Genomic DNA, 81,514 nt, shown 5'->3' on the forward strand with positions numbered 1-81,514 from the left:
AGACCGCCTCGATGTCCGGGTGCTCCAGGAGCCGGTCCACGGCCACCTTGTCGCCCTGCACGATGTTCAGCACACCGTCCGGCAGTCCGGCCTCGGAGGCCAGCTCGGCCAGCCGGAACGACGCCGACGGGTCCTTCTCGCTCGGCTTCAGCACGAAGGTGTTGCCGCACGCGATGGCCAGCGGGAACATCCACATCGGCACCATGGCCGGGAAGTTGAACGGCGTGATGCCCGCGACGACACCGAGCGGCTGGCGGATCGAGGCCACGTCCACCCGGCTCGACACCTGCGTCGACAGCTCGCCCTTCAGCTGCACGGAGATCCCGCAGGCCAGCTCCACGATCTCCATGCCGCGCGCGACCTCGCCGAGGGCGTCGGAGTGCACCTTGCCGTGCTCGGCGGTGATCAGCTCGGCGATCTCGTCGCGGTGCGCGTCCAGCAGCTCGCGGTACTTGAACAGGATCGCGGTGCGCTTGGCCAGGGAGGACTCACCCCAGCTCTCGAACGCGGCCTTGGCGGAGGCGACGGCGGCGTCCACCTCGTCGACGGTCGCGAACGCGACCTGCTTCTCCTGGGCGCCGGTGGCCGGGTTGTAGACGGGGGCGAAGCGGCCGGAGCCGGCCTCCACGGGCTTGCCGTCGATCCAGTGGGTGATGGTCTTCATGGTGCGAGAGGGCCTTTCAAGTGCGGGTCGGGTGCGGGGAGTTCAGAGGTGGTGGCGACGTCCGGCGACGTTGCGGTCGTACCGTTCGCGGGCCTCGACGGCGGCCTCGCGGGAGGCGACCTCGGCCACGGGCACGTCCCACCAGGCCTCGGCGCCCGGCGAGGTCGGGTTCTTGACGTCGGTCTCGACGTACACGCAGGTCGGCCGGTCGGAGGCGCGGGCCGTGGCCAGCGCCTCGCGCAGCTCGCGGACCGTCTTGGCGCGCAGCACGTCCATGCCGAGGCTGGCCGCGTTGGCGGCGAGGTCGACGGGGAGCGGGGCGCCGGTGAAGGTGCCGTCGGCGGCGCGGTAGCGGTAGTCGGTGCCGAAGCGTTCGGCGCCGACCTCGTTCGACAGCCCGCCGATGGAGGCGTAGCCGTGGTTCTGGATCAGGACGATGTTGACCGGCAGGCCCTCCTGGACCGCGGTCACGATCTCCGTCGGCATCATCAGGTAGGTGCCGTCGCCGACCAGCGACCACACGACCGTGTCCGGGGCGGCCTGCTGGACGCCGATCCCGGCCGGGATCTCGTAGCCCATGCAGGAGTAGCCGTACTCCAGGTGGTACTGGCGCGGCGAGCGCGACCGCCACAGCTTGTGCAGGTCACCCGGGAGCGAACCGGCCGCGTTGATCACCACGTCGTCGTCGCCGACGACCGCGTCGAGGGCACCCAGCACCTGGGTCTGCGTCGGTACGGCCGTCTCGTCGTCGGCGCGGTAGGCGGCCTCGACGACCGCGTCCCAGCGCGCCTTCCCGGCCGCGTACTCGGCCTCGTACGCGGCGTCCACACGGTGGCCGGAAAGCGCCTCCGTCAGGGCCGTGAGTCCTGCCCGCGCGTCGCAGACCAGCGTCCGCGCCGCCAGCTTGTGCGCGTCGAACCCGGTGATGTTGAGGTTGACGAAGCGCACGTCCGGGTTCTGGAAGAGGGTGCCGGAGGCGGTGGTGAAGTCCGTGTACCGGGTGCCCACGCCGATCACCAGGTCGGCCGTGCGGGCGATGTCGTCGCTGACCGACGTGCCGGTGTGGCCGATGCCGCCGAGGTCGGCGGGGTGGTCGTGGCGCAGCGAGCCCTTGCCCGCCTGGGTGGAGGCGACCGGGACGCCGGTGGCCTCGACGAACGCCTTCAGCGCCGCCTCGGCCTCGCTGTGGTGGACACCGCCGCCCGCGACGATCAGCGGGCGCTCGGCGGCCCGGATCGCCTCGACGGCCGCCGCCAGTTCGACCGGGTCGGGCGCGGGACGCCGTACGTACCAGACGCGCTCGGCGAAGAACTCCTGCGGCCAGTCGTACGCCTCCGCCTGCACGTCCTGGGGGAGGGCCAGGGTGACGGCGCCGGTCTCGGCCGGGTCGGCGAGCACGCGCATGGCGTTCAGCGCGGACGGGATCAGCGCCTCGGGGCGGGTGATGCGGTCGAAGTACCTCGACACCGGCCGGAGCGTGTCGTTGACCGAGACGTCCGCCTCCGTCGGGTGCTCCAACTGCTGGAGCAGCGGGTCCGGGGCGTGCGAGGCGAAGTAGTCGCCGGGGAGCAGCAGGACCGGCAGACGGTTGATGGTGGCCAGGGCGGCCCCCGTGACGAGGTTCGTCGCGCCGGGACCGATGGACGTGGTCACCGCCTGCGCGGAGAGCCGGCCCAGCTGCCGGGCGTAGCCGACGGCCGCGTGCACCATGGACTGCTCGTTGCGGCCCTGGTGGAACGGCATGACCTCCTCGCCCGCCTGGACGAGGGACTGGCCGAGGCCGGCCACGTTGCCGTGGCCGAAGATGCCCCAGGTCCCGGCGATCAGCCGGTGCCGTACGCCGTCGCGCTCGGTGTACTGGACGGACAGGAACCGCACCAGCGCCTGGGCGACGGTCAGGCGGACGGTGGATGGGCTCATCGGGGACCTCACTGGGACGGAGCGGTGTAGAGGGGCAGACGGGGGTCGACGGGCTGGTCCGGCCAGGTGCCGCGGATCCAGGCGTGATCGGGGTGGTCGCAGATCAGCCAGGCGCGCTCGTCCTCGGGGCCCGCCATGACGTTGAGGTAGTACATGTGGTGGCCGGGCACCGCCATCGAGGGCCCGTGCCAGCCGTCGGGGATCAGCACGACGTCGCCGCCGCGCACCTCCGCCAGGACGTCGGTGCCCCGGCCCTGTCCGGACGGGGAGACGCGCTGGTAGCCGAGACCGGGGGTGCCCTCGTGATCGGCGAACTCGAAGTAGTAGATCTCCTCCAGCACCGACTCCTCACCGGGACGGTGCTCGTCGTGCTTGTGCGGCGGGAAGGACGACCAGTTGCCGCCCGGCGTGATGACCTCGACAGCGATGAGCTTGTCGCACTCGAAGACCCCGGCCGCGCCGAAGTTGTTCACCTGGCGGCTGCTGTTGCCGGTGCCGCGCAGCTCCACCGGCACGGAGGACGCCGGACCGTAGCGGGCGGGCAGTCGCCGGGTGCAGCGCGCGCCGGTCAGCGCGAACCGGCCGCCGCCGGCGGACGAGACGGTCGTACGGGCGTCGCGCGGGACGTAGACGAAGTCGCTGACGCCGCTGAACACGCTCTCCCGGCCGGTGACGCGGAAGGTGTCATGGCCGAAGTTGTCCGTCGCCTCGACCGTGCAGCCGCCGTTCAGGGACAGCACGATCCACTCGCTGTCGCCGGTCTCGAAGCTGTGCGCGCCGCCGGGCGGCAGCTCGAGGATCTTCAGGCTGGAGTAGCCCCAGCCGGCCTTCTCGGGCGTGACGTCCACGACGTAGGGGCCGCCGAGCGCCTTTCCCGCGGGAAGGTGATACGTCATCGTCTCTCTCCGCCTCACAATCCGGTCACAACAGGCCGACGGCCGTGTCCACCGCCGTCTCCACGCTGCCCTCGGCCGGGTAGAGCAGCGAACGGCCGACGACCATGCCCTGGACGGTGGGGAGCCTGAGCGCCTTGCGCCAGCGCTCGTACGCACCCTCCTGGTCGCCCCCGACCTCACCGCCCAGCAGGACGACGGGGAGCGTGGACGTCTCAAGAACTTCCGCCATGTCGTCGGGGTCATGGGTGACGGGCAGTTTCAGCCAGGTGTAGGCCGAGGTGCCGCCGAGGCCGGAGGCGATGGCGATCGACTTGGTGACGGCCTCGGCGGACAGGTCGTTGCGCACCTGGCCGTCGATCCGCCGGGAGATGAACGGCTCTACGAACAGCGGGAGTCGGAGCGCCGCCATGTCGTCGATGGCGCGGGCCGTGGTCTCCAGGGTGGTCAGCGAGCCCGGGTCGTCGTAGTCGATACGCACCAGCAGCTTGCCCGCGTCGAAGCGGAGCCGGCCGATGTCCTCGGCGCGGTGGCCGGTGAAGCGGTCGTCCATCTCGAAGGACGCTCCGGCCAGGCCGCCGCGGTTCATGGAGCCCATGACAACCTTGTCGTCGAGGACGCCGAGCAGCAGCAGATCCTCCAGGATGTCCGCGGTGGCCAGGACTCCGTCGACGCCGGGCCGGGACAGCGCGATGCAGAGACGTTCCAGCAGCTCGGCCCTGTTGGCCATGGCGAGCCGGTGGCCGCCCACGCCCAGGGCGCCGCGGGCCGGATGGTCGGCGGCCACGATCATCAGGCGGCCGCTGTCGCCGATCAGCGGGCGGCGCACTCTGCGGGCGGCGGCCTCCGCGACGGCCTCGGGGTTCCGGGCTCTGACCGCGGTGAGGTCGGGGATGCTGATGCTCAAGGAAAGCTCCGTTCGGGGGTGGCTCGGTGGGCCGTCACGACGCCTGGGCGAGGAGGTCCTCGACCTCGGACTCGGTGGGCATCGCGGAGGAGCAGGCCAGACGGGAGGCGACGAGGGCGCCGGCGGCGTTGGCGTACCGCATGGTCTTCTCCAGCTCCCACCCGGCCAGCAGCCCGTGGACCAGCGAGCCGCCGAAGGCGTCGCCCGCGCCGAGGCCGTTGACCACCTCGACCGGCACCGGCGGCACCTCGGCCTCGCTGCCGTCGCGATGCACCGCCAGCACGCCCTTGGGGCCCTGCTTGACGACCGCCAGCTCCACGCCGGCCGCCAGCAGCGCCTCGGCGCAGGCGCGGGGCTCGCGGACGCCGGTGGCGACCTCGCACTCGTCGAGGTTGCCGACCGCGACCGTGGCGTGCCGCAGCGCCTCGGCGTAGTACGGGCGGGCCTGGTCCGCGTCGCGCCAGGCTGTGCTGTTCCAAAACGCGGGGCGCCAGTCGAGGTCGAAGACCGTGATGCCCGCCTTGTCGCGCGCCTTGAGGGCGGCGAGGGTGGCGGAGCGGCTCGGCTCCTCGCTCAGGCCGGTGCCGGTGATCCAGAAGACACGTGCCGAGCGGATCGCCCAGTAGTCCAGTTCGTCGGAGTGTATCTCCAGGTCAGGCGCCTTAGGCTGCCGGTAGAAGTACAGCGGGAAGTCGTCCGGCGGGAAGATCTCGCAGAACGTCACCGGCGTCGGGTACGCCGCGACGGGCGTCACCCAGCGGTCGTCGACGCCGAAGTCCTTCAGGGCCTCGTGCAGATACGCGCCGAACGGGTCGTCGCCGGTGCGCGTGATCACGGCGGAGGCCCGGCCGAGCCGAGCGGCGGCCACCGCGACGTTCGCGGCCGAGCCTCCGAGGAATTTGCCGAACGTCTCCACCTGCGTCAGAGGTAGGCCAGTCTGCATGGGGTAGAGGTCGACTCCTATTCTTCCCATCGTGATCAAGTCGAAGGACTTGGCTGACTCGGCCATGCGCGACGCTCCTAGAGCTGGACAGGGGTGCGGGTCCCAGCGGGCCTGCCGCCCCCCAGGTTTAGGTCGTGGAGGCCGACGCTGTCAATAGTTTGTACTTACATTCGGACCTGAGCGTGAAATGATGTCTTGACAAAGTATTGACAGCGGGCGCATCAAGGGATTGGATCCCGTCCCAGCGAACCGCAGCGTTTCTACGGCGCACGACCCGGAACTTCCCAAGGTCCGGGCCCCGGATCCAGTGATCATCCCTTTCCCCCCGTCGCAGACCCCGTCGCACAGTGAGGTGCTGGAAAGATGGACCGCTACACCCCCCGCTCCCGCAAGCTGGCCCCTATGGTGGCTTTGGCCGCCGCGGTCACGCTGACCCTCGCCGGCTGCTCCAGCAGCTCCGGTGGCAAGCAGGCCGAGGAGGGCGGGGAAAACGCTTCTGCGGGCAAGGCCGACACTCCCCGTATGACCGTCGCCCTGGTGACCCACCAGGCGCCCGGTGACACCTTCTGGGACATCGTCCGCAAGGGCGCCGAAGCGGCTGCCGCCAAGGACAACATCGAGTTGGACTACTCCGCCGACCCGAACGCGGGCAACCAGGCCACCCTGGTGCAGAACGCGATCGACAAGAAGGTCGACGGCATCGCCGTCACCCTCGCCAAGCCGGACGCCCTGAAGGACGTCATCGCCAAGGCGAAGAAGGCGAACATCCCGGTGGTCGGCCTCAACTCCGGTGTGAGCGACTGGCAGAAGCTCGGCCTGATGGAGTTCTTCGGCCAGGACGAGACCGTGGCCGGCGAGGCGCTCGGCAAGCGCCTGAACGAGGAGGGCGCGAAGAAGGCCGTCTGTGTCATCCAGGAACAGGGCAACGTCGGCCTCACCCAGCGCTGTGACGGGGTGAAGAAGACGTTCGAGGGTACGACCGAGACCCTGAACGTCAACGGCACGGACATGCCGTCCGTGAAGTCCACGATCACCGCCAAGCTCAAGACGGACAGCGACATCGACTACGTCGTCGCCCTCGGCGCCCCGTTCGCGCTGACGGCCGCACAGTCCGTGGACGAGACGGGCAGCAAGGCGAAGGTCGCCACCTTCGACCTCAACAAGGAACTGACCGGAGCGATCAACAAGGGCGACATCGAGTTCGCCGTCGACCAGCAGCCCTACCTCCAGGGCTACCTGGCGATCGACTCCCTGTGGCTCTACAAGAACAACGGCAACTACATGGGCGGCGGCGAGGCGCCGGTGCTGACCGGACCTGCCTTCGTCGACAAGACGAATGTCGAGACGATCGACAAGTTCGCCGCGAAGGGCACTCGGTGACCAACATGACCCAACAGGCTGAGCCGGCGGTGACCACACCGCCGGCCCCCGGCCCCGGCAAGGAATCCGACGGGCGGACCAGGGAGCGCCCCCTGGCGCTGCGCCTCCTCGCCCGTCCCGAGGTGGGCGTCTTCCTAGGCGCCGTCGCGGTGCTGATCTTCTTCCTCATCACGGCCCCGGCCGTGCGTGACGGCAGCTCGATGGCGAACATCCTCTACCAGTCGTCCACCATCGGGATCATGGCCCTGCCGGTCGCGCTGCTGATGATCGGCGGCGAGTTCGACCTGTCCGCCGGTGTCGCCGTCGTCACCTCCGCGCTGACGGCCAGCATGACCGCGTACCAGCTGAGCATGAACGTCTGGGTCGGTGTGATCGTCGCGCTGATCGTGTCCCTCGCGATCGGTCTGTTCAACGGCTGGCTGCTGGTCAAGACCGGACTGCCCAGCTTCCTGGTCACCCTCGGCACGTTCCTGATCCTCCAGGGCGTGAACCTGGCGGTGACCAAGCTGATCACCGGGAACGTCGCCACGGACGACATCAGCGACATGGACGGCTTCGACCAGGCCAAGGCGCTGTTCGCCTCGTCCTTCGAGGTCGGCGGCGTCACTGTGAAGATCACGATCGTGTGGTGGCTGGTCTTCGCGGCGCTGGCCACGTGGGTGCTGTTGCGTACCAAGTACGGCAACTGGATCTTCGCGGTCGGCGGCAACAAGGGGTCCGCGCGGGCCGTCGGTGTGCCGGTGACGTTCACGAAGATCTCGCTGTTCATGCTGGTCGGCTTCGGTGCCTGGTTCGTCGGCATGCACAACCTGTTCTCGTTCAACACCGTGCAGTCCGGCGAGGGTGTGGGCCAGGAGCTCATCTACATCGCCGCGGCCGTGATCGGCGGCTGTCTGCTGACCGGTGGTGCCGGTTCGGCGATCGGCCCGGTCTTCGGCGCGTTCATGTTCGGCATGGTGCAGCAGGGCATCGTTTACGCCGGCTGGAACCCCGACTGGTTCAAGGCTTTCCTCGGCGTGATGCTCCTCGGCGCAGTCCTCATCAATCTGTGGGTCCAGCGCACAGCGACCAGGAGGTGACCCGAATGACCACCGAAAAGACCGGCACACACGGTGCCATCCTCCAGGACAAGGCCCCGGAGAAGGACGCCCCGATCGTCGAACTGCGCGGTGCGGGCAAGGCCTACGGCAACATCCGCGCCCTGCACGGCGTGGACCTGAAGGTGTTCCCCAACCAGGTCACCTGCGTCCTCGGCGACAACGGCGCCGGCAAGTCCACCCTGATCAAAATCATCTCCGGCCTGCACCAGCACACCGAGGGCGAGTTCCTGGTCGACGGCGGCCCCGTGCGCTTCTCCACCCCCCGCGAGGCCCTCGACCGCGGTATCGCCACCGTCTACCAGGACCTCGCGGTCGTCCCGCTGATGCCGGTGTGGCGCAACTTCTTCCTCGGCTCCGAGATGACCAAGGGCCCCTGGCCGGTCCGCCGTCTCGACATCGAGAAGATGAAGAAGACCGCCGACCAGGAACTGCGCAACATGGGCATCGTCCTGGACGATCTGGAACAGCCCATCGGCACCCTCTCCGGCGGCCAGCGCCAGTGCGTGGCCATCGCCCGCGCCGTCTACTTCGGCGCCCGTGTCCTCATCCTGGACGAGCCCACCGCCGCCCTCGGTGTCAAGCAGTCCGGCGTGGTCCTGAAGTACATCGCCGCCGCCCGCGAGAAGGGCCTCGGCGTCATCTTCATCACCCACAACCCCCACCACGCCTACATGGTCGGCGACCACTTCAGCGTGCTGCGCCTGGGCACGATGGAACTCAACGCCTCCCGGGCCGAGGTCAGCCTCGAAGAACTCACCAACCACATGGCCGGCGGCACCGAACTTGCCGCGCTCAAGCACGAGTTGAGCCAGGTCCGCGGCGTCGACGTCGAGGAGCTCCCCGAAGAGGAAGACCTCACCGCACCCGTGGCGTCCACCGAAGGGAAGTCCTGACATGCCTCCTGCGCTCGACCGCATCCGGGTCGGCTCGGCCCCCGACTCCTGGGGCGTCTGGTTCCCCGACGACCCCGTCCAGGTGCCCTGGGAACGCTTCCTCGACGAGGTCTCCGAGGCCGGCTACGACTGGATCGAACTGGGCCCGTACGGCTATCTCCCCACCGACCCGGCCCGCCTTACCGACGAGGTGAACAAGCGGGGCCTGAAGGTGTCGGCCGGCACGATCTTCACCGGACTGCACCGCGGCCCCTCCGTCTGGGAGTCCACCTGGGAGCACGTCAGCGAGGTCGCCTCCCTCACCCAGGCCATGGGCGCGAAGCACCTGGTGGTCATCCCGTCGTTCTGGCGGGACGACAAGACCGCCGAGATCCTGGAGCCGCCGGAGCTCACCGGCGAGCAGTGGGCCCACCTGACCAAGGGCATGGAGCGCCTCGGTCACGAGGTGAAGGAGCGGTTCGGCCTCGACATCGTCGTGCACCCGCACGCCGACACCCACATCGACACCGAGGCCCACGTCGAGCGCTTCCTCGACTCGACCGACTCCGACCTGGTCAACCTCTGCCTGGACACCGGTCACTACGCCTACTGCGGCGGCGACAGCGTCAAGCTGATCGAGACCTATGGCGAGCGCATCGGCTATCTGCACCTCAAGCAGGTCGACCCGGAGATCCTCGCGGACGTGGTGAAGAACGAGATCCCGTTCGGCCCCGCCGTCCAGCGCGGCGTGATGTGCGAACCCCCGGCGGGCGTACCGGAGCTGGGTCCGGTCCTGACGGCCGCGCAGAAGCTCAACGTGGACCTGTTCGCCATCGTCGAGCAGGACATGTACCCCTGCGAGCCGGACAAGCCGCTGCCCATCGCGGTGCGTACCCGTAAGTTCCTTCGGTCCTGCGGCGCCTGACGACCCGAAAGGACGGCCGATCACCATGACCCAGCGTCCGCACACGCTCGGAGTCGCAGTCATCGGTACCGGAAGGATGGGCGCCGACCATGTGCGCCGTATCCAGGAGGTCACCAGCGGGGCACGGGTGACCGCCGTCGTGGACGTCGACGCGGAGCGCGCCAAGTCGGTCGCGGCCCGCGTCGACGGCTGCACCGCCCACACCGACCCGGCCGCCGCGATGGCGGCGGCCGACGTCGACGCGGTGATCGTCGCCTCGCCGGGCCCCGCCCACGAGGCGGCGCTCCTCGCGGCCTTCGAGCACGACCTGCCGGTACTGTGCGAGAAGCCGCTCACACCGGACGCGGCCTCCGCACTGCGGGTGCTGGAAGCCGAGCAGAAGCTGGGCCGGCGCCGCGTCCAGGTGGGCTTCATGCGGCGTTACGACGCCGAGTACATGAAGCTCAAGTCCCTGCTGGAGACGGGCCAGTTGGGCCGCCCCCTGATGCTGCACAACCGGCACCGAAACGTCGCCAGCCCGCCCGGCTGGACGTCCGAGATGCTCATCAACGACTCCGTCACGCACGAGATGGACGTGACCCGCTGGCTCCTCGGCCACGAGATCACGGCCGTCACCGTGCTCGCCCCGAAACCGTCCGGGAACGCGCCCGACGGCATCCGCGACCCCCAGTTCGTCGTCTTCGAGACCGACGGCGGCGCGATCGTCGACGTCGAGATCTTCGTCAACTGCGGCTTCGGCTACCAGGTCCAGGCCGAGGTCGTCTGCGAACGCGGCACCGCCCGCGTCGGCGACGGCCACGCCATGGTCACCCACGCGGCCGGGCGCTGGGGCGGCATCATCGCCCAGGACTACATCGAGCGCTTCGCCGACGCCTACGACCGTGAGGTTCAGGCCTGGGTGGACGCCACCCGGCGCGGCGAGGTCACCGGGCCCAGCGCCTGGGACGGGTACGCCGTGGCCGCGGTGTGCGAAGCGGGCGTACGGGCGCTGGAGGAGGGCGGCCGGGTCGCGGTGGACCTGGTCGACCGGCCGGCGCTGTATCAGGACTGACAACAACGGTGGGGTGCCGGGGAACTCCCCGGCACCCCACCGTGTTCTTCAGGACGCCGTACGCGGTCGCGGCTCGAAGCCCGCCGCGCGGTAGGCCTCGTCGATCAGCGACATCGTGGCCAGCGCGTCGTCCGCGTCCAGCGGGAGCGGGGCGTGCCGGCGGACGTGCGCGGCGAGCGCCTCCAGCTGGTAGGTGTACGACGAGCGCGTGCCGAGCCGCTCCGTCCGCTCGCCCTCCGCCGTACGCACCACGACCCGGTCGTCCCGGTGCGGCAGCACGAAGTTCGGGGCGAGCGCCTCACCGGCCGAGCCCACGATCCGGCAGCTCATCTCCAGCTCGTCGTACGCCATGTGGCAGCGCGCGGACGCGGTCGCCCCGCCCGGGAACTCCAGCTCGGCGTCCAGCCACTCGTCGACGCCGGGCGCGCCCGCCCGTTCCCCACCGCGCGCGGAGACCAGCCGCGGCGCACCGCCCGCCCATGGCGCGAGCATCCGTACCGCGTGCAGGCTGTAGCAGCCGAGGTCCATCAGCGCGCCGCCCGCGAGGGGCAGCGACCAGCGCGGGTCGAAGTCGCCGGGCGCGGGAATCGCGACCAGCGTCTCCACCCGCTGGAGCTCGCCCAGTTCACCGCTTTCGAGGATCTCGTGCAGGCGCCGGGTGACCGGGTGGAAGAGGTAGTGGAAGGCCTCCATGAAGACTGTCCCGGCCTTGGCCGCCGCCTCCCGTACCTCGGCCGCCTCCTCGGCGTTGCTCGCCGACGGCTTCTCCGTCAGGACGTGCTTGCCGGCCGCGAGCGCGGCGAGGTTCCACGGCCCGTGCAGGCCGTTGGCGAGCGGGTTGTAGACGACCTCCACCTCGGGGTCCGCGAGCAGGTCGGCGTACGAGTCCACCACCCGCTCCACGTCGTGCTCGTCGGCGAACGCCTCGGCGCGGGACCGGTCGCGCGCGGCCACCGCCACGAGGCGGTGGCCGGTCGTGCGGGCCGGGCCGACGAGGGACAGTTCGGTGATGCGTGCCGCGCCCAGTACCCCGATGCGCAGTGGTTCCCGGCCCGAGTCGTTCATCCCTGCCGTACCTCCTCGATCGTCACCGGACGGTGCTCGTGCAGCGACAGTGTGCACGCGTCGGCGATCCAACCGGCCTCCAGCGCGTCCTCGATGGTGCACGGTGAGGGCCGGGTGCCGGCCACGACCTCGGTGAACGCGGTGAGTTCGGCGCGGTAGGCCGCGGTGAAGCGGTCCATGAAGAAGTCGTGCGGGGTGCCCGCCGGGAAGGTCACGCCGGGCTCGACCGAGCGCAGCGGCAGCTTGTCCTCCAGGCCGACGGCGATGGAGTCCGTGAAGCCGTGGATCTCCATGCGGACGTCGTAACCACGGGCGTTGTGGCGGGAGTTGGAGACCACCGCGATGGTGCCGTCGTCGAGGGTGAGGATCGCGCCGGTGGTGTCGGCGTCGCCCGCCTCCTTGATGTAGTCGGCGCCCCGGTTGCCGCCGACGGCGTAGACCTCGGTCACCTCACGGCCGGTCACCCAGCGGATGATGTCGAAGTCGTGCACCGAGCAGTCCCGGAAGATGCCACCGGAGGCGGCGACGTACGCGGCCGGCGGCGGCGCCGGGTCCAGCGTGGTCGACCGCACGGTGTGCAGCTTGCCGAGCTCGCCGGACTGCACGGCGGCACGGGCGTTGACGAACCCGGTGTCGAAGCGGCGGTTGTAGCCGATCTGGATGGGCACGTCCTTGCCCTGGACGGCCTTGAGTACCTCCACGCCCTCGCTCATGGTCTTGGCGACGGGCTTCTCACAGAAGACGGGGATGCCGGCCTCGACCCCGGCCAGGATCAGCGCGGGGTGGGCGTCGGTCGCGGCGGCGACGACGATGCCGTCCACGCCCGCGGCCAGCAGGGCCTCGGGCGAGTCCACGACCTCGGCGCCGAACCGCTCCGCAGCGGCCTTGGCGGCCTCCGCGAACGGGTCGGTGACGACGAGGGAGTCGACCGCGTCGAGTCCGGAGAGGGTCTCGGCGTGGAAGGCGCCGATGCGGCCGAGGCCGAGGATGCCGATTCGCATGGTTCAGGTTCCTTGAGTAGGAGGCTTGAGAGGAGAGGAGAGGGTTCGAGGGCGAATGAAGATCTAGTCCAGGCCGCCGAGCACGTTCTGGTCCCAGTCGATCACCGATCCCGTCACCACCCCGGACCGGTCCGAGAGCAGGAAGACCACGAAGTCGGCGATTTCGTCCGGCTGGCCCAGCTTGCCCATCGGCAGCTTCGCTGCGGCCTGCTCCCGCCAGTCGTCGGCGGCGCCGTGGAACGCCTTCTGCGTGGCGTCCTCACCTTCGGTCGCCGTCCAGCCGATGTTCAGGCCGTTGATCCGGACCCGGTCCCAACGGTGGGCGTGCGCGGCGTTGCGGGTCAGGCCGATGAGGCCGGCCTTGGCGGAGACGTACGGCGCGAGGAACGGCTGCCCGCCGTGCGCCGAGGACGTGATGATGTTGACGATCGTGCCGGGTGCCCCCCGCGCGACCATGTCGGAGACGGCGGCCTGCATGGCGAAGAACGGCGCCTTGAGGTTGATCGCGATGTGCTGGTCGAACAGCTCGGGCGTGGTGTCGAGCAGGGTGCCCCGGGAGGTCAGCCCCGCCGAGTTGACCAGGCAGTCGATCCGCCCGTACGCGTCGACGACCTCGGCGACGGAGGCCTTCGCCTGCTCGGCGTCCGACAGGTCGGCCTGCACGAACATCGCCTTGCCGCCCTCGGCGGCCAGCTCGGCCACCAGGGCTTCGCCGGGCTCGGTGCGCCGCCCGGTGACGGCCACGACCGCCCCCTCGCGAACGACCGCCCGCGCGATGGCGGCGCCGACGCCCTGGCTGCCGCCGTTGACGAGGACGACCTTGTCGTCGAGAAGTCCCATGTCTTTCCAGGTCCTTTCAGCTCTGGTCAGCTCTGGCGCCGCTCGGCGCCGGCCCGCAGCTCGTCCCGCAGAGCCCCGGGGGTCCATGCCTCGCGCAGCGCGCGCCGTACGACGTCCGCCTGCGAGGGCGGGGCCAGCCCGGCCACCGGGGGGTCGCTGTCGAGGTTGGTGGGGAAGGGGTAGCCCTCGGCGCTCGCGGCGATCACGTTCGCCGTCCACGCCTCGCCGGCGCCCTCGCTCCTTCGCCGGAGCAGCACCGGGTACACGGCGTTGGCGACGGCCTCGCGGTCCACCGTCTCCATCGCCCGCCCGAACGCGGAGGACACCTGGAGCAGGTTCGCCATGCGCCGGATGTCCGACGACCGGTTGGTGCCGGCGGCGTGGAACAGCGCCGGGTTGAAGAAGACCGCGTCGCCTTTGGCGAGGGGGAGCTGGACGTGGTGCGCCTCGAAGTACGCCTGGAACTCCGGGAGTCGCCACGCGAGGTAGCCGGGCTCGTACCGCTGTGAGTACGGCAGGTACATCGTCGGCCCGGACTCCACCGGCATGTCGCAGTGCGCGACGGCGCCCTGGAGGGTGAGCACGGGGGAGAGGACGTGGACATGGGCCGGGTAGGCGGCCGCGACCTCGCCCGAGAGGAACCCCAGGTGGTAGTCGCGGTGCGCGGTCTGCGCCGCGCCGCCGGGGTTGACCACGTTCACCTGGGAGGTGACCTGGTAGCCGGGGCCGAGCCAGGCGTGCGAGACCAGGGCCAGGATGTCGTTGGCGTAGTAGTCGGCGAAGGCCTCGGGGTCGTAGAGGGCCGCCTTCTCCAGCGCGTTCCAGACCCGGTCGTTGGCGCCCGGCTTGGCGAAGTGGTCCCCGGCGTCGGCGCCCGAGGCGCGCTGCTCGGCGATCAGGGCGTCGAACACGGCGCTGAGCCGGTCGACCGTCCCCGGGTCCGGGAAGGCGCCCCGGAGGACGACGATGCCGGGTCCTTCGGTGAGGGCGCGGACCAGTTCGGCCCGTACCGCACGAAGGTCGTCGGCCCTGCGCAGGCGCTCGCTGTCGTAGACCAGGACTTCGCGCTCCACGGAGGAGGCGTACGGGTAGTCGGCGAGGTCGGTCGTCCGCTCCACGAGCTCCCGGAAGCCTGCGAGGTCGCAGTCGTGCTCGGACAGCCAGGCCCGGCGGTGGACGGGGGTGAAGGACATCGGCGTCCTCTCGATGACAGGGGCGGCTCAGCGCTGCCATTCTTGTCATGACAATCCCGTCGAACAACCAGCAGCCACCCATCAAAAACCCCTCAAGGAGCCGTGGCATGGGCCACCCCTTCCCGATCCGGGAAATCGCACGTCAGGCGGGCCTGAGCGAGGCCACCGTGGACCGGGTCCTGAACGGCAGGGGAGGGGTGCGCGAGAGCACCGCGCGGGAGGTCCAGCAGGCGATAGCCGACCTGGACCGCCAGCGCACCCAGGTCCGCCTCGTGGGCCGTACCTTCATGATCGACATGGTGGTGCAGGCGCCCGAGCGCTTCACCACCGCCGTGCGCGCCGCCCTGGAGGCCGAGCTGCCGTCCCTGCACCCGGCCGTCGTGCGCTCACGCTTCCATTTCCGGGAGACCGGGCCGATGCCGGAGCTGACCCGGACGCTGGACCGCATCGCGCGGCGCGGCTCGCAGGGCGTGATCCTCAAGGCCCCGGACGTCCCCGAGGTCACCGCCGCCGTCGCCCGGCTCGCGGAGTCCGGTATCCCGGTGGTGACCCTGGTGACCGACCTGCCCTCCACCGCCCGCATCGCCTATGTCGGCATCGACAACCGGGCCGCCGGGGCGACCGCCGCGTACCTGATGGGCCAGTGGCTCGGCGACCGTCCCGGCAATGTGCTGACCAGCCTCAGCAGCGGGTTCTTCCGCAACGAGGAGGAGCGCGAGATGGGCTTCCGCAGCGCCATGCGGACCCGCCATCCCGACCGCACGCTCGTCGAGATCGCCGAGGGACAGGGGCTGGACGCCACCCAGTACGACCTGGTCCGGGCCGCACTGGAGCGGGACCCGGACATCCGCGCCGTCTACTCGATCGGCGGCGGAAACATCGCCACCCTGCGCGCCTTCGAGGACCTCGGCCGCGACTGCGCCGTGTTCGTCGCGCACGACCTCGACCACGACAACACCCGTCTGCTGCGCGAGCACCGGCTGTCCGCTGTCCTCCACCACGATCTGCGCCAGGACATGCGCGAGGCCTGCCACATCGTGATGCGGGCCCATGGCGCGCTGCCGCCGGCGGGGCCCACGCTGCCGTCGGCGATCCAGGTCGTGACGCCGTACAACATGCCCACGCCCATCGGGTGACGATCGAGGGCATGCGCCTGGCGTGTACACCGGCGGGACGGCTCCGGCTCCCTACCGTCGTGCGCATGTGGAAATCGAAGCCGGACGGCGGTCCCGAGCGGCTGGTGGCGCTCGCCGACGGCGTGTTCGCCATCGCGCTCACGCTGCTGGTCCTGGACTTCTACGTCCCACGGGGACTGGCCTCGGACGAGTACGACGACGCCCTGCACGAACTGATCCCGAACCTCGGGGGCTACGGGCTCAGCGTGGTGGTGCTCGGTGCGTTCTGGCGCGAACACCGCCGGATCTTCGGCTTCGTCCGGCAGCTCGACGGGCAGGTGATCACCCTGTCCATCCTGGGCCTGAGCATCGCGGCCCTGCTGCCCTTCCCCACCAAGCTCCTCTCCGAGTACGGCCAGGAGCCCGAGTCGGTCGCCATCTACGCGGCGACGGTGGCCGCCCTCGGCGCCGCCCACCTCGCGGTGCTGCTCGTCCTGGTCCGGCGCCCCTGGCTGCGCGGCGGGACACGCCCGCCCGGGGGCTTCCGGCTCTACGCGCTCGACCTCTCGGTGACGGTGGTGGTGTTCGTCGTCAGCATCCCGCTCGCCCTGTCCGTCGGTGACGCGGCCATGTGGCTCTGGTTGGTCATGGCCCCGATCAAGGTGGTCATCGGCCGCCGGGCGGAGCGGGCGCGCTGAGACCGTGCGTCACTCTCCCGCGGCCAGGTCCACCCACGCGCCGCTCTGCGCAGACCGCGCCATCGCGTCGAGTACTGCGGCACTGCGCACGGCGTCGTCGAGGGCGGCCCCGTGCGGGGTGCCCTCGGCGACCGAGCGCAGGAAGCGGTACGCCTCGACGACCTTGAGGTCGTCGTAGCCCATGGCGTTCGCGGCGCCCGGCTGGAAAGCGCCGAACTCGCCGTCGCCCGGGCCGACATACACGGTGCTGACCGGCTGGTCCTGGTAGCCGGTGCCACGGCTGATGCCGAGCTCGCCCATGCGGCGGAAGTCCCAGAACACCGCGCCCTTGGTGCCGTGTACCTCGAAGCCGTAGTTGTTCTGCTCGCCGACCGAGACCCGGCAGGCCTCCAGGACACCGCGGGCGCCGGAGGCGAAGCGCAGCAGGCAGTTGACGTAGTCCTCGTTCTCGACCGGGCCGAGTTCCCCGGTGGCGAGGGTGTGCCCGGCGGTGGCGCCGGTCGGGCGGGCGCGTTCGGGCACGAAGATCGCGGTGTCGGCGGTCAGCGAGGCGATGTCGCCGAGCAGGAAGCGGGCCAGGTCGGCGCCGTGCGAGGCGAGGTCGCCGAGGACTCCGCTGCCGCCTCGCTCACGCTCGTATCGCCAGGTCAGGGCAGCCTGGGGGTGAGCGGCGTAGTCGCTGAAGAGGCGGATGCGGACATGTGTGACGGTGCCGATGTCGCCGGCGGCGATCAGGTCGCGGGCGGTCTCGACGGCGGGCGCGTTGCGGTAGTTGAAGCCGACCGCGCTCTGGACGCCGGCCTTGGCGGCCGCGTCCGCCACCGCGCGGGCGTCCTCGGCGGTCAGCCCCACCGGCTTCTCGATCCAGATGTGCTTGCCGGCCGCGGCCATCGCGACGCCGATCTCACGGTGCAGGAAGTTCGGCGCGGTGATGCTGACGGCCTGTACACGCGGGTCTGCGACCACCTCGCGCCAGTCACGGGTCGTCGAGGCGAACCCGAACCGCGCGGCGGCCTCCTCGGCCCGGCCGGGCACGTCCTCGGCGACGGCCACCAGCTCCGGACGCAGGGCAAGCGCCGGGTAATGGTGTGCGACACGGGCGTACGCCTGGGTGTGCACCCGTCCCATCCAGCCGAATCCGACGACGGCGACGCCGAGCGTGTCCACCATTGCAGCCCCTCTTTGGACCGGTCCATTTCGTGTCCAGCTCACCTTGGGTGCGGCCTGGCACCGGTGTCAACCCTTTCCCGACCCTTTCCCGACCCTTTCTCGTCCCTTTGACAACGTGTGGCCCCGCATGGAACGGTCCATGTCCATGAGAGCGCCGACGATCCGTGATGTGGCCGACCGGGCCGGCGTCTCCAAGTCCCTGGTCTCGCTGGTCCTGCGCGGCTCGGACCAGGTGCGCCCGGAGAAGCGCGAGGCCGTCCTGCGGGCCGTTCGCGAACTCGGCTACCGTCCGAACGCCGCCGCCCGCAGCCTCAGCGAGCAGCGCAGCCGCACGGTCGGCGTCCTCCTGAACGACCTGCGCAACCCCTGGTTCGTCGACATGCTCGACGGCCTGAACTCGCTCCTGCACGACAACGGCCTGCGCATGCTCCTGGCCGACGCCCGCCTCAACCGCCGTACCGGACAGGACCCGGCCGGCCCCTTCCTCGACCTCGGGGTCGACGGCCTGGTCGTGGTCGGCACGCTGCCCGACCCGGCCGCGCTCGGGACGGTCGCAGAGCGCCTTCCGGTGGTGGTGGCGGGGGCACGCGAGCCGCTGCTGCCCGGCGTGGACGTGGTCGCCAACGACGACGAGCGGGGCGCCCGCCTGGTCACCGAGCACCTCATCGGCCTCGGGCACCGGCGCATCGCGCACATCGCCGGGTACGGCGCGGTCGGTGAGCTGCGGCGGCGGAGCTTCGAGGCGACGATGCGGGAGCACGGCCTCGGGGACGAGACGGTCGTCGAGGCGAGCGACATGACCGAGGAGGGCGGTTACCGCACGACGGTCCGGCTGCTGAGCCGCGCGCAGCGACCGACGGCCGTGTTCGCCGTGAACGACATCGCCGCCATCGGCGCACTGTCGGCGGCCGAGGAGACAGGGCTGCGGGTGCCGCGCGACCTGTCCGTCGTCGGCTACGACAACACCAGCGTCGCCCGCCTGCGCCATGTGTGGCTCACGACCGTCGACAACGCCAGCCACGAGGTCGGCCGCAGCGCGGCCCGCCGTCTGCTCGACCGGTTCGAGGGCACCGGGGGAGCGGGCGAAGTCCGGCTCGCGGTACCGACGTTGGAGATCCGCGGCTCGACGGCACCCCCACGCGTGGGCTGACCGCTCACAGATTGATCGCGTACGCCTTGCGCAGCGTCTCGTGCACCGTCCACGTCGTACGGTCACCCTCGCGCAGTACGGCCATGTCGCCGGGGCCCACCGTCAGCGTCGGCCCGCCCTCCACCTCGATGGTGGCCGACCCGCTGATCACGACGAACAGCTCGTCGGCCTCGGTGTCGGTGACCACACCGGGAGTGATCTGCCAGACCCCGCGCACCTGGCGCCCGTCCTGCGACTCCCACACCACCTTCCCGGTCACCTCAGGCGTCCCGGACACGACCTGCTCGGGGGCGAGGGGCTCGGGTTCGAGCTCGGCGTCGGGGATGTGCAGTACGAAGCTGTGCGTCATGCGGTGACCCTAGCCGGGTGGGGAGGGGAGCGGCCTGGACAGAGTGTGCGGTCTCGGCGGGACCGGGCGGACACTCCGTCGCGCCTTCACGAAGGGCTGTGCGCGGCCAAGGACGTCGTCGCCGTCGTCGCCGTCGCCGCCGGCGGCGAGCAGCTGACCCGACTGACGGACATGGGCACGGCGATGGCCAGGGCCTGCCGGCCGACGGCGAGCCGCTCACCTACTCCGAGTTCAACTGCGGAATTCAGCTCGACTCCGGGAAGATCGCGGCCCGTTGGCTGACCAGTGCGCGGCTCGAAGCAGACGGCGGACCGGGGCAGTGAGCAGAAGCTCATAGGCGCGCACTGACCGGCGTACGCGCCGAGCGGGGGCGAGGAGGATGCCACTCGCCGCAGCACCTCCGATGAGTGGCGCCCGTCATATGTACGGACGAACCATATGTACAGATGAACCGAACTGGGTTATACGACGGTCTCGCGTATTGTTGCGTCATATGCCCGTAGTGATGCAGGGCGGCTCTCGTGATGTCGGGGGCAGGTGGGTTGACAGTTGATGGGGGATCAGAGACGTGACGGCATTTCTCGCACTGGTGGCTGTCGTCGCGTTCATGGCCACGGCGGGACTGCCGTGGTGGGTGGTCGCTGCGGTGACCCTACTGATGGTCGGGTTCGTCGCCGGGACGTCCTGGAACCCCGGGAGAGGCACCAGGAACACCGCGGCGTCCACCCCGCCGGTTCAGCCCATCTGGTCCTCTGCCGACAGGTGTTCGACCGTCCCCCCGGTCTCGTCGAACGTGCGGGTGACGTGCCCGGACGAGTACCCCCACAAGGTGCGTAGCGAGGCCTCGCCGGTGATGCGGAACAGGTGAGGCGGCGACCTGACCGGCCCCCCGGCGTTCAGGCGCCGCCCGTCGCCTCCCGTATCTGCCGGGCGATCAGGGCGTAGACCTCACGGGCCTTGCCGTCGTCCTGCCCGTCGTACCCGTGGTCGGCGCCGCGCACCTCATGGTGCTCGACCAGCGCCCCCGCGCCCCGGAGCCGCTCGGCGTACCGCTCGCCCTCGGCCCGCAGCAGGTCGTACTCGGCGGTGACCACCAGGGCGGGCGCGATCCCCTTCAGATCCGCGGTGTCCGAAGGGTGCGCCGGGGACACGAGCCGGTCGAGACGCTGCCGCGCGTCCGGGACGTACGACGTGTCGAAGACCTCGGCCATCCAGGGCCGCAGCATCGGCCTGGCTATGGCGGCCCGCTTGTCCCGGGCGTGGGTCGCCAGGTCGAGCGGCGGATAGTGCAACACCTGGAGCGCGATCGACGGCCCGCCCTCCTCAAGGGCCTGCCGTGCCACGGCCGCCGCCAGTCCACCCCCGGCGCTCTGCCCGCCCACGGTGAGCCGCCCGCCGTCCCAGCCCTCCTCGGCGCCGTGCTCCGCGACCCACCGGACGACGTCGTACGCCTGTCGGGGCGGCGCCGGGAACGGATGCTGCGGGGCGACGACGTAGTCCACGTTGATCACGACCGCGCCGGCCTCGGAGGCGAGGAACCGGCACAGCGGGTCGTCCGGCTCGGTCAGCGTCATGACGTAGCCGCCGCCGTGGAAGTTGACGTGCACCGGGGGAGCGGGCTCGTCGATCGCGGGCAGGTACACGGTGACCCGGGCCGGCGCGATCGAAGTCTGGATCGTCAACTCGCGTACCCTGCGCGGGAATTCGAGGAACCGTGCGTGCGAGGCGGCGGCGGAGCCCCGGCCGCCGGAACGCCGGTCCGCCATGACGGTCACACGTTGCATCGCCTTGGCGACGAAGGCGGCCACCGCGGGCCGGGCCAGGAGGGACATGTGGCTCCGATCGGTTCGCGGTCCGTCGGGTTCCCCGGCATCCCGCCGTGGGATCTGGTTGATGTCGGCAATCATAGGTGACAACAACTATGGGGCAAGGGGTCGCTGCGGTCGGGGACGGCTGTGTGTGCGGTAGGGTTGACCTGCGTGATCACGCGATTCGCCGTGTGATGCGCGCCGGGACGTGGCGCAGCTTGGTAGCGCACTTGACTGGGGGTCAAGGGGTCGCAGGTTCAAATCCTGTCGTCCCGACTGGAGACAGTCGCAGGTCAGGGCCGGTTTCGGAGGTATCCGAAACCGGCCCTTGACCATTCTTGGGGACCAGCTGGGGACCGGCGTCCTTGACCGAGGTCAGCGGGTCACGACGATCGGGCTCGGCAGCGAGCGCGGCGCGCGCAGCACGCTGAAGCGCGCGGAGAGGGCCGCTCCGGCGGCCGTGATCTTGTGTACGTCCGGGTGCAGGTAGCGCTGGGTGGCGTTCAGGGACCCGTGGCCGGCGATCCTGCGGAGGGCGTGCACTTGGACTCCGGCGTCGGCGAACCGGGTCAGTCCGGTGTGCCGGAGGTCATGGCGCCGCAGGTGCTCGTAGCCGAGCTTGGCGACCACGTCGTCCCAGTGCGTGGCGTCGCGCAGGACGGCGGTGGAGACGCGTCCGCCGCGAGGGGCCGGTGAACAGGCGGGCGTCCGGATTGGGGCCGGCGGTAAGAATGCGCTGGGCGATGAGGGGGCGGATCTCCTCGACGATGGGAACCCTTGCGGGCCCGCTTGCCCTTGGTGCCCTTGGTGCCCTTGTCGGTCAGCCCGCCCGGCGCGGGCGTGGTCTCACGCCGCACGGCCCAGATCCACTGGGTGGGTCCCTCGGACAGTGACAGGCGGCGCTTGCTGGTCGGATCCGTCCACCGGACGCGCGCCCGATACGGAGTGGGGCGATCAGGACGGTACGCGGCATCGGTGGAGAGCCGGACACTGCTGGGCCTGGGCGCCGCCTGCCGTGAAGCGGTCGACCGAATACGCTCCGCCGACCTCACCGACCTCACCGACCTCACCGACCTCCACACCCTGCACCTCCCCGAACGCCCCCCGGCCAGTGTCAGCCGGGTGTCCCCCGCACCCGGCTGACCGGCGGGCCCCACCCCGGTGAAGTCGGTCCTGGCGGCTGATTCGGGGCGAAGCGTCGTGAAGTGGCGGGCGCGGGTGACGTGGGCGCCGACGCGGGCGAGGCAGGTCGCCGTCCGGCGCTCCCGGCCGACGGGAACGCGTCGATGGGGTAGCTGTCCCCGGAGGCTCGGGCCCGGTTCGAGAGCGGCGTGGACAGCCGGGACCAGGTCTTCCGAGTTCGGGCTCTACTCGATCTGGAGGTCAGCGGTCCCGTTACGGGCCGCCACCAGATGAAACCGATGGCCGCCGAATCTGAGGTCCAGATTCTTGCTCACCTTCACGCTGACACCGTGCGAACCGAGCGTCACAGAGCTGTCGCCCACCTCTGTGACGCTCAGCTTGAGATTCTCAAGGCTGATGCTGCCTCTCTGCCTCGCTGCGCCGTCGCCCTCACGGGGGGCCTACTTCGCGTAGAGCAGGGTGCCGAAGCCGAGCTGGTCGTAACCGCCGCTGTTGGGGCCGTAGTCCCCGCCCCCGCCCTCGGGGCGGCCCTTCTCGGCAATCGCGGTGATGTACGGCACGGACATCCTGCGGCGGCGGGTGTAGTGGTAGTGCAGCATGTCCCACACCGGGCGCACCTGGCCGCGGCTTCCTGAGCTGATGGCGGTCTGATTCACGTTGTCGCAGTTGTTGTAGGTGGTGTAAGGGACGCTCTGGCCGAGGTTGTACTTGGCCACGTACTGGGCGGCCTTCATGAACCGGTTGTCGTCGGCGCCGTAGAGGTCGAGGCCCTGGTTCCAGGCCATCTCGCAGATGGCGCCCATCATGCCGATGCCCATGATGCTGTGGCCCTGGTCGCGGCCGGCCTCCTGCCACTGGGCCAGTCCTTCGGCGTCGTAGACGAAGGGGATCGCGTGCTTGAGCGCGCCGTTGCCCACGCCGTCGTGGAAGTAGTCCACCGCCTCGTCGAAGATGGCCCGGTCGTCGCAGAGGATCCCGATGGCCAGGATCGAGGCCATGTTGCACAGGTCCCAGTTGGCCCAGTAGTGGGTGTCGCAGGTGCCGTTGTGCCGGACCAGGAAGTCGGTGTTCAGCGGGTAGAAGACACGTTTCATCAGGTTCTGGAACCGCCGCAGGTCGAAGCCCTCGTAGCCGCGGATGAGTTCGCCGGCGTTGGCGAACTGGTACCCGTAGATGCCCGACGCGAGCCGTGAGTCGGAGTAGGTGGGGTCGAGGGACTCCAGCGTTCTGGACCATGCGTTGCAGATCTCGCGAGCGGTGTCGGCGTGGGCGGTTTCGCCGGTGATCTTCCAACGCAGCGCGTTCTGGTACGCCGCGTGGATATCGTTGTAGAGGATCCAGTAGTTTTGCCCTTCGCCGCCGCGGATGATCGTCTTCTGCGGGTTTGGGGCCCAGTCCGACGAGGAATGCGAGTTGGCCGTCAACCGCTTCCAGCCGGCCAGCCACGGGTCGTCGCCTGCGGCCACCCTGACGCGGGCACGATTGAGGTCACCCTCGTTGTGCTGCATGCCGGGATGCGTGAAGGCTTGCGGCGCGGAGGCCCCGGCCTCGGCCGTCGCGCCCGTCATGGCGGCCGCGCCGCCCACGGCCCCGGCCGCTGCCAGCCCTCCGGTCATGTGCAGGATTTTGCGGCGGCTCATGCGATGTGCGTTGGGGTGACCCATGTATGGCTCCTGTGATCGGCGGTCCTCTGTGACTTCGGTCAGGGGGCAACGGGGTGGGCGGCGAGGTCAGGACCGCCGAAGGACGGTCTGTTCATCGAGCGCGGTGAGGTTGTCGCCGGTCGGACGGGCCGCCGTCCGAGGCGTCCCTGACCGCTGTCTCGACCAGCGCGTCTGCGGGAGGGTCGGCTCGTCAAAGCGGTCACAGACGGACCGGAGTCATTTCCTCGGCCTCGCCCTTGACGACGACGAGAGCTCTTCGCCTGCTCGGGGCGGCGGCCACGGGTGATTCCTTCTCACAGGGTGGTCACCAACGAGCCGAACTGTGTTCGACAGATCGGGCGATTGCCCTGTCGTTAGATTCAGCCTCGAACTCAGTTGCAACCCTGTCAAGAGAGATGGACAGAATCCCATTTCTGCCCTGTACCACAAGACGTAGCGTGGCTTTCGTGTTGGCCTTCCAGCAATCGATATCTACGGCTCCAGGTGAGCCACTGGGCGAAGGTGGCCTGCGCGTCGGGCTCGTCCTCACCGACGACACCGGCTTACGCCTGACCGCAGGACAGTCCGCCTCGCCAGATCAGGTCCGCCCCTCGCGTGCGCCTGATCGATCCGCTCGTCGACCGACTGCCCGACCCGCACAGGCAGTCCCGCAGCGCACACGCCCACCTGGAACCATCGAGACCACCAGCGCCACCAACATCCGGGAAGACCGCATCAGGACCGTCCCGCATCAGGACCGTCCCGCATCAGGGCCGTCCCGGATCCGGACCCGTGTGCGAAGTCCGCAACGCGTGCGGTCCGCACTCGGCATCCAGGAACGGGCGGTTCGCCGACCCTCACCCGGCGGCGCCTGCGCGGGGTTCAGCGATCAACCCTGCCCGGCCCCGGACCGCACTCGATCTCCTCGCCGAGGTCTTGACCCGCCCCACCCCGCCCAGCACTCTTCATAGATACCGATTTCCATCCGGGTCGAAGCGCATCAGCGAAGAGGGGAACGCGATCCATGCACCAGTTGGTGAACGGCACACAGTTCTCCGACACCGACGGCAACCCGATACACACCCACGGCGGCGGGATCGTCGAAGTCGACGGATTCTTCTACTGGTTCGGGGAGGACCGTCATCCCGACAACACCTTCCGCGGTGTCGCCGCATACCGCTCCGTGGATCTCGTGAACTGGGAGTTCCGGGGGCACGTGCTCACGCAGGCGTCCCACCCCGAGCTGACCTCGGCCAACATCGAGCGACCCAAGGTGCTCCACAACCCTGTCACCGGCACGTTTGTGATGTGGATGCACAAGGAGGCCGCCGGCCACTACCAGGAGGCCCGCGCAGCGATCGCCGTGTGCGACTCTCCGGACGGGGCCTACACCTACCAGGGCAGTCTGCGCCCGCTCGGCCACATGTCCCGCGACCTCACCCTGTTCCGCGACGACGACGGCACCGGCTATCTCCTGTCCGCCGCCAATGAGAACGAGGACCTCCATGTCTACCGGCTGAGCCCCGACTACCTGTCGGCCGAGGAGCTGGTCGCGAAGCTGTGGGTGGGCAGGTCCCGGGAAGCCCCGGCCGTGTTCAAGCGGGACGACGTCTACTTCCTGCTCACGTCGGGCTGCACCGGCTGGGCGCCCAACCAGCAGCAGTACGCCACCGCCGATGCCCTCACCGGCCCCTGGAGCGAACTTCGTGACGCGGGCGACGCGACCACGTACGACTCGCAGACCGCATACGCCCTGGCCGTGCACGGCACCGACGGCTCCTCGTACCTCTACCTCGGCGACCGGTGGGCGGCCAACTGGGGCGCCCCGGTCAACGACTCCCGTCATGTGTGGCTGCCGCTGTCCTTCCCGGACCGGCGCTCGCTCGTCATGGACTGGTGCGACCGGCTCGCGGTGGACGCCAAGGCGGGCACGGTCGTTGCCCTCGGACAGCAGTCGTCCCGGGGAGTGGGCGCGGCTCACCACCCCGCCGTCCAGCCGTCGATGAGAGCGACGAGGTCCGCGGGCCGTTCCTCATGGAGGTAGTGGCCGCAGTCGGGCCACACCACCGTGCGCGATCCGGTCGGCGAGTCCGCGGTGCGCTCCCAGGCGGCCGCGGGCTCGTTCGAGTAGACGGCGAGGACGGGGTGCGGGCGCCGGGCCAGGTAACGACGGGCGGCGGGCCTGGGCCCGAAAGCGTCCGGCGAGAGATAGAGCGCCTCGCGGCACCGGGCGAGCACTTCCGCGTCGCTCCCGGCGATGACCTCGGCGTGCCGTGTGCGGGCAGCCGGTGGCATGGCCGGACCGAACGAACCCTCGATGAAGCAGGCCGCCCAGGCGGTCCCCGCCGCCCTCAGCGCCTGCTGCTCGGTGGACAGTCGCCGTAGTTCGGCGGCGGTGGCGCCGTATGCCGGATCGAGGACCACCAAGGCGCGGACCAGGTGGGGGTGCTCGACCGCGAGGGCGGTGACCACTTGGCCGCCCATCGAATGGCCCACCGCGACGACGGGGCCTGTGTCGCGTCGGACCAGGAAGTCGGCGAGACCGGTTGCCATGGCGCGTGGCGACAGGTCCGGGCCCGCCGGTGCGCGGCCGTGGCCCGGCAGATCCGGAGCGAGGACCGTGCGTCCCGCCCACAGACGCCGGTGCGGTTCCCATTCGCCGCCGTCACCGCCCCAGCCGTGAACCAGGAGGAGGGCAGGGCACTCAATGCTCTCGGTGATGCTCATCAGCTCCTCGGCCTTCATGCCATCACCCGGGGCAATGACCATTGACCTGAACAGAAATCGGTTTCTAAAGTGGGTCCGTCTCATCACGGCGTCAAGCGACCTGCCTCTGCCGAAGGGAACAGCCGCATGCCCGCGGGCCTGATCCACAACCCCGTACTCCCCGGCTTCCACCCGGACCCGAGCATCGTCCGTGTCGCGGACACCTACTACGTGGCCACGTCGACGTTCGAGTGGCTGCCGGGCGTCCCCGTCCACCGCTCCGCCGACCTCGCGCACTGGGAGCCCGCAGGCCACATCCTCGACCGGCCAGACCTCGTGGACCTGCGGGGAGTCGCGGATTCGGCGGGCGTGTGGGCAGCGTCGCTCTCGTACCACGACGGCCTGTTCTGGCTTGCGTACAGCATCGTGCGCACCACCGGGCACCCGTTCAAGGACGTCGACAACTACCTGATCACCGCGCCCTCGGTCGAAGGCCCGTGGACGGCACCGGTCTTCCTCAACTCGTCGGGCTTCGACCCCTCGCTCTTCCACGACGAGGACGGCAGGACCTGGCTGCTCAACATCCAGTGGGACGCGCGCGACGGGCGTCCGTCATTCGCGGGCATCGTGCTCCAGGAGTACGACCGCGAGCAGCGACGGCTCACCGGGCGGCCTCGAACGATCCTCACGCACGAGGAGCTCGTCGAGGGCCCCAACGTCTACCGGCGCGAGGGCTGGTACTACCTGATGCTCGCGCACGGGGGGACCGGCTGGAACCACGGCATCCTCATGGCCCGTTCCCGCTCGCTCGACGGACCGTACGAACTCGATCCGCACGGGAACCTGATGACGACCCGTCACACCTGGCAGGCGCCGCTGCTCAAGGCCGGGCACGGAGAGCTCGTCGAGACACCCGAGGGGGAGTGGTACATCGCCCACCTCGCCTCACGACCCGTGGACACCGAGGACGGGCCGCGCTCGATCCTCGGCCGGGAGACCTGCATCGAGAAGATCGTGTGGACGGACGACGGCTGGCCGAGGCTGGAGCACGGCGGTACCGAACCCCGGGTCACCGTCCCCGGCCCGCTCCCGGCCACCGCCGCCCCGGCCGTCGCCCCGGCGGCCGGGGGAGCCGAGCGGGACGACTTCGACGCGACCACGCTGGACGGCTCCTGGTGCACCCTCCGGGTGCCGGCCGACCCGTCCTGGCTCAGCCTCACCGACCGACCCGGGCAGCTGCGCCTCAGTGGCCGCCAAAGCCTGCACTCCCGCTTCGAGCAGAGCCTGGTCGCCCGGCGGCTGAACTCGGTGCGGTGCGAGGCACGTACCGTCGTGGACTTCCGTCCCGATCACTTCACCCAGGCTGCCGGGCTCATCTGCTGGTACGACACCAGCACCTACTTCTACCTGCGCGTCACCCACGAGGCGGCACGCGGACGGATCCTCGGCCTCGTCGAGAACGACGCCGGCGCCTACCGCGAGCACCCGGCCACCGACGTCGACGTCGACGGCTGGCCGGCGATCCACCTCCGCGCCCGCTTCGACGCGGCAGACCTGCGCCTGTCGGCCTCGCCCGACGGCCTGTGCTGGCAGGACATCGGGCCCGTCCTGGACGCGAGCAGGCTCTCCGACGACTACGGGGACGCGCTCCGCTTCACCGGCGCGTTCGTCGGACTGTGCGCCCAGGACCTCAACGGGACACGCAGGCCCGCGTACTTCGATCACTTCGAGCTCAAGGACCGGTGACGGACGGGCACGCTCCGATCGTCTTCCGGCAGCCCACCGGGGGCGGGTTCGGCCCCTCGTCTTTCTCGCACCCATAGAGACCGATTTCTCCTTCTCCCTACCCGTCACCCACCGGAGGCCCGAAGTGTCAGACCGTCCGAAGGCGTTGTTCGCCATGAGCGCCGACACCCTGGCCGCCGTGTACCCGCCCGACCTTCTCGACCGCCTGGGGCGCTCGGTGGACGTCGACCCGGCGCTGCTCGTCCGCGACTTCACCGACGCACGTGTCCACGCCGCCCTCGCGGAGACCGAGATCCTCCTCACGGGCTGGGGCAGCCCGGTCGTCGACGCCCAGGTCCTCGATGCCGCACCCCGGCTCAGGGCCGTGCTGCACGCCGCCGGATCCGTGAAGGGGATCATCGCCCCGGGTGTGTGGGACCGCGGCCTGGCCGTCTCCTCGGCCGCCGGCGCCAACGCCCTGCCCGTGGCGGAGTACACCCTCGGCATGATCCTGCTGGCGGGCAAGGACGTGATCGCGGCGAGCGAGCGCTACCGTACCGGCCGCGGCTTCACGATCGCCGAGATCCAGCCGGACATCGGCAACTTCGGACGCAGGATCGGCATCGTCGGAGCCTCCCGCATCGGGCGGCGCGTCATAGAGCTCCTGCGGCCGTTCGACTTCGACGTCCTGCTCGCCGACCCCTACGTCGACCAGGCGGAGGCAGCGGCGCTCGGCGTCCGGCTCCTGTCCCTCGAGGCGCTGCTGCGGGCGTCCGACGTCGTCACCCTGCACGCCCCGGCGATTCCCGAGACGGACGGCCTCATCGGACGGGCCGAGCTCGCCGCGATGCGGGACGGAACGGTGCTGATCAACACAGCGCGCGGCAGCCTCGTCGATCACGACGCGCTCGTCGCGGAGCTGCGGACGGGCCGGCTGACGGCGGTCCTCGACGTCACCGATCCCGAACCGCTGCCCAGGGACTCGCCGCTGTTCGACCTGCCCGGCGTCTTCCTGACGCCCCATCTCGCCGGCTCGCACGGCAATGAGGTACGGCGTCTGGGCCTGTGCGCCATCGCCGAGCTGGAGCGGCTGCTCGCGGGGGCCCCGCTGTTGCACCGTATCGACCCCTCCGTCCTCGAACGTGCGGCGTGAGCCGGCCCTTCCCGCACACCGCCGTCCCACCCGCCGCAGGATCTCCCGATGACCGAGAACCGGGGCCACGAAGCCCCGCCCCTCCGCTTCGTCTCCCCCCCCCGAAGGCCCGCCTCGGCACTGCTGGGCCGCGTACATCCCAGCGGACGGGTTCGACCAGCTGGACGGCTGCCGGCTCGGCCTGGTGTCCGCAGCGCTCGACGTCTACAAGCCCTGCCGGCGCGGCCTTTCCCCGCGCGGTGCCGTTCTGGCCGCTCGGCCTGCCCGGCCGGCGCGACGACTGGCTCGCGCTCGCCCTGGACACGGGCGAGGCAACGCTTGTGGCCGGCCGGCGGCGCGGTGGTGCCGAGGAGCGGGTGATCCGGATGTCTGGTGGGCGGGCGCGGGGTGCCCGCTGTCTGAACGCGTCCGTACCCGTCCGTCTCGACACGGTGCCCGAGGGGCTGCGGGTGGGGTTCACCCACCCTGTCTCGGCGGCGGTTGTCCGGATCCCCAGCCCGTCGGCTCGACTATCGTGAGCGTCACCGCAGGCACAGGGGTGGTACAGGTCGAGGGGACAGAGTCACAGTGAGCAGCAGCACGGGGGGCCGGCCCTCAGCGGACGCCTCGACCGTCCGGGATGTCGCCCGGCTGGCCGGCGTCTCGCCGGCGACCGTCTCACGGGTCATCGGCGGCACATATCCGGTGGCGAAGGCAACCCGGGCCAAGGTCCTCAAGGCCATGCGAGAGCTGGACTACGTCGTCAACGCCCACGCTCGGGTACTCGGCGGGGCCACCAACAAGACGGTGGCCTTCGTCGTCAACGACGTGACCGGCGCGTTCTATGCGCACATCGCACGCGGTGTGGAGGAGCAGGCGTCCGCCGAGGGCAGGCTCTGCATGCTCTGCACGACGCACGGAGACCCGCAGCGGGTGATCGCCATCGTGGAGACCATGCGGGAGCAGCGGGCCGACGCCGTGATCGTGGTGGGCGGAGCTCTGGACGACCAGGCCTACCAGGACCGGATGACGCATTTCGCCAACGCGCTGGACCGTGCGGGTTCCCGGCTCGTCCTGGTGGGCAGGCCACCCCTGGGACACGGGGTGCCGGCGACCGTCGTGGAATACGACAACGAGGGCGGTGCCTTCGCCATGACGATGCACCTGCTCACCTCGGGGCACCGGCGCGTGGCGTACCTGGGCGCCGTGCCGCGGCTGTCCACCAGTACGGAGCGGCTGGCCGGCTACCGGCGCGCGCACGAGACGCTCGGGGTGGAACCCGATCCGGATCTGATCGTGCCGGGGGAGTTCACGCGGTCGTTCGGCTATCGAGCGGCGCAGGAGCTCCTCGCCTCGAAGAAGGAGTTCTCGGCCGTCTTCGCGGGGACCGACATGGTCGCCGCGGGGGTGATCCACGCATTCCGCGAGGCGGGAGTGCGCGTCCCGGAGGACGTGTCGGTCGCCGGCTACGACGACATCCCCTTCGCCATGGACCTCTATCCCGCACTGACGACGGTCGCCGTCCCGCTCGAGGAGATGGGGCGTGACGCCGTGCGGCTCGCCCTGCACCGCGAAGAGCTGGCCGGGCGCCAGCACAAGGTCTTCGGTACCCACGTGGTCATTCGAGACTCCGTCCGTGCCCCGGGCGCAGCCCGTACTTGATCGCTGAAGGCCGTCCCGACGCAGGGGGGAAGCGGCCCTGTATCGGTCTCGCTCGCCCCATCGTCGTGGGAGTGGAGACCGATTTCTCTTTCCCGCCGTCCGAGATCTCGACCAAAGGTCACAGGATCCGACGTGACCAAACTTTTTCCTGACAGAAACCTTGCCCAGCCCGGCACGGGACCCTAGCTTCCGTAGAGACCGATTTCTATCACGAGGTCGAGCGTCCGTCCCCGTGTGCGAACGGTCCACTCTCCCTTGCCCGCTCTCTGCTGAGGAGCCCGCATGCGCACGCAACGACGCAGAATGGCCGCCGTGGCCTCCACCGTCACTCTGTCCGTCATCCTCGCGGGCTGCGGCTCAGGCGACGAGGGCACGAAAAAGGCCAAGGGGCCCGTCACCGTCGAGTGGTGGAGCTGGGATGAGACCAAGATGCTCCAGCCGGTCGCCGACAAGTTCAATTCCACCCGCGACGACATCAGGATCAAGCTGGTCAAGCAGGCCGACAACGTCGGCACCGCGCAGAACGTGCGCAACGTGGTCGCATCCGGCAAGGACGTTCCCTGTCTGGTGAAGAACTTCGGCGAGGTGCCCGGCCTGGCGGGGGAGGGCCTGCTCACCGACATCAGCAAGGAACTGGAGCCCCACCTCAAGGAGTTCAACGAGGTCGCCCCGCCGTCGGTCCGGGCCGGCGGCGCGTACTACGCCATTCCGACCGGCTTCAACCCGTCCTTCTTCATGATCAACCGCAAGGTGTACGACCAGTACGACGTCGCCGTCCCGAAGACCTGGGACGACGTCATCGCGGCCGGAAAGAAGCTGAGGAAGCACGGCGTCTACGTCATGAACCTGGCCGGGGAGGACCCGTCCACCCTGGTCAACCTCGTCCAACAGGCCGGCGGCAGCTGGTACAAGGAGGAGGGCGACACCTGGAAGGTCGACTTCCTTTCACCCGAGTCACTCAAGGCCGCCGACGTCGTTCAGCAGCTGGTCGACAACGACCTCGTCGCCAACCAGACGTACCAGGACCGTCCCGCACTGATCGCCTACTTCGACTCGGGCAAGATGGTCTCGCTGCCCACCCAGACATGGCAGCTGCGCAACTACGAGATCAACAACAAGAAGTCCCTCGGTGACTGGCAGCCCGTCGACCTCCCGCAGTTCGCCGGGGCTCCGTTCACCACGCCCGCCCACCTCGCCAACACCGGCATGCTCGTCCCCAAGGGCTGTGCCCACGTCAAGGAGGCCGTCGAGGCCGGCGTGTGGATGCAGACCGCCAAGGAAGCGATCGACGCGACCTACCAGGAGGACACCAAGCAGTACCAGTGGCCGGGCGCCGTGAAGGACGTCACCCCCTGGGTGGACTCGGTCGTGCCCGAGAAGCTCTTCGGCCCGCACAAGTCCGAGGCACGCGGCGTCATCCTCAAGGCATTCGAGCACGCCAAGGACTCCTGGACCGTCGGCCCCAACTACACCGGCGTCTTCGCCGAGCTCCAGGACCAGTGGGCCAGGATCGTGACCAAGAAGATCACGGTCAAGGCCGCACTCCAGCACATGCAGGAGTTCACGGTCCGGGATCTGAAGTCGAAGAACATCAACGTAGAGGGCTGATCGATGAGCGCCTCCACCCGACTGCCGGCCGGGGCCCCGCGCCTTGGCTGGCGGCGCATGATGGCCCTCAAGGGAGCCTCCTTCACCGTCCCGTTCTTCCTCGGATTCGCCCTGTTCACCGTCGTACCCATGGTCCTGGCGCTCAAGGAGAGCCTTTACGCGGAGAAGGGCTCGGGGCTCGGATTCGGGGCCAGGACCGTCGAGTTCGTCGGTGCCGACAACTTCCTCGAAGGGTTCGGCGACGGCCGCTTCTGGTCCTCGATGCTGCGCGTCGGCCTCTTCGCCGTGATCAGCATCCCGCTCATCCAGCTCGTCAGCGTCGGACTCGCCCTCCTCCTGGATGCCGCCTCGCAGAAGGTCGCCGACCGCTTCAGACTCCCGCTCCTCGTGCCGTACATGATCCCCGGGATCGTCGCCACGCTGATCTGGATCTACCTCTACAGCCCGGACGTCGGCCCGCTCACCGCGTCTCTCGCCCTCGTCGGCATCGATGCCAACTTCTACGGTCACAGCCTGCTCTGGGTCTCGATCGGCAACCTGATGGCATGGAGCGGCATCGGCTTCAACATGCTGATCGTGTACGCCGCGCTGCGCTCGGTCGACCCCGACATCTACCAGGCGGCCCGCATCGACGGCGCTTCCGAGTGGCGCATCGCCTGGTCGGTCAAGGTGCCGTTGGTACGCCGCTCACTCGTGTTGACCACGGTGCTCTCCATCATCGGCACGCTCCAGATCTTCAGCGACACGATGCTGTTCAAGTCGATGACGCCGGAGACGATCACGCGCGACTTCACACCGATCATGGCGATCTACGACTGGGCCTTCCAGCAGGGCAACTTCAACTACGCGGCCGCCCTGTCGATCATCCTCGCCCTGGTCGTCGGCACCGCCTCGGCCCTCTTCTACCGGTTCACGAACAAGGCGCCCACATCATGACCGCAACCCTCGACCGGTCCACCACGGCAAACTCGCCCGCCCCGGCCAAGCAGCCGCGCGTCACGCCACGTACGGATCCCGGCCGGGTACGGCACAGCCGACGGACGAAGGCTCTGGTCATCGGCGGCCTGGTCTTCTTCACCGTCTACTCGCTGGCCCCGATCTGGTGGCTCATCGTCTCCGCCACCAAGAGCCAGAGCGACCTGTACACCACCAACGGCCTCTGGTTCGCGGACATGCACCTGGGGGACAACCTCAAGGCTCTCTTCACCTACCAGGACGGCATCTTCCTCAAGTGGATGTGGAACACCGTCTTCTACGGGGTGGTCTCCACCCTCGGCATGACCCTGATCTGCGTCGCCTGCGGCTACGGCCTCGCCATGTACCGGTTCCGGGGCCAGGGCATCCTCATGGGCTGCATCATCGGCTCGTTCCTCGTCCCGCACGCCCTGCTCACCATCCCCTCCTTCCTCCTCTACACCGACCTCCAGATGATCGACACACCCTGGGCGATCATCGTGCCGGGCTTCTTCAACGCCTTCTCGGTCTACCTGGCGAAGGTGTACGCCGAAGGAGCGATCCCGCCCGAACTCCTGGAGGCCGCCCGCATCGACGGCGCCGGCGAATACCGGATCTTCTTCCAGATCGGCGCCCGGCTGATGTCCACCGGCGCGGCGACCGTCTTCCTCCTCGGGTTCGTCGCCTCCTGGAACTCCTTCTTCGGCCCGCTCGTGTTCCTGCGTTCGTCGGAGAAGTGGACGGTGATGGTCGGTCTCTACTCGTGGCTCAAGATCAAGGTCGACTCCTCCGCCGACCTCACCGGCATGGTCGTGGTCGGTTCGATGATCTCGCTCATCCCGATGGTGCTCCTGATGGTCTCCATGCAGCGCTACTGGCGCACGGGCGTGACCCTCGGAAGCCTCAAGTAGCGCCACGCTCCTGCTCCGGCGTCCACCCCACCACCCTCACCCACCTCGGCACGGCCCCCTCACTCCCCGCAGAAGGGCACCCGTATGTCGCTCAGCAGAAGAACCGTGCTCCGCACTGCGGCCACCACCTCCGCGGCGGCTGCCACCACCGCCGTATGGCTCCCCGCTCCGGCCACAGCGAGTCCCCACACCAGCCGGGCGGCCGCCGCCCCCGGCCGTCTCGACCTCCTCGACTTCGGCGACCCGGATTCCGAGAAGGCCCACGGCCTGGCTGCCGCGCACACGACGGTCGTCGACGGCAACGCAGGCGACCGCGCCCGCGTCGCCCAGCCCCTCGACCCGCCGGACATCAAGGCCGGCGAACTCCGTTTCACGATGAAGGTCGACCCGGTCCGCCAGAACTACTTCACGGTGAAGTTCTGGGGTTCCGACCCCGGTTCGTACAAGACCATCGCCTACATCAACGGCGAACAGATCGGCTACCGCCGCGGCGGCGACTACGAGGCGCTCAACCTCGGCACCAACCGCCCGCTGCCCGGCCGCTTCTTCTACTCCACGACCATGCTGCCGCTGGAGCACACGCAGGGCCGCACCGTCGTCGAGATCACGCTGCGCACCTACGACGCCGTGTTCGCGGGGCCCGTCACCTCCGACTCGCGGGGCTACTACCGGGCGTACACCCACACCGGGGCCCACCTCGACCTGGACGGTGACCCACAGGCCGACTTCACGCCCCCGACCGACACCGTGCCCGACCTCGGCGAATCAGCGAAGCAGGACCTCATGGACGGCTACGTGGCCGGCCAGGTCAAGCTGTTCAACGCCTACTCGGCAAAGGTCGACGCGAGCCCGAAGGGCAACCTCTCCATCGTTCGCTACCAGGACGAACTGCGCTTCTACGCGGCGGCGTTGCAACAGGCGAGCTGGTGCCCCGCCCGGACGGCAGCCGAACGCAAGGCCGCCCTGCTGCGGATCTTCACCTGCATCGACAACCACACCAAGGACTACTACGGCAACACGAAACTGCTTGCCAGGGGCGGCCACCAGGGCGACTGGGGCGGCTACTACGGAGCCTTGGGCGAGGCGCTCTACATCGTCGAGAACCTGATCGCCGACAACGATGTCTACGGCCGCGACGCCTTCGACGCCTTCCTGGACGAGCCTTTCACCACCGGCACCGAGGACGGCCCCACGTCCCTCAAGGACGTCGACTTCGACGGGGGACCGCTCACCCGGCGCGCCGCCTGGGGCCGCGTCCTGAAAGCCAACTTCGACTACGCGCGCTCCCGTCTCTCCTACATCTTCAACCAGGTCATGTACACCTATGAGGGGGCCTGGGAGGCGCACGAGGGGCTGCGGATCATCGATTCGCCGTTCTACGAGGGCAGGGAGCGCAGCCACCGCATCGTCGGCGAGGCGCTCGGCTGGGAGCCCTTCCTCGGCGAGGAGGTTCTCGTCGGGCCCGAAGGCCAGGACCTCGACCTCTTCCACTCCCTCTTCGCGCACGACGCCGCCGCCCGCTGGACCGACGACTACCTGCGCTACGTCATCAAGGGCCTGGCCCGGTCCAAGCTCGACACGAACGGCAAGGTCGTCCGTCGGCTGCCGTTCGGCCGCCACTACACGACGATCACCGAGGCGGGACTGACCCGCGAGAACGGCTATGTCGCCAACTACGGCGAGTCGACCAACTACCTGCCCGAGTGGTTCCACCGCACCTGGGGCCATGCGGGCGACGAGGAACTCAACGACCGCATCCTGCGGCTGGCACTGAAGAACCTGCACGCGCGCTCGCTGGCCCGCCACACCGACCTGGACGACAACCTCAAGCGCACGATGCGCATGGAGATGGTCGTCGACGAGCGGAACCCCAGTTTCCCGGGCTTCCCCGGCTACGCGGTGCGCATCGCCGAGGGGAAGATCCTCAACTACGTATCCCTCGCCCACCACATCGACCGGCATCCCGAGCGCTACTCCGGCAGCGGGTGGGCACAGACCCGACGCCATGCGCGGGAAGCGCTCGGCTTCGCCCAGCAACAGCTCGCCGACCACAAGTACTTCAGCGAGTTCGGGTCCGTCACCGCCAAGAACAAGACCGATCTGAAGCTCGGCGAGACCTACGCATGGCTGAAGGAGCAGAAGCCCACGGGCATCGTCCATCCGCACACCGACTTCGCGTACTACACCGCCGCGGAACTCGACGCCCTCGCCGTCCGTCCCGCCGACTACGAGCACTTCGCCTGGGTGGACGTGGACTGCATGTTCGTCTCGCTGCGCGACGGCGACACTCACATCTTCGGGCAGCTCAACGAGCGGCAGCGCGGCTTCGCCCGCAACGGTCGGCTCCACGTGCGGCACGCCGACCGAGACCACCTGGTACAGCTCCGCACCAACGCCCGGTTCTCGTACGAGGACTACTGGACCCGCATGGACAACATCGACGTCGACTTCATGGAGGACACGCAAACCGCCGACTCCGGAGCGCCTCAGGCGCTCGCGGGCGAGATCGCCCCGATCACCTTCCAGTCGGGAGTGGGAACCGTACGCCGCGAGAACTTCGAGGCGGACCACGCGTACTCCGGCTACCCGGACCTCCTCACCGCCCGGTACGGCCGGTACTTCTTCGTCTTCAACACCACGCGCACGGTGTACGGGAACGCGCGCACCCACACCGTGGAACTGCCGTCCGACCACCGGGGCGACTCGGTCCCCGATCTTGTGACGAAGCGTCGGATACCCGCATCCGGCGGCCGGATCGAAGTGCCGCCCAAGACCGGTCTGGTGCTGAAACTCTCCTCCGCGAACCCGGCGTCCGCACCGCCCGCCCATGTCGACTTCGTCCACACCCTGCCCGGCGACGGGGCGCTGGCCGTCACCTGGCAGACAGCCGCGGGCGCCACGCACTACCAAGTGCGGCGGGCCACCCGGCAGGGCGGACCGTATGCGCTCATCGCTCCGAAGGCCACCGGCCTGCACCACGTGGACCCCACGGCCCGGCCCGGCCGGACGTACTACTACACGGTGACCGCCGTGAACGCACAGGGCCCCGGGTGGACCTCCCACGCGGTGCGCGCCCGGCTGCCGGAACCCGTCACCGGCGGGCTGCGCGGCACGGGCTGGCGCGACGACGCGCTGTTCGACACGCGCCCGGGCTCGGTGGCCGTGCGCGGCGCCGGCGTGCGTGTCATCGGAGCCAAGGGGGATGGTCTCGGCGAGGGCGACGACTACATGGTCCCGACGCGTACCGTCAACGACCAGCTCCACTATGTCAGTCGTCCGCTGGCGGGGGGCTTCACGCTCACCGCCCGGCTCGACGTCGCACGAGGACCGCAGACCGGTCTCATGCTGCGTGACCGGGCCACCGCCGACACCCGTCACATGTACTTCGGCGCGGACAACGACGGCCGGCTCGTGTTGCGGGTCCGCAACCGTGACAGCCGCCACGACTGGCAGGACGAAGTCCGTTCCCCGGTCACGCGAGTCCTGGACGGTCACTCCCTTTCGGCCACGCCCTGGCTGCGGCTCGTACGGGATGTCGCCACGCACCGCGTCCTCGCCCAGGTCTCGAAGGACGGGAAGATGTGGACGACGGCCGGCTCGGTCTTCGCGCCCTTCCCGTTCACCGTCCTGGCCGGGTTCGCCGCCACCGGCGACGCCGAGTTCACCCGCACCGGTATCGCTGCGCTGCCCGTCGGCACGCTGCTGGTCGGAGTGGAGCGCGCGGCGGACGTGGTCACGATCCGCTGGAACAAACCCGAGGACGCCGTCTCGTTCACACTGCTCCGCTCCACCGGCGACGGCCCCTGGGAGCGGATCGCCCGCGACACCCGTGCGCTCGCCCACCGGGACGAAGGTCTGCGCCACGGCACCCGCCGCTACCGGGTCACCGCGCTGCTGGCGGACGGCGGCACCCGGGAGAGCAGCGCGGCCGCCGTCGCGGTCGCGGAACCGCTGCCCGTGCTCCTGGCCAGGGCCCGTGCTACCGAGGCGAAGGACTGGACGAAGGCGTCGTACGCGTCGTTCACAGCCGAGCTCGACCGGATCGAAAACGATGCCGAGAACACGGACGCGGACCTGGACCGGCTGATCGACGACGTCTACACGGCGTACGACCTCCTGGTCTCCGTGGACACCCTGCTCACGAAGGTGGAGGTGACGCAGGAGATGGTGACGGCTTCGACCATCCAGTGGCCCGGCATCGGCACCAGGGAGTCCAACGCCTGGCGTGCCTTCGACGGGGACCCCACGACGTACACCGACACTCTCGCCGCGGAGAGCTGGATCGACGTGAAGTCCGGCCCGTCCGGTCCCCTCACGGTCGACAGAATCCGTTTCCATCCCCGTTCCGATGGTGCCGACAAGATCGGCCGGGCCAACGGCACGGTCTTCAAAGGCTCGAACGACGGCGGTGCCACCTGGACCGACCTGCACACCATCAGCGGTGTCAGCGAGGCGCGATGGTACGAGGCGACGCTCGCCGAGCGGGCCGTCTACGAGCTGATCCGTGTGTACGACGCCCACGACGGGCGCTGCAACCTCGCGGAGATCGAGTTGTGCCACTTCCGCCCCGACGAGCGCTGAGGACACCCGCCTCGGAGCAGCGTCGCGTTACCCACCCCGGTGGGGCCGCGCGAAGCCGTCATGGTGGAGCCGCTGAACAGCGTTTACTGACGCTCCATCAAGTTCGGCGCGGAGGTCCGCGTTCCAGGGCGGGCGCCAGTGACGGTGCCGGTTATGAAGAACGACGCACCGTCATGGCAAACGCGGGTGTTCGACGGAGTGGACGACGTGGACGTCGTGAAGGTGAGGGTCGCATTCGGGACGGTCGACATCGTGGCCAGAGCCGCAGGACCGATGCGTCCTGCCCGGACTGCGGGCCACTACTCAGAGCGCGTGCATGGCTTCTATCAGCGCAGACTGAAGGATCTCCCGCTCGGTGAGCTGCGCGTCGTGATCCTGATGAAGGTCGGACGCTTCGTGTGCGACGCGAGGGTTTGTCCGCGTCACGTTCGCCAAGCCGTTCGCGCAGCTGACCTGCCCGTACGGGCGTTTCACCACCCGGCTCGACCGCGTACTGGAGCGCGTCGGGCTCGCGTTGGCCGGACGGGCCGGCGCGAGGCTGGCGGCCCAGCTGGGCCTCGGCGCCGGGCGGATGACGCTGCTGCGCCGGGTGACGGCTTTGGGGGACTCTGAGTTCAGCACTCCGAGGGTCCTCGGGGTCGATGATTTCGCCACCCGCCCCGGCCACTCCGGGAGCGTCTTGTGGCCGTAGTACTTGGCGTTCGGGTTGAGGCTCATCACTCGGGGGCGATGCGTCCGAAGGTGAACCGGCTCGCCGAGCGGGGCTTGCTGCGCAAGCTGGCCGACGGCAGGTTCACCACCGCGCCGTGAGTGAGTTCCCCACGCTCGCGGCGTGCGGCGCGGGGCGTAATGCCGTTGCCCCCGGCGGCAGTTGACAGTGCATGTCGCACAGGACCAGCCCCGCCGGGGGCGCTCAAAGAGTTGCCTTACCAGTCCGGTCTGTAGCTGTCCACGGCCACCTTGCCCCTCGTCGGCGACCTGCCGCGCGACCATCTGAAGAAGATCCGCTCGCGGTGGGCGCAAGCTGCTGCCCGGACGGATCGCCACGTTCGTTCTGCGACGGTTCAGGGATACGGGGCATCAGGGAGCGTCGCTACGAGGAAGTGCTCGACCTGACACCGACGATTCGGAAGTAGTCCCCCTCGCCCAGCCTGGGCAGCCCGATGTCGAGACTGCTGTAGCCGATGTCCACAGTCGGGTTGAGGGCGGAGTAGAGGCGGCCATCGCCCGCGTAGAAGCCGACGTGGCCGTCATAGAAGACGAGATCGCCGACCTGCCGGTCGGATGCATCGACCCTGAGGACGTCGAGAGGTTCGAGGTTGCTGTTGTCGGAGGCGTTGTCAGCGGCCTTGCCTGCCGCCCAACTGTAGTAGCTGTTCGCCGACTTGCGGGTCCAGTCCGAGGGCAGGTCGGGCACTCGGTTGTATGAGTGGTACACCAGGCCCGAGCAGTCGAAGGTGTCCGGCCCCTCGTGGCCCCACACGTACTGCTTGTCGATCTGGTCGAGCGAGTAGTGGTATGCCACGCGGGAGAAGTTGTACACACTCTTGGTCGTCGAGCACTCGACGCCCGACGCGGTGTTGCCGTTCTGGGTGATGATCTGAAGGCGCCGGAACTGGGCGATGTCCGACGGGTTCCAGGTGTCCTCGCCGCCCGAGACGGTGTCGCCATGGAGGACGGCCGCGGTTTCCCCGTTGACGAACTGGAACGGCTGGGCGCCGTCGGCGCCGACCGCGTTCATCCTGAGAACGGGCGGCTTGCCGTCGCCCCGGTCGGTGTCGGTCAGCTTCCAGTGGATGCTGGCCTCGGTCGAGCTGTGCCAGTAGATCTGGACCAGGGACCGCGCTCCGGCGCAGCCGCCGGTCACGGTGATGCTGGGGTTGGCGATTGGCTCGTTCGCGGAGGCCGGCGGTGCGGTGGCCAGGCCCATCGCGCCTGCCGCTATGAGCAGTGCGCCTGTCGTCAACTTGTTCCTGAGTCTTGCGAGGACTCTCATGCGGGACTCCCGGGATCGTCGGCACGCCACGTGCCGGACGTATCGGTTCGGTTGCTGGAGGAGGGCATGGGTTCTCCGGATCAAAAGAGCAGGCCAAAGGGCGTGCTCGGACGGATGAAACCGAGGTGGCCCTACGGCCTCGACAATGGAGATCAAGGCCCTGCTCCGAAGATTACGAACCGAACTGGACAAGGGCATGTCACACGAACACGTGACAACGCCAGGGCTCGTATGCGTCTTTTGCCTGGAAGCAGGGGCATTGGCCGCGTGACAGCAGCGGCGAGATGTCGCACACACCGGTGTCGGTCGCGCTCGCGGTCATCTAAGTTGGGCAGCGGGTCTCATCGGCATGCGGGGGCAACACTGTGGGGACTGCGGTCAGATCCCTTGCTCTGCTTTGCTTAGCGGAGGCGGGAATTCCCTTCCTGGAGGCGGCGTGCTGACGCAGGGGCCCGCCCAACTCCAGCTTCGACGCAAGTCCGCACGCCTGGTCGCCGTCCTGAGGGCAACCAGTGCCGTCGTAGCGACCGTGGTCGCCGTGGTCGGCCTCGCTCCGCCCGCACGCTCCGTCTGGGTGGCCGTCGCGGTCGTCGGACTGCTTCTGTGGAGCGGCGTGTTCACCGTTCTGATGTTCAGGCCAGAACCTCATCCCTGGCTCTGCGCGGGTGACACCGGCATCGTGGTGGTGCTCTGCCTGGCGCAGGGCAACCTCGTTCCGGCCGAGGTCCTGGGAGCGAGCGCGGGCAGCGGATGGGTCGACATGGTCGCCAGCACCGGCGTTTTCATCGCACAGTTCGTGCTGCGGCAGCCCTGGGCGATGGCGGCGGCGATAGCCATCACGGTGGCTTACGCGACGGGCAGCCCCGGCGGACGGGAAGCCCCCGTCATCCTGGTGCTCCAGGCGCTGCTCGCAGTCGCCGTCGTGGTCCTGCTGCGACGTGGAGCGGCCAGGGCGGACCTCGCGCTGTCCGAGGAGGCGTCGGCGCGCGCGTCGGTGCGGGCCCGGTCCGCCGCCCGCACCGACGAACTGGACCAGCAGCGGCTGTTGCACGACACCGTGCTCGCCACGCTCACCATCGTGGGCACCGGCAGCATCACCCGTGACTCCGCCACGCTGCCGGAACGGGCCGCGGCCGACTTGACTGTCATTCAAGACCTGCGGGCGCACCCCGGCGTGGCACGCGATGTGGCGCACGAGCCCGCGCCGCTGGATGTCGCGCTGCGCACCGTCGTACTGACGCGCCGCGTCGGTCTCCCGCCGCTGGACATCGAGTTCGACGTGCCACCGCTGGACCTGCCGCACGAGGTCGTGGTTGCTCTCTCGCAAGCGGTTGCCGAGGCCCTGACCAACGTGGCCCGGCACGCGAACACCCGGGCTGCCCAGGTCACGGCCCGACGTGCCGGGGAGGGCGTCACCGTCGAAGTCTGCGACAGCGGAGGCGGGTTCGACCCCGCGGCCGTTCCCTCCCACCGGCGCGGCCTGCGGGAATCGGTCTACGGCCGGATGCGTGCCGTGGGCGGGAGCGCGCGAGCGGTCTCGGCCCCCAGCGCCGGCACCCGGGTCGTGCTGAGGTGGGAACCATGATCGCCGGCGTCGACAAGGGCATGGTCGCCACCCGTTTTGCCAACGCCGTCAATATCGGGGTGGTGGTGATCGTCGGCGTCTGGCACCTGGGCCTGGACACTCTGCTGGTGCTCAGGGGCTGGTCGGTGTATGAGCCGCGGGCCGCCGCCGCGGGCTCCTGGCTGGCCCTCGCGGTCATCCAGACCATCGGGTCGGTCCTGCTGCTGCGTTCCGCGCTCAGCGCGCGCACCGCGCGGATGCTTGCGGGGGCGGCACTGGTCGCCGGCGTCGTCGCCACCGCCGCCTACCCATCGGGCGGGGCGATCGGCGACGTGAGCTGGGCAGGGAACACCGTGGGCTGGTTCGGCGTCCTGCTCCTGATACAGCGTCCGCTGTGGGAGCTGATCGTCCTGCTCGGCGCCGACACGGCCGTCACGGTGGGCTCCCTGGCTGCCGACGGCGCGCTCGACCATGTCACCGTCTCTCGTCTGCTCGCCATGGTGTACGCCACCGCCGGTATCCAGTTGACCTTCGCGTACCTGGCACGGCGGCTCAACGATGGTGCGAGGGAAGCCACCGAGATCGCTGCGAGACAGGCGGAACACCTCGCCAGTGCGGCCGCCGACGAGGCGGTACACGCCGAGCGCCAGCGCCGTTACGAATACCTGCGCAGCAGAGTGGAACCACTGCTGAGTGGTCTGGCGGAACGTCAACTGGATCCTGAGGACACCGTCGTACGCCAGCGCGCCGCCGTGGAGGCGGCACGCCTGCGGAGGCTGTTCGCGGAAACGGACGACACCCCGCACCCGCTCCTGCACGAACTGCGGGCCTGTGCCGATGTCGCCGAGCAGCGGGGCGTGCGCGTCACGCTGCTGAGCTACGGCGACCTGCCCGACCTGCCGACATCCGTCCGCCGAGAACTGGGGGAAGGGACCCTGCTGGTTCTCTCCACCGCCGCCACCCGTGCCCGGGTCACCGTGGTGGCCACACCCGAGGACGTTGTGGTCAGCGTGGTGGCCGACGCCCCGTCGGAAGCACTCGTGAAATCGCCGGGCCCGCTCACCGTATCCGCCATATACGACGAGGAAGAGAACCAGTTGTGGTGGGAAGACCGATGGCCGGTACGTCCGGCTCCGTGACCGTTGCCATCATCGACGATCATCCCGTCGTCATCGAAGGCATCCAGACCTGGCTGTCCGAGGAGCCGCGGATCTCAGTGGGGCACACCGGCGAAACCGCGGATGTGGAGCCCGGTGTCGCGGATGTCCTCATTCTCGATCTGAATCTGCACGGCAGGATCGTCATCGGCGACATCGCCAGGCTGGCTGCGGCGGGTCAACGGGTCATCGCCTTCTCGCAGTTCACCGAGCAGCAGGTGGTGCTCGAATCGCTGGAGGCCGGCGCATGCGAGTTCGTCGCGAAGAACGAAGGACGGGCCCACCTGGTGAACGCGGTACTGGCGGCGGCGGGCGACAGGCCGTACGTCACGCCGACGACCGCAGGGGTCCTTGTCGGTGATCGTGGCCCGAACAGGCCCAAGCTGTCCCCGCAGGAACGCACGGCGCTGCTGTGGTGGTTCCAGTCCATGTCGAAGGCTTCCGTCGCGCGGCGCATGGAGGTGTCCGTTCACACGGTGGACGTGTACATCCGGCGGGCAAGAGTCAAGTACGCGCAGGTCGGCAGGTCCGCACCGACAAAGGCGGACATGCTGGCCCGGGCGATCGAGGACGGCTTGGTGAAGCCCGACGACATCACGGGATATGAGTCAGCGGCGGTCGGCTCAGGTTGACCCTGGATATTCAGCGGAACCGGGCGATCTGACGCACCGATAGCAGAAAGGTGCCGTTTTGACCTGCGCGGATGCGATTGTCTCAAGGCGGGTCCGCCCGAGGAACTGTTCCGCGCCGTGCGCCGCCGCAGACGGCGGCATGGGACTCGTCCCGGAGACCGCGGGACAACTCGCCGGTCACCTGGCCGATCCGGGGGTCGTCCTGAGTGAACCGGGGATCCAGGTCGTGCAGCCGCTGGTGGCATCGCCGGGCATGTCCACGCTGCTCGCCGTCACCGGAACCGTGCTGCCTGTCAGCGCGGCACCGCGCGCCAGGACAGTGCAACTCGCCGGCTCCCGCGCATAGCCGCACACAGAGCACAGCGCAAGAAGCCCACGCGGTCCGGTCCGCCCCCTGCCGGGAGCGGACCGCGTATGGGTACCGCCTACGTGGCTTAGGCAGTGCGGCGTTCGGACCCGAGGCAGGGCACAGCGGCAGCGCGCAGCGGCATCCAGGTCCGCCCCGTGGCCTGAACAATGATCAGTGCCGCTTGAGGGTCGATGACTCGGTGGCACGGCTTGGTGAGGTGTCTCCGCATCCGCATCCGCTTCCCCTTCCGGGAGCCGGGGATGCTCCCGGCTCATCCGTCATTCAGTCGCAGCAGTCGCAGCAGCACTTGCACGGGTTGCAGCAGCCCGGGCCACCGCAGCAGCCGTCACCCGAGTCACCACCGGAACCACCGGACCCCCGACCGCCCGAGCCCGAACCGCCGGACGTACTGCCCGGGTTGCCGCCGCTCGGTCCGCCGGACCAGCCCTCGCCCCCGGAAGCGTCCCGGCCGGAACCGTCCCGGCGAAAGCTGTCGCTACGGTTGCCGTCACCGAACTGCCAGGGCTCTGCGTCATCCGGGCCCTCATCCTCGTTGCAGGTGCAGCAGTTGAAACACAACCTGCAATCACGGCACAACTGGCGCCACTGGCCACACCGCCGACATTCCTCCTCCGCGGGCCGGCCCGACGCCATCGAGGCCCCCTCCGGGACGGTGCCCGTCAGCGCCCCGACGCCGCAGTCCGTGCCCGTGCCGGCCCCCGAAGGCGTTTCCGTCGCAGTACGGTGTCCCAGCCAGGGAAGCACGCGCGGGCCCCGTGCCTGGTGGCGGTGCTGGTGGTGACGATGCCGGGGGTCGAAGACACGGTCGACGGCACGCTCCAACTCGCCGCCCAGCAGCGCCCGTACCAGCCGCCCGTCGACGAACTCGGCGTCGGACAAGGCGAGTCGGATCCCGTGGACCGCGTCGTCGCAGAGCCGGCGCACCTCGGTGCGGTCGGCGCCGGTCACGGTGATCGGGTTCCACGCGCCGGCCGCCTTGTCCCTGTCCAGATCCTCCACCGCGTCGAGCAGATGCGCCAGCCGGCCGAACAGACGGCCGGCCTCCGCGAGCGGCTTGGCGTTTGTCGGGCGTTCGGCGAGCACCGCGGTGTGCGCGAAGGCGGCGGCGGTTGCCGTCTCCGTCGGTTCCGTGACCGTAAGAAGCGAGTCACCGTGACCGGTCAGCCGCTCGATCTCCGACTGCCGTGCGACCGCGCCGAGCAGCACCGCGGTGTCGAAGCCGAGCCGTGCGCCGCCCGCGGCACCGGCACGCTCCCAGCCGTCCGCGATCCTGCGCGCCGCCAGCGTCACCGGGCGGCGGCCCAACAGACCGTCACCGTCGGCGACATGGTCATGTACCTTCGCCGAGGCCAGCACCAGCGACACCGTCGCCGCTAGCCGGGCGCCCTCACCCTGCGCCACATCCGCCGAACGCATCCCGCGCAACGGACACGGACCGGCACCTCGCCGCCACTCGCCACTGCGCTGCGACTGGGCCTCGGTCAGCACCGAGACGATCAGGCCGTCGTAGTTGGTGGCCACCCGTGCGAACTGCCCGTACTCGCCGCGCAGCGCCAGACACAGCCCGCACAGATGCGCCATCCACTCGGTACGCATGCCCTCGCCCAGGCGATGACGGCATGGCCTGATGATTCCGAACATCGAAGTTTTCCCCCCGTAGACACTGCTGCCAGGACACAGCCGGACGCGCGCCGCCGCACTTGAGGCACGACAATGCAGAACGCAAGAGCGCCCGTCACCCGACGGGCGACATGCTAAAGCCTGTCCGTACAAGCGTTTGTCCTGAGGTCTTGTCGCGGTACCGCACAACTCAAAAACGGGAACTGCAACCACACGTGCGCACGGTAGGTGGGGGAGGAGTTCCAGTCGACAGACGGCTCACCTGGCGGGCATCGTCGGCAGCTTGTTCGCTGTCCCGGTCACGGCTCTGATCGCGGTGGTGTGGAACTACGTGCGCGAGCAGCTCGCTGAGGCGCCCGCAGAGCCGGAGCACGGCGATCCGGGCCCTGGCGCCGCGATCCCGTCGTAGCGCCGAGCTCAAGTGCGACGGGCCGAACGGGGGCAGGACCACGAAGCCCTGCGCGTACTTCACGAACGTCGTCTTGCGGACGAGCAAGTAGCGGAAGTTGCCGTGTCCAGGAGATGGCGTGCGGGACTCTCGTGGTGGGCGATGCTGAGGAGTCCGTGGGGGGCATCGTTGAGTGCCCCAACGAGCGTGCCTCGGCAGCGGATTTGGCGAGATCTCGGAAAACGTCGTCGGACTCGGGCAGGGAAGTGGGCATTCGCCAGTAACACCCCGGCGTCCACTGCATGCGCGCATATGGGGCCGAACGGCAGTCGTTGGTCGGCGGGTTCGCGTGGCTGGCGTCGGTGTCGGTACCGACACCGCAGTACGAGTCCTGCGGCTGGACCCATGGAGGAGCACGGTGCCGACTCGGGGGGGGTGACCCCGTCATGGAGAATGATCGTATGACGAAACGGGGAGACGGGGACGCGCCCAGCGGTGCGTCCGCTGACAATGAGCTCGCGGTCTGGATGTCCCTGGGCGCCTGCATGGGCATCTCGATCGGGGTGCTCGCGGACAACGTGGGCATCGGGATCGCCCTCGGTATGGGATTCGGAGTAGCGATCGGTGTCGCCCGAAGGCGGGCTCACCAGCAGCGTGACGAGGCTGCGGGCGACGACCTCTGAGGTGAGGTGAGGTGGGGCGGGTGGAGCGGTGGGTTCAGGCTCCGCCATGCCCGGTTTGGCCCCGTACCTTAACGCGTACCAGGGGGGGCCGCAGCCTTCCGCGACCTGGTCGAGCTTGCTGCGGCACTCGTTCGACTGGATCCGGCCGTACGACCCCCAGCACGGGCGATCGCCCGGCACTGCGCCGTGGTCTTGCGCGTCCGGATCGAGTAGCACGACTCCGGGCAGTTTCGCAGTTGGCGGTGTCGCGTGGCCTGGTGAGTCGGTCGTGGTGCTCGGTGCTCGATGAGCAGGCGGCGTGGGCGCGATCGGATTGCGGCGTGGCGCGGCGGGTCGGCTGGCCGCAGGAGCATCGCGGTGCGCCGGGTTCGAGCAGGCCGGCCGGGACGGCGAAGGCGAGGCAGTCCGTCGATGATGGCGGGGATGGCGTCGGAGCCGATGCCGATCAGTTCTGCGCGGGCGTCGTACGACGGGCCGGTCGGGTCGTCGAGCTGCTGGATGAGTCTCTCGATGTGGGTGGTCATGGGTGGTCCCGGCGCCAGAAAGTGGGGCGGGCGTGTTTACCGCTCGGTCGGTCAGATCACCCCAGGGACTCCGACAGCCACGCTGCGGCGGGAGAATCACCCCCCGGCCCAGCGGGTCCTCCTCCCGCCCTCTGCGATCTTCGACTTCATCGAGGGCTGGCACAACTTGCACGACGGCCAGCAGTCTCGGCTGCCTCGGTTTGGTTCCGATCAGTTTCCTGGGGCGTGAAGACCCACTTTTCTGTTATCGCCCGCGGGCCCGCCCGTCTCCTGTTCGTACGCTACGCATCGGACGCCCCCCCACACCTGAGGACCGAGCACGTGAGAGCAGAGAGAGCAGAGATCAGTCGCCGGAGCATACTGAAGATCGCCGGTACGGCCGCGGGCGCGGCCACCGTCGGAGCCGCCCTCCCCGCGGCCCCGGCCTCAGCGGCAGGTGCCGCCTTCGCGCACCCCGGGATGCTCCACACCCGGGCCGACCTCGACCGCATGGCGGCCAAGGTGAAGGCGGGCGCCGCCCCGTACACGGCCGGCTTCGCCAAGCTCACCGCCAACCGCCACTCGCAGAGCACATGGCGGCCCAATTCGCAGGCGACCCCCACCCGGGGAGGGGGCGGCGCCCAGAACTACGGGGCCCTTTACCGCGACATCCACGCCGCCTACCAGAACGCGCTGCGCTGGAAGATCACCGGCGACACCGCACACGCCGACACCGCGCGGGACATCTGCAACACCTGGTCGGGGACGCTGAAGGGCATCGGCGGAGGCTCCGAAGTCGTGCTTCTGGCGGGCATCTACGGGTACCAGTTCGCCAACGTCGGCGAGCTCATGCGCGGCTACCCCGGCTTCGACCTGGCCCGTTTCCAGGACATGCTGGTCAAGCACTTCTATCCGATGAACCGCCACATGATGTACCGCGAGACCAATTGCATCGGCCACTACTGGGCGAACTGGGACCTGTGCACCATGGCCTCGATCATGGCCATCGGGATCCTCTGCGACGACCGGGCCAAGTTCAACGAGACGGTGGACTACTTCCACAACGGCGAAGGCAACGGCTCGCTGGCCAAGGCGATCCCCTACGTCTACGAAGACGTGGGCCTGGCCCAGTGGCAGGAGAGCGGGCGCGACCAGGCCCACTCCATGATGGGCATCGGCCTGATGGGAACCATCTGCGAGATGGCCTGGAACCAGGGCGTCGACCTCTACGGTGCGGACGACTCCAGGTTCCGCAAGGCGTGCGAGTACGTCGCCCGGTACAACCTGGGCTACGACGTGCCGTACACCACCTACACCTGGAGAAACGGCGCGCACTGCGTGGAATCGCCGCAGACCGTCATCTCCGAACACGGCCGTGGCGGTGGACGCCCGGTCTGGGAGCGGGTCTACAACCACTACGCCAACAGGCGCGGCATGGCCATGCCGAACACCGGCGAGATGGTGGCCCGCGTCAGGCGCGAGGGAGGCGAGGGAGGCGGCGGAGACTACGGCCCGAACAGCGGCGGCTTCGACGAACTCGGCTTCGGCACCCTGGCGTTCACCCGCGACCGCTCCGCGAAGCCGAAGGCCCCGGCCTCCTCTCCCCCTTCACCCTCGGCCTCCGCCGCCGGCGCCGCGCACGCCACACCGTCACCCTCCGCCAGCCCCCAGGGCGGCAGGGACAGCGGCGACCTGGCCGCCACCGGCTCCTCGGACCTCACCGCCTGGACCGCCGCGACCGGCATCACCGCCGTCGCGGGCGGCCTGCTGCTACTGCGTCGTCGCGGCCGCACGGGACGGGACGCCTAATCGCTCCGCTGGAAGGGCCGCTTCAAAGCTGGGCTCTGCCGAGGCCGGACGACCTGGGCAGAGCCCTGCCGGCGGCCTGCGACTTCAACGCCGACGGCAGGGCCGACGTCCGCGTGGCCGGCGCCGGCAAGGGCGGCATCGGCCGGCCATACGCCGATGAGTCCGGCAGGGCGTGTACTACGGCCGCGACACCTTCGGCACCCCAGCGGGGGGCCTACCCGGGCCAGACCCTGACCCCGTCAACAGGACCGGCACACACCACGACGACCAGACACCGGAGGGGGCGCTCCATCGGAGACTTCCTGCGCTCGCGCCGCGCTCGCATCCAGCCGGAGGGGGTGGGGCTGCCCTCGCACGGGCGGCGCCGCGTGCTCGGCCTGCGCCGGGAGGAGGCGGCGCAGTTGGCCGGAGTGAGCGTCCACTACTACATCGGCTGGAGCTGGGCCGGGGGCCTGGAGGTCCCTCCCGGACGCAGCCCGGGGGAGTCTCGGAATCCGTGCTGGACGCCATCGCGCGCGTGCCGCAGCCGGACGAGACGGAGTGCTCCTACCTCCACGCCGTGGCCCGCCCCCGCAGACGGGCCGAAGACCCCTCGAGCCCCTGCGTCCGCCCGGGCGTCCAGCTCCTGCTGGACGGCATGGACCGCACCCCGGCCTTGTCGTGGACCGCCGTATGCGCATCCGGCACCCGGTGGCGGGCCTGCTCGACTTCTCGTACGAGAGCCTGACGATCCCGGGCGACGGGGAGCAGACCCTGCTGGGAGCTGGGCATCCAGCCCTGCCCGCTGAATATCGCGAGGGTTGGACGACCACTACTGGCACTGATGAGTCCCCCTGACAGCAGCATGTCCGGCGGTCGGGTGCGGCACGCAACAGGCTCTCGGCCCCTGGCCCCCATCGGTCCGCCTCACCGATACATGGGATGTATTAATGGCTGCGAACGTTACTTCTGTCTAGTCTTGCGGCGAAAATTTCTTGCCTTGCCGGATCGGTGTCCGAGTATGTGGCCTGACAGTCAAGCCAGACATCCGTTGTATCGAGTCGGATTCGAGGGACTACGGATGTCAGATGTATTGACGCGCCCTGTTTCCCGCACTTAATGTCTGCTCGATCTTACGAACACCGTTCGATATATCGCACAACTCGGCTGGCCAGTCAGCGAGTTGGCCAGCCATATCGGCGGCTCCGTATTACGGCTGCCTCGCTACGGCGACACCCCTGATGCCACCCGACAATTCCGTCCCCTCAATCTGTCCGCCCCTCAATCCGTCCCCCCTCAATCCGTCACCCCCCATCCGTCACCCCACAGGCCGTCACACCACCGACGCACCGGCTCGTGTGTCCGGCCCCGCCGTCAGGAGATCCACATGTCCGCGCTTCGCGCCCGGCTGTCGGTGATACTGCTCGCCGTCTGCCTGCTCTTCACAGGTCAAGCCCTGACCGCACCCCAGCGGGCGGCCGCCGCCGACCCCGGCTACCTGATGGTGCACTTCACCGGCGATTCCGCGACCGGTCAGATGTTGTACCTCGCGCACAGCACGGACGGCATGCACTGGAACGACCTCAACGGCGGAGCGCCGGTCCTGAACTCCAAGATCGGCACGAAGGGGGTGCGTGACCCCGCGTTGGTGCGCTCTCCCGACGGCAGCAAGTACTGGATCATCGCGACCGACCTGTGCATCCGCTGCGGCTCGACGTACACCAACGGCAGCCCCCGCTTCGTGGTGTGGGAGTCGACGGACCTGGTGACCTGGTCGAAGCCGTGGCTGCTCAACGCCGCCGGACTGATCCCCGGCGGGAAGAACGCGTGGGCGCCGGAGGCGATGTTCAACCCCGAGACCAACGACTACGTCCTGTACTGGGCGACGAACGCCACGGTGAACGGCGTGTTCAAGTACCGCATCTACTACGCCCGCACCAAGGACTTCCGCACCATCACCACCCCGCAGATCTGGATCGACCCACCTGGCACCACGCCGGTCGTCGACACCCAGATGACCGAGGTGCCCTCCGGTGTCGGCAACTACCGCTACGTGCGGGTCTCCGGCGACGGCCAGAACACGGTCGAGGGCAGCAACTCGATCCTGGGGACGTGGACCAAGCTCGGCGACCTCTCCAGCATCGGCCTCACCGGCAATGTGGTCGAAGGCCCGGTGTGGATGAAGTTCAGAGACCGCAATGAGTGGGCCCTCTACATCGACCACAACAGCCCGAACGGCGTACGCGAGTACAGGCCGATCCTGACGACCAACCCGTTCAGCGTCGGCAGCTACCGGCTTCAGCCGTCGACCAGCTACGACATGGGCGGCACCCCGAAGCGCCACGGTGCGATCATGACCCTCACGGCTGCCGAGGAGAGCCGCGTGCTCGCCCGCTGGCCCAACACCCCGGCCAAGCGGCTACAGTCGTACAACTTCCAGGACCGGTACGTGCGGCACACCAACTTGGACGTGCGCATCGACCCGAACGTCAGCCCCGCCGACGACGCCCAGTTCCGGCCGCGGCCCGGCCTGGCAGGCTCCGGCACCGTCTCCTTCGAGTCGGTGAACATGCCCGGCTACTTCCTGCGGCACTCCGGCTACGACTTCCAGCTCGCCCACAACGACGGCAGCAGCCAGTTCGCCGCCGACGCCACCTTCCGCCAGGTCGCCGGCCTCGCCGACTCGACCTCGTCGTCCTTCCAGTCGTACAACTACCCGGACCGCTATATCCGCCACTATGCGTACGAGCTGCGGCTCGACCCGATCACCACCGCGACGGCCCGCGGCGACGCCACCTTCCGTGTGACGAGCTGACCCAACCCCGACAGGGATGCCGGCGCTCCAGCGGAAGACGTCGGCATCATCCCCTGACATCCGCCGCCGGGCGCCGTGTCTTCCCGCATTCCGCGCTCGTGCGACGGCGACGGCGACGACGACGGCGACGATGTGACGGCGGGCAGGGGAGACACATTCGAGCTTTGTCTCAAGCCCAATGACGCGACCCCCCAGTTCGTCGCCGTCCCCTCCTACCCGGAGCTGATGAGCAGCCCGCCCCGAATCCGGTGCCGAAACGGCCTAAGCCGCACCGGCACGGAGGCGTCAACGCAACCCGCACCGTCCGCACAGCCGGGCACCGGGGGTTCGCCGACGCTCACATCACCCCCCACCTGGTGAAGGAGTTCTCATGACCAAGCCACCGTGGATCCGCCGCGCCAAACGTGCGCTCCTCGCGGCGGGTGCCACCGCCGTGCTCACCGCCGGCCTGCTCACCGCGACGGCCACCACCTCGCAGGCCGCCACCCAGGGGCCGTGCGACATCTACGCCGCGGGCGGCACCCCCTGCGTCGCCGCGCACAGCACCACTCGCGCTCTGTACGGGGGGTACAACGGCCCGCTGTACCAGGTCAAGCGTGCCTCCGACAACGCGACCAAGGACATCGGCCTGCTGAGCGCCGGCGGATACGCCAACGCCGCCGCGCAGGATGCCTTCTGCGCGAAGACCAGCTGCCTCATCACCGTCATCTACGACCAGTCCGGCAAGGGCAACAAGCTCACCCAGGCGCTCAAGGGACAATGGCCCGGGCCGGCCCCGGATGGGAACGACAACCTGGCCAACGCCTTCGAGGCGCCGGTCACCGTCGGCGGCCACAAGGCGTACGGCGTCTACGTGGCCCCCGGTACCGGCTACCGGAACAACAACACCAACGGCATCGCCACCGGCGACCAGCCCGAGGGCATGTACGCGGTCCTCGACGGCACGCACTACAACGCCGGCTGCTGCTTCGACTACGGCAACGCCGAGACGACCGGCCACAACGAGGGCAACGGCACCATGGAGGCCATCTACTTCGGCAACAGCAGGGGCTGGGGCACCGGCAGCGGCAACGGCCCCTGGGTCATGGCCGACATGGAGAACGGCCTGTTCTCCGGGGTCAACCCCCGCTTCAACGACATTCCCTCCGTCAGCCACCGGTTCCTGACCGCCACGCTGAAGGGCGGCCCGAACAAGTGGGCCATCCGCGGCGGCGACGCCCGGTCGGGCAGCCTGTCCACCTACTACAGCGGCGTACGCCCCAACGCCCCCGGCTACAACCCGATGAAGAAGCAAGGCGCGATCATCCTCGGCATCGGCGGCGACAACAGCAACACCGGCGCCGGCACCTTCTACGAAGGCGTCATGACCTCGGGCTACCCCTCGGACGCCATCGAGAACGCCGTACAGGCCAACATCACCGCCGCCGGCTACAACAGCGGCTCGACCAGCACCGGCTCGCTGACGCCCGGCTCCCGGATCTCCCTGAAGGCCACCACCGACCCCTGCTGCACCTCGCACTACCTGCGCCACAACGGCGCCGACGCCAAGGTCGGCATCTCCAAGGTCAACTCCACCAGCGCGGCCACCGACAAGGCCGCCGCCACCTGGATCGTCCGTGCCGGCCTGGCCAATAGCTCCTGCCTCTCCTTCGAGTCCGCCAGCAAGCCCGGCCAGTTCCTGCGCCACCGCAACTACGAGCTCTACCTGAAGACCGACAACGGCGAGCCCGGGTTCGCGAAGGACGTCACCTTCTGCCCCACCGCGGGCAACAGCGGGCAGGGCACCTCCTTCCAGTCCGTCAACTTCCCGACGAAGTACCTCCGCCACTACGCCTACACGGCCTACGTAGCCAGTAACGGCGGCTCCAACGTCTGGGACAACAAGACCAGTTGGGCCGCCGACACCAGTTGGCTCACCGCATCTCCCTGGAGCTGACGAGGGACCGAACCCGTGGGCGCCCCCCCAGGCCGGGCCGCTCACGGGTTCGGGAGCCGCCCAAGGCCGTGCCGTCCATCGTGATCGCCCGCAGGAGCCGCGTGTCCTGCTCGTCGGGGTGTGCCAGGCGGGCGAACGGTCGTTGGGCGTTGCGGGCGTTGCCGCAGGGCGGAGCGATGTCGGGCCAGGCGGTCCCGCAGACGGTCGGCGACAGATCCCGCGAAGCCCTTCTTTCCCTACGCCTTGGAGGCATCAGATGAGCGCAACCCCCCAGCCGTCGCGCCGGCTGTTCCTCGGCATGGCCGCGGCCGTGCCGCTGTCCATGACCGGTGCGCTGACCATCGGCAGCCGGTCCGCGAGCGCCGCGACGGCCTCCCCGTTCGTCATGGGCTACTTCACCGAGTCACGCAGAGGCCTCGGTACCAACTACGGCCTGCACCTCGCGGTCAGCACCGACGGGCTCCAGTGGATGCCGCTGAACCAGAACAACCCCGTCGTGACCCCGACCGGGGGCGACGGTGGTCTGCGCGACCCCTTCATCCTGCACAAGCGGGACGGCACCTTCGTCGTCATGGCGACCGACCTGAAGGGAACAGACTGGACCAAGCAGAGCCAGGTCATCCACGTCTGGGACTCCGCCGATCTGCGTTCCTTCGACAACTACCGCCTGCTGAAACTGCACTCGATGGCCACCCACAGCTGGGCACCCGAAGCCTTCTGGGACGCCTCCCGCGGCCAATACGCCATCATCTACTCGTCCGTCAACAGCAGCGGACACAACGTGATCATGGTGAACTACACCACGGACTTCAAGACGGTGACATCGCCGCAGGTCTTCTTCGACCCGGGCTACGACGTGATCGACGGCTCCCTGGCCATGAACGTGAACGGCGTCAACTACCTGTACTTCAAGGCCCGCAACAGCCTCGTGGGGGCGAAGTCCACCTCCCTCAAGCCCGGCAGCTTCACCGTCTACACCTCTGGCCTGGCGCCGCAAGGAGGCATCGAGGCCCCGATCCTCGCCCAGGCTTCCGGCACCTGGTACCTGTGGGGCGACGCCAACGCGGTGTTCTACGCCTGGCAGACCAGCGACCTTTCCACCGGCAGCTGGACCGCCACCGGCCGGCGCGTCTACACCCAGCCGCTGAACTCCAAACACGCCACCATCCAGACCATCCCCCAGACGGTATACGACAACATGGTCGCCAAGTGGGGCAAGCCCGCCTGGAACCGGCTGAAATCCTACAACTTCCCCGACAGATACTGGCGGCACGCCGACTCCATCGGCCGCATCGACCAGTATCCCTTCGACCCCTACACCGACTCGCAGTGGAAGCTGGTGCCGGGCCTGGCCGACTCCTCCGGCGTCTCCTTCCAGTCCGTCAACCAACCCACCCGCTACCTGCGGCACTCCTACTACCAGCTGCGACTGGACGTCAACGACGGCACCACGAAGTTCGCCCAGGACGCCACCTTCCACAAGACCGCCGGGCTCGCCGACCCGTCCTGGTCGTCGTTCCGCTCTCACAACCACCCGGACCGCTACATCCGGCACTACGACTACGTGCTGCGCATCGACCCGATCTTCACCGCCGTCGGCAGGGCTGACGCCACGTTTTCCGTCTGGTACTGAGGCAACACACCACGGGGCCTGCACAGAGGAGGACGCCGTCGGTTGATTCCGGCCAGGGATATCAGGAACCCGGTCCTGTAACCCGGGTGTTCCTGAAGGACACCCAGCCGGCCGAATTCCTCATGGCGCTCAGGGTGGTGATCGCCGACGAGGCCATGCCGGCCCGCGATCACCGCCATCTCATCGACACGTTCCCAGCCGCCGAACAAGTACTCGAAGCTGCTGGTGGGCGCCGGTTTGCACGGGCGCGGGCATGGTCACGTGATGGTGCGAGCGGCCGCGGATGTGGTTCAGCGACAATGAACTCGTGCCTCTCACCCAGACTCGTCTCCGGCTGCCCAAGGGCGCCCGTGGTGACGCCGTACTGGCTTTGGGGACGTTTCTGTTGGTGGCGATCGCCGAGGGGCAGCGGCTGGGCAGCGGCGAGGGCTCGACGGCCTGGGTGATCGTGTCCTGGCTGCTGATCGGCGCGGTGTGCGGCGCGCTGTTGTTGCGGCGCCGATCTCCGGTGGCGGTGGGCTGGTTCACGGCGCTGGCCACCGGGGGCTACTACGTGCTGAGTGCCGTCGACGGGCCGTTGGTCCTGGTCCCGATCGCGGCGTTGTACGCCATCGCCGCCCAGGGCCGGCTTCAGTCGGCCATCGCCGTGGCGGCGGCGATGGTGATCGGCGTCGGCGTGGGCGCCCTCATGACCCGGAGCGATGTCACGGGTACGGCGGTGTTCATGCTCACCGGCTGGCTGGTCGCTGTCGTGGCGCTCGGCAGTGCGCGGCACAGCCGGGTGGCGTACGCCGAGGAGCAGGCGCGGCTGCGGGCCACCGAGGAACGGCTGCGCATTGCCCGCGAGTTGCACGATGTGATCGGGCACAACATTTCGATGATCAATGTGCAGTCGGGTGCGGCCCTGCACCGGCTGAAGAAGGACCCCGTGCAGGCTGAGGCGGCGCTGAGCGCCATCAAGGCGGGCAGCCGGGAGACCTTGCAGGAGCTGCGGGCCACCCTCGACCTGCTTCGCCGGGTCGACGAGGATGCGCCCAGGGCACCCGCCCCGGGTCTGGCCCGGGCGGACGCACTGGTGGCCTCCGCAGAGCTCGCAGGGCTCACGGTGCGGATCGAGCGGACCGGGGCCGAGCGTGCGTTGCCTGCCCAGGTGGACCTGGCCGCGTACCGGATCGTGCAGGAGTCGCTGACCAACGCCGCCCGGCACAGCGGCGCCGGACACGTCACGATCCGGATCGCCTACGGGGACCGCGAGTTGACGGTCGCCGTCGAGGATGACGGCCAAGGCGGCGCGACAGCCCACCCGGCCAGGCCGGGAGGCGGCAGCGGCATCGCCGGTATGACGGAGCGGGCGCGGGCACTGGGCGGCGAGCTGGTAGCAGGTCCCCGGCCGGAGGGCGGGTTCGCGGTGCGGGCCCGGCTACCGTACGGGATCACAGGAGAGCCGACGGAGCGGAGCAGCCGATGATCAGGGTCCTGCTGGTGGATGACCACTGGCTGGTCAGGGCCGGGTTCCGGTCGGTCCTGGACGACGAGGACGACATCGAGGTGGTGGGCGAGGCCGCCGACGGGCAAGCCGCGCTCTCGGCCTGCCGCGAGCTGAAGCCGGACGTGGTGTTGATGGACATCCGGATGCCGGGGACGGACGGTCTCGACGCCACCCAGGTGATCACGGGGGATGAGCAGCTGGCCTCGGTGAAGGTGGTCATCCTGACGACCTTCGACCTGGACGACTACGTGTACGGGGCGCTGCGCGCCGGGGCGACCGGCTTCCTGGTGAAGGACACCGAGCCGGAGGAACTGCTGCACGCGGTGCGGGTCGCCGCCCGGGGCGACGCCCTGATCAGCCCGTCGGTCACCCGGCGGCTCATCGCCGAGTTCGCGGGCCGGGTCAAGGGCCCTCGGCCGGACCCTCGGCTCGATGCGCTCACGGACCGGGAGCGCGAGGTCATGCAACTGGTGGCCGCGGGGCTCACGAACGACGAGATCGCCGAGCGGCTGGTGCTGCAACTGTCGACGGCGAAGACGCACGTCAGCCGCATCCTGACGAAGCTGGGCGCACGAGACAGGTCACAGCTGGTGGTCCTGGCGTACGAGTCCGGAATGGTCAGCCCCGGCTGGCTGGAGGGCTAGGCAGACCCGACCCTCGCCCTCCCGCCTGCCTCGGTCATCCGGGCCCACTGCGCTCAGGACGGCGACCGCGATGACACCGGGGCGGTCAGTGATCATCCCGCGACCTGTCCGGGCTCGTCAGCAGGCTCCTATCCCGTTGACCGACCGCCCGTGGACGCCGCTCTACATCCGGGGTACCGCGTCGCGTACATCCGCCGAGGTACGTCTGGTGTCGTCCGGGGACTGACGATTTCGACCTCGTCGCGCGCGCACGATCAAGGGCATGAACGCACATCCCCCTCCCGGACGGGTCACGACCGCGCTCGTCGGTGCTCTCGTCGGAGCCGCCGCCGGAATTCTGCTGGTGTCGGCTGCCGGCGCCCTGGCCCTGGGGATCGACGGAGTGTTCGCCATCCCGGCGATCGGCGTACCCACGTCGTGCGGCGTCGTAGTGGGCGCGTTCGTCATGCCTGGCAACTCACGCTCGCATCGGAGGTAGTCACCCATGTCTCCCACCCGCGGCGCACCCGCGCCCCTTGCGCCACCCGCACCACCCGGCCGACGAGCTCAGGCGCGCGTCGGCCGGTTCGGTGCCCTGGCCGGCTGGGCGCAGCGTCATCGCTGGGCGGCCCTGCTGCTCTGGGTGGCCGTTCTGGCCGCCGTTACTTTGGGCTCGCAGGCCGCCGGCTCCGCGTACAAGAACAACTTCGCGCTGCCGGGCACCGACTCGCAGACGGCCACCGACCTGTTCACGAAGCACGGTTCGGACCAGGCCGGGGACACGGTCGACATCGTCCTCAAGGACAGCCGGGGCATCGGCCAGCCCAGGGCCGCCGTGGAGAAGATGCTCGCCAAGGTTGAGCAACTGCCGGGCGTCGCCGAGGTGCGCAGTCCCTACGTCGACGCCTCCGCGGTGTCCGAGGACGGCACGATCGGCTACGCCACCGTCACGCTCGACGGCAAGGCCGAGGCCGTGCCCAAGGAGGACGTCGCAGAGATCATCGACACCGCCAAGGCCACCGCGTCAGGCGATCTCCAGGTCGAGGTCGGTGGCGAGGCCGTGCGCGGCGCCGAGGAGAAGGGAAGCCCGATCGCGGAACTCGCCGGCATCGCGGCCGCCGTGATCATCCTCGGGCTGCTCTTCGGCTCCCTGGTGGCAGCTGCCGTGCCGCTGATCACCGCCCTCTTCGCGGTCGGTTCAGCACTCGGCCTGATCGTTCTCGCCTCGCACGTCTTCACCGTCGCCGACTTCACACCGCCCATCACGATGCTCGTCGGGCTCGGCGTCGGCGTCGACTACGCCCTACTGATCTTCTACCGCTACCGGCAGGAACTCACCGACGGTGTGGACCCGGCCGAAGCCGGCCGCAAGGCCCTGGACGCCGCCGGCCGTACGGTCTTCTTCGCCGGCTGCACGGTGATCATCGCCCTCCTCGGCCTGGTGGCACTCGGCCTCGGCTCCCTTCAGGGCGTGGCCCTCGCCCTGGCCCTGACCGTGCTGACCACCATGGCCGCCTCGCTGATCCTGCTGCCCGCACTGCTGGCACTCTTCGGCAAGCCCATCCAGCGTCATGTGCTCAAGCACGCGGGCAAGACAGCCGCCAAGGGCAAGGCCGAAGGCCGCCGTTGGCGGGCCCTGGCCGAAGCGGTACAGCGTCGGCCGTTGCCGGCTCTGGTGGCCGCCACCATCGCCCTGCTGGCACTGTCTGCACCGGCCCTGGGCATGCGGCTCGGCTTCGCCGACGCGGGCAACGACCCGAAGACCACGACCTCCCGGCAGGCGTACGACCTGCTCGCCGAAGGCTTCGGCCCGGGCTTCAACGGTCCGCTGGTCATCCTGGCGCGAGGAGACGAGGCAGCCGGCAAGACCGTACAGTCCGCCCTGGCCAGGACCGAGGGCGTGGCCGCGGCCAGCCCCGCGATGCCCTCCGAGGACGGCGCCCTGTCCACCGTGATCGTCTACCCCGAGACGGCACCGCAGGCCGAGGGCACCGCCGACCTCGTACATCATCTGCGCGACGACGTGGCTCCGAAACTCGAGCACGACACCGGTGCCAAGGTCCTGGTCGGGGGCGCCACCGCGGCCTCCCAGGACTTCTCGGAGACCGTCTCCAAGCGGATGCCGCTCTTCATCGCCGTTGTCGTCGGCCTTTCGTCACTGCTCCTGATGCTGGTCTTCCGGTCGGTCCTGATCCCCGTCAAGGCAGCTCTGCTCAACCTGATCTCGATCACTGCCGCGCTCGGCGCGATGACCCTCGTGTTCCAGCACGGCCTGTTCGGCGTGCAGCCGGGCCCGATCGAAGCCTTCCTTCCCGTGCTGATCTTCGCGATCGTGTTCGGGCTCTCCATGGACTACGAGGTGTTCCTCGTCGGTCGCATGCACGAGGAGTGGGAGCGTACGAAGGACCATTCCCTTGCGGTGCGGGAAGGACTGGCCTCTACCGGCAAGGTGATCACGGCGGCCGGGGCCATCATGATCGTGGTGTTCGGTGCCTTCATGCTGAGCGCCGACCGGATGCTCCAGGAGTTCGGGCTGGGCCTCGCCGTGGCGATCCTGATGGACGCGGTGGTCATCCGCTGCCTGATGGTTCCGGCGGTCATGCAGCTGTTCGGCAAGTGGGCCTGGTGGCTGCCCGCCCCGCTTGCCCGGCGCCTGCCCAAGGTGACACTGGAACGCCCCGCAGACAGTCCACCCGCGTCCAGGGAGAGTCCCGTTACTTGATCGGCAGGTCCCGGTGATCGCCGCTGCGCGTTGATCAGGCGACAGCAAGTCCACGCGCGGGGTTCGGATGGGCACCCGTCCGAGCCCGCGCGTGGACGGCAGTTGGGCACAGATGCAACTGGGCGCACTGCCACACCGCTTCGAGAAGGAGTGACCTCGATGACCGCAGCGCGAGAGCTGACCAAGCGCTACGGCGACAAGACGGCCGTGGACCGGCAGACGGCCGTGGACCGGCTGAGCTTCACCGTCAAACCTGGTGAGGTGACCGGCTTCCTCGGCGGATGAGTCTCATGCCTCGAAGCGTGTAAGCCCCCCGACAGAAGCTGATCGGGGTGATGGCCCACGAAAGGTCATAGGCGAACGACGACGAGAGCGATGTCGTCCCGGCTGCCGCCGGTGACGCCCAGATGTGCCAGTAGTCCGTCGGCGAGTTCTTCGACCGGGAGGGTGGTGCACCGGGCAAGGGCGTCGGTCAGTCGGCCCAGGCCTATGTCGATGTCTTCGTCACGGCGTTCAATGAGCCCGTGGTGTAGAGCACGAGGGTGTCCCCCGGGGTGTACGGCAACCCGGCCTGAGGACGGGGGACATGATCTGGTCGAGCACCCAGCGGTGGGTCGGTTGCCTGGTCCAACAGCTCGCAACTGCCGTCCAGATGGACGAGAATCGGCGGTGGGTGGCCGGCGTTGCTGTAGATGATGAGTCGGCTGCGTGGGTCGATGAGGACTTTGGCGACGGTGGTGGCCAATGCGCCGTCGACCGCCCGGGCGTACAGACCCAGTATCTCCAGGGCTTGTGCGGGGCTGGGAATGGCCCGGATGGCGGCACTCAGTGCGCTGCGCAGCATGCCCATGACTGCGGCGGCCTGCAAGCCGTGGCCGACGACGTCGCCGATGGCGATGGAATAGCGATCGGGCGGCAGATCGACTATGTCGTACCAGTCGCCGCACACGTTGAGCGACCCAAGGGCGGGCAGATAGCGAACGGCGATGTCCCGGTGCCTGGCCAGGTCGGGCGAGCGGAGCATGACCTCCTGCAACGTGAGGACGACATCGTGTTCACGGGCATGCGCCTGGCGCAGTTGCTCGTTCAGCTGCTCGAGATCACGTGACCGGGCGTACACCTGAGCCGCGATCCCTGCCGTCCGAGTGCCAAGCGCCTGAGTGAGCTCACCCATGGCCGGCGAGCGCATGAACTCAGTGACGTCTTCGGCCCGCGCGATGATCCATTTCACCGACCCGTCCGACCCCAGGACCGGGCTGGACATCCCTGACCACCACCGCTCTTCGAGTTCACCCGGGCGACCGGCGACGGGAATGTCGAATCGCTGCGGAGCTACAGAATCGGGCTTCCTGGACGCCAGAACGCGCTGGAGCGAGGCGGCGAAGTCGCGCGCCATGTCCGGCGCGGCGGGCGTGTCGGGGAAGGCTTCCAATACGTGCCGCCCGACCAGCTCCCCGCCGGTCCTACCGGTCACCTGGAGATAAGCCCGGTTGGCATAGCGGATCACCAGGTCGGCGTCCAGCACCAAGTACGGGTTCGGCGCGGCGTCGAACAGCTCCTCAAAGTCGATCTCCGCTGTCGTCACGCGCGTGACCTGCCGATCTCTACGGGCGCGACCGCTTTCATCTCCAACTTACGAGGCTTCCGCCAGGTGCGCCCATCGGGACGACCGCGGAATGATCACGAGCGGCCGACCAGGCAATGAGGTCATGGACGGTGGCTCGGGGCGTTCACAGGACGGAATTTCTTTCAGCGTCACAGGGGCGCTAAGGGGCCCGCGGAGAAGAGCCCTTCGGTCACGCTGAGGAGACATCCGGGCGCAGGAGGTTGGTGCGCCTCCCGCTGGAGGAAGAACGCTTCCCCCTCCACCGGGAGAAGGCGAAGCAGACCCACTCCGCCTGGTGGCCATGACCGACCTCATGGCCGCCGCTCCCGGCGAGGCAACCGTCCTCAGGCGTGACCCGACGCCACAGGATCAAACAGTAATTTCAGAATGAAACGCCGGGAGAAAGCGGCCTCTCAACAAGTCCTGCGGTACGGCAGATCCGGCAGGTACGTCTTCCAGTCCGCCTGGGACAGCCCACCTCCGGCGCGGTCACAGGCCTGCTCGATGAGGCGGGCCGGGGCGAGGGCGTACTTCTGTAGCGGCATGTGCTTGGCAGACGCGTACAGCGTGTCTCCGCCCGGGCTGAACGCGAGGGCAAACAGCGGGCCGCCCGGTGTGGGCAGCATGGAGCCCAGGGGCTGGCTGGACGGTATGTCCCAGAACGCCACCGGCCCGGCACTCGGATCCAGCGGACTCTCCGGACGTCCCGCCATCAACACCCTCCCGGTGCCGCTTCCCCCGTGAACGCGGCGCTGCGGCCCGCGAAGCTACGCGCACCCGTGACGCAAGGGCAACCCCGATGCTCTCTCCTCAGCCAGCGCCGCAACCACCTGTCCCCGGCCTTCGGAGCAGCCATTGATCAGGGTGGCAAAACCGGCTCCTCATTCAATTCCGATGCCGCTGAACTCGATGACGCACAGTACCGGCCGGGCCACAGCCAGCCCGGCCGTATCCGCCAACGGGCCCCCAACCGGGGCCATATCGCCACGGACACCAGGGGTGGACGTGGTCGAAGGAGGAGACACAGCGTGGCTTCACGCACACGGAACCTGGCGCTCACCCTCGCGGTCGCCCTGATGGCCGGCCTCACCGCCACCGCCACCACGGCACCCGCGCAGGCCGCCAGCAGCTACAACTACCTGCTCTTCGACAAGAATCACAGCAACCAGACCAAGTCGACGCTCACCCTGTACCGCTACATCGCGCAGAGCGACCGGACAGTCAAGCTCGACTCGTGGCGAGCCGGTTCCGGCTACACCAAGAACACCTGCGCCCGCGGCCAGGGCTGGCTGCCCAACGGTACGTACAAGATCCCCTGGTGGGACAAGAAGTACAACGGCAGCAAGATCAAGGGGTACGTGGTGCGGATTCCTGACACAAGGTGCTACAAGGGCACCCCGCGCGATGACCTCTTCATCCACAGCGAGATGACCCGCAATGGCGGCCAGGGATCCGCCGAGCCGTGGCGATGGAACGGCGCCTCCGACTACAAGTCGAACGGTTGCATCAAGCTCCGCCCCGCCGACATCAAGGAACTCTTCCGCTACGGCAAGCCCACCAAGCTGATCGTCACAAACTGACCCACCCACTGGACACCGGGCCCGAGCCGGGCCCGGTGTCCGCGTACAAGCGCATTCCAGAGACAGCTCGTCATGTCGGCGGTTCCATACGCTGCCCGCCGACGACGAGCGCGGCGGCGAGCACCGCGCCGGCGCCCGGGCGACCCGCCACCGCCCGCTGCGCCTGCTTGACCGATTGATCGGCCATCAGGTGGTGTACTGGGCGCACCGTCCTGCCGGCCTAGTAGGCGCCGCGCCCAACTGAGCCCCGTCACCATCGGGCGGCAGGGCGTGTCGTTGCAGACCGCCGTCTTCCGCAACGATCTCGGGTGCGTCCAGGGGGGACGCTCCTTCTGCCGCGAGGTCGCTCAGAAGCCGCCTCGGTCAGGGGTCAGTTGAAGAGGGAGAGGTCGATGCATTCTGCAAGGGCGGCATAGCCCGCGTCACTGCCGTGGAGGTTGTCACCCATGTGCAGGTCGCTGCGGATGTGGGTGGGGTCGGCGGGGTCGCGCCAGACGGCGTCGAAGTCGAGTACGCCGTCGAAGATGCCGCTCGTGCGGATCCATGCGTTGATCTGCTCGCGCGCCTTGTCACCCTCGGCTGAGTACATTTCCGAGCTGCCGTAGGGGGCGATGGTCGCGGCGTGGACCTTCACGCCGTGCGCGCGGGCGCGTGCCGCCAGTTGGAGGTGGGCGGCGATGATGTCGTCGACGCCGACGGGTGAGCCGGGGAACATCGCGAGGAATCCGGCGGTCTCCTCGGTGCGGGGGGCGAAGGAGAAGACGAGGTCGTTGCCCACGGCGATCACCACGTGGCCGAGGCCGGGCGTGGCGAGGACGTCGCGGTCGAAGCGGGCGAGGGCGGCGGTGCCGATGCCGTCGGTGAGCATGCGGTTGCCGTTGATGCCCTGGCTGACCACACAGACTGCCTGTCCGGCGCGGGCTGCCAGACGTTCGGCGAGCCTGTCCGTCCAGCGTCGGTCGGTACCGGGGGTGGATCCCATGCCATCGACTCGGGAATCGCCGATTACGGCGATGGCCCGGGTCGGCGTATCAGGCTGCACTTCCACGGCCGTGATCAGGGCTTGTGCCGGCAGGGGGGCGGCGTCGGCGGGCAGCGACACGAGGGCGGTCGCGTCGCCGGGGATGAGCCAGCCGAGCGTGTGGAAGGTCCCGTGGCAGGTTGCGGTGCCGACCTGGCCAGGCAGGTAGACGCTGATGGTCAGCCGAGACAGCGCGGCGGTCCGCAGACCGATGGGGTCACTGAGGATCGGTGCGCCCGCCGGCACGGTGGCGCTCGGCCGGCCGCTGAAGGTCACCGCGTGATCGCTTCCGTGCTGGATTCCGTCGTCGGTGTCCGTGATGGCGACACGGGCGGCGCCGATGGTCAGCGGTACGGTTCCGTACTCGTTGCTGATGCGGATACGGATGCGGTGTCCGCCGCCTGTGATGCGGACGATCTGCCGCAGCGTCGCGTTCTCGAAGGGCTCGATGCAGCTGACGGAGTTGTTCGGTGCCTGCGGGGAGGCGCCCCAGGTGCGAACCCATGCAACTGGGGTGCCGGTGTGCGGTTCCGAACCTTCGGACCTGGAGGGGGTGGTGTCTATGGCGCTGTTCACGGTCGCTGCCCTTCGGCTGTCGGGTATTACGGCGCTGCTTGAGGGTGTTGGTGCTCGACGAGTTCGATGTCAGGCGGCCTTACCTGATGCGGTGGAGGGGCCTTGGCCTCGTTCGCGCTCGTGCGCTTCACGACCGATGCTCCGGCGCAGGGGAGGTCGATCCGCAGAGAGTGAACGGCACCGCGTCTGGAACGGGGCCGGGGAGCCGCCGGTCGTTCTAGTTCTGCGGCGCGCCGAACCACTGGGCAGCCGCCTGCTCGAACGCGTCGCGATCCGGGGCGGGCTCGCTCGCCCAGGCCACGACGCCGTCGGGCCGGATCAGCGCGGCACCCAGCCCGAGGTCGTTGTGCACCGGGCCGGCAGCGTAGTGGATCCGGCCTGCCCACCCCTTGGCCGCGACCTGTAGCGCACGGTCGGTGGTGAAGTCGAGCACGACTCCCTGTCCCTGGCGCAGCAGTTCGCCGAGGCGGCTGCCGTCCTCGAAGCGGAAGTCCGGGGCGGTGCAGCCGGTGAAGGGCTGTTCGCTGCCCAGGTCGTAGCGGTTGAACAGCCCCGACGTCTTTCGGTACACGTGGGTCGTGCCGTCGGTGGTCCGCATCAGATCGTGGACGAGTTGACGCAGCGCGGGGGCATTGGGGCCCGGCTTCATGGTCGCGACCTGAGCGCGGGACCAGTCGAGCACAGCGGCGCCGACGGGGTGCCGCTCGGTCGTGTAGGTGTCGAGCAGGCCCTCGGGAGCGGAGCCGCGCACGGTGGCGGCGAGCTTCCACCCGAGGTTGACGGCGTCGCCGATGCCGAGGTTGAGGCCCTGGCCACCCAGGGGCGAGTGAATGTGTGCTGCGTCGCCGGCGAGCAGCACCCGGCCCTCGCGATACGTCGTCGTCTGCATCGCGCGGTCGGTGAAGCTGGAGGCGAGATGGACCTCGCTCAGCGTCACGTCGGTGCCGCTGATGCGGCGCAGGACGGTCTGGAGGTGTTCGCGGGCCAGCGGCTGGGAGCGGTCGAAGGCGCCGCCGTCGAAGTCCATCATGCCCAGGTGCCCTTCGAGGGGCGTACGCAGATACATGCCATTCGGCGTCAGGTTGAACCCGAGCGGCAGCTGCTCGGGTTCGGCGAAGGTGACCTTGGCGACGTAGCCGGTGAACAGTGGCTCGGTGCCCACGAATTCGAAGCCCGCGAGCTGACGTACGGCGCTACGCCCGCCGTCGCAGCCCACCAGCCAGCGCCCCTGGTACTCCTGGCCGCCTGCCGTGACCAGGACAGATTCGGTGTTCTGCGCCACGGCCGTGACAGGAGCATTCCGGATGATCTCGACTCCGAGCGCGGTGGCCCGCTCGGACAGCACCGATCCGACCGCTTCCAGGCTCGTCATGAACCCCTCCATCGCCGGGCTGGGCAGCCGAGACGGGAGGGCGGCCGTGTTGATGTCAGCCGCGTCGAGCGTCATGCCCGCGAAATGGCTCAGCTCACGGGGATCGGGCGCCTTGACCGCTTCCGGATCCGCGCCCACCTTCTGCGGGTTGACTCCCGAAGCCTGTGCCATCGCTTCCAGCAGGCCGCGGCGGTAGAACGTCTCGGCCGACCCGGCGTTCAGACCACGCAGCCCGAGCGGGAACGCCTTCAGGGGCGAGGTGAGTTCCGGGTCCCGCTCAAGAACCAGAACCGAGCAGCCGGACAGGGCCAGCTCGCCGGCCAGGAACAGACCGACCGGTCCGCCGCCCGCGATCACGACGTCATGCATAAGAGGTGTCCTCTCGAGAAACGCACGATGGGGGCACCCGGCCAATTCGGCCGGGTCAGCTCAGGTGGGTGAGGCCGTCGAGGATGACGGCGATGCCGGTGAGGAACTGCTCGCGGTCGTCGTGCTCTCTCATCTGGCCGACGATGGCGTGCATGAACGGGTAAGCCTCCGGGTCGAGCCCCTGCCATGCCGTGGACGCCGCGTGCAAGAACTCGTCGCGATTCCCGTCGGGGTCGATCCCTGAGGTGTCCCCCTCGATGCGGGCGTTCTGGCTGACGGCTCCGAGGATGTAGTGCACGAGGGTCGAAGCCGCGTCGAACCAGGAGGCTCGCGGCACGCCCAGGGCGCCCACCTGCCCGCCGATCCGCTCGAAGATCCCCACCGTCACCGGGCCGACCGGATTCCGGACGATCTGGAGGGTCAGCCGCGTGGCGAGCCACTGATGTGCGGCGATCGCGTCGAACAGCGCCAGCGCGACGACACGGATCTCGTCCCCGGGCGTGGCCGCGGTCCCGGCGGGCCGGCTCGCCAGCGCCGCGCCGATCACGGTTTCCGTCGCCGTGTCGAGCAGCTCGTCACGGGTGCCCACGTGGTAGTAGATCGCCCCGGAACCGGTGGACAGCCGTTCGGTCAGTGCCCGGATGGTCAGCGCGCTCTCGCCGCCCGCATCGAGCATCTCGACCGCGGTGTCGATGATCTGCTCGCGGGAGAGCACCTGGTTGCGCCGCTGTGGTCGGCGTGCTCGCGTCATACCTCGATGGTGGCACATTTGGTGCGGCGATCCAAATTGGTGCGGCGCACCAAAAGTCGTACGGCCTCACTTTGGAACACTGCGCCAACGTGTTGGTCGGCCGGCACCGGCCGCAAGAGCAAGGGCAAGGGGTGTCATGACTCACGTCACGATCTCGGGCCGGGCTCGGCGGACTCACGCCGGCCCGCGTCCTGCACGGCCATGGCATTCCTGTAGAGGTCTACGGGGCCGAAGCCTCACCCGAGGCACGGTCGCAGGGCGGGATGCTCGACATCCACGACTGCAACGGTCAGCTCGCCATCGAGGCGGCCGGACTCATGAAGGGGTTCCGCGCCATCGTTTTGGAGGGGCGCCAAGCGATGCGCGCTCTGGGACAGGACGGCCGTGTCCTGTTCAGGAAAAGTGACGACGGCACCGGCGCCGCAAGGGCCACTGGCGCACTGCTCGGCCACACGGTTCCAAGACTCGCTCCTCCGGTCCAGGAACGCGCCCGCATCCGCAGCGAGAAAGGCATTCGTTGGGCGGACGCCTCTTGAAGGCCGCGGCCTGACCAACCCTTCGTCACCGAACTCCGCTACTGGAGCTGCACGTTGCTGTGAACAAGGCGGAATGCGGATGCCGGGTCCATGGCGCGTGTGACCGTCCGTCCTACGACGACATATGAGGCGCCCGCGGCAATCGCAGCCCTTGGCGTGCCGGGACGAGTGTGCTCACCAGGCGAGTCGCCAGGCAGAGCAACGCCGGGGGTGACAATCAAAGCATCGCCGCCCAGCAGTCCCCGCAAGGACGAGACTTCCTGCGGCGAGGCGACCACGCCGTGGCAACCGGCTTGCTTGGCCAGGCCCGCCAACCGGAGTACCTGGCTCTCAGTAGAAACCCCGACACCGATGTCGGCGAGGTCGGAGTCGGTCATGCTGGTGACGACGGTCAGAGCGAGGACGCGAAGCTCCGGGAAGTCGCGGGCCGCATCCACAGCGGCAGCCATGATGCCCGTGCCTCCCATGCTGTGTACGGTCACCATGGAGACGCCGAGGGCTCCCGCCGCACGCACGGCACCGGCAACGGAGTTCGGGATCTCGAAGAGCTTGAGGTCCAGGAACACTTCCTTGCCCTGGGCGACAAGGTGCTTGATGAACTCCGGGCCGGCCGCTGTGAGGAGCTCCAGTCCGACTTTGTAGAAGCGGCACTCGCTGCCCAGCTGATCGACGATCTGTTGAGCGGCCGCGCGGTTGTCGCAGTCCAAGGCGACGATGATCTGACTGGTTGGCTCCATGACGTCATTCTCCCTGGACGGTGGACCTCTGGTCGTTTCCTGTCACTTCGGGGCGTTGTCCACCGCCGGGCCCCGGGACCCCTCCCGTGGGTGAAGAGCCATCATGCGGGTACCGCCTCGAACGGGGCGCACCGGCGGACACCGACCAGTGACCGTGCGCCCGCCGACCAGCCTGACGAGCCCACGCCCCGAGGAGACCAGCGATGACCCTCTCCGCCAGCCTCGCGCGTGGTGTCGCGCCCACCACGCCCGGAACCCTGCACGCCCGGACGGTCACCGGCGAGCTCAGCGCGCCGCCCCGCCCGGGGCTCACGGTCCGCTTCGGGCGCGGTGAGAAACCGGACGTGGACCTGGGGGTCGGCGTGGACGACCTCCGGGTGAGCCGGCGGCACGGCGAGCTGACGTACCGTCAAGGGCTGTGGTGGCTACGGAACACCGGACAGCAGCTCGTCCGGCTGCCGCGCGGCCGGATGATGCATCTCAGCACCGAGCCGATGCCGCTCGACACCGGCTACACCCCGCTGTTCGTGAAGGGCTCCGGCTACCGCGAGCACCTGGTGGAGCTGTACGTGGCGGGCCACGACGACCAGGGGCCGCTGTCGCGGCGGCGCGCCGAGACCATCCGGCCGGAGACCTGGGCGCTCAACGACGACGAGCGGCTGCTGCTGGTCGTCCTCGGCCAGCGCTATCTGCTGTACGAGGAGGACCCGCGTCCCCTGTCGTACGCCACGGCCGCCAAGCAGCTCGGCTACCTCCGCCCGGACGCGAAGTGGACGGAGCGCAGGATCGAGCATCGCATCGAGGCCGTACGCCACCGGCTGGACCGCACCGGCTTCCGGTATCCGCTGATCCACGACAAGTCCCAGGGCCGCCCGGGTGACAACAGCCTGCTGCACAACCTGATCAAGGGACTGGTGGAGTCCACGACGCTCGTACCGCCGGACCTCGACCTGATGGAGGACGACGCGGCCTGGCCCGACTCCGCGCCCTGAGTCCTCAGGCGCGGAGGTTGCCGGCGGCGGAGGCCGCGAGGTCCCGGACCATTGCGCAGAGCTTGTCCGTGGGCTGCCGGCCGCCGACCTCCAGGCGCACCATCTCGGCTGCGGTATCGGCGTCCTGGCCGCTGTACCTGCGGTACTCCACGAACGCCGAGCAGGTGTCCCCGTCGTCGCCCTCCTCGATGACGGTGCGGTGTCCGCCGAGAGTGAGGGCCGTGCCCTCGTCGGCCGACTTGGGTTGATCGCGGAAGAAGCCCACCTCCGCGTCCAGTTCGTCGACGTCGCTCGACCACTCGCAGCTCCAGTTCGCGATGCCGACCTCCGGTACGTCGACCTCGATCCCGGGAACGACGGACAGCGCCTTGGCGTCGAGCAGCTCGCAGGCGTTCTGCCAGGCCAGCGAGGTGCGAGGGTAGGCGGGCGAACGACGCTGGAGCGGGCCCCGGTCGAGGATCCCGGCCGCGCCCCGGGCGGCCTTGTCGGCGACCGTGCACAGGGTCGCGGTGCCGCCGACCACGGAACCCTTGCCCATGTTGACGCGGACCCCGACCAGGGTGTCACCGCTGTCGCCGTCGGCCGTCAGCAGCAGCTTGCACTCGTCGCTCTCGGCCCGCTCCTCGCGGATGCCGATCCGTCCGACGGTGCTGAAGGGCTTCGACCCCTCGGGCGGCGAGCCCTTGCGGAGGCTCACCGAGACGTCGATACGGGTCTTGTCGTCCACGCCCACGAGCACGTCGCAGCGGTCGAAGTTCCCGTAGTCCACGTCCACACGGATCTCCCCGTCGCCGAACTGCTCGAAGGCGGCGGGGTCGGCCAGAGCGCACACGTCGGCCGTGTGCGGATCGCCGATCAGGGCCTGCGTCTCACCGTCCGGAGCGCCCCCGTCGAGCCGGCTCTGACTCCGGCCGGGCCGCGGAGCGGCCTTCCCGTCATCGTCGCCGCCGTCCGGCAGGGTGACGAGACCCAGGGCCAGGGCGGCGCTGACGCCGAGTGCCGCGGCGACCAGCAGCGGCCGGCCGCGCCACCGCCGGCGCCCGCTGACGGGGCTGGTGGTGCCCGGGTCCCCGGAGGGCGCCGGCCCGGATCCGGCGACCTCCTCCAGGAGCCGCTTGACCTCGGCTGCTTCGGGACGTTGCCGGGGATCGCGGCGCAGCATGGAGGTGAGCACGGGGTACAGCGGGCCCACGGCGGCGGCGTCCAGCTCGACGACACCCTGCTCGGCCTTCCAGTACCGCAGACGCTCGGCCTCCTCCTCGGTCCCCGTCCCGGCCGGAGCGGAGCCGTCCGCGGGGGCGCCACCGCGCGGCGGTGCGCCGGTGACCAGCGCGCAGAGGGTGGCCGCAAGACAGAACACGTCCGAGGCGGGCCGCGGGACATTGCCCCGGGCCAGCTCGGGGGCGGCGTAGTCAGGGGTGAAGCTGAACGGGCCGTTGACGGTGATGGTCTCGGTGCCGCCGACCCGGTAGGCGGCGCCGAAGTCCAGTAACTTCGCGGCCCCGTGCCGGGTGAGCCCGATGTTGGCGGGCTTGACGTCGCAGTGGACGATGCCCGCCTCGTGCAGGGCGGCGAGCGCCCCGGCGAGCTCGGCCCCGATACGGGCCGCCCGTAAGGGAGACACCGTCGGCTGCCGGTCCAGGCCGCCGCCGGGGACGTACTCCATGACGAACCAGTACGTCTCCCGCCCGCCGCCTTCCTCGGGCACGTTCACGACGTCGAACAGGGTCACGACGTGCGGATGGTCGCGGAACTTGGCCATGGCGCGCGGTTCGCCCAGCAGCCGCCGCACCGCCGTCTCGCCCTCGCCCTCCGCCCGCTCGGGTTTGAGGGCGACGTCCTGGCCCACCACCGTGTCGTGGGCCAGCCACACATCGCCGCCCCGACCCGCGCCGATGACCTCCTTGAGGACATAGCGGTCGGCGAACTCGTCCCCGGAACGCACGGATCTTCCCCCTCGGTCGAATCCCGAACGCACGCGGCCCGGAACCGCACGCAAGGATCGCAACGAACCTAACGCGTGGGGCGGACCGTACGCAGTGTCTACCCAGAGCCTTCATCAGTCGCACGCATGCACAGGTGTCCCGCATGTGCAGATGTGGTGAGACCACATGTGCGGATGCGGTGAGACCGCCGGTTCCGGGAGGGGTCCCGTCGATCGCGCGTACGGTACGCGCGGCCCGAACCACACAGCCAGCGACCCCGACAGGAAGGCACCCCACCATGCCCAGCACCCGGACCCTCGTGTTGGCCGGTCTCACCGCAGCCGCCTCGGCCGCCACACTTACGCTGTCCCCGCATGCCGGTGCACAGACCCCGCCCGAACGGGCGGCCGCCCGGTGCGCCCACCCCGCCGACGTCCTCGATCTGACGAACTGGAAGCTGACGCTGCCCACCGGCGAGGACGAGGACCCCACCGAGATCACCCAGCCCGAGCTGGCGACCTTCTCCGCCGCCCCCTGGTTCCGGGCGGAGGCCGACTGCGACGCGGTGCGGTTCCGGGCCGCCGTCAACGGTGTGACGACCGGAGGTTCCAGCTATCCGCGCGCCGAACTGCGCGAGATGACCGACGGCGGCGCGGACGAGGCCGCATGGTCCACCACGGACGGCACCCACACCCTCGTGGTCCGCGAGGCGTTCATGGCCCTGCCCGAGGAACGGCCGTACCTGGTCGGGGCGCAGGTCCACGGCGGGGACGACGACGTCACCGTCTTCCGGCTCGAAGGCAGCAGCCTCTACATCACCGACGGCGACGACCGGCATGCCCACCTGGTCACCGACGACTACGAACTCGGCACCGAGTTCGAGGCCAGGTTCGTGGCCCGGGACGGGGAGATCGACGCGTACTACAACGGCCGCCTGGAGACCACGATCTCCCACGACGGCGACACCAACTACTTCAAGGCGGGCGCCTACACGCAGGCCAACTGCGACAACTCCGAGCCGTGCAACGACGACAACCACGGCGAGGTCCGCATCTCCCGCATCAAGGTCACCCACTCCTGACCGGCCGTCGGCGTCCGGGAGGGGTCCCGGGCGGTGCGTGCCACGGTGAGGCGACCTCAGGGCACGGAAGGGGCGGTGGATGACGGGGGACACGACGGGCGCGGGGAGGGCACTGCTGACCCGTGGGCAGCGGATCAACTCCGCGCTCGTCGTGGACCGCAGGCTCGGCGAGGGCGCCTTCGCCGAGGTGTACCGGGTACGGCACCACATCCTCGGCTGGCAGGCGCTGAAGCTCTTCAAGCACGTGGCCTCGCTGGCGGCGACCTCCCGGATGTTCGACGAGGCCCGCATCCTCTCCACGCTGGGACACCCCAACATCATCCGGGTCTTCGACGCGGGCACCGTACAGACCTCCGAGGGGGTGCGCGGCTACATCACCATGGAGTACGTCGCCGGCGGCAGCCTGGAGCGGCTGATCGCATCGCACTCCCGCGCGGTACCGGTCGGCGAGGCCACGGCCGTGCTGCGGCAGGCCGCCGAGGGACTCGCCGTCGCCCACGAGCGACAGCACCCCATCGTGCACCGCGACCTGTCGCTGGCCAACGTGCTCATCACCTACGACGAGTCCGGACTCAGGGTGAAGGTCAGCGACTTCGGGCTGGCCAAGGAGACCGACCCGGGCACGATGGCCGCCAGCGCCCAGGGGACGGTCGCCTACATGCCGCCGGAGGTGCTGCGCCGGGGCACGGGCTACTCGTGCGCCGGCGACGTCTGGGCGCTCGGCACCATCGCGTACTTCCTGCTCACCGACCACTTCCCGTACAACGGCGGCGATCCGGTGCAGTCCTTCTCGCTGGAGCGGTTCAGCCATCCGCTGCCACCGCCGAGCTCCTTCAACGACGACGTCGGACCCGCACTGGACCGGCTCGTCCTGGACATGCTGCGCACGGACCCGACGGACCGGCCCGCCACGGCCCGGGCGGTCGCCGAACGCGCGGGGACCCTGCGGCCCTCGGAGGGGCCGACGGCGCCCCGGCAGGGGCCGGCGGTGGTGGAGCGGTCCGTCGAGGAACTGGTGCGGGCGGCCATCGCCCTCTCCCGGATGCCGGGCCGGCTGGCCGATGCCGCGAACCAGCTGGAAGAGGCCGTCAGCCGTCATCCCCGGCTCCGGGAGCGGCACATGGCGCGGCTGATGACGTGGCGCCGGGGGGTGGTCATGTGAGGGGCCCGACGCACGAGAAGCGGACGTATCGACAGCGCACGCACCAGCAGAGGACGCACCAGCAGCGGACGTACGGACAGCGGACGTATGGAGAGGCGATGGACAAGACGACCACGGGCGGCCGGGCGGGCGAGCCGTCCGCCGCTCGAAGCGGCACCGGCAACCTGTCCCGCTGCACCGACCTGGCCGGGGTGCGGCTGTACCGCGACAACGCCTTCGCCGTCACCGGGCTCCCCGCGAACGCGCGAGGACGAGCCGTACGGCAGCACAGACAGCGGCTGGAGGCGCGGCTCGCGGTGCGGGACACGCTGCCCCCGGACCCGGACTCGCCGCTCGTGGGCGGGCCCCGCAAGGAGGAGGTCCGGGCCGCGTTCGAGGAGTTCCAGGACCCCCGGCGGCGGCTGGTGGACGAGTTGCTGTGGCGGTGGGCCGACGCCGACCTGAAGTGCGGCTGCCCCCGCGCCCTGCACGAGGAGCACGACGACGCGGTGCGCTTCCACGCCATGGCCCTGGAGGCGGAGGCCGGACGGGGCGGCGTCACCGAGGAGGGACGGGACACCTTGTGGCGGGGCGCGGCGAGCGGCTGGGGACTGCTGCTGGGGCGCCCGGAGTTCCGGCAGCACATCGCCCGACGGATCGAGGACCTGGACGATCCACGGCTCGGCGAGCACACCGCGGACGACTTCCTCGCCGCGCTGCCCCGTCTGCTCGTCTCCCCGCTCCGGGAACTCGCCGCCGACGCGGACTTCCGGCCCCGGCTCGCCGGGATCTGCGCGGGCTGGACGGAACACGAGGTGTTCGCGGGGCTCTTCGCCCCCCTGTTCGAGGAGACCGTGGAGGACACGGTCGAGCAGATCACCGAAGGCCTGCTGTCCGCCAAGCGCCAACAGGAAGCCGGGCGGTACGGCGACGCCGCACTGACCCTGCGGAAACAGGTCCTGCCCACCTTCGAACGGCTCGGGGAATTCCGCGCGTTCGTCTCGGATTGGCGGTACGAGGAGGTCGCGCACATCGTCGCCGTGGGCCTGAACAACCTCGCGGTGGCGCTCGCGGACTACCACCTGCACCGACGGCCGAGCGCCCAGCAGCGGCAGACGATGGTCGAGCTCACGGAGGCGGCGTACGAGATCGCCCCGGACCGCGACATCCAGGGCATCGAGGCCAACTGGGAAGCCATTCACTCCCAGTTCGGGCAGCACGCCCGAACCGTCGCGGCCGGGGGTTCCGACGATGTGTGGGGCGGTCTGCGGCTGGGCTGTCTCCTCGTCCTGCTCATCATGGGGCTCCCCGCTCTGATCGCCTATCTGGTCAACCGCTGAGTCGCCGGTGCCCTGAGGACGGCACAGAAGGAGAAACCCATGCATCGCCCGGTGGCTCCCCAAGTACGGGATTTCCTAGGCCAGTTGAGGCATCATCCGCAGTTCCGCATCCCCCGCCCGCCGCTGGGCCCCGCCCAGGCCGAGTGGATCGCCGCGGTGCTCGACGAGGTGGCGGCGGCCGAGGCCCTCGCGGAGCGGGCCCGCACCCCGGAGGGCGCCGGTACCGACGCGCTGCTGGGGGCCGCCGTCGGAATCTGGCGCGCCCTGCGCAAACTCGACCGGCAGACCGGCACCCTCTCGGCGGCCGACCTGAGGCAGGTGCGCCGCCAGGTCCACGCGAGCCGCCAGGCGCTCGCCGACGACGGGCTGGAGATCCAGGAGCACGACGGCATGCCGTTCGACTCCGGCCAGTCCCTTGAGGCCCTGGTGTTCCAGGACGAGCCGGGACTGGACCGTGAGGTGGTGCTGGAGACCGTACGGCCGTCGGTCTACTTCCGCGGCGAACGCCTCCAGATGGGCCAGGTCATCGTCGGCAGGCCCGCGCCCGAACAGACCCCGGCCCCCGAGCAGACCTCAGCCCCCGAGCGGGCCCCCGGCACCTGAACGACCAAGGAGACCGACCATGCGCGAGACCATCGACTTCGGCATCGATCTCGGCACCACCAACAGCGCCATCGCGGTGGCGGAGGACGACGGTGTCCGGGTCGTCAAGAACAACGACGGCTGGGACTGCACACCCTCCGCCGTGTGGATCCCCAAGGAGGGGGTGATCCACGTGGGCAGGCGGGCGCGGGAGCGCACGGAGAGCGATCCCGACAACGCCTACGCCGAGTTCAAGCTGGAGATGGGAGCGGCCGGCGCCCACCGCCTCTTCCAGCGCACCGGCCTGTCGCTGACGCCCGAGGAACTCTCCGCCGAGGTGCTCAAGTCCCTGCGGCAGGACGCCGCGCACGAGTACGGGTACCAGCCGGAGGCGGCCGTGATCACCGTCCCGGCCTCCTTCGCCCTGAACCAGAACAACGCCACCAGCTCGGCCGCGGCCCTCGCCGGACTCGGCGAGCAGTGCCCGCTGGTGCAGGAGCCGACGGCCGCCGCCATCGCGTACGGCGTGCAGGACGCCTCCGAATCCGCCCACTGGATGGTGTTCGACCTGGGCGGCGGCACCTTCGACGCGGCCCTGATGAGCAAGCACGACGGCGAGTTGCAGCTGATCCAGCACGCGGGCGATCCGTACCTCGGCGGCAAGCTCATCGACTGGGCACTCGTCGACGACGTCCTGGCCCCCGCCGTCCGCAGCGAACTGGGGCTGGCCGACTTCGCCCGCAACAGCCCGCGCTGGCGCAAGAACTTCGCCAAGCTCAAGCTGGAGGCGGAGAACGCCAAGATCGCCCTGTCCCGCACGGACTCCGTCGAGATCTCCGTCGACCTGGACGACGGCAGCGGCGGCATCGAGCCCTTCGAGTACGTCCTGACCCGCGGCGCCCTCGACGACCTGGCCCTGCCCTTCTACACCCGCGCCATCCGGCTCTGCCGCGACGCCCTCGCCCAGAGCGCCCTGCGCCCCGACCACATCGACCGGCTGCTCCTGGTCGGCGGCGCGACCCTCAGCCCCGGCCTGCGCGAACTGCTCGCCGACCCGGTCGAAGGACCCGGCATTCCCCTGGACCACAGCCAGGACCCCACCACCGTGGTCGCGCGCGGAGCCGCCGTGTTCGCCCGCACCGTCCGGCTGCCGAGGAAGCCGCAGAAGGCGGCGCAGGGCGAGTTCGCGATCGAACTCCACTATCCGGCGCAGTCCGTCGACACCACCGGCATCCCCGTCTCCGGCAAGGTGAGCAGCGGCAGCGCGGTCGACTGGACCAGGTTCGCCGTCACCCTGAGCAATCCCGACGGCCGGCCGCCGTTCCGCGGACCGCTCACCGAGATCGGCGCGGACGGCACCTTCTACACCGAGGTGGCCATCGACGCCGGCACCCGCTCCCGGTTCACCGTGGAGCTCACCGACACCTCCGGCACCCGGCGGAAGCTGGCGGGCGACACCTTCTCCATCACCCACGCGGCCGTCGTCCCCGGCGACGCGGTGCTCACCGGCACCCTCGGCATCGGCAAGGCCGACGGCTCCTTCGACCCGCTGCTGCGCAAGGGCACCACTTTGCCGGCCCAGGTCACCAAGCCGTACCGGACGACCATCGCGCTGCGTCGCGCCCAGCCGGACGCCGTCATCCGCATCCCGCTGCTGGAGGGAGAGCGCAGGCGGGCCGACCGCAACACCCGCGTCGGGCTCATCGAGATCCGCCCGCGCGACGTCAGGATCGACCTGCCCGCCCAGAGCGAGGTCGAGGTGACGTTCGAGATCCAGGCGAGCAACCGGGAGGTCCTCGTCACCGCCGACATCCCGCTGCTCGAGCAGCAGTTCGAGGCGACGATCAACCGCTCCGAGCTGCTGGCACCCGAACACGACGAGCTGGTGGACCGCCTCCACGACCTGGAACAGCGGGTACGCCTCCTACAGGACCAGGCCGAGGACGTGTACTCCGACCAGGCACGGGAGCAACTGGCCGACCTCGCCGAGCAGAAGGCCATCCCGCAGCTGCGCAAGGAGGTCGACGCGGCCGCCGTCGACACCGGTGCCGCCGTCACGAGTGAGCGGCGCATCCGCGATGTGGAGGCTCAGCTCGACGACATCGAGCAGGCGATCGAGATCCCCGGGCTCCAACGCGAGCTGTGGGATCTGCTCAGCTCGTGCGAGGACGCCATGGAACAGACCGGCGGCGGCCCGTCGGACCGTCGGGAGGTGCAGAACATCCGCGACCGGGCCAGTTCGCTCGGCGACGACGCGACTCCGGCGGAACTGCGCCGTGTCATCAAACGGGCCGGGGAGTTCCACGTGGAGCTGCTGCGCCGTACCGACCAGTGGGAGTACGTGGTCTTTCACGCGCTGGTCGAGATGCGTGACGACATGTTCTCCCGGGCCCAGGCGGACGCCGCGATCCTGGAGGGCCGCCGGGCCGTCGCCGCGGGCAACCGCCGGGCCCTCGCCGGGGTCAACGAGCGGCTGCGCCGGCTGCTGCCCCCGGGGGCGGCGGAGGAGGCCGAGCGGATGTCCGGTGGCATCAACTAGCCGTTCGGACCAGAGGAGTTGACGGTGCCCACATCACCCACCCCGGGCAGGCCCACCGACGCGCTCCGGGTCGTCCTGCTCGTCTCGCGCGCACGCGCGGCGGCCCGCGCCGGTGACCTGGACGGCGCGCTGCGGCTGCTGCACGAGACCGACGATCCCGCCCTCGCCGACCATCTCGACGTACTCGACCTGCTCGCCCGGGTGCACGCCCAGCGCGGCGAGTCGGTCCGGGCGGCGGAGTACTGGCGAAGGGTCCAGCAGCAGCGGCCGGATGACCCCGCCGCTTCGGCAGGGCTGGCGACGATCGACCGGCTCGGCCGCCGTGGCCCACGCGCGGCGCTCGCCCGGCACCGGGCCCGTACCGCACTGGCCGCCGCGGTCTGCGTGGTGGCCGCGATCACGGCCTGCACGGTCGTCCTCACCGACGACGCGGGCGGCGGGCCGCAGCGACCGGCTCCGTCGCAGGCCGACCGGGCGGAACAGCTCGCCCAGCGCCTCGACGCCGAACACCGGGCGCGGCAGGAACAGGAGCGCGCCCGCGCGTCGGCCCGCCGTGCGGACACGGTGGCGGCGCTGGCCCGCGATCTACGCGCACCGGGCATCGAAGCGGCCGTCCACGGGGACTCCGTGGAAGTGACCTTCACCGACGGGCTCTTCTCCGAGGCCGACCGGCTCACCCCGGTCGGCGCCGAGCGTCTGGCCGTCCTCGGCGACCGCCTCGCGGGACGGCAGGCCGACGTCGAGATCCTCGGCCACACCGCCACCGTCCCCGGCGCCCCGGACAGCGGCGGCTCCGTCCTCTCCCTGTGGCGTGCGCTCGTCGCCGCACGGGAGTTGAGCGCCGCCAGTGGCACACCACTGACGGCGTTCACGACGGCTAGTGCGGATCAGCGGGACGCGCCGTACGCGGGCGTCGCGCGGAACCGGACGGTCACGGTGCTGATCACGCCCGCCTGACCGGGCGGTGACGCGGCGGCGGGCACCGCACGCTCAGCGGGTGACCAGCAGTCCCCGGCTCCGCAGTACCTTCCGCTCCAGCGGGCTGAAGATCAGCAGGTCGATGGCGATGCCGACGAGCAGGATCAGGAAGATGGCGAGGAAGACCTGGGACATGCTGCTGTTGGTGCGGCCGTGCTCCAGCAGCTGGCCAAGCCCGATGCCGAGGTCGGGAGAGGTGGCGATGATCTCGGCGGCCATCAGCGAGCGCCAGGAGAAGGCCCAGCCCTGCTTCAGGCCGGCCAGATAGCCGGGCAGCGCGGCCGGCATCACGATGTGCCGGGCCTCGTGCAGACCGGTCGCGCCCAGAGTCCGGCCGGCGCGCAGGAACAGCGGCGGGATCTGGTCGATGCCCGAGACGAGGCCGTTGGCGACGGAGGGGACGGCGCCGAGCAGGATCACGGCGTACATCATCGAGTCGTTCAGACCCAGCCAGATCACGGCCGGCGGCACCCACGCCACCGACGGCAGCGACTGAAGGCCGGACAGGATCGGCCCGATCGCCGCCCGTACGAACCTGACGCGCGCCACCAGCAGACCCAGCGGCGTACCGATCGCCAGTGCCAGCAGGAAGCCCATCAGACCGCGCGAGACGGACGTCCAGATGTAGTCGAAGAGCGTGCCCTGGAGCCAGGACTCGCGTACCTCGCCCCACACGTCGGACGGTGAGGGCAGCTTGTACTCGGGCGCGACCTCGGCCCACACCAGGACCTGCCAGACCACGAGCACCAGCGCCACAGCGGTGACGGGCGGCAGCACCTTGCGGACCAGGGTCTCGCGCAGCGGCGTACGACCGACCTGCACGGAGTCCAGCGCGTCGAGCCCGGCCTCCAGGCCCGCCAGATCGTCCTGCGCCGTCCCGGCCGCCGGGGAGCCGTTCTTGGTGACGTCGACCTCGATGTCGACGCCGTTGTCAGTGCTGGCCATGGCGGCGGATCTCCCCACGCAGTTCTTCGGTGATCTCCCGCGACAGTTCCGCCACCTCGGCGTCCTCGATACGGCGCGGCTGCGGGATGCCGACCGTCCACTCCCGGGCGATGCGGCCCGGACGGGAGGACAGCAGCACGACACGCTGGGCCAGCCGCACCGCCTCGCGCACGTTGTGCGTCACGAACAGCACCGACAGCCCCGTCTCCCGCCAGATACGGGTCAGTTCGTCGTGCAGCACGTCCCGCGTGATCGCGTCCAGCGCCGCGAACGGCTCGTCCATCAGCAGCAGTCGGCTGTCCTGGGCCAGGGCGCGGGCCATGGCGACCCGCTGCCGCATACCGCCGGACAGCTCGTGCACCCGCTTGCCGTACGCGCCCTTCAGCCGGACCAGTTCGAGGAGCTCCTCGGCCCG

At 69.6% G+C, this 81,514-nt stretch carries 64 protein-coding genes, 1 tRNA gene and 5 pseudogenes (1 of these 70 cut by a window edge); 44 read left to right on the forward strand and 26 right to left on the reverse strand.

Annotation, left to right across the window (positions count from 1 at the left end; genetic code table 11):
• The 5 genes in view from KUM44_RS13250 to iolC are tightly spaced (at most 42 nt apart) and all read right to left on the reverse strand, a layout consistent with a single transcriptional unit that may run on beyond the window.
• Nucleotides 1-664 carry the start of a CoA-acylating methylmalonate-semialdehyde dehydrogenase gene (locus KUM44_RS13250; RefSeq protein WP_217208023.1) on the reverse strand. It extends 830 nt beyond the left edge of the window, so only the first 664 of its 1,494 coding nucleotides appear in the window; it begins with the start codon at nt 662-664; its stop codon lies beyond the left edge, outside the window.
• Between the two features lie 42 nt (nt 665-706).
• Nucleotides 707-2,584 (reverse strand): 3D-(3,5/4)-trihydroxycyclohexane-1,2-dione acylhydrolase (decyclizing), encoded by a 1,878-nt coding sequence (iolD, locus tag KUM44_RS13255; RefSeq protein WP_217208024.1) that lies wholly within the window; start codon nt 2,582-2,584, stop codon nt 707-709.
• A gap of 8 nt (nt 2,585-2,592) precedes the next feature.
• Nucleotides 2,593-3,480, reverse strand: coding sequence for a 5-deoxy-glucuronate isomerase (gene iolB, locus KUM44_RS13260; protein WP_217208025.1), 888 nt, complete (start codon nt 3,478-3,480; stop codon nt 2,593-2,595).
• Nucleotides 3,481-3,505: 25 nt separating this feature from the next.
• Entirely contained in the window at nt 3,506-4,384 is an 879-nt protein-coding gene (locus tag KUM44_RS13265; protein ID WP_217208026.1) for a deoxyribose-phosphate aldolase, read from the reverse strand.
• A gap of 34 nt (nt 4,385-4,418) precedes the next feature.
• Nucleotides 4,419-5,393 (reverse strand): 5-dehydro-2-deoxygluconokinase, encoded by a 975-nt coding sequence (gene iolC / locus KUM44_RS13270; protein WP_217208027.1) that lies wholly within the window; start codon nt 5,391-5,393, stop codon nt 4,419-4,421.
• Nucleotides 5,394-5,690: 297 nt separating this feature from the next.
• Between iolC and KUM44_RS13275 the strand changes: the two genes are divergently transcribed.
• The 5 genes from KUM44_RS13275 to KUM44_RS13295 are packed head-to-tail and all read left to right on the forward strand — an operon-like array spanning nt 5,691 to nt 10,655.
• Nucleotides 5,691-6,707 carry a sugar ABC transporter substrate-binding protein gene (locus tag KUM44_RS13275; protein ID WP_217208028.1) on the forward strand — a complete coding sequence of 339 codons (1,017 nt, stop codon included), beginning with the start codon at nt 5,691-5,693 and terminating at the stop codon, nt 6,705-6,707.
• Nucleotides 6,708-6,712: 5 nt separating this feature from the next.
• The gene (locus tag KUM44_RS13280; RefSeq protein ID WP_217208029.1) at nt 6,713-7,786 is read left to right on the forward strand and encodes an ABC transporter permease; all 1,074 of its coding nucleotides are present in this window, start codon (nt 6,713-6,715) and stop codon (nt 7,784-7,786) included.
• Between the two features lie 5 nt (nt 7,787-7,791).
• A complete protein-coding gene (locus KUM44_RS13285) occupies nt 7,792-8,700 on the forward strand; it encodes an ATP-binding cassette domain-containing protein (RefSeq protein WP_217208030.1) in 909 nt (302 codons plus the stop codon).
• Nucleotide 8,701: 1 nt separating this feature from the next.
• Nucleotides 8,702-9,604, forward strand: a complete 903-nt coding sequence (locus KUM44_RS13290) for a sugar phosphate isomerase/epimerase (protein ID WP_217208031.1) — start codon at nt 8,702-8,704, stop codon at nt 9,602-9,604.
• 25 nt (nt 9,605-9,629) lie between these two features.
• Nucleotides 9,630-10,655: a Gfo/Idh/MocA family protein gene (locus tag KUM44_RS13295; RefSeq protein WP_217208032.1), complete on the forward strand. Its 1,026-nt coding sequence runs from the start codon at nt 9,630-9,632 to the stop codon at nt 10,653-10,655.
• Nucleotides 10,656-10,703: 48 nt separating this feature from the next.
• Here the strand turns inward: KUM44_RS13295 and KUM44_RS13300 are convergent, their stop codons facing one another.
• The 4 genes from KUM44_RS13300 to KUM44_RS13315 form a co-directional block, all read right to left on the reverse strand.
• Nucleotides 10,704-11,720 carry a Gfo/Idh/MocA family protein gene (locus KUM44_RS13300; protein ID WP_217208033.1) on the reverse strand — a complete coding sequence of 339 codons (1,017 nt, stop codon included), beginning with the start codon at nt 11,718-11,720 and terminating at the stop codon, nt 10,704-10,706.
• On the reverse strand, nt 11,717-12,721 hold the full coding sequence (locus tag KUM44_RS13305) for a Gfo/Idh/MocA family oxidoreductase (protein WP_217208034.1): 1,005 nt from the start codon (nt 12,719-12,721) through the stop codon (nt 11,717-11,719). The genes KUM44_RS13300 and KUM44_RS13305 overlap by 4 nt, the downstream gene beginning before the upstream one ends.
• Nucleotides 12,722-12,784: 63 nt before the next feature.
• Complete coding sequence (locus KUM44_RS13310) at nt 12,785-13,561, reverse strand: SDR family oxidoreductase (protein WP_217208035.1); 777 nt, start codon at nt 13,559-13,561, stop codon at nt 12,785-12,787.
• Between the two features lie 26 nt (nt 13,562-13,587).
• Nucleotides 13,588-14,754 carry a phytanoyl-CoA dioxygenase family protein gene (locus KUM44_RS13315; RefSeq protein ID WP_217208036.1) on the reverse strand — a complete coding sequence of 389 codons (1,167 nt, stop codon included), beginning with the start codon at nt 14,752-14,754 and terminating at the stop codon, nt 13,588-13,590.
• A gap of 107 nt (nt 14,755-14,861) precedes the next feature.
• On the opposite strand from KUM44_RS13315, the gene KUM44_RS13320 reads away from it, so the two are divergent.
• Both KUM44_RS13320 and KUM44_RS13325 read left to right on the forward strand, forming a co-directional pair.
• On the forward strand, nt 14,862-15,890 hold the full coding sequence (locus KUM44_RS13320) for a LacI family DNA-binding transcriptional regulator (protein WP_217208037.1): 1,029 nt from the start codon (nt 14,862-14,864) through the stop codon (nt 15,888-15,890).
• A 65-nt stretch (nt 15,891-15,955) separates the two neighbouring features.
• The gene (locus KUM44_RS13325; protein ID WP_217208038.1) at nt 15,956-16,567 is read left to right on the forward strand and encodes a TMEM175 family protein; all 612 of its coding nucleotides are present in this window, start codon (nt 15,956-15,958) and stop codon (nt 16,565-16,567) included.
• Nucleotides 16,568-16,576: 9 nt separating this feature from the next.
• Here the strand turns inward: KUM44_RS13325 and KUM44_RS13330 are convergent, their stop codons facing one another.
• Nucleotides 16,577-17,737 (reverse strand): Gfo/Idh/MocA family protein, encoded by a 1,161-nt coding sequence (locus KUM44_RS13330; RefSeq protein ID WP_217208039.1) that lies wholly within the window; start codon nt 17,735-17,737, stop codon nt 16,577-16,579.
• Nucleotides 17,738-17,882: 145 nt separating this feature from the next.
• Between KUM44_RS13330 and KUM44_RS13335 the strand changes: the two genes are divergently transcribed.
• On the forward strand, nt 17,883-18,887 hold the full coding sequence (locus KUM44_RS13335) for a LacI family DNA-binding transcriptional regulator (RefSeq protein ID WP_217208148.1): 1,005 nt from the start codon (nt 17,883-17,885) through the stop codon (nt 18,885-18,887).
• A gap of 4 nt (nt 18,888-18,891) precedes the next feature.
• On the opposite strand, the gene KUM44_RS13340 is transcribed toward KUM44_RS13335, so the two are convergent.
• Nucleotides 18,892-19,236 carry a cupin domain-containing protein gene (locus tag KUM44_RS13340; protein ID WP_217208040.1) on the reverse strand — a complete coding sequence of 115 codons (345 nt, stop codon included), beginning with the start codon at nt 19,234-19,236 and terminating at the stop codon, nt 18,892-18,894.
• Between the two features lie 896 nt (nt 19,237-20,132).
• On the reverse strand, nt 20,133-21,068 hold the full coding sequence (locus KUM44_RS13345; RefSeq protein ID WP_217208041.1) for an alpha/beta hydrolase: 936 nt from the start codon (nt 21,066-21,068) through the stop codon (nt 20,133-20,135).
• A 178-nt stretch (nt 21,069-21,246) separates the two neighbouring features.
• Between KUM44_RS13345 and KUM44_RS13350 the strand changes: the two genes are divergently transcribed.
• Nucleotides 21,247-21,320, forward strand: a tRNA-Pro gene (locus KUM44_RS13350).
• 99 nt (nt 21,321-21,419) lie between these two features.
• On the opposite strand, the pseudogene KUM44_RS13355 reads toward KUM44_RS13350, so the two are convergent.
• Nucleotides 21,420-21,919, reverse strand: a pseudogene (locus tag KUM44_RS13355) (tyrosine-type recombinase/integrase); the annotation flags it as partial.
• 100 nt (nt 21,920-22,019) lie between these two features.
• Here KUM44_RS13355 and KUM44_RS13360 point away from each other — a divergent pair.
• Entirely contained in the window at nt 22,020-22,187 is a 168-nt protein-coding gene (locus KUM44_RS13360; protein WP_217208161.1) for a hypothetical protein, read from the forward strand.
• A 440-nt stretch (nt 22,188-22,627) separates the two neighbouring features.
• On the opposite strand, the gene KUM44_RS13365 is transcribed toward KUM44_RS13360, so the two are convergent.
• Complete coding sequence (locus KUM44_RS13365; protein WP_254389420.1) at nt 22,628-23,827, reverse strand: alginate lyase family protein; 1,200 nt, start codon at nt 23,825-23,827, stop codon at nt 22,628-22,630.
• Nucleotides 23,828-24,797: 970 nt separating this feature from the next.
• Between KUM44_RS13365 and KUM44_RS13370 the strand changes: the two are divergent.
• Nucleotides 24,798-25,766 (forward strand): annotated as a pseudogene (locus tag KUM44_RS13370) (family 43 glycosylhydrolase); the annotation flags it as partial.
• A 41-nt stretch (nt 25,767-25,807) separates the two neighbouring features.
• On the opposite strand, the gene KUM44_RS13375 reads toward KUM44_RS13370, so the two are convergent.
• A complete protein-coding gene (locus tag KUM44_RS13375; RefSeq protein WP_217208044.1) occupies nt 25,808-26,575 on the reverse strand; it encodes an alpha/beta fold hydrolase in 768 nt (255 codons plus the stop codon).
• 108 nt (nt 26,576-26,683) lie between these two features.
• On the opposite strand from KUM44_RS13375, the gene KUM44_RS13380 reads away from it, so the two are divergent.
• From KUM44_RS13380 to KUM44_RS13415, 8 genes are all read left to right on the forward strand, one after another.
• A complete protein-coding gene (locus tag KUM44_RS13380; RefSeq protein WP_217208045.1) occupies nt 26,684-28,282 on the forward strand; it encodes a glycoside hydrolase family 43 protein in 1,599 nt (532 codons plus the stop codon).
• 124 nt (nt 28,283-28,406) lie between these two features.
• Complete coding sequence (locus KUM44_RS13385; protein WP_217208046.1) at nt 28,407-29,414, forward strand: hydroxyacid dehydrogenase; 1,008 nt, start codon at nt 28,407-28,409, stop codon at nt 29,412-29,414.
• 239 nt (nt 29,415-29,653) lie between these two features.
• Nucleotides 29,654-29,932, forward strand: a complete 279-nt coding sequence (locus tag KUM44_RS13390) for a hypothetical protein (protein ID WP_217208047.1) — start codon at nt 29,654-29,656, stop codon at nt 29,930-29,932.
• 49 nt (nt 29,933-29,981) lie between these two features.
• Complete coding sequence (locus KUM44_RS13395; protein WP_217208048.1) at nt 29,982-31,055, forward strand: LacI family DNA-binding transcriptional regulator; 1,074 nt, start codon at nt 29,982-29,984, stop codon at nt 31,053-31,055.
• 282 nt (nt 31,056-31,337) lie between these two features.
• Nucleotides 31,338-32,663, forward strand: a complete 1,326-nt coding sequence (locus KUM44_RS13400; protein ID WP_217208049.1) for an ABC transporter substrate-binding protein — start codon at nt 31,338-31,340, stop codon at nt 32,661-32,663.
• A gap of 3 nt (nt 32,664-32,666) precedes the next feature.
• Entirely contained in the window at nt 32,667-33,599 is a 933-nt protein-coding gene (locus KUM44_RS13405) for a sugar ABC transporter permease (protein WP_308402597.1), read from the forward strand.
• Nucleotides 33,596-34,528 (forward strand): carbohydrate ABC transporter permease, encoded by a 933-nt coding sequence (locus KUM44_RS13410; protein ID WP_217208050.1) that lies wholly within the window; start codon nt 33,596-33,598, stop codon nt 34,526-34,528. Before KUM44_RS13405 ends, KUM44_RS13410 begins: the two co-directional genes overlap by 4 nt.
• A gap of 105 nt (nt 34,529-34,633) precedes the next feature.
• Nucleotides 34,634-39,109: a fibronectin type III domain-containing protein gene (locus KUM44_RS13415; RefSeq protein ID WP_308402599.1), complete on the forward strand. Its 4,476-nt coding sequence runs from the start codon at nt 34,634-34,636 to the stop codon at nt 39,107-39,109.
• A gap of 1,093 nt (nt 39,110-40,202) precedes the next feature.
• On the opposite strand, the gene KUM44_RS13420 is transcribed toward KUM44_RS13415, so the two are convergent.
• Complete coding sequence (locus KUM44_RS13420) at nt 40,203-41,105, reverse strand: C40 family peptidase (RefSeq protein WP_217208052.1); 903 nt, start codon at nt 41,103-41,105, stop codon at nt 40,203-40,205.
• A gap of 436 nt (nt 41,106-41,541) precedes the next feature.
• Between KUM44_RS13420 and KUM44_RS13425 the strand changes: the two genes are divergently transcribed.
• The 4 genes from KUM44_RS13425 to KUM44_RS45350 all read left to right on the forward strand — a co-directional run bounded on the left by KUM44_RS13425 (nt 41,542) and on the right by KUM44_RS45350 (nt 44,804).
• A complete protein-coding gene (locus KUM44_RS13425) occupies nt 41,542-42,690 on the forward strand; it encodes an ATP-binding protein (protein WP_217208053.1) in 1,149 nt (382 codons plus the stop codon).
• Entirely contained in the window at nt 42,687-43,808 is a 1,122-nt protein-coding gene (locus KUM44_RS13430; RefSeq protein ID WP_217208054.1) for a hypothetical protein, read from the forward strand. The genes KUM44_RS13425 and KUM44_RS13430 overlap by 4 nt, the downstream gene beginning before the upstream one ends.
• Entirely contained in the window at nt 43,805-44,458 is a 654-nt protein-coding gene (locus KUM44_RS13435; protein ID WP_217208055.1) for a response regulator, read from the forward strand. The genes KUM44_RS13430 and KUM44_RS13435 overlap by 4 nt, the downstream gene beginning before the upstream one ends.
• Nucleotides 44,459-44,597: 139 nt before the next feature.
• Complete coding sequence (locus KUM44_RS45350) at nt 44,598-44,804, forward strand: hypothetical protein (RefSeq protein WP_254389422.1); 207 nt, start codon at nt 44,598-44,600, stop codon at nt 44,802-44,804.
• A 285-nt stretch (nt 44,805-45,089) separates the two neighbouring features.
• Here the strand turns inward: KUM44_RS45350 and KUM44_RS13445 are convergent, their stop codons facing one another.
• Nucleotides 45,090-46,424: a DUF5685 family protein gene (locus KUM44_RS13445; protein ID WP_374202032.1), complete on the reverse strand. Its 1,335-nt coding sequence runs from the start codon at nt 46,422-46,424 to the stop codon at nt 45,090-45,092.
• Between the two features lie 307 nt (nt 46,425-46,731).
• Between KUM44_RS13445 and KUM44_RS13450 the strand changes: the two genes are divergently transcribed.
• The 12 genes and pseudogenes from KUM44_RS13450 to KUM44_RS46770 all read left to right on the forward strand — a co-directional run bounded on the left by KUM44_RS13450 (nt 46,732) and on the right by KUM44_RS46770 (nt 61,313).
• The gene (locus tag KUM44_RS13450) at nt 46,732-46,857 is read left to right on the forward strand and encodes a hypothetical protein (protein ID WP_374202035.1); all 126 of its coding nucleotides are present in this window, start codon (nt 46,732-46,734) and stop codon (nt 46,855-46,857) included.
• 440 nt (nt 46,858-47,297) lie between these two features.
• A complete protein-coding gene (locus KUM44_RS13455; protein ID WP_217208057.1) occupies nt 47,298-47,519 on the forward strand; it encodes a hypothetical protein in 222 nt (73 codons plus the stop codon).
• 845 nt (nt 47,520-48,364) lie between these two features.
• Entirely contained in the window at nt 48,365-49,831 is a 1,467-nt protein-coding gene (locus tag KUM44_RS13460; RefSeq protein ID WP_308402600.1) for an alginate lyase family protein, read from the forward strand.
• 290 nt (nt 49,832-50,121) lie between these two features.
• A pseudogene (locus tag KUM44_RS13465) lies at nt 50,122-50,504 on the forward strand (transcriptional regulator); the annotation flags it as partial.
• A 693-nt stretch (nt 50,505-51,197) separates the two neighbouring features.
• Complete coding sequence (locus KUM44_RS13470; protein WP_217208058.1) at nt 51,198-52,625, forward strand: glycoside hydrolase family 43 protein; 1,428 nt, start codon at nt 51,198-51,200, stop codon at nt 52,623-52,625.
• A gap of 370 nt (nt 52,626-52,995) precedes the next feature.
• Nucleotides 52,996-54,561 (forward strand): alpha-L-arabinofuranosidase B, encoded by a 1,566-nt coding sequence (locus KUM44_RS13475; RefSeq protein ID WP_217208059.1) that lies wholly within the window; start codon nt 52,996-52,998, stop codon nt 54,559-54,561.
• Nucleotides 54,562-54,817: 256 nt separating this feature from the next.
• Nucleotides 54,818-56,194 carry a glycoside hydrolase family 43 protein gene (locus tag KUM44_RS13480; RefSeq protein WP_217208060.1) on the forward strand — a complete coding sequence of 459 codons (1,377 nt, stop codon included), beginning with the start codon at nt 54,818-54,820 and terminating at the stop codon, nt 56,192-56,194.
• Between the two features lie 307 nt (nt 56,195-56,501).
• Nucleotides 56,502-57,662 (forward strand): sensor histidine kinase, encoded by a 1,161-nt coding sequence (locus KUM44_RS13485; protein ID WP_308402601.1) that lies wholly within the window; start codon nt 56,502-56,504, stop codon nt 57,660-57,662.
• The gene (locus KUM44_RS13490) at nt 57,659-58,327 is read left to right on the forward strand and encodes a response regulator transcription factor (RefSeq protein ID WP_217208062.1); all 669 of its coding nucleotides are present in this window, start codon (nt 57,659-57,661) and stop codon (nt 58,325-58,327) included. The genes KUM44_RS13485 and KUM44_RS13490 overlap by 4 nt, the downstream gene beginning before the upstream one ends.
• A gap of 262 nt (nt 58,328-58,589) precedes the next feature.
• Nucleotides 58,590-58,805: a hypothetical protein gene (locus tag KUM44_RS13495; RefSeq protein ID WP_217208063.1), complete on the forward strand. Its 216-nt coding sequence runs from the start codon at nt 58,590-58,592 to the stop codon at nt 58,803-58,805.
• 6 nt (nt 58,806-58,811) lie between these two features.
• Entirely contained in the window at nt 58,812-61,028 is a 2,217-nt protein-coding gene (locus tag KUM44_RS13500; protein ID WP_217208064.1) for an MMPL family transporter, read from the forward strand.
• Between the two features lie 159 nt (nt 61,029-61,187).
• A complete protein-coding gene (locus KUM44_RS46770; RefSeq protein WP_302185997.1) occupies nt 61,188-61,313 on the forward strand; it encodes a hypothetical protein in 126 nt (41 codons plus the stop codon).
• A gap of 65 nt (nt 61,314-61,378) precedes the next feature.
• Here the strand turns inward: KUM44_RS46770 and KUM44_RS13505 are convergent.
• Nucleotides 61,379-62,613: pseudogene (locus tag KUM44_RS13505) on the reverse strand (PP2C family protein-serine/threonine phosphatase).
• A gap of 434 nt (nt 62,614-63,047) precedes the next feature.
• Complete coding sequence (locus KUM44_RS13510; protein ID WP_217208065.1) at nt 63,048-63,347, reverse strand: hypothetical protein; 300 nt, start codon at nt 63,345-63,347, stop codon at nt 63,048-63,050.
• 315 nt (nt 63,348-63,662) lie between these two features.
• On the opposite strand from KUM44_RS13510, the gene KUM44_RS13515 reads away from it, so the two are divergent.
• A complete protein-coding gene (locus tag KUM44_RS13515; protein ID WP_308402602.1) occupies nt 63,663-64,214 on the forward strand; it encodes a L,D-transpeptidase in 552 nt (183 codons plus the stop codon).
• Between the two features lie 370 nt (nt 64,215-64,584).
• On the opposite strand, the gene KUM44_RS47170 is transcribed toward KUM44_RS13515, so the two are convergent.
• From KUM44_RS47170 to KUM44_RS13530, 3 genes are all read right to left on the reverse strand, one after another.
• A complete protein-coding gene (locus tag KUM44_RS47170) occupies nt 64,585-65,811 on the reverse strand; it encodes an SGNH/GDSL hydrolase family protein (protein WP_308402603.1) in 1,227 nt (408 codons plus the stop codon).
• A 217-nt stretch (nt 65,812-66,028) separates the two neighbouring features.
• The gene (locus KUM44_RS13525; RefSeq protein ID WP_217208066.1) at nt 66,029-67,552 is read right to left on the reverse strand and encodes an FAD-dependent monooxygenase; all 1,524 of its coding nucleotides are present in this window, start codon (nt 67,550-67,552) and stop codon (nt 66,029-66,031) included.
• A gap of 55 nt (nt 67,553-67,607) precedes the next feature.
• Nucleotides 67,608-68,303: a TetR/AcrR family transcriptional regulator gene (locus KUM44_RS13530; RefSeq protein WP_217208067.1), complete on the reverse strand. Its 696-nt coding sequence runs from the start codon at nt 68,301-68,303 to the stop codon at nt 67,608-67,610.
• Between the two features lie 191 nt (nt 68,304-68,494).
• Between KUM44_RS13530 and KUM44_RS13535 the strand changes: the two are divergent.
• A pseudogene (locus KUM44_RS13535) lies at nt 68,495-68,722 on the forward strand (FAD-dependent monooxygenase); the annotation flags it as partial.
• A gap of 155 nt (nt 68,723-68,877) precedes the next feature.
• On the opposite strand, the gene pyrF reads toward KUM44_RS13535, so the two are convergent.
• Entirely contained in the window at nt 68,878-69,576 is a 699-nt protein-coding gene (gene pyrF, locus KUM44_RS13540) for an orotidine-5'-phosphate decarboxylase (RefSeq protein ID WP_217208068.1), read from the reverse strand.
• Between the two features lie 203 nt (nt 69,577-69,779).
• On the opposite strand from pyrF, the gene KUM44_RS13545 reads away from it, so the two are divergent.
• Nucleotides 69,780-70,568, forward strand: a complete 789-nt coding sequence (locus KUM44_RS13545) for an FHA domain-containing protein (protein WP_217208069.1) — start codon at nt 69,780-69,782, stop codon at nt 70,566-70,568.
• 4 nt (nt 70,569-70,572) lie between these two features.
• Here KUM44_RS13545 and KUM44_RS13550 read toward each other — a convergent pair whose 3' ends face one another.
• A complete protein-coding gene (locus KUM44_RS13550) occupies nt 70,573-72,513 on the reverse strand; it encodes a serine/threonine-protein kinase (protein WP_217208070.1) in 1,941 nt (646 codons plus the stop codon).
• 278 nt (nt 72,514-72,791) lie between these two features.
• Here KUM44_RS13550 and KUM44_RS13555 point away from each other — a divergent pair, with 278 nt between their 5' ends.
• The 6 genes from KUM44_RS13555 (at nt 72,792) to KUM44_RS13580 (ending at nt 80,133) form a co-directional block, all read left to right on the forward strand.
• Nucleotides 72,792-73,574: a polysaccharide lyase family 7 protein gene (locus tag KUM44_RS13555; protein ID WP_217208071.1), complete on the forward strand. Its 783-nt coding sequence runs from the start codon at nt 72,792-72,794 to the stop codon at nt 73,572-73,574.
• A gap of 79 nt (nt 73,575-73,653) precedes the next feature.
• Nucleotides 73,654-74,736 carry a serine/threonine-protein kinase gene (locus KUM44_RS13560; protein ID WP_217208072.1) on the forward strand — a complete coding sequence of 361 codons (1,083 nt, stop codon included), beginning with the start codon at nt 73,654-73,656 and terminating at the stop codon, nt 74,734-74,736.
• Between the two features lie 98 nt (nt 74,737-74,834).
• Nucleotides 74,835-76,055: a hypothetical protein gene (locus KUM44_RS13565; protein WP_217208073.1), complete on the forward strand. Its 1,221-nt coding sequence runs from the start codon at nt 74,835-74,837 to the stop codon at nt 76,053-76,055.
• Between the two features lie 39 nt (nt 76,056-76,094).
• Nucleotides 76,095-76,658 (forward strand): hypothetical protein, encoded by a 564-nt coding sequence (locus tag KUM44_RS13570; RefSeq protein WP_217208074.1) that lies wholly within the window; start codon nt 76,095-76,097, stop codon nt 76,656-76,658.
• Between the two features lie 19 nt (nt 76,659-76,677).
• Nucleotides 76,678-79,176: an Hsp70 family protein gene (locus tag KUM44_RS13575; protein ID WP_217208075.1), complete on the forward strand. Its 2,499-nt coding sequence runs from the start codon at nt 76,678-76,680 to the stop codon at nt 79,174-79,176.
• A gap of 24 nt (nt 79,177-79,200) precedes the next feature.
• Nucleotides 79,201-80,133, forward strand: coding sequence for a hypothetical protein (locus KUM44_RS13580; protein ID WP_217208076.1), 933 nt, complete (start codon nt 79,201-79,203; stop codon nt 80,131-80,133).
• Between the two features lie 33 nt (nt 80,134-80,166).
• On the opposite strand, the gene KUM44_RS13585 is transcribed toward KUM44_RS13580, so the two are convergent.
• Both KUM44_RS13585 and KUM44_RS45360 read right to left on the reverse strand, forming a co-directional pair.
• Entirely contained in the window at nt 80,167-81,099 is a 933-nt protein-coding gene (locus KUM44_RS13585; protein WP_254389424.1) for an ABC transporter permease, read from the reverse strand.
• Nucleotides 81,086-81,514, reverse strand: a 429-nt coding sequence (locus KUM44_RS45360) for an ABC transporter ATP-binding protein (protein ID WP_254389425.1), incomplete at its 5' end; no start/stop codon positions are given. The genes KUM44_RS45360 and KUM44_RS13585, both read right to left, overlap by 14 nt.

The sequence above is a fragment of the Streptomyces sp. AC550_RSS872 genome (genome assembly GCF_019049285.1).
Lineage (GTDB): Bacteria > Actinomycetota > Actinomycetes > Streptomycetales > Streptomycetaceae > Streptomyces.

Coding starts and splice junctions, on each gene's coding strand:
- iolD (WP_217208024.1), bottom strand. CDS start 2,584: ATGAGCCCATCCACCGTCCGCCTGACCGTCGCCCAGGCGCTGGTGCGG.
- KUM44_RS13570 (WP_217208074.1), top strand. CDS start 76,095: ATGCATCGCCCGGTGGCTCCCCAAGTACGGGATTTCCTAGGCCAGTTG.
- KUM44_RS13305 (WP_217208034.1), bottom strand. CDS start 12,721: ATGCGAATCGGCATCCTCGGCCTCGGCCGCATCGGCGCCTTCCACGCC.
- KUM44_RS13490 (WP_217208062.1), top strand. CDS start 57,659: ATGATCAGGGTCCTGCTGGTGGATGACCACTGGCTGGTCAGGGCCGGG.
- KUM44_RS13335 (WP_217208148.1), top strand. CDS start 17,883: ATGAGAGCGCCGACGATCCGTGATGTGGCCGACCGGGCCGGCGTCTCC.
- KUM44_RS13445 (WP_374202032.1), bottom strand. CDS start 46,424: ATGCGTACCGAGTGGATGGCGCATCTGTGCGGGCTGTGTCTGGCGCTG.
- KUM44_RS13455 (WP_217208057.1), top strand. CDS start 47,298: ATGACGAAACGGGGAGACGGGGACGCGCCCAGCGGTGCGTCCGCTGAC.
- KUM44_RS13500 (WP_217208064.1), top strand. CDS start 58,812: ATGTCTCCCACCCGCGGCGCACCCGCGCCCCTTGCGCCACCCGCACCA.
- KUM44_RS13585 (WP_254389424.1), bottom strand. CDS start 81,099: ATGGCCAGCACTGACAACGGCGTCGACATCGAGGTCGACGTCACCAAG.
- KUM44_RS13510 (WP_217208065.1), bottom strand. CDS start 63,347: ATGGCGGGACGTCCGGAGAGTCCGCTGGATCCGAGTGCCGGGCCGGTG.
- KUM44_RS13565 (WP_217208073.1), top strand. CDS start 74,835: ATGGACAAGACGACCACGGGCGGCCGGGCGGGCGAGCCGTCCGCCGCT.
- KUM44_RS13380 (WP_217208045.1), top strand. CDS start 26,684: ATGCCCGCGGGCCTGATCCACAACCCCGTACTCCCCGGCTTCCACCCG.
- KUM44_RS13545 (WP_217208069.1), top strand. CDS start 69,780: ATGACCCTCTCCGCCAGCCTCGCGCGTGGTGTCGCGCCCACCACGCCC.
- KUM44_RS45350 (WP_254389422.1), top strand. CDS start 44,598: ATGGGACTCGTCCCGGAGACCGCGGGACAACTCGCCGGTCACCTGGCC.
- KUM44_RS13290 (WP_217208031.1), top strand. CDS start 8,702: ATGCCTCCTGCGCTCGACCGCATCCGGGTCGGCTCGGCCCCCGACTCC.
- KUM44_RS13530 (WP_217208067.1), bottom strand. CDS start 68,303: ATGACGCGAGCACGCCGACCACAGCGGCGCAACCAGGTGCTCTCCCGC.
- KUM44_RS13300 (WP_217208033.1), bottom strand. CDS start 11,720: ATGAACGACTCGGGCCGGGAACCACTGCGCATCGGGGTACTGGGCGCG.
- KUM44_RS13275 (WP_217208028.1), top strand. CDS start 5,691: ATGGACCGCTACACCCCCCGCTCCCGCAAGCTGGCCCCTATGGTGGCT.
- KUM44_RS13330 (WP_217208039.1), bottom strand. CDS start 17,737: ATGGTGGACACGCTCGGCGTCGCCGTCGTCGGATTCGGCTGGATGGGA.
- KUM44_RS13420 (WP_217208052.1), bottom strand. CDS start 41,105: ATGAGAGTCCTCGCAAGACTCAGGAACAAGTTGACGACAGGCGCACTG.
- KUM44_RS13525 (WP_217208066.1), bottom strand. CDS start 67,552: ATGCATGACGTCGTGATCGCGGGCGGCGGACCGGTCGGTCTGTTCCTG.
- KUM44_RS46770 (WP_302185997.1), top strand. CDS start 61,188: ATGACCGCAGCGCGAGAGCTGACCAAGCGCTACGGCGACAAGACGGCC.
- KUM44_RS13345 (WP_217208041.1), bottom strand. CDS start 21,068: ATGTCCCTCCTGGCCCGGCCCGCGGTGGCCGCCTTCGTCGCCAAGGCG.
- KUM44_RS13430 (WP_217208054.1), top strand. CDS start 42,687: ATGATCGCCGGCGTCGACAAGGGCATGGTCGCCACCCGTTTTGCCAAC.
- KUM44_RS13475 (WP_217208059.1), top strand. CDS start 52,996: ATGACCAAGCCACCGTGGATCCGCCGCGCCAAACGTGCGCTCCTCGCG.
- KUM44_RS13555 (WP_217208071.1), top strand. CDS start 72,792: ATGCCCAGCACCCGGACCCTCGTGTTGGCCGGTCTCACCGCAGCCGCC.
- KUM44_RS13320 (WP_217208037.1), top strand. CDS start 14,862: ATGGGCCACCCCTTCCCGATCCGGGAAATCGCACGTCAGGCGGGCCTG.
- KUM44_RS13310 (WP_217208035.1), bottom strand. CDS start 13,561: ATGGGACTTCTCGACGACAAGGTCGTCCTCGTCAACGGCGGCAGCCAG.
- KUM44_RS13400 (WP_217208049.1), top strand. CDS start 31,338: ATGCGCACGCAACGACGCAGAATGGCCGCCGTGGCCTCCACCGTCACT.
- iolB (WP_217208025.1), bottom strand. CDS start 3,480: ATGACGTATCACCTTCCCGCGGGAAAGGCGCTCGGCGGCCCCTACGTC.
- KUM44_RS13365 (WP_254389420.1), bottom strand. CDS start 23,827: ATGAGCCGCCGCAAAATCCTGCACATGACCGGAGGGCTGGCAGCGGCC.
- iolC (WP_217208027.1), bottom strand. CDS start 5,393: ATGGCCGAGTCAGCCAAGTCCTTCGACTTGATCACGATGGGAAGAATA.
- KUM44_RS13495 (WP_217208063.1), top strand. CDS start 58,590: ATGAACGCACATCCCCCTCCCGGACGGGTCACGACCGCGCTCGTCGGT.
- pyrF (WP_217208068.1), bottom strand. CDS start 69,576: ATGGAGCCAACCAGTCAGATCATCGTCGCCTTGGACTGCGACAACCGC.
- KUM44_RS13285 (WP_217208030.1), top strand. CDS start 7,792: ATGACCACCGAAAAGACCGGCACACACGGTGCCATCCTCCAGGACAAG.
- KUM44_RS13410 (WP_217208050.1), top strand. CDS start 33,596: ATGACCGCAACCCTCGACCGGTCCACCACGGCAAACTCGCCCGCCCCG.
- KUM44_RS13280 (WP_217208029.1), top strand. CDS start 6,713: ATGACCCAACAGGCTGAGCCGGCGGTGACCACACCGCCGGCCCCCGGC.
- KUM44_RS13405 (WP_308402597.1), top strand. CDS start 32,667: ATGAGCGCCTCCACCCGACTGCCGGCCGGGGCCCCGCGCCTTGGCTGG.
- KUM44_RS13480 (WP_217208060.1), top strand. CDS start 54,818: ATGAGCGCAACCCCCCAGCCGTCGCGCCGGCTGTTCCTCGGCATGGCC.
- KUM44_RS13315 (WP_217208036.1), bottom strand. CDS start 14,754: ATGTCCTTCACCCCCGTCCACCGCCGGGCCTGGCTGTCCGAGCACGAC.
- KUM44_RS13560 (WP_217208072.1), top strand. CDS start 73,654: ATGACGGGGGACACGACGGGCGCGGGGAGGGCACTGCTGACCCGTGGG.
- KUM44_RS13470 (WP_217208058.1), top strand. CDS start 51,198: ATGTCCGCGCTTCGCGCCCGGCTGTCGGTGATACTGCTCGCCGTCTGC.
- KUM44_RS13325 (WP_217208038.1), top strand. CDS start 15,956: ATGTGGAAATCGAAGCCGGACGGCGGTCCCGAGCGGCTGGTGGCGCTC.
- KUM44_RS13575 (WP_217208075.1), top strand. CDS start 76,678: ATGCGCGAGACCATCGACTTCGGCATCGATCTCGGCACCACCAACAGC.
- KUM44_RS13340 (WP_217208040.1), bottom strand. CDS start 19,236: ATGACGCACAGCTTCGTACTGCACATCCCCGACGCCGAGCTCGAACCC.
- KUM44_RS13295 (WP_217208032.1), top strand. CDS start 9,630: ATGACCCAGCGTCCGCACACGCTCGGAGTCGCAGTCATCGGTACCGGA.
- KUM44_RS13375 (WP_217208044.1), bottom strand. CDS start 26,575: ATGAAGGCCGAGGAGCTGATGAGCATCACCGAGAGCATTGAGTGCCCT.